This window comes from Halonotius roseus (genome assembly GCF_006861655.1).
GTDB lineage: Archaea > Halobacteriota > Halobacteria > Halobacteriales > Haloferacaceae > Halonotius > Halonotius roseus.
On record NZ_SESI01000001.1, the window covers coordinates 198,328 to 306,314 of the forward strand.

Sequence of the window (107,987 nt, forward strand, 5' to 3'; positions counted from 1 at the left end):
GCGAAGCGAGTGAGGAGCGCAGCGAGCGCGCGGTCGACCGCAGGGAGACCGCGACTCCCTCGAACGGCGACCAACGGGAGCCGTGAGAGCCGCGGGAGCCGATAGCGGCGAGGGCTTTCTGTCAATATCGCCGAACACGACTCGCTGTCGCTGACGGCGGCGACGATGACCGGCCCCTCAGGGTGGGTCTACTGGCAGCCCGAGACGATTGCGGTCTTCAACGCTGTTCGGGAACTCCGCAAGGAGGGCGTCGAGGTCTACTTCTCGACTGACACGGGCGCAAGCGTCTACGTCAACACGACTGAGGAGTACGTCGATGAGGTCGAAGCTCGCATCAGCGACATCGGGATCGAAACCGACGTGTGGGAGGTCGGTGGGCCGGCACACATTCTCCCAGAGAGCGACGCGCTGTTCTGAGTTCAGTCGCAGCATCCGCGGAACCGCAACCTTTACAATCTGATTTTCAAAAGGCAAAGTAGACTTTCATGACCCCCGAATCCGACACGGTCGCCGACCGGATCGACACGGCTCGCGCCGAGATCGCGCCGACGACAGCTCTCGGGATCTTCGGCTTCGGCGCGGCGATCACGTTCACCCTCCTCCTGTTGCAGGAGCCGCTGGCCCACGAGTCGCTGCACAACTTCCGGCACGCCGCCGGGATCGTCTGCCACTGACGATGTTTTTCACCTATTTCAAGCGTGGCCTGCTGGCCGGCGGGGTCGCCGGCCTCGCCTACGGGCTGTTCATGGCAGCCGTCGCCAACCCGCTCGTGGGCTATCTCGAACACGCCCAACACGGCCACAGCCATGCGCCAGATGGCGGCTCCGTCATCGCCGAATCGACGACCGCACTCGTCAGCGTCGGCGGGGGCCTACTGTGGGCGCTCTTCCTCGGCGGCTGCTTCGGGATCGTGCTGTATTTCCTCGAACCAGCACTGCCCGGTCGCGGCGCGGCGAAAGGGTTCGTCCTCGCCGCCAGCGGATTTTTGACGATTTCGGTGACGCCATGGCTCGTCCTCCCGCCGTTCGCGCCGGGAGCCGAACAGGCGTTGGCAACGAGCACTCGGTTCGCGCTCTACGCCGGCCTCGTCGCGCTCGGCGGACTCATCGCCGCGAGTAGCGTCCTCGCCTACAACCGCATCGAACCGCGCGGTCGCGCGCTTGCGGTTGTTGCCGGCGCGACGCCCGTTGTCGCCGCGGTCGTTGTGCTGTCACTGGTGTCGCCGACGCTGGTCAGCCATCCGGAACTGTCGGCCGATCTCGTCGCGGCCTACCGCGCGATGGTCGTTTTGAGCCAGGGGTCGATCTGGCTGCTCATCGCGGCGACGTTCGGTTGGCTCCAGCGACGGACGCCGTTCGAATCGACAACGACCGAGCCGACCCAGCCAACGCCATGAAGGATCGAACTGCCGACCACCGCGAACGACTTGACGCTCACGTCCTCGTCTGTACGAACAACCGCGAGGAGTACGACTGCTGTGCGGACGCAGGGGGCGAAGAAACGCTGGCAGCAGTCAAAGACTGGCTCCGCGAGCGCGACGCGTTCTGGTCGTCGGTGTCGGTAGTCGAAACGGGCTGTCTCGGCCTCTGTAGCGAGGGCGGCGCGGCGATTGCGATCCAGCCGCGCGACGAGTGGTATTCCGATGTCCAGCCAGAGGACGTGCCCGCACTGCTCGAATCGGCCTTCGGGCCGGAGGCTGACCAAACAAAAGTCGCACCGGCCCAGTCAGCCGACGACTAACGACAGCCAGCCAACCGACCTCCTGGCGGACTGAAAGGGCGAGACGCTATCGACGAACCCCGGCGACGCAAGCACCGCAACGAGCGAAGCGAGTGAGGAGCGCAGCGAGCGCGCGGTCGACCGCAGGGAGACCGCGACTCCCTCGAACGGCGACCAACGGGAGCCGTGAGAGCCGCGGGAGCCGATAGCGGCGAGGGCTTTCTGTCAATACTTGGCCTCAACTACTACATCACACACTACATCTAACGCCATGTTCATTCGGCTGGCTCCCCAACCGTAGGTATGCACGTCGTTGTTCTCGGAGCCGGCTACGCAGGTGTCACCCTCACCCGCAAGCTCGAAGACGCCCTCCCACCGGAAGTAGACCTCACTATCGTCGACGAAGCCGACGACCACCTCGTCCAACACGAAGTCCACCGCGTCATCAGACGGCCCTCGATCACCGACGCCATCGAAGTCCCGCTGGCGTCATTGTTCGACCGCGCCGAAGTCATCACCGCCCACGTTAAGGGCGTCGATACCAACGCCAACGAGGTCGAACTCGACACGGACGAAACACTCAGCTACGACTATAGCGCGCTCTGTCTCGGCGCGGAAACCGCATTCTACGATCTGCCTGGCGTCGAAGAACACGGCCTCCCGCTGAAATCCGTCGCCGACGCCGAAGCGATCCGCGAGCGTGCACTCGACCTGTTCGACGGCGACGAACCGGCGTCAATTGTCGTTGGCGGCGCGGGGCTCTCTGGCGTCCAGGTCGCCGGCGAACTCGCCGCCCTCGCCGACGAAGAGGGAGCCAGCGACCACATCGACATCACGCTGCTCGAACAACTCGATTCCGTCGCGCCCGCGTTCCCCGAAGCCTTCCAGGACGCGGTCGCCGACGAACTGACCAAGCGTGATATCGAAATCCGCACCGAAACGGCCGTCACCGAAGCGACCGACTCGACGGTCGCCACGCGACACGAAGCCACCGGCGAGACCGACGAACTCGACGCCGAGCTGTTCGTCTGGACGGGCGGCATCGCCGGCAGCGACGCAATGGCCGGCGACCGGCCGGTCGTCCGACGCGACCTCCGGCTGACGAATTCGACGTTCGCGCTCGGTGACACCGCCCGCGTCGTCGACGCCGACGGCGAGGCCGTTCCTGCCAGTGCGTCCGCAGCGATCCGCGCCGCCAACCCCGCGGCGGAGAACATCGCCAAACTCGCCAAATGGGAACTGGCAGACAGCGAGGGGTTCGAACCCGAACTCACGCCGTTCCGTTTCAATGTCCCCGGCTGGATCGTCTCGGTCGGCGACGGCGCGGTCGCACAGGTCGGCCCCGAGGTCGTCACCGGCAACGCGGCCAAGGCTCTGAAAGCCAGCGTCGGCGCGGGATATCTGAGTTCGATCCACGCAGTCCAGAAGGCGACCGAGTTGGTCGGCGAAGAGCTTGAGGCCTGAGAGCCGGAGTACATTTACCGCCGCCGCTGCGACCACCCATCGTGACGATCACGCTCGGCTTCGAGGACGGCACGCTCCGGATCGAGAGCGACCGCGAGAGCGATCCTGACCGCGAGAGCTTGCCGGGCGTCGAAGCCGACCCACGAAGCGACACGGCCCGCGCGCCGGCTCACCATTACGCGGCGATCCGCGACGTACTCCGGGCGGTCGATGCCGATGTTGACGACACAGTTCTCGACACCGAGCCCGTCTCGCTGGCGACGAGCTACGAACTCCGGGAGTACCAGCAGGACGCGCTGGACGCCTGGCTCGACAGCAACCGCCGCGGCGTGCTTGAACTCCCAACCGGCGCGGGCAAGACGGTCATCGCGCTCGCGGCGATGGCCGCCTGCGACGAGCCAACCCTCGTTGTCGTCCCGACTATCGACCTCTTGGAGCAGTGGCAGCGCGAACTCGAAAGCGAATTCGACGCCCCCATCGGCCGGCTCGGCGGCGGCGAACAGCGCGTCGAAGCCGTCACCGTGGCGACCTACGATTCGGCGTACCTGCGGGCCGACGAACTCGGCGACCGGTTCGGGCTCGTCGTCTTCGACGAAGTCCACCACCTCGGCGCGGAGGGCTATCAGGATATCGCGCGCCTGCTGGCCGCACCCGACCGCCTCGGCCTGACAGCAACGTTCGAGCGGCCGGACGGGGCTCACGAGACGGTGGCCGACCTCGTCGGCTCCCGCGTCTACACCATCGACACCGACGAACTGGCGGGCGATCACCTCGCACCCTACGATATCCGGCGGATCGAAGTCGAACTCACCCCCGAGGAGCGCGCCGAATACGACGACGTACAGGGGACGTTCGTCGATTACGTCCGCAGTTCAAATATCAACTTCACCAGCGGCAGCGACTACCTCCAGTTGGTCAAACGCTCCGGCAACGATCCCCAAGCCCGCGAAGCGTTGCTCGCCAAACAGCGGGCCCGCGAGATCATGATGAACGCCGACAACAAACACCGCCAACTCGGCCGGATTCTCGACCGCCACCGCGAGGATCGGCTCATCGTCTTTACTGCTCACACCGAGCTTGTGTACGACCTTTCGGAGCGGTTTCTCATCCCGGCGATCACGAACGAAACAAGCGCGAGCGAGCGACGTGAGATCCTCGAACGCTTCCGCGAGGGCGAGTACAGCCGGATCATCACCGCAAACGTCCTCGACGAGGGCGTCGACGTGCCCGACGCAAACGTCGGCGTCGTCCTCTCGGGCAGTGGCAGCGAACGCGAGTTCACCCAGCGACTCGGCCGGATCCTCCGCCCGAAAGACGACGGCGGCCGGGCAATTCTCTATGAACTCGTGAGCAGCGAAACCGCCGAGGAGCGCGTCGCCCAGCGGCGACGGTGACGACGTGGCAATATGGCGACGTGGCGGGGATGTCGCCGCGGCGACAGCGAGTCGGCGGTGAGAGTTTTATCGCTGGCGACCCCGCGGTCGGTATGGACGAGCGAATCCACGAACACGCCGCCGTGTTGGTCGACTGGAGTGCCCGGATCGATCCCGGCGACAACGTCGTCGTCAGCGTCGCCGAGGGAGCCCACGAACTTGGTGTTGCCGTCGCCGAAGCCGTCGGCGAACGCGGCGGCACCCTGCTCGCTGTTAACGACTCCGCGGAGCTCTCTCGGGCGTATCTCCAGGGCCGAGCCGCGGGCAACACCGACTTTGACGACGCGCCAGCCCACGAACTGGCGATGCTGGAGGCGACCGATGTCTACCTGCGGCTTGGTGGCGGCCGAAACACCGCCGCAACCGCAGACGTGCCATCCGAAACCCGGCAGGCCGCCCGGCGTGCTCGAACCGAGGTTCGGGAAGCGCGGCTGGCGACCGACTGGGTCTCAACCGTCCACCCGACCCGATCGCTCGCACAGCAGGCCGGGATGTCGTTTGAAGCCTACCAGGATTTCGTCTACAATGCTGTGCTCCGAGACTGGGAGTCGCTGGCCGACGAAATGGCCCAACTCAAAACGATTCTTGACGAGGGAGAGAGCGTCCACATCGAAACCCCGACGACCGATCTCCGGCTGTCGATCGAGAACCGAACCGCGGTCAACAGCACGGCCTCGGTCGCCGACGACTCCCACAATCTCCCCTCCGGCGAGGTGTTTACCGCGCCAGCCGACGCCAACGGAACGATCACCTTCGACCTGCCGAGAACCGTCGATGGGACGCGACTGGTGAACGTGGAGTTCACAATCGAGAACAACGAGGTTGTCGACTACGCGGCCGACCAGGGCGAGGAAACGCTGGGGGAGCTACTGGAAACCGACGACGGAGCCAGCCGCCTCGGCGAGCTTGGGATCGGGATGAACCGTGGCATCGATCGGATTACCGATCGGATCCTCTTCGACGAGAAAATGGCCGAGACGATCCACCTGGCGATCGGTCGGGCCTACGACGCCTGCCTGCCGGACGGCGAGACCGGCAACGAGTCGGCGATCCACGTCGACCTTCTGGCCGACATGAGCACCGACAGCCGTCTCGCAGTTGACGGCGAGGTAATCCAGCGTAACGGTAGCTTCCGGTGGGAAGAGGGGTTCACGGAGGAATCAACGGGCTGAGCGGTGCGGATACGGGCTGAGCGGTTGGGTCGCCGCCGGATTCATTACCCGCTCGGCCGACCGTTGGGGTGTGACAGCACGAACCGTCACGACGACAGCGTCGGCGACGCAGGCAGAAGCACCCGACAGCGCGACGGTCGCGGTCACCGCTCTCGGGGAGGGTGCCTCAGCAGCCCGCGCCCGCGAGCGGGCTCGGAACCGCGCGGCAGCGATACGGACAGCGATCGAGGCGATCGCCGAGGTGACGATCGAAACGGTCGACCACCGGGTCACAAACAGCGCGGCCGCCTTCGATCCCGAGACGGATGCCGCGTTTCGTGCGGTCGAGGAGTGCCACATTCGGTGTGAGCCGGCGGCGGTTGAGGCGGTCGTCGTCGAGGCGACCGATGGCGGCGGCGGGATCGATCACGTCCAGTTTTCGCTCACGGACACGACACGGGCGGAGCTACAGGATGCGGCCATGACAGCCGCGGTCGATCGAGCCCGCGAGAAGGCCGAACGGCTGGCGGCCGCCGAGGGGCTTGCGGTCGGCTCGGCTCAGACGATCACGACCCAACCCGCCCGGCCCGGCGGCGAGGCCGTTGACAACGCCTGGGAATCGGATCCGGCTGTCCATCCCGCCCCGATCAGCGTCACCGAACGGGTCGAGGTCGCCTACGAACTGGTCGCCACCGAGTCGACAGCAGCCGCGGCGACGGCGGCGACCGACGACAGCGGCAAAGATTGATACGCTTCTCGCGTCACGTTGTAGTATGGCTGTGGCCGGCATCTGTGAGCACTGCGAACAGCGGCCCGGAGCGTTCAGCTGCCGTCGCTGTGGCGCGACCGTCTGTCGACTCCACTACGACGGCGAGCTGGATCTGTGTGCTGACTGCGCCGACAAGCGGACGGCCGACGGTCGGCGTGGCGATAGCTTCCGGCTGTGAGTGACGCAAAAAATCGGTGCCGGGAGGGGAACCGCGGAGCTATTCGGGGATATCGAGTTCGAACTGTTCGTTGTCCTTGACAGCGTTGAGGACGACGCTGGTGTTGGACTCGCGGATGTCGACATCCTCCAGGAGAGATTTGATCTGGTCGTTCATATCGTCGGTGTCGTCGAACTTCCCGATGGCGATGATGTCGTAGTCGCCGGTCGTCTCGTACACCGAGATCATCTGCTTTTCGGCCTCAAGCTTGTTGGTGATCTGGGGGAGCGCGCTCCCCTCGACTTTGAGATGCATGATCGCGGTCACATCGTAGCCAAGGCTCTCGTAGTCAACGATCGGCGAATACCCCTCGACGACGCCGTCGGCTTCGAGATCCTTCAGATGGTTTGAGACGGTTGTCACCGACACATCGAGTTCCTCGGCGAGGCTCCGGAGGCTGGAACGCCCATCGCCGAGCAGGGAATTAATCAGCTTCTCATCAAGATGTTCGTGGGCCATACCTCCCACGAGATAGTTTGCATTATTAAATTTACTGGTATTAATCTCCACATCCGCATAGCGGTTTCCGGTCGGAGCCGAGAATACGACAGAAGATTCAGCTCAGCGGTGAGCGGATCCCGATCACCAGCACCGACACATGTTCGATCGGAGAGAACACGCCCACGCGGCCAGCGGGCGGCTGCCGACAGCTACTCACGGCCGGTGCTGTCGCTCCGTCAATCACTGGCGGCCGACCGACAACGACAGCCGGTCACAAGATTAAATATTCCATGCGGTGTTGCGATGACAATGTCACGATCTTCCGACGGAGAGACGGTTGAAATCGACAAGGCGTCATTTACACAGCTACAGGATCTGATCGCGGAACTGGAACAAAGCGGCCAACAGCTCGGCGACATGCTGGCGGCGAACAACGATGTGATCCAGGGGTATGCACCGACGCTCAACGAGATCAACGACGAGGTCTCAAATCTCACAGCGACCATCGAGGAGATCGCCGCCACGGTCAGCGATGTCGACGAACAGGCCGACGAGGCCGCAACCCTCGCCGCACAGGGTGAGGAATCAACCCACGACGCCGTCGAGGCGATGCACGATGTGACCGACGCCTCCGAGACGGTCTCCTCTGAGATCGAAGACCTCCAGGAGAAGGCCCACGAGATCGACGCGATCGTCGAGGTGATAAACGGGATCGCCGACCAAACAAACCTGCTGGCGCTCAACGCCTCAATCGAGGCCGCCCGTGCCGGCGAGGCCGGCGACGGGTTCGCGGTCGTCGCCGACGAGGTGAAGAATCTCGCCGGGGAATCCCAGGAAAACGCCGAGACGATCGAGGAGATGATCAACGCGATTCAGGCCTCAACCGAGGAGACCGTCGACAGCTTAGAGACCATGCACGACCGTATCGACACCGGGATCGACGAGATCGAGACCGCAGCCGACAATCTCGCAGAGATCAACGACAGCATCGACGATGTCTCTGCGAGTCTGCTGCAGGTCTCGGATGCGACCGACGAGCAGGCCGAAAGCACCCAGGAGGTCGCCTCGCTGATCGACGAAACGGTCGAGGGGATCGACGACGTTGTCGATGCGATCGAAAACACCGAGGATGCAGCCGAGACCCATCAACAGGATATCGTCGAGATCAGACAGCTCGTCGACGACCAGATCGAGTGAGGTCGACAACAAATAGAGAACTCAGTCGGCGGTCGGCGGCGAGGAGAGGTAGTCGTCGTTGACGACCCACTCACCATCCTCGTTGCGCACCATGTACTCGCCGTAGTAGGGAACGCGGTTGGCGACCGTCTCGCGGAACGTCTCGCGGATCTCCTCGCGGCTCATCTCACCCATCGATCGGAGGTCGTCGTTGCGATTCAAACAGCCCTTGAGGTAACCCTCGTGAGTGACGCGCACGCGATGGCAGTTCGCACAGAACGTGGGGTTTTCGACAGGGTCGACGATCTCGACCATCCCGCCGTTTGATTCGTCGATCTGCTCGTCGGCCGCGGCGTCGTCGCCGGCGATCCAGTAGCGCGTCCGGTCGTGCATCTCGCGGTGTTCGATACGCGCGGAGATGTTGGCCAGCCAGTCGTGGACGCGCTGAATATCGATATTCCACTCCGGGTTGCCCGTGAGTTCTGGCATATACTCGATCAGCTGGAGCCGGAGACCGTCGTTGTTGGCGGCGTGCTCGACCATCCCCTCGACGTAGCCCGCGGTGTGTTTGAAGACGACCATGTTGAGCTTGACCGGGGTGAGGCCAGCGTCGACAGCGGCCTCGACGCCCTCCAACACCTGTTCGTAGGCACCGGATTTCGTGATCTCGGCGAAAGCGTCGGGATCGATCGCGTCCTGTGAGACGTTGACGCGGTCAAGGCCGGCGTCTTTGAGGGCTTCGGCGCGCCCCGGCAGAAAGGTGCCGTTGGTCGTCATCGAGACCTCCATCGCCTCGGGCGTCCGGCGGATGATTTCCTCTAGATCCTGTCGCAACATCGGCTCGCCGCCGGTGAATTTGACCTTCCCAACGCCGAACTCCGCAACGACCTCCAAGAAGCGAACCACATCGTCGGCGGTCATCTCGTTGTCGTCGGGTTCCATCGGGCCGCGCGTGTCGCCAAGCCCCTCGTTGTGACAGTACACACAGTCGAAGTTACACCGGTCGGTCAGCGAGACGCGGACACCGGTGACCTCCCGACCGAACTCATCTTCGAGCGGCCCGTCCATATCCGAGCCTCCATCGCTGTCACAATTAAGTTCGGGGGTAGATTCGATGACAGCGTAACAGAAATTGATTTCACAGCGTGGGACAGTATGGATATTTCGTTACACACCACGAGCCGTACTGGGTGTGTGAGCGTCAGTCACATCTTTTATCGGCGGTTCAGCCCTGGAAGAGGTATGTACACCGTCTCGGTAACCCGGAGCTTCGTCGCCCAACATTACCTGACCGTTCCGAACCCCGGCCCGGAGGGGGAGCTCCATTCCCATCAGTTCACCGCCGAGGTGACGTTCCGCGGCCCGGAGCTCGGCGAGTACGGCTACCTGGTCGACATCGACGCGGTCATCGACGCTGTCGAGGGCGTCGTTGAGACGTTTCGAGATCAGACGCTGAACGAGCTGCCGGCCTTCGAGGGATTGAATCCGAGTGCCGAGCATTTCGCCCGGATCTTCGCCGACCGCCTCACCGACCGCCTCACCCCGGAGCCGGGGACGGAGCTCACGGTCGCACTGCAGGAAGACGACGTGGCAACCGTCAGCCACACCGAAACGCTGTGAGAATGGATACAACTCGCAGCCGACTCGCCGTCGGGATCCTTATCGCCATGCTACTGACGACCAGCGGCCTCCTCCCACTCCCGATCGCCGCTTCGCCGTACGAAACGACGCCGCCGGCACCCTATCTCCACCAGGCGGTGCCCGACACCAGCGATCGATTCGATCGGCTGACCGCCGAATACGGCTTTAACCCTGACGATGCTGTCGACGCCTCGTCGTTGCCGCCGGCGAGCCGCCAGGTCGTCGAGCGAACGGTCGCTGGCTCGCCGGATGCCGATGGCTGGTACCGCTATGAGCTGCCGGTGTGTGTCGACGGCGTGCTTGTCTGTGATTCGGCCCGTGAGCCGCCGTCGGCGTTCACCTACGGAACCGCCCCGCCCGCGGAGATCTTCACCATCGTCGCCGTCGACGGCGATCAGTATCTCTTCCAGACCGGTGTCCAGCCGGGTGCCGATACGACCGGTGATCTTCGCGGGCAGTCGGTCGGCATCTACACGTGGCTGGCCGGCCTGCTCCCGCTGGGCGTTCTCGTCGGCGCGGCGGCCGTCATCGGCCACCACAGCGATCGGCGGCGCGTCGCTAATCTCGTGGTCGGCCTCGGTGGCGTCGTCCTTGCGGTCGGTCTCGTGGTACCCTATCTCGTCGTCACCGATGTGGTCGCCTACGACGCCATCGCGTGGCCGCTGTTTGGGGCGGTGCTCGGTGCCGTTGGCGTCGCCCTCGTCGGGGTCGCATGGCTCGCGGCAGGGTATGCGGGAACGACAGGCACAACACCCTCGTAGGCGACGGTACTGTCAGCGTGATGTCGATAGCCGGTGCTCGTCGGCGTGAAAAATGAAAGAAAATCGGTAGTTGTCTGTGTCTGTAAGCGGCGAAACCGACTTACAGGCGGGTCAGGTTCGAGGCCCGCGGGCCTTTCGGGGACTGCTCGATGTCGAACTCAACGTCCTGACCCTCTTCGAGGTCCGGGCCGCCGACGTCTTCCATGTGGAAGAACACGTCGTCGTCAGCATCGTCAGTATCAATAAAGCCGTAACCGCCAGTGTCGTTGAAGAAGTCAACCGTACCGTTTGCCATTGCAACTTATCGGAGCGGCGATACGGATATAAGCGTTGTGAAGCACGGATCCGTGGGGCAGCCCCGCCGATTCCAGTACACAAGCGTGTATTGACACCGATCAGAAGCGTGCATTGACGCCGATCAGGCGTCCGTTGACACGTCAGAGAGTGTTAACGCCGATCAGGAGCTACAGACGCGGTGGAGATCCTCAAGGGAGTCGATATCCCAGGTCGGCCAGACGTTGAGATCCCAGTCGGTGCGGTGGGGCCGGCGGATGAACGCCGAGTCGATGCCGGCGTTTTCGGCGGCCTTGATGTCGGACTCGTTGTCGCCGACGAACAGCGCGGAGTCGGCGTCGAGGTCGGCCAGCGCGCACTCAAGATAGTGCGGATTGGGCTTCCGGAGATCCAGGCTTTCGACGGTCGCCTCCCGGCCGTAGGCCGTCTCGAAGAGGCCACCGATCTCGAAGTGTTCCAGCAGGAAATCGACCGTCTCCTGTTGGTTGGAGCTGACGATACCGCAGGTCGCATCAAGCTCGTCTAACACACCGAGATCACCGTACGGCGTCTTGCGGCCGGCACGGGCTTCGGCCTGTTGGGCCCCAGACATCGTCTTATCGCGGACGCGCCAGAAGGTGTCAGGCTGTAGGTCGTAGGCCTCACACACGTCGGCGACGCTGCTGGGGGTCGCGCCGATCGTCATATCCTCGATGTGATCCGGGTCGGGGTCGCTCACGCCAAACTGTTCAAACGTCTCCTCGGTCGCCGAACGCAGCACGTCAAACCGGGTACGGCCAACAAGGACACCGTCGTTGTCAAACACGACAGTATCATAACTCATGGTTTTGTTACCGGGGCCGCCGGCATAAGCGTTTCAGTCCGATTATCAGGAGCCAAGCTCCTCGATCGCTGTCTCGACGTCCTCGTTTGTCACGGTGTCCTCGCGTTTCAGTGCCGAGCGGGCGGCCTCAGTGGCGACCTGCTCCATATCGGCCGCCGAGAGCCCCGTTGAGGCCTCGGCGATCCGCTTGGCGTCGAGGTCGTCGGCGCGGGGAGCATCGAGATGCGTATCAAAGATCGCCACGCGGGTTTTCGCGCCGGGGTTGCCGACCTCGATCTGCACCGACAGACGGCCGGAGCGCAACATCGCGGGATCGATCTGATCGCGGCGGTTTGTCGCCGCGACGATGACGATCCGGTCGTCGCTTTCGTTGATCTCGCTGACCTCCTCAAGGAACTGGTTGACCGTCTGGGTCTGATCTTGGTGTTGGTTCGCGCCGCCGCGTTCCGGGGTCAACGCGTCGATCTCGTCGATAAAGACCAGACAGGGCTGATGTTGGCGGGCTTCATCGAAGAGGGCGGCGACGTTTTGGGTGCTTTCGCCGAGCCACTTCGAGATGATGTCCGCGCCTTTGACGCCGACATAGTTGATCCCCAACTCGCCGGCCAAGGCCTTCGAGAGATAGGTCTTGCCGGTGCCAGGCGGCCCGTGGAGCAGAAAGCCGTTTTCGACCGAGAGCCCGTATTTGGCGTACTTTTCGGGCTCCCGGAGCGGCTCGATCACGCGTTCTTGGAGCTTTGTTTTGACCGACTCCATGCCGGCGACATCGTCGAAATCGATCGCCGGTGGGTCGGAGACATACTGGGTGCCAACACCAGCTTGTTCAGCGCCGCCCGGCGATGCGTCATTTTGGCCGGGTTCCGGCTCCTCCCCGCCGGCGGAGTGTTCCTCGGTGGGATCGGGTGTCGCGTCGTCGGCCTGCGCTGTCGAGTTCTCGGGAGATGACTGGCTGTCGCCGGTGTCTGTGTCGGTTGTCGACGGTCGATCGGGGCGCACATCCGGTGAGAGGCCGGGGATACTGGTGACGATATGCGGCCGGTAATCCCGATGGGCCGTATCATCAAGGGTCAGCGAGCCGGCCGTCGAGGCGAGAACGAGCCCCCCGGCAGCAAGGCCGCCAAGGCCGACCGCCACCAGCGGGGGGTACTGCAACACCACGGCCGTAGCGGCGACAGCACCGCCGATACCGAGGACAACGACGGTCGTGTAGATGACACCGACAGCCGGCCGGCGGCTGAAGGCATCGCGGACGCCGTAGCCGACCGTGCTCCACAGCCCGACAGCCACGAGCCACAACTCTGTGGCCCGACGGATGAACAGCCGGTGGCGCGGCTCGGTGGGTGAGTCGGCGGTCGCGTCGCCGTCTGGCTCCTGTTGACTCATTGCTGGTGTCGGGGCGAGGTTCCGTGAACTTCGTTGATGCCGATACAATCAACTGTTGATAGCCGCCGACTAAAATCTCTCCCTCAGGAATCGGGGTAGTGTTCAGATTAGTGCGATTGGATTGCGAACACCTCGAAAGCCCCCAGCGTCTCGACCACCGAAAGACTCGCTAACGCTCGTCTTTCGAGGTTCTGCTCGCTTCGCTCGCAGAACTCCCGGGACTCGCTGCGCTCCTCGTCGTTCGCGTTGCTCACTCCTGCGGTGCTTACGTCGTCACCAGAAATCAGAGATTTCTGGTTGGCTCACGAGAGCGCAGCTCTCGTGAACGTCCGGGTTCGCCGAGACGCCGGCCCCTTTCAATCCCACCCGGGTCGACAGGTCAGTCAGCTGCAGTCGGGCGGGACTGAAAGGGGCGACACGCTGGCGGACGGCGGGCGACATAAGCACCGTAGCGAACGCAGTGAGCGAGGAGCGCAGCGATCCCCCCGACGCCAGCGCGTCGGGGCTTTCGAAGCGGTTCCTATTTCTCTGATTTATCTGAACACGACCGAATCGGTGTCAGCTAGCGTCGTCGACAACAGGGTCGCTCCCGTCCCGACGCAAAACAGATGCTGTCTCTTATCTGGGCTGGATCAACGGACAGTATCAAAACAAAAAATAGCTGTTTGGCGCGATGTGCCCGCTTCGAAAGGACTTCGTCATCGGTTTTGACGACTACCAGCCCACTCTAAATATCTAAGTTGATAATTTTGGAGCCACATTTAATGACCTCCTGACTGCAGATACAGGTATCGCCGTGCCTGTTCCGGGGCGGCGTAGTCACACTATGTCCGAACCAGCGGCCCGTGGTCAAGTCGGGATCGGGACACTGATCGTCTTCATAGCGATGGTGCTCGTTGCGGCGATCGCCGCCGGCGTCCTGATCAACACGGCCGGGCTGTTGCAGGCACAAGCCCAGGCGACCGGCGAAGAGGCAACCGCCGAGGTCAGCAACGTTATTCAGCTCAAACACGCGATCGGCGAGGAGACCACGAATAATGGTGAGATCGACGTGTTGAATGTGAGTATGCGGCTCACGCCGGGGTCGGATGCGATCAATCTCAGCGAATCGTCCTACACGCTTGAGGTTGATGGCAATGCGACCGTTGTTAGCGGCAACGATGCCACAACCAGTGGGATATCCTACTATGCTATCCAGGGAATAGCTGACAACGAGAACACGACCTTGGCAGATCAAAACGACCTCATAACCGCGCAGTTTGATCTCACCGAGATTCAGGGCGTGAGTCAACTCGATGAGCGAACCAAGGTCAGATTCGTTGCGATCGCCCCGGATGGTGGCACGACCTACAAGGAGTTCCGATCACCAAACATGATCGCCAACGGGGAATCGTACATCCTCTAATGGTTTTACCGTCCTACGATTCAGGCACGCGTCGATAAGTAGTTGCTCGCAGAGAGGTTGGATCTGAAACGATAGAGGTTCAAATCAAGGTGTGGAATCTGTATCAGTGAAAGCTAAACCGACAACAGCCACTCTGTGCGGTCAAATTCGGCTTCGCAGAAGTCCAAGTGGGGACGGAGGGATTTGAACCCCCGATCGACTGATATCTCCGGTACGCGCCTCGGAACTCCAGAGGGTCGTCATCGCAAGCCGATGATCAGTCGGCCGCTCGGTATATCAGTCTGGAGTGTCGTCCCGGGCGCGTGGCCTCTGGAGTCAGTCGCCATGCCTGGCTTGGCCACGTCCCCTCGCCAGCATCTTACCCGAACCACAGTAAAGGGGTTTCGGTCGCCACCGCCGACCCACACGCCGGGGGCGACTACTCGGCCTCGCTGTCGTGCCACTCACAGTCCTGGCACTTGTAGCCGGTGACAAACGACGTGACGCTCGGCATATAGCCAACCGTCAACACGTTGCCGCCACAGTCCGGACACTCCCGATCGGCGTCCTCGATCTCGGTTGCTTCCATCGGCGACTCCCCTTCGATCAGCTCGGCCAGCGATTCGGCGGTCACCATGCGCCCCTCAACGACGCGATTGCTCATATCGATCCGGTAACGGCGGCGACACCAAAGACCTGTCGTGGTGCAGAGAGCAAGGCCACCGACACGGCCGGTCGTCGCGTCCGAGCTGTGGGAGTCCCGCCTCAGGCTTCGACCCAGATCGTCTCAATCCCGCAGTTCGGACAGTCGTGGAGCGTCTCTAATGGCTCATCGTCGTCAGTTGCCTCCTCGTCGTCGACCGACGCGGTCGCTGTGTCACCGCAGATGAGACATTCGAATTCGACCTTCATGCGTCGATACTACCCATTCCCAGCCGATATATCTAACTCGATTGCTGGACAGCGACGACAGACTCACCGACGGGTCAGTATCAGGATCGATTCGGGGTGAGCCGATCGGTGAGGCGATCGCAAAACCTGATGCTGCACGTCCCGGATCCCGATTGTTCACCGATAGCTACTCGTCGGGCATCCACGCTGGCCGGCTCACCGTCGCCGTTCCGACCTCCGAAAGGTCGTATCTTTCCTGTCTGCTGTTTCCGTCGCTTGCTCTCGTGATATTGTATTCCGCGATGAACCCTTCCTCGGCAACGGTGATCTGGCCGGTCGCAGTGTCGAACGGGATCGAATCAGGATCTCTGAAACCGGTCACTGTGTACCTGACGGCCGTCGTTTCCTCAACGGTGACCGTTTTTGTCGCGTTCATTTCGAGATACACTAGGGGTCGTCGCAACTGCTCGTGTGAGGCGATGCGCTCAGGGTTCCAGTTTTCGCCGGGATTCCGACTCAGTTCGCCCGTCGTTCGGTCGTACTCGAAGACGCCCGCCGAACTGTAATAGTAGTGTTCGTCGGCCCCAAACAGCGTGTCGCTAAATCGCACCAAAGCGGTGCCAGCGTCGGTATCCAGCGTTCTCACTATCGTCCGGTTGCTGTCGTCGTCGGCAGTGGTAAATCGGCTCCTGCGGGACGTGTTCTCCACTGCCGTTCGATGTGTCCGTATCGCGCTTCCGAGATCCGTCATTCCCTCCTGTGACCACCCCGATGGATACGAAAACTCCTCCACTGTCGTTTCGGGCCCCGGCGACTGTTGATCCGTCAGGGGTGAGCCAGCACAGCCAGCGAGCATGAGGACAACGGCCAGTAGTGTCACAGAACGAGCCGCTTGCATGCGGGTGACCATACCGACAATGGACAGAAACCGATCAAAACAGTTGGGAAGTCGATATCGAAGTAGTCCGTCTATGGAGTCCGAATCGCTTTGGGTCGCGTAACTGGCTGTCGCCGTCTGACAGTCGGTTCGCGTGAGATCGATTAATCAGGTGTGAGGCCACATCCCATTGACTGCTCGAAAACGGTTGCTGCTACGGGTCGGTCGTTTCGGGTGCTTGGTCGCGCCGGACGACCAACACCGGGCCGACCGAGGCGGCAGCCACACGCTCGGCCTCATCGCCGAAGACGAGCGATCGCAGCGATGGGGCTGCCTCGCCGATCACAATCGCGTCGTGAGTTGGTGCCGCATCCATCAGCGAATCGAACGGCGAACCGGCCGCAGTCGACGTGTTCGTGTCGATCCCGGCCTCACGGAGCTGAGTCCCAGCAGTTTCTAAGCGGTCGTCGGCCGCCGCTTCGGGGTCGCCTGCGAGCAACAGCGTCACGTCGATATCGCGGTCACCGATCAGCTCCGTGACAAAGTCGGTGATCCGGTCGACAGCAACGTCGCCGGACAGCGAAACGAGCAGGTCGTCGACATCGCCGGTCATCCCGGAGATCGCAAACGCGTTGGCGGCGAGTTCGTCAGCGACCCGCCGCACCGTCTGCTCGCGGTCGTGCGTAAATACGAGCCGGTGGTCGGCCGCGCCGCCGGCCGCCCGGAACTCCTCGCTGAGGTCTTCGAGGGCGGCGGTCGCCCGCTCCTCGAACTGGTGGCGGGCCTGATCCGGCGGCGTCTGCTCGGGCAGGACGTGATAGCCGAGGACAGTCACATCCATCGTGCCCAGCAGGCTCATCAGTCCTGGTGCGACCGTCTTTCCGTCGAGGACTTCGACGGGGACGAGGACGCGGCTCATTAGAGGGCTCCCTTGAGACGTATGTCGCTGGCGTAATAGAAGTACCACCCGGCCGTCGCGGCGATGACGGCGATCCCGACGCCGATCGACAGCGGGTTCATAAAGGCGATCAGGCCGAAACTCGCCAGCGCGCCGACCACCGGGATGACTGGCCCACCGGGAACGACGAAGTCCGGATCGTACCACGCCGGTTCGTCCCGGCGGATGGCGATCAGCGCGACACACATCAGGCCGTACATGATCAGATGCAGGAAGGAGGCGACTTCCGCGAGCAGTTGCACCTGCCGGGTCGCCGCCAGGACGATCACGGGGCCGCCGGCCAGCCCGAGGGCGACGTGTGGCGTCCCGTATTTGAGGTTGATTCGACTCGCCCATCCCGGCAACAGGGCGTCTTTCGAGACACCGTAGATGGCCCGTGAGGTGCTGAGAATCGAGGCGTTGGCCGACGACATCGTCGCCAACAGGCCGCCGATGATGATCACGAGCGCGCCCGGCGTCCCGAGTAGCGCGCGGCCGATCTCGACCATCGCGGTCTCGCCGGCGGCAGCCAGCGCGTCCTGCGTGAAAACGCTCGTCGCCACGAAGATCGTCAACACGTACATCGCGGTGACGATCAGTACCGAGCCGATCATCGCCAGCGGGAGGTTCCGGCCGGGAGACTTCATCTCGCCGGCGACGGTAGCGACCTGTGCGAAGCCGAGATACGACGTGAACACGAGGGCAGCCACCGACATGATCGGGCCGACCGCCCAGACGTTTCGCGCCTCGCCGGGTGGGGTGCCGGCATCGACGAGGCCGACGGCGTCGGCCATCCCGAAGGCGAGAAACGCGACCAGCATCGAGAGCAACAGTGCGACGATCCCGTTTTGGAGTTTGGCCGCGTTTTCGGTGCCGGTCACGTTCAACACGGTGAACCCGATCCCGGCGACGACGGCGATCCCCGAGACGATGCCGCCCGGACTCGCCCCGACGGTGATCCCGAGCAGGGCGAGGGCATCCAGCGCGTAGAACCCCAGGCCAACCAGATAGAACGCAGTCGCAAACACGAGGCCGATCCACAGCGAGAGGCCGATGACCGTCCCGGCGAGTGTCCCCAGACCACGGGAGATGAAGTAGTAACCACCGCCGCTTTTCGGCATCGCCGTCGCCAACTCCGAGGTGGGAAGTGCGACCAGGAGCGCGATGACGCCGCCGATCCCAAAGGAGACCGTCGCGGCCGTCCCGACTTCCGCGCCGGCCAGGCCCGGAAAGACGAAGATGCCCGCGCCGATCATCGTCCCGATCCCGATGGCCAACCCACCCGAAAGCCCGAGCGTCCGTTCGAGTTCGGCGTCGTCGGTGATCGTCGCCTCGTCGGTCTCGACGACCGGCTCGGCGTCGGGTGACTCGCCCTCGATGTTGGTGCCGGTCGGCTCGCTACTCATTGCCGACGTTTCACTCTCGGCGCGGTAATAAGCAGGGGCCGCCGATCACGTTGTCGTCGCCTGCGTCAGCGACCGCAATGACGCCCCTTCTGTGATTGGCTGTTCGCAACAACAAGGCTTCTACCGCTCCATTCGGCGACGGAACTCGGAGAGGTCGTAGGTATCCTCACCCTTCGGGACGATCCCGACGACGGTCATGGTGTCGCCACTGATCTCATATATCACACGGTAGCCTGCATTTCCGACCCGTTCACGGTAAAAATTGTAGCGGTTGGATCCTGTCAGATACTCCAAGTGCCGCTGTGGTAGGCGTCCCCACTGGATTTTCTCCGTCCAGTCGTTGATCTTTTCGAGGATACGCTCGGCGTGATCCGGATTGTGCTGCTGAATCGTTGCGAGATCGTCCCGCGCACTCTGAAGAACAGTGAGTTCCGACGGCGCGTGCGGCATCAGTGTTATTCGAGGTCGATGTCGAGATCGTCGGCGACCTCATCAACTGAGAGGTGCGACGCTTCGTCTTCGAGTTCGTCAAGCCGTTCGGCGATCACGGCTCGCTCGTCAGGCAGCATATCGGCCTCGGGCGGATGCTTGGGCGCGTCGCCATCGGTCGCCATATTCAATCGTGGGTTACGTGTCTTGATAAGCTTTGTTGCGTTCGGGCCGTCTCCAATCTCGGCCGACGTACTCGCCAACATCGCCGACACCAAACGGTTTCATGCCGGGCCGCCGATGAGCCGAGTATGTTCGACAAATCGACGTGGATCAAGCTCCCGCGCAACGTGGTCGTCGGCCACGGCGTACTCAACGAGCTTGGCCAGGCTGTCGCCGAACTTCACCTCCACGGCGACCCGCTTGTCGTCACCAGCCCGACGCCGAACGAGCTCGCGGGCGACCGCCTGCGTGCCCAGCTCGACGATCCGACGACCGTGACGGTCGACAACGCGAGTTTCGACTCCATCGAACGCGTCACCGAGATCGCCCGCGATATCGACGCCGGCTACCTGATCGCGCTGGGCGGCGGCAAACCCATCGACATCGCCAAGATGGCCGCCGACGAGATCGACCGTGGCTTCGTCTCGGTGCCGACCGCCGCCAGCCACGACGGGATCGTCTCCGGCCGCTCGTCGGTTCCGGAGGGCGACAGCCGCCACTCTATCGCCGCCGATCCGCCGCTGGCGGTCGTCGCCGACACCGAAATCATCGCCCGCGCGCCGTGGGAACTCACGACCGCCGGCTGTGCGGACATCATCTCGAACTACACCGCCGTCCAGGACTGGCGGCTCGCCCACAGACTCAAAAACGTCGAGTACTCCGAGTACGCGGGCGCTCTCTCGGAGATGACCGCCGAGATGTTGGTCGACAATGCCGACTCGATCCGCCCGAACCTCGAAGAATCGGCGTGGATCGTCGTCAAAGCCCTCGTCTCCTCCGGTGTCGCCATGTCGATTGCGGGCTCCTCCCGTCCCGCTTCGGGCGCGGAACACCTGTTTTCCCACCAACTCGACCGCATCGCGCCGAACAAAGCCCTCCACGGCCACCAGGTCGGCGTCGGCTCGATTCTGACCGAGTACCTCCACAGCGGTGATGCCGGCCGCTGGCGGGCGATCAGGCAGGCCCTCGACAGCATCGACGCGCCGACGACCGCGGCCGAACTCGGCGTCAGCGACGACGAGGTCTTGGAAGCGTTGACCACGGCCCACGAGATCCGCGACCGCTATACGATCCTCGGCAACGGCGTCGATCTCGATGCGGCCGTCGAAACGGCGACCGTGACCGGCGTTATCGACCGCGAGTAGGGCTGTCGCCGCGCCGTCGGACTCCTGCCATATCTTTATGAGCTATGAGGTCATAGCACACTACACGGACGCACCGCGCGATGGCCCACCCACTCGAACTGAACCGCGCCGTTCCCGGCGGCCGGATCGAGGTGTTTGCGATCCGCGACGAGTCGTATGCGAGCGGGTGGTTCTATCGCTTCCAGTACTACCATCCCGACGACGGCGAAATCCTGCGGTACGACAACGCCCACAATGACGACACGCTCGGAACGCATCACCGCCACATCCGATTCGGCGATGACACCGAAATCGAGTTCCATAGCCTCGTGGTTCACCTCACACGGTTCCTCAACGAGGTTGGGGAACTCGCTCCCAGCGAGGACACACAATGACTGACACTACCGACAACGGCTGGCCGGAATCGTACAGCGACCCACGCGACCGCCCGCACCCGAATGAGCTTCGAGTGACTGTCGAATCGGGCGATGAAGCCCGTGCTGGGACGCTCGACACAGCGGCAGCGGTCGCCGACGGCGAGTCGATGCCGGCGGTCGTCTCCTTCGCGTCGGTCGCCGACCTGCGGACGATTCTGACCGACCGCCGGATCGAACTGCTGCGGACGCTCGTCAAGACCGACGGCGCGGCCGACAGCATCACCGCTCTCAGCGACACCCTCGACCGCGACTACCGTCCCGTCCACGATGACGTGACGCTGCTTGCTGATTACGGGTTGCTGTTCGTCGTTGACGAAGGGCAGTCGAAGCGGCCCTACGTCCCGTACGAGCGCATCCATCTCGACGTGGAACTCGTCGGCGACGCCTCAGACGAGGAGCCCGCTCCGGCGTAACTGCCGCGTCGCTGCTGCATCGTAGTTCGCACCGAGTCGAAACCCGCATTAGCGACACGACCCAACCCACGGTATGGAGACTCCGATGGTCGGCGGGCGGGTTCGTGAGCATCCACGGGCAACGACAATTTTGCTGGCTGTGGTCGGCTACGCAGCCGTCGTCGGCGTGTTCGCGGTGCCTTCGGTGCAGGCCCTGTTTCCGGAACTGAGCCTCGGACAGGTCAATCTTCTCGCACACGCGATCGCCGTCGTCAACACGCTCGCGGTCACGTCGCTGGCTGCCGGCTGGTACTGGATCCGCAACGACGAGGTGAGCAAACACGCCCACGCGATGCTCTCGGCGTTCGTGCTCATCCTCCTGTTTTTGAGCATGTATCTCCCGAAAGTCGCCGGCGGCGGCACCAAGGAGTTCGTGCTGGAATCGAGCTACGGCTGGGTGCCGCTGTGGGAGTGGGTGTATCCGGCCTACCTGCTCATGCTCGCAATCCACATCCTGCTGTCGATTCTGGCGATGCCGCTGGTGCTGTATGCCGTCGTTCTCGGGGTGACACACACGCCCGAAGAACTCCGAACCGAGACACCACACCGCAAAGTCGGTCGTGTCGCCGCCGGCACGTGGATCCTCTCGCTGGCGTTGGGCGTCGTCACCTATCTCCTGCTCAATCACGCCTACACCTACGATTTCGTCCCGGCCTAATGGCTTGCCGCGACAACGCCGACGGGGGACTTTTAGTAGTGGGGCCGCAGCCTCCGAGCATGAAGCCTGCGGCCTGGGAGCGATTCGGATGAAGGTCGCCGTCGCCCAGCAGCCGGAAGGCGACGTGGCCGCCCAGCTCACCGAGACCATCGCGGCGATCGACGGGCTCAGCCTCGTCGACCGGGCGGCCGCAGAGGTGTTGCTCGCGGTCGACGATGCCGCGCTCCGGGCGGCGATCGATGACGACGACGATCGGCCGCTGCTCCGGCGTGCAGCGACCGATGAGAATACATCGGTCGATCGCTCGATTCTGCTCAGCCGTCTGGCGACACACTCGGCGATGACGGTGCCGACGATCAGCCGCCGGGTGCTGTCAGTTCAGGTCGGTGACACAGCCGCGCGCGCCGTCCGTGACTGTGCGATCGTGACGACCGATCCGGCCCGGATCTCCGAGTACCGGGTGGTGGCCGACGACGCGACGCTGACAGCGTTTCGCGCCGATGGCGTCGTCGTCGCCACGCCGGTGGGCACCGCCAGCTACAGCCGGGCAGCGGGTGGCCCACGGCTCGCCCCTGACACCGGGCTCGCAGTTGTCCCGATCGCGCCGTTTGCGATGACTGCCGACCAGTGGGTCGTCCGCCCACCGCTGACACTGCGGGTCGAACGCGACGACGACGTGAGCGTCTTCGCCGACGGAACGCGTGTCACCAGCGGCGGTGGCGGGCTCACCGTGTCCGTGACGGTCGCCGGAGCGGTCACCGTTGTCGACCGTCGGCGACTCGCCGGGCGCAATTGGAAAAACTCTAATGAGTCGTCGCCACACGACTAGGTATGCACCCATTACAGTTTCTCGTTCCCCTCGGGTGGATCGAAACCGTCGGGCCGCTGCTCCCGATCGCCATCCTCACCCTTGCGGTCGGAAACATCATCACCCGCCTGCTGAGCCACCGGAAACACAAACAGCAGGTCGAGGACGGCGAGGAAGGGTTGGATCGGTACGCGCCACACGAGTTTACGACCACCGGACTGGTCATCCTCGGGCTGCTGTTTACCATCCACCGACCAACCAGCGGGATGATCCTCATGCTCCCGCTCATCGGGCTGTTTATCACCGACTTCTTCGAGTTTGAGTCCCGAGAGGTCGAAGCCCGCAACGATCTGGAGTTCGAGCGGCCGAAAGCCGGTATTGCGATCTCGATGCTCGTGTTGGTGTATGCCGCCTACTACGGCCTGCCGTTCCTCTACCAGCCGGTGCTCGACGCGCTGTTGGCATAACGAGCCACCGGCCACGAATTCAGCGATCGATTGCTGATCGCAGCCGCCGTTTATCAACGTGACACGAAAAAGAGAGCCGCCGCACCACGAGCCGGTTACTGGAAGCCGACGCGGCCGCCCCGGCGGTCGCCGAGTTGGTCGCCGCCGCCGCGGAATTTCTCTTCGATCTCTTCGTAGTAGGCCCGGATATCATCGGTGACCGTCGGCCGCACCGAATCGAGGGCCTGCCGGAAGTGTTGCATCTCGACCTCGGTTGCGTCGTCATCATCCCGCAGGGCCTCGATCGCGCTCTCGCGGGCGATCGATTCCAGATCCGAGCCGACGTAGCCGTCGGTGATCTCGGCGATCTCCCGGAGGCTCACGTCCGGCGCGAGCGGCGTGTCGTCGGTGTGGATCTTGAGGATCTGCTCGCGGCCCTCCTCGTCGGGTTGGCCGATCTTCACCAGCCGGTCGAACCGCCCCGATCGCAACAGGGCGGGGTCGATCATATCCGGCCGGTTGGTCGCACCGATGACCATCACATCGCCCATCTCTTCGAGCCCATCGAGCTCCGTGAGGAGTTGGTTGACAACGCGCTCGGAGACGTTGTTGCCCATATCCTGCCCGCGGGCGGGCGCAAGGCTGTCAAGCTCATCGAAGAAGATGATCGTCGGGTTGACCTGCCGGGCCTTCCGGAACGTCTGGCGGATCGCCTTTTCGGACTCGCCGACCCACTTCGACAGCAGCTGTGGCCCACGCACCGAGATGAAGTTGGCGTTGGTCTCGCTGGCGACAGCCTTCGCCATCAGCGTCTTCCCGGTGCCGGGCGGACCGTACAGCAGGACGCCTTTCGGCGCCTCAACGCCCATGCGGTCGAACTTTTCGGGTGTTGTCAGCGGCCACTCGACGGCCTCCTTGACCTGTTGCTGTGGGGATTCGAGCCCGCCGACATCGTCCCACGTGATCTTCGGCAACTCGACGAGTACCTCCCGCATCGCACTGGGTTCGACCTCGTTGAGCGCCCCGCGGAAGTCCTCGCGTTTGACGATCATCCGGTCGATCAGACTCGGCGGGATATCCTCCTCGTCGAGATCGATCTCGGGCAAGTACCGCCGGAGGGCTTTCATCGCTGCCTCCTTGGTCAGGCTCTCGATGTCCGCGCCGACGAAGCCATGGGTTTCGCCGGCGAGATGGCCCAGCGACACATCGTCCGACAGTGGCATCCCGCGGGTGTGGATCTGCATGATCTCCTTGCGACCGACCTCGTCGGGCACGCCGATCTCGATCTCCCGATCAAAGCGTCCGGGCCGCCGGAGGGCGGGATCGACGCTGTCGACACGGTTGGTTGCGGCGATGACGACGACCTGGCCGCGAGCTTCGAGGCCGTCCATCATCGTCAACAGTTGAGCGACGACACGGCGTTCGACCTCGCCGGTCACATCCTCGCGTTTCGGCGCGATCGAGTCGAGCTCGTCGATGAAGATGATCGACGGCGACTCGTCTTTGGCGTCCTCGAAGATCTCTCTGAGCTGTTGTTCCGACTCGCCGTAGTATTTCGAGATGATCTCGGGGCCGGCGATCGAGAAGAAACTCGCCGACGTTTCGTTGGCGACAGCCTTCGCCAACAGCGTCTTCCCGGTACCCGGCGGTCCATGTAGCAACACCCCCTGTGGCGGCTCGATGCCGAGCTTCTGGAAGATCTGGGGGTGTTTCATCGGCAGCTCGACCATCTCGCGGACGCGCTGGATCTCGTTTTCGAGCCCGCCGATATCCTCGTAGGTGATTCCACCGCCGGTCTTCTCGAATCCGGAGATCGGCTCCTCGCGGAGCTCTACGTCGGTATCCTCGGTGATGAGACAGACGCCCTCGGGCTCGGTCTCGACGGCGATCAGCGGGATCGCCTGCCCTGGCGAGCGCATGAAGGGATGGTTGGTCGAGCTCATCACGGGGACGATATCGCGTTCGACGACCGGTCGCTTCAAGATCTGCCGTTTGACCATGCCCGCGGCGTCGGAACCGAACTGGACGCTGGCTTCTTCCGGCGGTGCGAGGACGAGCTTTTCGGCCTTTTCGGCCTCCGCTTTGCGGATCGAGACGCGCTCGCCGATGCCGACATCGGCGTTCTGGCGGGTGAAGCCATCGATGCGGACGGTGTCGGTGTTCCAGTCTTGGCGGTCGGCACGCCAGACCTTTGCGGCCGTTGTCTCCGCGCCTTCGATCTCGATGATGTCGCCCGGCGAGAGCTTGAGATGCAGCAGTGTATCAGGGTCGAGACGGGCGATCCCGCGACCCGAATCGTTCGGGTACGCCTTCGCCACTTCAAGTTGCACTTCGTTCATGAATGTTCCTCAGGAGTTATCATAAGCTCGGGTTGGTCGGCGGATAAGTGTGTTGCTACCGGGGGTCGTCGGCCCCGATGGCTCGCCGTCGGCGGCCGATCGGTGCCGTTGGTTCCGTCATATCGTGTCACAGTATACCATACGAATGGCTCCGCACACAAATCCCTACCGGCTGCGGCCGTATTGCGCCGGCCCCATCCACGACACTTAGGAGTCTGCCCACCACAGCCCACAGCATGCTCCTCACCAACGCCGAACTCGTCGACGGCCGCACCGTCGACCTCCGGATCGATGGCGAACAGATCGGCGCGATCGAGCCGACGCTCGATCCCCGTGACGACGAACGGGTGATCGACGCTGACAACAGGCTACTCCTGCCGGGTGCGATCGACGCCCACGTCCACTTTCGTGAGCCGGGCGATCCACACAAGGAGACGTGGGCGACCGGCAGCCGGAGTGCGGCCGCCGGCGGCGTCACCACCGTCATCGATATGCCAAACACCACGCCGCCAACGACGACCGGCGAAGCCTTCGACGCAAAGGGGGACGCGGCCAGGGCGGCTTGTATAGAGTATGGGATCAACGGCGGCGTCAGCGGCGACTGGGAGCCCGATTCGCTGTTCGACCGGCCGCTCTGTGCGCTCGGGGAGGTGTTCCTCGCGGATTCGACCGGTGACATGGGTGTCGCACCGGATGACTTCGAGGCAGCTGTCGAGCGCGCCGTCGACGAGGGGGTGACGATCACCGTCCACGCCGAGGACGAAACGCTGTTCGACGACAATGCTCGCAACGCTGACGCCGGCGGCGCGGGTCGGGATGCCAACGCTGATCTGTGGAGCACCTACCGCACGGCCGCGGCCGAGGCGGCCGCCGTCGAGTATGCGACTGAGGTCGGCCAGGAGACGGGCGCGGACATCCATATCGCCCACACGTCGACGCCGGAGGGGATCGACGCCGCCGTCGACGGCGAGGCGACCTGTGAGGTCTGCCCACACCATCTCTATCTCTCCCGGGATGATCTCGACGAGCTCGGTACCTACGGCCGGATGAACCCGCCGCTCCGGGAGGAGGATCGCCGTGAGGCCGTCTTCGAGCGTGTCGCCGACGGGGCCGTCGACATCGTTGCGACCGACCACGCGCCGCACACGCGCGAGGAGAAGGAAACGGGACTGTGGGATGCCCCCAGCGGCGTACCGGGCGTCGAAACGATGCTCCCGCTGCTGTTGAACTCGGCTCGCCAGGGCGAGCTCTCATACGATCGCGTCGTCGACCTCGTTGCTCACAACCCGGCCGACATTTTCGATCTCGATTCGAAGGGCCGGATCGAACCAGGGTACGACGCCGATCTCGTGCTCGTTGATCCCGACAATCCTCAAGCAATTCACGACGACGACATCCACAGCAAATCCGGCTGGACACCGTTCGAGGGTCGACACGGCGTGTTCCCGGAACTCACGCTGGTTCGCGGACAGGTCATCTACGAGCGAACACCAGGCGACGGCCGCGGCCGCGGCGAGGATGACGAGCAGTTCAGCGATGTCGACGGCCAAAACGTCCGCGCCTGAGGGATCACGTCCCGCCAGCCGCGGGCCGGCCACTGGACTCATATACACTGAGCCCGTTATAGAACTGTGGACGCGACTCAACTCAACGACGCCCTCCGCGAAGCCTTCGATAGCTCGGCGGCCGACCGCCGCGTCGTCGTCCGCCAAGCGACCGATCTCGCCGCCGTCGGCAAACCCGAATCCGACCGCGGGGTTCCCCTCAGCGTCGACGACATCGTCGACAATCTAAGGGACGCCCCCGACGGCGCGGATCTTGTCGACCGCTGGAACTGGTGGCTCGGCGCGCTCGATCTCGCCTACGGCGGCTACCAGCAGTTTACCGTTCAAGCGCGGGCCGACGATCCGGAACTCGACACGTAATCGACGGATGCAACCGTCGCCAGCGACGACGACTCGCTAATGGACGTGCAGTTTCTCGGCGGCACCGGCGAGGTCGGCCGGAGTGCGATCCTCGTCGACGACCGCCTGCTGCTTGATTACGGTGTCAAGACGGCGACCCCGATGCAGTACCCCGTCGGCGACATCGATCCCGAGGCGGTCGTTGTCTCCCATGGCCATCTCGATCATGCCGGCGCGGTACCGACGCTGCTGTCTGGCGACAGCCGACCGGCCATTCACTGGACGCCGCCGACCGCCGCACTCACGCGGATTCTCGCCCGCGACACGCTGAAGCTGCACGGCGGTACGATGCAGTGTCCGTTCACCGAAACCCACGTCGCCCGACTCGGCGAGGTCGAGTGTCGACACGGTTACCGCGAGTCTTTCGAGGCGGCCGGCCACGAGATCACGTTCTACAACGCTGGCCACATCCCCGGCAGCGCGCACGTCCTCGTCGACGACGGCGAGACGCGACTGCTGTACACCGCCGACTTTCACACCGACGATACCCGGCTACTATCGGGGTCGACAGCGCGGCCGGCGGCGGATGTCGTGCTCTGTGAGTCAACATACGCGAACGTCGACCACGAGCCACGCGCAGCGGTCGAGGAGCGGTTTGCCGAGACGACGCGAACGACGCTGTGGGAGGGTGGGACGGTCGTCGTTCCCGCTTTTGGGATCGGTCGCACACAGGAGCTCCTGATGGTTTGTGCGGCCCACGATCTCGACTGCTACGTCGACGGGATGGGCGTCGAGGTGTTGGCGATGCTCCGGGGGTATCCCGACTTCCTCCGCGACTCGGACGCTCTCGATCGGGCGGCCCGGCACGCTCGCAAGGTCACCGGCCGCGACGGCCAACGGAAGCGAATCGCCGACCAGAACACGGTCATCGTCACCACCAGCGGGATGCTCTCGGGTGGCCCGGCGATGAGCTACATTCCCGAAATTCGTACCGATCCGACCAACCGGATCTCGCTGACCGGCTATCAGGTCGAGGGGACGCCAGGGCGGGAGCTACTGGAGACCGGCCGGTGTGAGCTCAACGGTGGGGTTCGTCCGGTCGCCGCCCGAACAGAGCTGTTCGACTTTTCGGCACACGCCGACGACGCGGGCCTGCGGTCGTTTCTCGCGTCCTACGACGACGCGACAGTGCTGGTCAACCACGGCGACGACTGCGAGGGGTTTGCCGCCGAGTTACGCGAGGATGACGTCGATGCCAGCGCGCCCGAGGTGGGCGACGAGCGCGTCGTCGAATGAGCTAAACGAAACGCTTTACACCACGACCCCGGTATCGTAGGCTGCGGGCTCGTGGGTTAGCTTGGCCATACTTCGGGCCTTGGGTGCCCGTGACCCCGGTTCGAATCCGGGCGAGCCCATTCAATTCTGCGAACGAAGTGAGCAGTATTGTATTCACTGCGAGCGCGGATTCGAAGCAGGGAGCGGCGCGAACGAAGTGAGCAAAGCGACCGAGGTTCGAATCCGGGCGAGCCCGCGCGTCAGCAATGAGCTGAGCTCGGAACGAACGCTATACGAGACTGACAGAGCAAGCGAGAGACTGCAATCACAGCACAAACAGGGATTCGTCTCGTGTCGTCGACGATCAGGCCAACGCGTAGCTGTCGCCGTCTTTCGAGATGAGATTCTCCTTCTCAAGACATTTGAGGACGCTGTACAAGGAGATCTTTTTCATATCGAGGCCGTTCTGCAGTTCGTTGATCGTCACGGTGCCGTTCATCGAAAGGAACAGATACACGAGCTTCGCCCGGGGTGATTCGAGTTCGCCCGGCAGTGCGATCTGTGACGCCGTCTCTGCGATCATATCTTCCTGTTGGCTTCGACAATAATAAATGTGGCCTACGTCGTTCGTCGAACCCACATAGCCGAGCAAAACGCCTGTTTTTCGGTGTTTGAGACAGCCTGTCCGGTTCGATGTGATCGATCATGATCGATCTTGCGGCCGTTATCGACCGCCTGTTTCGACTGTCGACGTATTCGTGTGGATCGTTCACATACAGCGTGTTTCACAGCGATCGCGCACCCAACAGCAGCGGGTGGGTCAGTAGGAGTGGATCGCCTCACCCTGTGCGTCCTCGGCGGCCTCGACGAGGGTTTCCGGGAACGTCGGATGGGCGTGCATCGTGGTGGCGATATCGTCGAGTGAGGCGTCCATTTCGAGAGCCAACGTTGCCTCGGCGATCGTATCCGAGGCGCGTGCGCCGACGATCCGTACGCCCAGCAGTTGCTCGTCGCTGTCGGCGATCACCTTGAGATAGCCCGACGTTTTGTCGGTCGTCAGCGCGCGACCTGAGGTTGCCATCGGCACGCGGCCGACCAGCACGTCGTCGTACTGCTCGGTGGCCTCGGCCTCCGAAAGGCCAACGGTGGCGACCTCAGGGTCAGTGTACATCACCGTCGGCATATACTCAGTGTCGACAGCCCGCTCCTCGCCGGCCGCCACCGCGGCGGCGACCTTCCCCTCGTGGGCGGCGACGTGGGCCAGGTACGGCGGGCCGGCGGCGTCGCCGATAGCGAGGATGTTGTCGTCGGCTGTCCACAGCTGCTCATCGACCGCGATGAAGCCGTCGTCGGTGAGCGCGACATCTGTGGTGTCGAGTGCAAGTCGTTCATACGCCGAGTTCGGCTCCCGGCCCGCGGCGACGACGATGTAGTCGCCCGAAAGCCGGAGTTCCTCGTCGTCCTGCTCGGCGACGAGGACGGGCCGACCGTCGTCGTACTCGACACCCTGGGCCAGCGTCGAGGTGTAGATGTCGTCGCTGTACATCTCGCTGGTCTCCTGGATCGAGTCGACGATCTCCGGTTCGAACTCAGAGAGCACGCGGTCGAGGGCTTCGACGATCTTCACGCGCGCACCGAATTTCGAGAATTTGGTCACCGCTTCCATCCCGATGTAGCCGCCGCCAACGACGACGATCTCGTCGGGCACTTCGTCGACCTGCAGAATCTCTCGGGAGGAGATGACGCCTTCCTGGTCGTATTCGAGGCCGGGGATCTCGATCGGTTGGGAGCCGGTGGCGATGATCGCCGTCTCGAAATCAATCGTCTGTATATCTCCGCCGTCGCTGTCGACGTGGAGGGTATTCGAGTCGGCGAAGCGAGCGGTGCCCTCGATCAACTCGACGCCGTGGTGATCGAGGCTATCGAGCACCTGCTGGTCGAGTGTGTCGACCACGCTGTCCTTCCAATCTTGGATAGCGTCGAAGTCGACATCGACCGGGCCGGTCTCGATGCCGAGGGCGTTCCAGTGGTCGATATCCTTCTGGAAGCCGGCGGCGTGGATCAACGCCTTCGCGGGGATACAGCCGTGGTTGAGACAGACGCCGCCGACGGTTTCGCGTTCGACGAGGACGACATCAAGGCCCTTCTGGGCAGCGCGGATGGCTGCGGTGTAACCGCCCGGGCCGGCTCCGATGACAGCGAGGTCGGTATCTGGGGACATGGATTATCTAGAGGTTCGTACGCTCTTAGTAGTGGTAGCTGCACAACAACCAATACCCAGCAGGCGAAAGCAGTTACCAGTAGAGCCACTACAGCAAATCAAGCATCGTTCGGAGAAACACCGACTCGACCGCGCTATCATGAGCACGAAAGACATTCGGAAGATCGAACACGGAAACCGCATTACTGTCGTCGACGAGACGACCGGACTGTCCGGTGAGGGCGACACGTATCCGGACGCGCTCGTGAGCCTGATCGAACACCTCCGGGCAAGCGAAAAACTCCGGCAGCAACTCGGCGACATCGACGAGCTCGCCGAGCAGGCGGCCGATATCGAAACTGTCATCGGGGATATCGACGACCTGCACGACACCGCGAAACTCGTCCAGCAGGTGCGGGAACTGGAGTCGACCGCGCGATTCATTCGGCTGGCAAGCGAGACACAGGAGCGGTTCGACGCCGAGGACGTTGACAGAGACACGGTCGACGAGGCGATCGAATGGGCTCGCTCCGAGTAGTCTTCGATACGAACGTGCTCGTCTCGGCCATCGGGTTCGGTGGCAAGCCATGGGACTGTCTCGTACTGGCGTTCGTCGGCGATGTCGAGATGGTCACGGCCGAGGCGGCGATAGCCGAATTCGAGCGTGTCCTCGGCTACGACCGCCTCCCGTTTACCGAGGCTGAACGGGAACAGTATCCAGCACTGATTCGTGCGGAGGCGACAGTCGTCGATCCGGATGCGTCGATACAGGTGATCGACGACGACCCGGACGACGACCTGTTTCTGGAGATCGCGCTCGAAGCCGAGGTCGACTACATCGTCTCCGGCGATCCACATCTCACCGACCTCGGTGCATTTCGTGATATCGATATCGTCTCGCCGTCGGAATTTCTAGAAGAATCAGGCGAGATGCTGTAGCTCTGCGACCAGTAAAGTGTAGAACGCCAGCGACCGGAAGTACGTACAATCCGTTACTACCTGCGACCGCATCCAACAACACTTATCCCCGGCTGTCGGTTTCCCAAATTCATGAGCGATATCGCTGTCGTCCTCCCGGACGGCTCCGAACTGGGCGTGCCCGAAGGGGCGACGCTGGAGGATGTTGCCTACGAGATCGGCCCCGGCCTCGGCGACGATACCGTCGCCGGCAAGATCGAAGGCGAACTGGTCGACAAAGCGACCCCCGTCTCAGACGGCGACCGGATCGAAATCGTCACCGACCAGAGCGACGAGTACCTCTCGGTGTTGCGACACTCGGCGGCCCACGTCTTTGCACAGGCCCTGCTGCGACTGTACGACGATGCCAAACTCACCATCGGCCCGTGGACCGAGGAGGGCTTCTACTACGACATCACGGGCGTCGATCTCGACGAAGGCGACCTCCGTGAGATCGAAGACGAGATGCAGGAGATCGTCGACGCCGACTACGACATCGAGCGCGTCGTCTACGACCGCGAGGACGCTGTCGCAAAGTACGAGGACGACAACGAGTACAAACTCGACATCCTCGGCCGGGAAGCCGACGAGGCGGAGGTCTCCTTCTACGAGCAGGCCGAGTTCGAGGATCTCTGTCAGGGCCCACACGTCGAGTCGACCGGCGAGATCGGCGCGTTCAGGCTTCTCAACATCTCGTCGTCCTACTGGCGCGGCGACGAAGAAAACGACACCCTCACGCGGGTTCACGGCACCGCCTTCGAGAAAGAGTCCGACCTCGAAGAGTTCCTCACGATGCGCGAGGAGGCCAAGGAGCGCGATCACCGCAAGCTCGGCCAGGAACTCGATCTGTTCTCGATTCCGACCGTCACCGGCCCAGGGCTTCCGCTATACCACCCCAACGGCAAGACCATCCTCAAAGAGCTTGAGGAGTACGGCGAGTCGATGAACGAGGAGTACGGCTACGACTACGTCGAGACCCCGCATCTCTTCCGCACCGAACTCTGGAAGCAGTCGGGCCACTACGACAACTACGTCGACGACATGTTCCTGCTCGACGTGAACGACGAGGAGTACGGCCTCAAGCCGATGAACTGCCCGGGCCACGCGACGATCTTCGAACAAAACTCCTGGTCGTACCGCGATCTGCCCGTCCGCTACGCCGAAAACGGCAAAGTGTATCGCAAGGAGCAGCGCGGCGAACTCTCGGGGCTCTCCCGCGTCTGGGCGTTCACCATCGACGACGGCCACCTCTTCGTCCGTCCCGAACAGATCGAGAGCGAGGTCAACGACATCATGGCGATGATCAACGACGTGCTGGAGACCTTCGATCTCGACTACGAGGTCGCCCTCGCCACCCGCCCGGAGAAATCCGTCGGCGGCGACGAGATCTGGGAAAAAGCCGAATCTCAACTGGAAAGCGTCCTCGAAAACGCGAATATGGAGTACGAGCTTGAGGCCGGCGACGGCGCGTTCTACGGTCCGAAGATCGATTTCGCGTTTACTGACGCGCTGGGTCGCAAGTGGGACGGGCCGACGGTTCAACTCGATTTCAACATGCCCGAGCGGTTCGATCTCTCCTATACGGGCGAGGACAACGAGGACCATAGGCCAGTAATGATCCACCGCGCGCTGTACGGCAGCTTCGAGCGGTTCTTCATGGTGCTCATTGAGCACTACGACGGCAAGTTCCCGCTGTGGCTCGCACCCGAACAGGTGCGGATCCTCCCGATCAGCGACGACGAACTCGGCTACGCCCACCGCCTGAAAAACGATCTCGAAGACGCCGAGTTCCGCGTCGACATCGAGGATCGATCGTGGACGCTCGGCCGGAAGATCCGCGAGGCACAGGACGACCGCGTCCCGTACATGCTCGTCGTCGGCAGCGATGAGGCCGAGGCCGGCACCGTCTCAGTCCGGGATCGCAAGGAGCGCGAACAGCAGGACGTGGAACTCGACTCCTTCATCGACCACCTCAGCGACGAGCGCGCCGAGAAGCGCGAAGAGCCCGATTTCCTCGACTGAGCGAGTCGCGTTGCTAACGACCCGACCTCGCCGCGGTGTTTATTCGACTACCGGCCCTCAATCCAGCTATGCGCGCCGTCAGATTTCATAGCCACGGTGGCACCGACGTACTCCAGGTAGACGAAATTGACCGCCCCGAGCCGGCAGGCGAGGAGGTACTGATCGACGTCCACGGCGCGGCGGTCAACCCCGTCGACACCTACTTTCGGGAGGGCTCCTACGAGCCGTTCACGCTGCCGATGATCCCCGGTATCGACGCCGCCGGCGAGGTCGTTGCCATCGGCGACGATGTGACCGGGTTCACCGCGGGCGATGCGGTCATGGCCACCGGCATCGGCAAGGATCACTACGGCGGCTACGCCGAGTACGCCGCGACCCCCGACGACCGGGTCGTCGCCCTTCCCGAGGGTGTCGACACCGTCGCAGCCGGCGCGGCTGGCGTCGCCGCCGTCACGGCGTGGCGCGCCCTGATCGATCATGCCGAGCTCCAACTCGGCGATCGGTGTCTGATCCACGGGGGGAGCGGCGGCGTCGGCCACGCGGCTGTCCAGCTTGCGGCCGCCGCGGGCGCGGAGGTCATCACGACCGCCAGGCCGGGGTACCACGACGAGCTTGCCGATCTCGGCGCGGATCACGCCTTCGATTACCGCCGCGATGATCTCGCCGACGCTGTCCTCGATGCCAGCGACGGCGGTGTCGATGTGATTCTCGATCACCGCATGCACGAGTATCTCCAGTTCGACGCCGACGTGGCCGCCACCGGCTGTCGGGTCGTCGGCATCGGCGAGAAGGAGCAGTCGGTCGGGTTCAGTCAATCCTCGGCTGCCCGCGGGAAGGATCTGCAGCTGACGCTGATGAGCATGTTCAACACGCCGGATCTGCGGGAGCCGCTGTCGAACGTCGCCGCACTGATGGCCGACGGCAAGCTGGAGGTTCAGCTCGCCCAACGCTACGATCTCGATGGCGCGAGCGAGGCCCAGCGCGCCGTCCTCGAAGAGAGCTTCCTCGGCAAACTCGTCATTACTCCCTGATCGATCCCACAAACCGGTTAGCTGACGACGAGGGCGTACCCCGCCGCGCTGCCGGCGATGAGGCCGCTGGCGACCAGACTCGCCCACGGATGGTATTCGAGCCAGCCGTAGTCAGCAGGAAAGCTATAGAGGATTGTCGAAGGGATGGCCAACGCCCACACCGCCGTCAACCCGAAGATCGCCAATCCGACCGCGAGCATGATCCCCGCGACAAGCGTCGGATCAGCCTGCCCGCGGACGCCCGACAGGAAGATGACGACGCCGAGGACGGCCAGAAAGATCGCGCCGGCGACGCCGAACGGCCCAGCCCCGTAGTAGCCGGCCAGCAGCTGTGACTGCCCTTGGACGAGTAGATACGGGGCCGCCGCCAGCACGGCAAAGACGAGCGCGGCTCCGGCACCGAGATACGGCAGCGTACGATCCGGTTCCATGCCCAATGGTCGCCGTCCCGTCCTGTTAAATCGCCCGAGATGGGCTGGAAGGGAAATCGGTAACTACCCCGCGGTGAGAAACGTGGTATGGATCGCGTTGCGATCGTCGGCGCGTCGATGACCCAGTTCGGCCAGCGCGAGGGCTGGATCCGCGAGCTGCTCGCGGAGGCCGGCCAGGACTGCTTGGCCAACGCCGGTGTCGACGGCGACGACCTTGAGCATCTCTACGTATCGAATATGGCCAGCGGCGAGTTCGAGGGCCAAACCGGGATCGCCAACGCCGTCGCCCACGACCTCGACGCGCTGCCGGCCTACACCGCCCGGATTGATCAGACAAGCTCGTCGGGTGGCGCGGGCGTCTACAGCGCGTGGCAGTCAGTGGCGTCGGGAGCCAGCGATCTCACCCTGCTGATCGGCGGCGAGAAGATGACCCACCGCTCCACCGCCGAGGCGACCGATGTGATCGCCTCGCTGACCCACCCCGCCGAGTACAAACACGGCGTCACGCTGCCCTCGTTTGCTGGGTTGACCGCCCGGCGATACCTCCACGAATACGACGCCCCACGCGAAAGTCTCGCCAAGGTCGCGGTGAAAAATCACAAAAACGGCGTCGACAACCCCCACGCCCAGTTCCAGAAGGAGGTCGATCTTGAGACCGTCATGGAGTCGCCGATCGTCGCCGATCCGCTGCGACTCTATGATTTCTGTCCCATTACCGACGGCTCGGCCGCCCTGCTGCTGTGCCCCGAATCAGTCGCCGACGAGTACGCCGACGAGTACGCCGTCATCTCCGGGATCGGCGGCGCGACCGACACCCACGTCGTCCACGAGCGCGAAGATCCAACCGTGATGAACGGCGTCGTCGACTCCAGTGCGATCGCCTACGAACAGGCCGGCCTCCGCCCCGACGACATCGACGTGGCCGAGCTCCACGATATGTTCACCATCCTTGAGTTCCTGCAGTCGGAGGGCCTCGGCTTCTTCGAGCAGGGCGAGGGCTGGAAAGCCGTCGAGGAGGGTGTCACCGACCGCGACGGCGAGCTCCCGATCAACACCTCTGGTGGCCTGAAATCGAAGGGCCACCCCCTCGGCGCGAGCGGCGTTGCGCAGGTCTACGAGATCTACCAGCAGCTCACCGGTGCGGCCGGTCCACGACAGGTCGAGGCCGACACCGGCCTTGCCTGCAACGTCGGCGGCTTTGGCAACTGTGTTATTACGACGATCATGGAGGCCGGACAATGAGCAATCACGAAACCGCAAGCGACGCCACCGACGATGCCGACGCCGACGAAACCGACGACCAGCCGCCGATGGAGGCCGCCCGCTACCCGGACGGCACGATCCTGTACCCGGTTCACCCACTCGGCCCCGAGAGCCAAGAACCGGTCGGGACGGTCGATCTCAGCGAGTACCGTGCGACTGTCGTGACGTGGACAACCTCGACGGCGACACCGCCGGGCGTCCGCGAGCCGAACCATCTCGCTATCGTCGAGTTCCACGTTGACGGCGAGCCGGTGCGGGCGATCGGTCAGCTGACGACCGGCGATGTCGAGATCGGCGACACCGTTGAACCGGTGTATGCCGCGGAGCTCCGCGATCCCGATGCCGGGATCCGCGAACGAAAAAGCCAGTCGTGGGACGGCTATCGGTTCCGCCCGGTCGAGTAACTAGGTCGCGTCGGTGTCGTCGTCGTCGTCCGTCGATTCGTCCGGGTTCTCATCACGCTCCGCGTCGTCGATCGCCTGTTCGGCCTCGTCAAGTTCGTCTTTGATCGATTCGAGTTCGGCGTCGACATCGACCGAGGGGGCGTCGGCGTTGCTGCCGTCGGCAGCCGGCGACCGGCTGCTGTCGTCGCTGTCGTCACCGCCGTCACCGTCGTCACCGTCGTCACTGACATCGATCATCACGCCGTCGTTGGTTCCGGCGGCGTTCGACTGTCGGCCCCGCGACCTCCCGTCTCGCTCCCGATCCCACTGATCGCTGACGGTTCCTTCGGCCTCTCGGAGTCGTCGTTCGATCTCGCCGGTGAGATCGCGGGCGTCGGTGATGAGATCCCGCGAGTCGCCGTCTTCGGGGAGGTCAGCCTCGGCGAGTGCGGTTCGGAGTTCGGCGAGCGCGCCGGCGAGCTGTTGGCCGGCCTCGGTGCCGACCGCGTCGAGCCGGCTGCGAGCGGCCTCGCCTTCCTCGCGGGCGGCGCGGGCGGGGTCGGCCAGCCGGAGGGTTCGCTGGAGTAGCTCCAGGGATTTGATCGTCGCCTCAAGCGCGGCGATCAGCGTCGGGATCGTGTACTCCTCGGTAAACCGCAGGAGGTCGCCCAGCCGCGGGGGCTGTGGCGGCCCGCGACGATCGTTCTCGCGGAGTTCCCCACGGAGGTCGGTCAGCGTCGACTCCAGCTCGTCGAGTTGGGCCGCCAGCTCATCGCGATCCCGCGGCCGATCAGGGCTGTCTGCGGGTGGGCTCATACGCCCTCCTTCGGTCGCGGCTCGGTTAAGACTGTGGCAGCCCAGCGTCGGCGGGACGACAACGGGGATCACCCAGTTGCTATCAGCTACTGATCGCCAGAACTGACCGGGAGGATTAGGGCGACCGAAACGTATATCCCTTTAGGCATACCTAAGAAGTTGTATGGAAACCACCGACGTGACCGAGTCGAGCACCGAACCTGAGCCGGCCGCTGCAACCCCGTCTGTGTCGGCCTGCAATGCGACGCCTGATCGTACCGTCTTCACCGAGGAGGGCAACGAAGACGGCTGGATCGCCACCGACTACAGCGTCACTGTCTCGCGGTAAGCTGTCTGTTTCTGCGGTAGTCGATCACGGCTGTCGATGTCTCTGTCCGTTGTGTGCGCGTTTGCGTTTGCAGTAAAAAACGAGTGGCCGCGGCGGTCGTTAGTTGGTCGCCGAATCGACGACGAGCGTGTCGTCTTCGAGGTAGTGTTCGATATGGTGGGCGTCCTCCTCGATGTCGACGAGGATCTCCTTGAGGATGTGTTCGGTCGTCGGGTCGCCGAGGTTGGCCGCCAGCTGGATGTGGTCGCGCATCCCCTCGATGATGGTGGCGTAGGCCTCCATGTCGTTTTCGAGGGAGGTGCGGATATCGTAGACATCCTCACCCTCAAACTCGACGGTGGCGTGTTCCTCCTGGTTGGCCGGGCCGGCGATCGGAACGCCGCCGATCGCCTGGGCGCGCTCGGCGATCATGTCCGCGCCGGCTTCCATGTTCTCGTAGGCCTCCTGGAGGAAGAGGTGGAGGTCTCGGAACTCCGCGCCCTCAACGTTCCAGTGGTGTTTGTGGAGCTGGTGATACATGACATAGGCGTTGGCGAGATCCGTGTTCAGCGCGTCGACGATCTGCTCGGCTTTGTCCGCATCAAGGCGGAGGGCCTCGGATTCCTCGATCTCATCGAACCGCTGACGAACTGTCTCTTGGGTGCTCATAGCAGCTATTTGTTCGGCTGCCAGTCACTTAACTATTTGGGATATAGAAATACGTTTTTTGATTTCAAAAACAATTGTTTCCGATAGCGGCGTTTTATTCGTATCACAGGATATCGTGTGATGCGAGTCGACAGCCAATATCCACTATGGTGACCACCGACACGTGTCTCCGTTCCGATGTATTCATCATTGCACAATCTCGAACACCCAGTATGAATCGCGCCGAGAAAGCCGCCCTCCAGCTGCAGGCCGTTGCTGTGCTCCGAACCCTCAAAACCGATCGCACCTACGCGGAGCTCTCCGCGGAAACCGGACTGCCGGAAGGCGATCTCAACCGGTATGTCAACGGCCACGTGCTGCCGGGTGTCGACCGCGCCGAGGCGGTCGTTGGCGACATCGGCCGTGAGGCCATGGCGACCGAGCTCCGCGCCCGTGTCAGCGTCGACGACGAGGGGTATGTCGACAACTCCGCGGTCGTCTTCGATCAGTCGTTTCTCGACCGCGTCGCGCCGGTCGCCGCCACCAGCGTCGGCTTCGAACGCCCGGACGTGGTGTTGACCGCCGCCACCGACGGCATCACCCTTGGGGCGGCGATGGCGTCGTACTTCGATGCCCGACTGGCCTACGCCAAGAAGTCAAAGGAGACCGCCGTCGAGGAGTTTATCGAAGCCCGTCAGCGACTCACCTCCGGGATCGAGCTCACCTACTATCTGCCGGCCGCCGGGCTCGACGGGGGTGAATCGGTACTCATCGTCGACGATCTGATCCGCTCGGGGGAAACCCAAGCCCTCCTGTTGGATATCGCCGCCCAGGCCGACGCCAAGGTCGTCGGTGTGTTCACGCTGATCGCTGTCGGCGACGAGGGGTTAGCCCGCGCCCGCGAGCGTACCGACGCGCCGGTGGCGGCGTTGACGACTGTCGACTAAGCTGTTCGCTGTCACCAGAAACCGACCGGCGACCGCGCTGCGGCGACACCGTCCACCCACACGACGGATTCCGTAGGATGTCACGATTGTTCATCGGTATTTGACGAGAACATCGTAGGTCATCGCACAATTATGCGAATTTTTAAGTCAGTGTCGGAGACAACCGCTACACACCACAAATGGGACTCAACTCGTTTTTCGATCTCGATGATCACGACACCGATGTCAACACGGAGCTGATCGCCGGCGCGACAACATTCCTTGCGATGGCCTACATCATCGTCGTCAACCCGACGGTGTTGTCGAACGCGATCAGCATCGAGGGGTACACCGACCCCGAGGTCTTCCAGATGATCGCCATCACGACGATCCTCGCCTCGGTGGCCGCGATGCTTGTGATGGCACTGTACGCAAATCGGCCATTTGGGCTTGCGCCAGGTCTGGGACTGAACGCCTTCTTCGCGTTCACGGTCGTCCTCGGCTTAGGCATCCCGTGGCAGACCGCGCTCGCGGCGGTCTTTGTCGAAGGGATCCTCTTCATCGTGTTGACGGCCATCGGCGCGCGGGAGTACATTATCAACCTCTTCCCTGAGCCCGTCAAGTTCGCCGTCGGCGCGGGTATCGGCGTCTTCCTGCTGTTTATCGGCCTTCAGGAGTTTCAGGTGATCGTCAACGACGAGGCAACCCTCGTCACTCTTGGCTCGGTCGGCTCGAATCCGGTGGCGATCCTCGGGCTCTCGGGTGTCGCGCTGACACTGCTATTGTGGGCCCGCGGGATCACCGGCTCGATCATCATCGGCATCCTCACGACCGCCATCGCCGGCTGGGCGCTGACGCTGGGCGGCGTCGTCGACCGCGGCGTCCTTGTCAACGAGTCGGTGCTGTCGGCGGTCGAACAACAGGGTGTCCTTGGCGTGATCACGGGGATTCAGTACGATATCACGCCGTTGGCCGGCGCGTTCATCGACGGCCTCTCGCAGGTCGAACCGCTAACGTTCGGCTTCGTCGTGTTGACGTTCTTCTTCGTGGACTTCTTCGATACCGCCGGCACGCTGATCGGGATCGCGCAGTTCGGCGACTTCCTCGATGAGAACGGCGAACTCCCGGAGATGGACAAGCCGCTGATGGCCGACGCCGTCGGCACAACCGTCGGCGCGATGCTCGGCACCTCGACGGTGACGACCTACATCGAGTCCTCGACCGGTGTCGAAGCCGGCGGGCGCACGGGGCTCACCACACTCGTCGTCGCCGTCCTCTTCCTGTTGATGATCCCGTTTGTCGCCATCGCCTCGGCGATCCCGAGCTACGCCTCGTTTATCGCGCTGGTGATCGTCGGGATCATCATGTTCGAGGGCGTCGTCGACATCGACTGGCGGGATCCGGCGTGGTCGATCTCGGCGGCGTTGACGATCACGATCATGCCGCTGACGTACTCGATCGCCGACGGGCTGGCCGCCGGGATCATCAGCTACCCGCTGGTGAAAGCCGCCGCCGGTGAGGCCGACGACATCCGCGCCGGCCAGTGGCTGCTGGCAGCCGTGTTGATCGTCTACTTCTACATCCAGACCAGCGGCATGCTACTGTAGGTCGGCATCCAGATCTACGGCATGTGCTGTAGGTCGAATCCAGACCTGCGGCATGCTACTATCTGCGGCCGTAGCGTTTTATCGGCGGCCGGTGAAACCCGGGTATGCCGTTCAGCGTGACGTGGCACCCCTCCTGGAGCCGCTTGAGTCGCTCCCGGCCGACCGACGTAGGCGATAGCTCCAACGCTTGGGGTGCTGTCACACACAGCACCAGTGGCTTCATTTGCCTGCCGGCCGTAGAACCGATGATGTCAGAGCTTATCCTCTATGAACTGCCGGGCTGTCCGTACTGTGCGAAGGTTATCTCAAAGCTCGACGAGCTCGGATTGGAGTACGAATCCCGAGAGGTGCCGCGCTCACACAGCGAGCGAACCGAGGTCAAGGAGGTCAGCGGCCAGACCGGTGTCCCGGTGTTGATTGATCCGGAACACGATATCGACGGGATGCCCGAAAGCGACGATATCGTCGCCCACCTCGAAACACACTACGCCTAAGCCTCCGGTTCGGCCCCACGATCCTGGATCAGCTCCCGGATCGATTCCGGATCATCGATATCGGCGAGCTCCGCACAGGAGACGATCGCTGTCCCATCGACCGACTCGCGTTTTGTCTGTTCGGTGGTGAAGTACACCGACCGTGTTTTCGTGACGCGACCGATCGAGCTCATCAGTTCGGCGCGTTTCTCCGCGCTTTCGGTAAACGAGGAGTGGCCGGTCAACATGTCGCTCCCACGGCGATCGGTTGCCTTGCTAACGGCCTTAAACGGCGAGCGCGTCGTCGGATGGACATCGAAGCCGGCCTCCGCCAACACCGTCAGCACGTGTTCGTCGTCGGGGTCGGCATCGGGCTCCTCCGGAACGGGATCGGCATCGTGAACCTCCTCCGCGCCATCGAGGACGGAAACCGGGTTCGAAAACGGCTGATTGAACAGCTCCTCCAGCTGGATCGCCACCTCGATCGAGGCGTTCATCCCATCCTCGTATTTTGAAACTGTGCGCCGAGAGACACCAAGTTCGGTCGCCAGCCGGCCGAGACTCCAGCCGCGATCCTCGCGCTCGTCGGCCAACAGATCGCCGTCGATGCTGACGTACAGGCCGCCAGGGGCGGCGTAGATCAGCGGTGGGACTTCTTCGACGAAGAGGTCGTAAGCCGTATCGGGATTAAACACCGGGACGCCGTGGCGGAAGTAGACGACGCCGGGTTTGAGATCCTCGTTGCGCGTCCGCAGGCCGATCACCATCGGCGTCGCCGAGAGATACTCGCCGAGCCGCCGGAGCTCCGCGCCGGTTTCAGGGTTGAACGCGTCGATATTGCCGAGTACCTTCAACAGCACAAGATCGTCTCCGCGGCGGGCCGCGAGATCGAAGCTCTTCGGTCGAACGGAACACCGGTCGCTGACGAGAAAATCGGCGTCCGCCAGCATCGCGGTAATGTTACCGACCAGTGCTGACCGTGACATAGCCGGGACTAGTGAGTTATCACATATATACGTTGCGGCGACGATCCGGCACGGTCAGGCTCACGTCACCGGATTTCGGGTTTGAGACCACCGATACGATTATATATAAACTGCCGCGCCGCTACCAGCCCGCGTCGTTAGTATTGACCAACTCGATAGCATGCTCGACGAGCGGGGCCGAGAGATAGAGGTTCGTATCCTGCCGGAGGGCGCGAAGCAACCGCTTCGTCTCGGTAGCTGACAGGTCGCCATCGCTGTAGCCGTACAGGACGACGCCTATCGAGCCATGAACCTCAATACCCTCGGTATCAGCCGTCTCTCTGGCAGCAAGGTCGTCGGTGAGGAGTATCCCGTCGCGGTCGACGCAGAGTGTGAGGGCTGCTGTCTCTCCCGGGTCGAGATGCGAATACGTCGAGTCGAGATCGGCGGCAACGCTCACGGCGGAGTAGGTGAGATCGGACAGATCGACTGACCCACGTGCGAGTTCGTCGAGCACAGTCTGTGGAATCGAAAGCTGGCCGATCCGTTCGAGGAGCGGCAGAGCCGCAGCCTGTGCGAGATGGATTACTGGGCCAGCGTCGGCAACGATCACTCGATCCATCGGCCGCGCTCAGGCCTGCAAGCCCCACCGCACGTCGTCTTCGACTGCGTCCCGTGCGATCTCGACTTCGTTGACAACATCGGCACCCAGCTGTTCAACTGCCTCCTCACGGGCGATCTCATCTGCGAGATACCTGCTGACGACCATGTCCCGGTACAGCGTCTCGACACCGGCTTCGACAGCCTGCTGAATGACCACGGATTCATCGAGGTCGTGGTGTTCTGCGAGTTCGTGAACCCGCTCGGAGACGGTCTCGGTCGGCATATCAGATTGTTCGACGCCAAAGGATATAAAATCGTGTCCCGGGCCAACGCAGTCGGTTACTATTGAACGTCAACTTCGGCGACCCACTGGCAGCGACGAACCCGAAACGGGTTTTCGCGCCGACGCAGTACCAACGACAATGACCGTCATCGGGCTCGACGACACCGACTCCCGAACACGGGGGATGTGTACGACCTACCTCGCCACCCGGCTGGCCGAGGCGATCGTCGACGCCGACGGGAGCGTCGAGCGGACGCTCTTGGTGCGACTCAACCCGGCGGTCGAACACAAAACCCGGGGCAATGCCGCGCTGGCGATCCACACCGACCTGCCGGCCGCCACAGCAGTCGATCTCGCCGCCGAACGCATCGACGCCCTCGCTGTCGACGCCGACGCCCAAACGAGCCCTGGGCTCGTTGTCGCCGATAACGACCCCGAGACGATCCCCGACGCCGTCGCCGACCTGGCTGGGCGCGCGGTACGCGACCAACTCAGCCTTGCCACCGCGGTCGACGTTGCCGACGGGGCGGGCTACGAGCATCGCGGGTGGGCAGGTGCGGGCTGCGATGTGGCGGGTCGCGGCCGGATCGGCGCGCTGGCGGCCGTCGGCGCGTGGGCAGCGTTCGACGAGTGGACGTACGAACAGATCGCCTACCGCGAGTTCGACCGCTGTGGCTCACCCCGGGAGGTCGACATCGATTCGGTGTTTGCGGCCGCCGATCGCGGCTATCCGACCGTCTGGGATACCGTCGACCGCGAGGAGGGGGCGGTCTGTGTGCCAAACGCCCCCGGCCCGATCCTCTATGGGATCCGTGGCGACGATCCCGATGCCGTCGTCAGCGTTGCCGACGCGATCGACAGCGAGTCAGTCGAACGCGATCGCTGTTTTGTGACGAACCAAGGAACCGACCTGCATCTCCAGGCAGGCACGCTTGACTCGCTGAAAGGCGGCAGGGCCTACCGCGTCGACGGTGTTGTCACCGAGCCGCCAGCAACACGGGAGGGCGGCCACGTCTTCTTCACACTTGGCTCGGTGCGCGATGAGGACGCAGACACCGACGCGGACGGCGCGATAGGTGACGCGACCGCCGACTGTGTCGCCTTCGAGCCGACCAAACGGTTCCGCGACCGGGTTCGCGCGCTTCGGACAGGCGACCGGCTCACGGTCTGTGGGGAGTACAGCGACGGGGCGATCAAGCTCGAAAAGTTCGCCGTTCGGGAACTCGATCGCACCGAGCGCGTGACACCGACCTGCGAGGGCTGCGGCCGGCGGATGAAATCAGCCGGCAGCGGGCAGGGGTATCGGTGTCGGGACTGCGGCACGTCGGCTCCGGGGAAGGTCACCCGGCAGGTCGACCGCGACCTCGATGAGGGGTGGTATGAGGTGCCGCCCTGTGCGCGCCGCCATATCGCCAAACCGCTCGTTCGCGGCGGCTTCGACGCGCCAACGCATCCGGAGCGATAGGAGAAACAGCAGTACTCGACTACGCTGCCGTGGTGCCGTAGGCGGCGATGACGGTCTCGATGCGATTTGCAAGTACGTCCATATCGGCGGCGGCGTGGTCGCCCTTGTAGACAAACTCGGTGACACCGTTGTCGACAGCGTCGCTGGCGATCGGTTCGAGCTCCTTGCCCGTCAGCAGGATGATCGGGACATTCGGGTCGGTGCCGGAGCGGTTCAGCGAGCCGGCAAACTCGATCCCGGTTTCGTCCGGGAGCTCGTAGTTGACGACAACCACGTCAAAGCTATCGGTTTTGAGGCTTTTTCGCGCCTCACTTGCCGTTGTGACAGCCGTCAGCTCCATCCCGTGGGTGGATTCCAGCGCGTCGACAACCCGCATCGACATGAACTCGCTGTCCTCGACCAGCAGAACCTTCGGTGCGGTCATCGCTGTAACTCCTCGGTGAGTGCCTGCCCGGTGGTGTGGCCTATGGTGTCGTGCTGTGTCATCGCCCGAATACTCCGTTGGTGGCGATATGTGATCCGACTACTTATAGCATGTGCGGGGCCGAAAGCCGGATCAGTAGCTGTCGACGTTGGTGCCGATCGAACAGACGTACTCGCCGACGGCAACCTGGGGCAGTCGGCGTGACCGCCAGAGGATCCCGCTGTTGTCGGCGGTAACCTCATCTTTCACCGCGCCGAAGGCGTCGGTCACCACAAACAGCGTCTCGCCGGCATCGACACGGCTGCCAAGCTCGGCGCGGTAGTCGACCACCCCGCCCGCCGACGCACCGTACTGATCGAACCGTTTGGCTCTGGTCTGGCGTTCCATCGATGGCCCGCCGTCGAGGAACTCGTAGTGCCGCAAAACGTTGTAAACGCCGTCAACGCCGGTTTGGATGCTGTCGGCGTCAAAGCCGACCGAGCCGCCGAGCTCGGGGTCGACCGTCGGGATCCCCTCATCCGGGGCAACCCGGGCGAGTTGGCCCTCCGGCCCCTTCTGATCGAGGACGTAGCCGCAGTTGAACACCTTCGCCAAGCGGAGACACTCGCTGTGCATTGTGTGCCGGCGGCCACACCGCACCCGCACCTCATCGATCATCCGACTGGTCGACCCCTGGTGGAGATCCAAAATCAGATCGGCCGTTTTGGCGATCTCGAAGACGGCGTCGGCGATGCGCTCGCTGGCGGTGCCCTCCGCGTCACCGGGGAATGTGCGGTTGAGCTTGCGGTCGTCGATCGGGTTGCGGTGTTCGGCGACCTGAAACCCGTGGTAGTTGACGATGGCGACGATACAGATCTCGCCGGCGATCTCGTCGGGATCAAGCTGTGGCACCAGCTGCCGGATGACCCCAAGCCCGTTGAGCTCGTTGCCGTCGCTGACCGCCTGGAGATAGAGCCGCTTGCCATCCTCGGCCCCGTTGATAACCGCAACCGGGAGGCGTGCCGGACTCCCATCGCGGGTCTCACCGACCGCGAGCCGACCGGTATCGACCTCTCCGGGATCGGCCGCGGCGGTTCCGAGCGTGATCGTCATTACCGAGCGGAGGGTCGCCCCGTTCTTTAGCGGTTCGATCCCGTATGAGCGCGCCGGTGACCAAACACTGATCACGACCGGCAGTCGGTGCCCCTTTTGTCGGCCGGGCGCGTAGCGGGAAGTATGAGCGACGGCGATGCTGACGGGCAGACAGACGGGCCACCGACAGGAGGGTTGCTTGCGGCGTTGGCGGTCAAACGAAACACCGTTATCGGGCTCGGCGTCGGCGTCGGTGTCGCCGCACTCGCCTACCTGGTGCGGATCTTCGAGCTCCTCGGCCCAGTTGGGTTCGAGCGAACGTATCCGATCGTCGGCCCGGAGGCGTGGTTTCTCCTGTTGGCGATCGTCTTCGCGTCGGCGACAGCACTCGGCGTCGTCGTCGTGTTGACGGCGATCCGGGCGGTGCGGCTCTCGAAGGATGTGTGATTAGTCGGCGATCGCCTCGCTGTTTTCGATGGCGGCTTCGGCCGCCGCGGTGAGTTCGTAGATATTCTGTCTGGCATCGGCGAAGTAAACGTCCTCTTCGACGAGGCCGATTCCTTCGAGGCGTTCCAGCGCGTACCGCACGGTGCGTGCCGACAGCATCGATTCCTCGACGATCCCCTTCTGAGTCAGCGTCCCGTTGTACTCCAGGACTTTGAAAACAAGTTTCGCGCTCGGTGGGAGGTCGTCGAGCGTTTCGTCGTCTGTTCCAGCCATCGATATTGGTTCCGAGCGACAGGAGTATAAAACTTCACCAGTCTCATGGCCGCCCGACACGCCTTTCTACCGGCCACCCGTTGGATCGGCCATGTCAGATGCGCAGGCCGACGCCGGCACCGCCGAGGGCCAAGGCCCGGTGCGGATCACCGAGGCTGTCGCCGATCGCCTCGCCGAAAAGCGCGCCGAGCTCTTCGAGGAGTTCGAGATCAACGACGAGTTCCCCAGCGACGTGCTCGTCGAAGCCCGCAAGCGAACCGAGGACGTGTATGCGGAGATCGAGGATGAACTCGACGAGCGGCAGGATCTTCGTGATCTTACGGCGTGGACAACCGATCCGGCCGACGCTCAGGACTTTGATGACGCGATCAGCATCGACGCCGACGAGGAAACCTACACGCTGTGGGTGCATATCGCCGATGTCAGCCACTACGTCCACCCCGGCTCCGAGATGTGGGCTGAGGCGGTCGAACGCTGTAACACCGTCTATCTCCCTGCCTACACCGTTCATATGTTGCCGCCGGTGTTGGCCGAAACCGTCTGCTCGCTCGTTCCCGAGGAGGATCGCCTTGCTCACACTGTCGAGATGACCATCGACCGCGAGACCCTGTCGTTCGAGGAAGTCGATATCTACAAATCCGTCATTCACAGCGACGAGCGACTGACCTACACCGAGGCGGAAAACCGCATCGAGGAGGAGGGCGCGCCGCTGCACGAGGAGTGCAATCTCGTCTACGAGCTGGCCGACCAGCTCCACGAACAGCGCAAGGAGGATGGTTCGCTCGTGCTCAACCCTTCCCGTGACCGTGCCCACACCATCGTCGAGGAGTGCATGCTGAAAGCGAACAAAGCAGTCACCCACGAGCTGATGTGGGATCGTGGCGTCGAAGCGATGTACCGCGTCCACCCACAGCCGACACCCGACCAGTGGAACGAGGCCCTCAAGGAGATTCAGGATCTCGACGGGGTGTCGATCCCGGGGGGCTCGTGGGACGAGCCGCGAAAGGCTGTCAACGCCGCACTGGAGGAATCACCCGGGCGACAGCTCAACAAGATTCAGCGGGCCGTGCTGAAGGTGATGCCGCGCGCGAAATACATGAACGACCCCTTCGGCGGCCATCACGCGCTGAACTTCGATATCTACGGCCATTTCACCAGCCCGATCCGGCGGCTGTCGGATCTGATCAACCACTGGATCGTCGCCGAAAACGACGTGCCCGAGGATCTGATCGAGCTCTGTGACCGGGCCTCCGACAAGGAGAAAGATGGAGAGACTGTCGAGCGTCTCTACAAGCAGTATATGGAGGAACTCCATCTCGAAGGCCACGCGATCAACGACCGCGGGCTGGAGGTCGTCGACGACGCTGACTTCGCCGAGATGGATGAGGAGGAACGCGAGAGCGTTCACGAGGTGCCGGAGACACAGCGATAGCCCGGCCGATACGACGCCGACACACCGGACGCCTGCGTCGACAACAAGACAGCTGTTCGACACAACTTTGATTGGCGGGTAATCTAAATAATTGATCATGCGTTTTTCACGCACGGAGTCACTCGACCGTCTCAGAGGCACTGTTAACGATGGCGAGCCGGTAATCGGCGCAGGCGCGGGCACGGGTATCTCGGCGAAGTTCGCCGAGCGCGGCGGCGTTGACCTCCTGATCATCTACAACTCCGGCCGGTATCGGATGAACGGCCGCGGCTCGCTGGCGGGGCTGTTACCCTACGGCGATGCCAACGAGATCGTCGTCGAGATGGGCAACGAGGTGATCCCGGTCGTCGAGGACACGCCCGTACTGGCGGGTGTCAACGGCACCGACCCGTTCCGCCAGATGGACGTGTTCATCGAGGATCTCAAGCGACGCGGCTTCTCGGGCGTCCAGAACTTCCCAACCGTTGGACTTATCGACGAGGACAGCTCCTTCCGCGCGAATCTGGAGGAAACCGGGATGGGCTACGACAGGGAAGTCGAGATGATTCGGGAGGCTTCCGAACAGGAGATGTTGACCTGCCCGTACGTCTTCACTGAGGAACATGCCCGCCAGATGACCGAGGCCGGTGCCGACGTGATCGTTTCCCACATGGGGCTGACCACGTCGGGCGACATCGGCGCGGAAACCGCCTTCGATCTCGAGGAAGCCGCCGAGCGCGTCCAAGCCCACCATGACGCCGCCAAGGCGGTCAACGAGGACGTACTGGTCATCTGTCACGGCGGGCCTATCGCGTGGCCTGACGACGCCGAGTACGTCCTCAACAACACCGAGGGCGTCGTCGGCTTCTTCGGTGCCTCCAGCATCGAGCGGCTGCCGACCGAGGAAGCCATCCAGAACCAAGCCCGCGAATTCAAGGAGATCGATTTCTGATGGCGGTCGTTATCGTCGGGACGCTCGATACGAAAGGCGAGGAGATCGGCTTCACCCGGGACGTGCTGGAAGCACAGGGCGTCGCCGTCCACGTCATCGACACCGGTGTCGTCGGCGAGCCGGGGATCGAGCCCGATACCACCGCGGGCGAAGTCGCCGAAGCGGCCGGGACGACGCTCGAAGACCTCCGCGAGGACGCCGACCGTGGCGAGGCGATGGAGGCGATGGGCGAGGGCGCGACCGCCATCGCCGAGCGCATGCACGAGGCCGGCGACCTCAGCGGGATCATGGGCCTCGGTGGCTCGGGCAACACGTCGATTGCGACGACCGCGATGCGCGCGCTACCGGTCGGCGTCCCCAAACTCATGGTCTCGACGATGGCTTCCGGCGACACCGAGCCCTACGTCGGGGCCCGCGACATCATGATGCTGTACTCCGTGGCCGACATCGAGGGCCTCAACCAACTCTCCCGGCAGGTGATCGCCAACGCCGCCCTCGCCATGGTCGGCATGCTGACCAACGAGCCCGATGTCGAAGTCGAGGAGAAACCGACCATCGGGATCACGATGTTCGGGGTGACGACCCCCTGTGCGAAGACTGCCCGCGCGTATCTCGAAGATCGGGGCTACGAGACCATCGTTTTCCACGCAACGGGGACGGGCGGCCGCGCGATGGAGAGCCTAATCCGGGAGGGCGTCATCGACGGTGTCCTCGACATCACGACGACCGAATGGGCCGACGAGTTCGTCGGCGGCGTGCTCAACGCCGGCCCCGACCGGCTTGATGCAGCCGCCGAGACCGGGATCCCGCAGGTCGTTTCGACAGGCGCGCTCGATATGGTCAACTTCGGGCCGCGAGAGTCGGTGCCCGAGAAGTTCGACGACCGGCTGTTCCACATCCACAACCCACAGGTGACGTTGATGCGAACGACAGCCGAGGAGAACGCCGAACTCGGCGGGATCATCGGCGAGAAGCTCAACGCGGCGACCGGGCCGACCGCGCTGGCCCTCCCGCTCGGTGGCGTCTCGATGCTCGACGTGGAAGGCGAGGACTTCTACGATCCCGAGGCCGACGCCGCGCTGTTCGACGCGCTGCGGGCGACCATCGACGACGACATCGAGCTGATCGAGATGGAGACCGACATCAACGACGACGTATTTGCCGAGAAGATGGCCGAACAGCTCGATGAATACATGCAGGCTGCGGGTGTTGGGCCCTGAGGACTGTGTGGGTTCGAAAACAGGGCCCTGTGGTGGTCGTGTTTGATCGGCGTTGGGGTATGCGTGATCGCCGCGGTTCCCAATAGATACCGTTTTCACACCGACAGCAAAACGTTCCGGCAATGCTGCGTAGACAGTTCGTCCGTGAGAACCCCGCGGCCGTTCGTGCTGCCCTCGAACAGAAGGGCGTCGATGTCGACCTCGACCGAATCTTGGAGATCGACGAGGAATGGCGGTCGCTCAAAAGCGAGGGCGACGACCTCCGGCATGAGCGCAACGAGGTCTCAAGCACGATCGGCCAGCTCAAAGCTGAGGGAAAGGATGAGGAAGCCGAGGAAGCCATCGAACGCTCCTCGGAACTCAAAGAAGAGCTCCAGACGATCGAAGCCCGCGCCGACGAGTTGGAAGCCGAACTCGAAGCCGCGCTGTTGACCCTCCCGCAGTTGCCAGATGATTCGGTGCCCGTCGGCGACGACGAGAGCGAAAACGTCGAGCGTCGACGCGAAGGGTTCGACGACCGACGGGAGCTCCCCGCGGAGATCGAACCCCACTACGATCTCGGCGAGGAGCTGGAGATCCTGGATTTCGACCGCGGCGCGAAGGTCTCGGGTGGCGGCTTCTACTTCGCCAAGGGTGACGGCGCTCGGCTTGAACACGCCCTGATCCAATTTATGCTGGAGCTCCACCGCGAGCAGGGGTACACCGACATTTTCCCGCCGCTGCCGGTCAACAGCGCGTCGATGCGTGGAACCGGCCAGTTCCCCAAGTTCACCGAGGATGCCTACCGGATCGAAGGCGACAACAGCGAGCCCTACGACGACGATGATCTCTGGCTGCTGCCGACCGCCGAGGTGCCGGTCACCAACCTCCACCGCGATGAGATCCTGCTCGATGACGACCTTCCCCTCAAATATCAGGCTTACTCGCCGAACTTCCGACAGGAGGCCGGCGAACACGGCACCGAAACACGGGGGATCGTCCGCGTCCACCAGTTCAACAAGGTCGAGATGGTGAACTTCGTTCGCCCCGAAGATAGCGACGAGCGATTCGAGGGCCTTGTCAGCGAGGCCGAATCGGTGCTCCAGGAACTCGGCCTACCCTACCGGATCTTGGAGATGTGTACCGGCGATCTCGGATTTACACAGGCGAAAAAGTACGACATCGAGGTTTGGGCTCCCGGCGACGATATGGAGGACGGCCCCGACGCTGGCGGTCGGTGGCTAGAGGTTTCGTCGATCTCGAACTTCCGGGCGTTTCAGGCCCGGCGGGCTGGCATTCAGTACCGACCCGAACAGCACGAATCCGCGGAGTATCTCCACACGCTCAACGGCTCGGGGCTGGCGGTGCCGCGGGTGATGGTGGCGATCTTAGAGTATTATCAAAACGAGGACGGCACGGTGACAGTTCCGGAGCCACTCCGGCCGTACATGGGTGGGCAGGAACGGATCGAGGGCCACGAGGCTGTCGGGGAGAGCGCGGTTGGTGACGGCGCGGAAAACTAACTGGCGGTCGCCCGGTGATGGCCGGGCGAAACGACGTATTGCGTCTATCTTTTCGCTTGAGGCGGAGCAGGGGTAAGCAGTGCTGTTGGCTGACGAGGGTTGGGCTCCCGGCGACGATACCGATCTGATCAAGGACACCGCTATCGTGGGATTGTAATCTAGCAAATATTATGATTGGTTGTCATTACACCCCCTTCACATGACGGTGTTACAAACGTATGTATTTCGGGAGACTTATTAGTGAATTGTTTATACATTACAGCTATCAGTATCTTCGGGGCGTTCACAGTCAGACCCTCCCCCCGGACTGAACGACATCGTTCCCGCTCTGTAGTGGGACTCATCAATGAAACGGCGAACTGCACCGCTGACAGTTTGGACGCTGCCTACCGGAAGCGACAGCAGTAGCGCATCTACAGCGGTCGGTGAGGGAAAGATATCGACGCTACCCATTCGCGCGGCTGAAGCTGTTGGTTGTACGCTGACGAGGGCTGTCTGCGATACCGAGGTGGTACCGCAATGAAACGACGTGCCATGCTCGCCGGAACCGGTATGCTACTGACGGGGAGTGGCATTATCGGCACGTCTGCTGCGTTTGGGGATTCTGTGACCGCGGCGAGTGATTTTGGTGTGATTACAGCGAGAAACCTACGCGTAAGAGCAGGACAGGCGTTTGCGGCTGATGGGAGTGTCAATGAAGGATATGAAGATCGTTTCGTTGCGTATGAAGAGACTGCAGATAGTATGTTCTTCGACAATGCTGGGGGACTCAACAATATTTCAAAAGAAGATATTCCAGTAGCAACTGTCAATCCGAGAGACGAGAACAACAATGACGATCTTGTTTTAGAAAGTGCCATCTCTCTTGAGAGTGATGGGGTAGTTTTTGAGGATATTCTTGAAATCGAAAACCGTGGAACCAGCACCGAAAATGTAGGAATCTCGTATGATCGAGACAAAGATCAGTACGGTGACGATGTTAATGTCGGTGGTGGTGATGATACATTAAATGATTTAGATGTTCAATCGGTGTATAGATTTGTAGATAATAATGGTAACCGAATCTCACCGGATCAAGATACACTTGGTTCTAGTGTTGATGATCCTACTACCTTCGTCGAAATTGAACCTAATGAGATTCATCCGATTGATCTGAAAATTGATTTTAGTGAGTACGGTAATAGATTTGTGGACGGCACCCCAAAAGAAAATATCCTTCAGGCGGCCCAGCTCGGCGGCCCATTCGAGGGATCAATCGATACCGTTGATCTGCTTGATTCGATCACGGTTGGTACCGAAAGCAACTAAGCGGTTTACCGCGTCTCCTCTCGGAGCACGATCGGCCGGAAGCCAACGATCAGGTAAAACAGCACAGCGACAGGGCTCAGCAGCATCCCGGTGATCGTTGTCATCGCAACAAACGGATGGATATCATGGAGAGCGACGATCACGCTGCTTGGAAGAACACCGATGTAGTGATGCTCTGACCGGGCCCGGATATACGGCCCCGTCTCCTCGGGAGCGGACAGTGTAAGCGTTGTTTCGGCGGTGCCACCGGGCGCAACCTGAAGCACACGATCAGCAAACTGCACGCCCTCAGTCCGGGGTTCTAACACGATGGTGCGAGGGATAAACGGGCCCGCCTCAACATTCGAGGTGCTTTCAGCTGTTCCGCCGGCTTTGATGACAGTTGGATCGTTGGGGCGCTCGAATTCAGCACTTGTGATCGTGATCTCGGTCGTCCCACTCGGCACCGCCATAACCGACAGAATCGGTAACGATAACGCGAGCAGCAGCGCAAGCAGGATGAACCGGCTATCGACGACGGCCCACCGCCGCGTGGATCGGCGTAACACGCGCGTCGCGGAACCGGTAAACAGATCGTAGATGTACGCAGCCCCAACGATCAGCAAGCCGGCGATCCCAAGTGCAAGTCCGGTGTTAGCCCCTGAGGTTTCCGAAACACCGATCACCCCGGCGATCGCGGCGAGTATCCCGGATCCGGTTCTCGCTGCTGCTGCGACGCCGGGGATCGTCACGACATCGCCGTTGAACTGGAGGGCGACGAGTTCGATCTGAGCATCGGTAACGTATGGCTCGCCATCGTCCTGATCGGTGAAGCTGTTTGCATCACCCTGTGTCACATACCCTGCCTCGGTGACATCCACGATCCGGTGTGTGGTTAACCCACCGTCCTGGATGATCTGGGCACGGTAGGTGACAACATCGCCGACCGATGGCTCACCAGCAAGCGGAGCTGGGATCCCGATGAACCCCTCACCGGGATCGATCGTCCCCGCCATACTGCCGGTTTCAACAAAGGCGATCGGGGCCGGAAAGCCAAACACCTGCGACAAAACGATGAAGATAATGAGTCCTGCAAGCAGGAGCGTGATCGCGTTACTGGCAATGGATCGGACTCTCATTGATAGTGGGCGTCTATCTGCACACAGAGACCGGAGAGCGCTTGCGGAGGGTACTCGGGATCATTGCAGTGGTCTATACCGATAAACAACGCTCAGCAATGTATATGTTGGTGTCCCTGTTTTCACATACACCCCAAATCCTGTCATTGTCAAAGATAGTCTAGTTCAAAAACGTTAGCTGAAACAAAAGTCCAAAATCTCTAACTAAATTAAATGTATTTGAAAACCATTAAGTAATTAGAATATAACCATGTTTGGTAGCGGTACAATGAATCGACGAAACTTACTCCTCGGCCTCGGGACGGCCGCCACATTAAGCGGTGCAGCATCAGTAACAGGAGCCACGTTCGCGGACTCGGTGACACCGACGGAAGCTGACTTCCGTGTCATCGCAGAAGCGAACGTGGCCGTAAACGGCGTTGCAAATCCTACCGATGGTGGCGTTGACAACACCTCACAAGGATTCGTTGACACAGGCAATGCATCCAACGACGGCGGTGTGAACTTCACGGAGATCAACGCCGGCGATGTTGACACACTACCTGTTGTCCACGCAGACGGTACAACAGATAATGACGACCTGACGGTCACGCTGGCATTTGAGACGGATGATGCCACAACCCTGTCGCCGGTGCTTGAAATCGACAACACTGGTGATACGTCCGTTGATGTCGGTGTCTACTTCACCGATGAAACCGGATCATCCGGCTTCGGAACGGACGTTACAGAGGACGGAACCTCAGATACGACCGTCATCACCCCGACCGACGTTGTTGAGACGATCCAGATTGTTGATTCCGGCGGTACTCAAATCTCGCCGGACAACGTCGACAACAGCACCCCTGACGAAACCACGCAGACGGTTCCGAACACCGTGACGGTTGACGCAGGAACGACGGAGGATCTCGGCATCCAAATCACGGACAACGCCGACTTCGATACCTCTGTGACAAACGTTGCCAGCGGCGGATCCCCATTCAGCGGCGGCGTTGATGATATCGATCTCATCGACGCGATCAGCATCGGTAACGATCCGAACACGACGTAACTGATCGGATCTAATCCACATTTCTCTTTTATTCAGTTCGCTAGTTACAACGCTGGCAGATCAGCCGTTTCACAATCACAAGCCGAGCTCTCGCCGACCTACAAGAGATCCGCCGTCGCTTCCCGACCTAATTACTCAATGTCGACACTACCATCAGGCTGAATCCGCACCGCCACATCAAAGATCGATTTGATCGTCGCAACGTCGTCGTCGGGATGTCGGTTCGGATCAAGATGGCAGTAGCCCATCACACCGGATTCGTTGAGCTGTGAGCAGAGCGTATAGAGGAACGGCACGACACGCTCGGTGCCGAGATGCTCCACCATCGACGACAGCGTATGGAACCCCAACACGGTCGGATACCCGTTGTCGATCTGGTTGATCCCGTGGCTGATGACGACGCCAAGCTTGGCGAGATTCTGTGGGTTCGGGATCTCCTTGTGGGTATCAACCTTCCGACCAAGGGTGTTGGTATCGCGGGTCGTTCCGGTGTCGCTGCGTGGCTGGCCGACCTCGATCAGCGTCGACTCGCCGTCGACCCACTCGGCGAACCGCTGGGTCATCGGCAGCCGGTCGTTGGTCGATCGCGTCGCGGTCACAAACACCACGTTTTGGGTTGCCGTCCCCTCGGCGGTACAGATCTGGCTGAAGATGTCGTTTGTCACGCCACCCGAGATCGGACTCAACACGAGCACCTGCGTCGGCGATGTCGACTGCCCAAACGACGAGAGGGTGTCCAACACATCGCCGAACGACCGATCGGGATCGGGCGAGTCGGTCGGCGTCGGTGCCTCGGCTGCGGTGTCGGCGGTTTCGGACTCCGAGGCGTCGGAGTCGCTGTCGGCGTCAAAATCATCCCACAGCCGGTTGGCTGTCTGTGCCGGTGCCGCGTCAGCCGACACCGGCTGTTTGGCCGACAGCGACACCTGTTGGTTGTCGTCGGCCGCGGACTCGACAACGGAGGAGCTGTGGGTGTACATCGATTACGCTGTGCGTTCGTCGCGTCGGCGGTCGCAGACCAGCAGGGCGGTGACAGCGCGACTACGCATCGAACTGATCAAATCCGTTCTCGTCGGGACGCGGTTCCGCGTCGGTAGGGTTTGACTGGTCGGTGGGTGCGGCCGACGATGAGTGATTGTTCTGGTTCGATTCTCTGGATGCCGTCTGTGGCTGTTGGTCTGTGGTCTCCCAGGAGTGATCCGCCTGTGGTCGCCGCGCTGTCGCCGTTTGGAGTGTCGCGCTGTCAAACGGCCACCAGCTGCTGTCGGTCACACCGGTAAACTCCTGCTCGCAGCCCGGGCAGTGGGGAGCCGGCAGCAGGCGCAGATCGATCGTCTCCCCGCAGTTGCCACAGTCAGCCGTTGTGACACCGTTCTCGATCGCCTCGTTTTTCAGCTCCCGCAGCTGTTTGCGGTCGGCATGGGCGGCTTCCAGCGGTTCGAGCTGCTCGCGCTGGGATTCGATCGCCGAGCCGAGCCGGTATTCAAGATTGTCGGTCGTCGACAACAGATGTTGGAGCACATCTTCGACGTTGTCGAACTCGGTTTCGATCCAGCCTTCAAGCTCCTCGCGGGCCTCGGATTCCGCGGCGACCTGATCGGTGAGGTCGGCTTCAAGCTCCGAGAGCCGTTCTCTGATCTCGACCAGTTCATCGTCTAATTCGGCGAGTGCTCCCGGACTGTTTGGCCCACCTTCCGCGATCGCTGGGATCGAGTCCTCGACCTCGGCGGACTCCTCATCGGTGTCAGCCGTGGGGTCGGTGTCGGTCATGGGGTCGGTCGTTGGATCGGAGTCACCACCGGTGTTGGAGTCGGCGGCTGTCGCTTCCTCCGGAGTTGGCAGCGACTCCTCGGCTGCCAGCTCGTTGATCACGGTTCGCAGCTTCCCCAGCTCCTGTTCGATCTCCGAGAGCTCTACCTCCTCGGGGGCCGACGCCGGCTCGGTCGGTGATACCGATTCGCTCTGGGGTTCATCAGCAGCTGTCGACACGTCGGCCGGGTCGTCGTCAGCCGTCGGCTGCTCCCGTGTGTCGGACGGATACCGTTCTCGATCGGCCGCGGCCCCCCTCGTTGGCTCCGTGTAGGAGTCACGACGGGGTGCCGGCCGATCGCCGCTTTCCGGATCTGTCTCGCCGTTGAGCACCACGTCTGAGAGCTCTTCGAGCACCCAGTATGATGAAAGGATCTCATCGAGGAGCTCTCGCTCGGAGACATCTTTTTTCGCCGCGGTTTCGGCGACCCACGCGCCGAGGGCGTCGGTGTCGAGCGTGGGCGTTTCATCCCCCGAGTGTTGATCACGTGACATAGACAAGACGATAGCTCTGAAAACAATTATCGTGATACTATGTTAAAAGTATACTGTATTTTTGTCGCGTTATCACCGGATAATTCGGCACGATAGCGTTCGTGTTGGCTCTCTGTCAGACGCGTGTCAGCCGCCGCCGGAGCCACACAGGAGCCGGCACGCATCCACGACCGCTGGCACAGCCCAACATATCACACCCGACGAGGCGAGAGGGGGTGGTTCCAAAGGTCTTTGCCACTCGCTTGCCTATCATCGTGTAATGGATGCTGCCGTGCGAGCGCGAACCGCGGCTCGTGAGACCGTTGAGGATATCGAGCCACCACGGCTCCGGGCCATCCTCCTCGATCGGCTCGCGGAGGCGTCGATGGCCCCCGGCGTGTTGGTCGTTGAGAGCGCGCTCGGACGGGAGCCATCGCTTGCGACGGAGGCTGTTATCAACCGAGGTGTTGGCGTCCAACTCATCTACGAGGGGCTTCGCCTGACACGATCGCTGGCACACGAGGAACCGTGGACGACCGTCGCCGACAGCGAGATCGACGCCGATCTGGAGATCCTTGCGGCCGACATCCTCGTCTCTCGGGGATTTTATCTGCTGGCTCGAACCGAGGTCTCGGATGCGGCCGTTGAAACGGTTCGTTCCTTTGGCCGCGATCAGACCCACCGCCGGGAGCCGGGGGCCGATACCGACACCCACGACCGGAATCTCGAAGCCGATATCTTCGTGTTGGCGGTTCGGGCCGGCGTCACCGCTGTCGGGGATGAGCCCTCGGAGTCGCTGATCAAATTCGCGGCCGAGGCCGCCCGAAGCTACGAGACGCTCCCGCCGGCGGCGACCGTCCTCACGGACTCGGTTCGCCAGCGACTGACCGAGGTTGGGGCGGGTGGCGATGATCCGGTCGCGTCGTCGGTCGGCGATCGCTGACCGGCGAAAAACCACCGTGCGGGGCGGTCGAATCGAAACGCCTAAAGACAAACCCGGACTACGTGCGAATGCGTGCCTGGGTAGCTTAGCGGTAAAGCGCGTCCTTGGTAAGGACGAGACCCCGGATTCAAATTCCGGCCTAGGCTTAGGATATTTCCTTCAAATCCTACTACGATATTTCTCTCCCGTGATTTCCGCATCTAACTCGATTTATTGAGATACCCAACAGTGGAGATATACAACTACATCCCTCCTTAGATATTCTATTTCGTTACCTCATTGGGTCGCATTCTAATGATTTGGCCCGAAGAGTAGATTGACAGTATAGTATTGAGTGTAGTGCGAGATAGATAGCGCAAATCGTCCGCACCGTCCTCTGATTCACCAATAACGTGCTTCACATTGGCGTTCAGTGACCTATTGAAAAAAGGGCAGGATTGTATAGGTCAAATCCAAGTTAGTCAGCCTTGCTTGCGGTTGCCCAGCACGTAACTGAGGAGAACAATCAAGAGCGTCCCGATGAACGTCTTGATTATCATCACAGCCTCCGGAAAGCCTGAATGGAAATCATATGGCTGGGGCGCGACCACATCTCCCCGGAGATGTATTCCTCAAGTCGCTCTTGACCGGCACCTCACACAAAATCATTTTACCTTGGTAGGACTAATTATAATTTAGAGGAGTGCTCGTCTATGAGCAAAGAACTGGAGATCTCACGGGAGCAATTGATTCCGCTCGCGTTGCTCCATGCGTCGGGACACGAAATCAAGGGGAAGACGCGTCTCCAGAAGCTTGCGTTCCTTCTCGATAAAGAGATACTCGGAGAGCAATTCAAGGCCTACGATTTCAAAAAGTACGATTACGGGCCATTCTCCAAGCTTCTTCTCAAGGACACCGAGAGGCTGCAAGAAAATGATGTAGTCGATATCAATCAAAAGGCCACGTTCTCAGGCAATGTTCGATACGATTACATACTTAACGATCAGTGGCTGGATGAGGTAGAAGAACTCGCTGATGATGATGATATCGGCGAAATCTTTGACGCGGCCGAGGAATTAGTGCGGAAACATGAGGACAAGTCTATTCGTGATCTAGTGGAATACATTTACGACAAATATCCCGAATACGAGAATAACAGCGTTTACCAATATTGATTACAGGGATTTCCCCTTCTTCATCTCCTTCATCTTCCTCCTCTCCTTCATCTTCCTCCTCTCCTTCATCTTCCTCCTCTCCTTCATCTTCCTCCTCTCCTTCATCTCTTTCAGTCTCTTTTTCATTGATTCTGTTCCCACCGAGGCGAATATTAGAACCGACATCTGAGTCATCGTCTTCAGATGAATACGGGCGGTTCTCTAAATCCGAATCAGGCCCGAGCAGAGAATGTGACGCCCTTTCTTTCGCGTTTACGAGATTCTGAAGAAATACCATGTATTTGTCGTTTAGCCAGCCACGCTCTTTATCAAGATACTGATCGTGGACAATTATTCTCGAAATGTCTTGCTGACCGTGGTACGACATCTCACCTAGTTTCTCCACATCAGGTGTTTCTTCATCCAATTTGCGAGGACCTTGTATAAGGAGATCCTTATTTTCAAGGCTGTTGCCTATCTGTTCGAATTCTCCTGTGATTTTATCACCGTTGCAAGTAACCACGGTAATCCGGTCGTCAGGGGACACCTTCTCTACCAGCTCGTCCCAAGGTTGCATTAGATATTTTCTCTGGCGATTATCCTGATCGATGAATACGTATTGAATCATTCCGAATAACACTCCCAGTCCAGTGGCGAGCACGGTCTGAGAAATAATCAGATTCGTAGACTCGAGGATTGTCAGACGAGAAATCGTCTCGACCGATAACGCCCCGGTAATTGCTACCTTCGAAACGATATCATATGAGGGAATCAGTTGAACAACATCTGGGAGTATTGTCTGTCGGAGTAGTGAGATTCCTGCCAGAGAAGCATACCCACCGATTGCCATTAGAACCAATTTGGTGAGTCGTGTCGTTCGATCTTGAGCCACATTTGCCCAGATATATGCCCGGAAGGCGACATAGCCCGGGATAAGCAAATACAAAAAGATGATGAGTTGACCTGCCAACCCGGGCGGTCTCACTTGGGCAATCATCTGTTAGTTTGGTATCAATAGGATGGTTAAATTGTATTGATTCTGGTACTGCTACTCAGCAGAAACGGGAGAGCATGAAATAGAATGAAGATCAGGAGAAATTCAAGATCAATTTTTCTATGAAGTTCTTGGTTCAATGCAAGTCTGCGATCTCTCACTTGCAGACTGGGGTGTCGCCACACCCGATGGCCTCTATGGCTATCCCCGCAATAAATCTATCAAGGCATCCGTGACGCTGGTTACGAATTGTGCTGGTTGATTAATGCTATCTCAGCTAGCCGTCTTGCGGGGACTAACACTTTCACATTCGCACAATCAGTATATTATTACAAAGTTGGACAAGTGTATTCTAATTTTACCATTGTTTGAATAAAAATTTGCATTGTTCCGTGTTATGAATGGACGTAGGCAGGAGACAAAGAATAATCTGGTTCGGCCACTATACTCAATGTAAGATTCTATTAACAGACTCCTAGGTTCGACTGCTCAAGGTCCAAGTTAGGCTTCGGATATTTCCTTTACATCCGACGACAACACTGTAACACTGACTAGACTGTCTGTTTGATCCGGAGAAGAAAAGATACTCACACAGGTTAGAAGAGTGATTTCGACAGCCGCTCCGGCAATCCAACAATGCGATCATAGAGGCTCAACCCTTCATCGTCGTCGCCGCCGCGGAGATACGAGCGCGTTCGCTGGCTGATCATCTCAACAGAGAGTACCAACAAGACGATAAACAGGATCGTCGCCATCATATTCGTAAACTTGAACGTTTGCTGCTCGATCGACAGCGTGACGCCGAGACCACCAGCCCCGATGATGCCGAGCCCCACCGCCGACCGGACGTTGTTTTCGAGGATAAACATCGACCACGCGATGAACGGCCGCACGATCTGAGTGATCATCCCGAAGGTGATCACCTGTGGTTTGTCGGCGCCGGTGCTGCTGATCCCCTCGATGGGGCCGTCGTCGATCTCTTCAAGTTCATCGGTGAGGAGCCGTCCCAACTCGCCGATGGTGTCGGTGCCGATGGCCAGCGTCGCGGTCACCGGGGAAATACCGCCCAGCGGCACGTAGATCAGCGCCCAGACGAGCGACGGGATCGAGCGAATGATGCTCATAACCCCACGGAAGAGGAAGTTGATCGGGAACGGCGTGACACGCTCGTTGCCGAGAATCCCGAACAGCAGGGCCAGCGGCGCGCCCAAGATCGTCCCCGCAAGCGCGATCGCCAGCGTGATGCCGGCCTCCCCGACCAGTCCGGCTTCGACCCAAAACTGGTAGTATCGACCGACATCGACAGCAGGCAGAAAGCCGAAGTAGAGTTCGGGCGGGAAATACTGTGTGAGCGCGTCGGTGAACTCCGGCCAGTACTGAATCCACTCTTCCCGCCAGAAGCCGACCATCACGAGCGAGCCAACCAACAAGATCCCGATGACGACGAGCAGGGCAAACTGCGAGAGCCGGCGCAGCAGCCGCGTGCGTTTGAGCGCGGTATGCCGCTGTCTGACAGCTGAGTCGGCGTCGTCACCGCGGATAACACCTTTGAGAAATCGCCCGACAACCGAATCGGAATCAGCACTCATGGCTTGGCCCCGATGCCTGGCGTTTCCTCCGGAGCAGTGTCGATCACCGCCTCCGGATCGGGTTCCTCGCGGAGCTCCTCGGTTTCAATGTGGCCGTAGATCTCTTCGAGAACATCGGTCGTCAGCTCCTCGCGGGAGCCGGTAAACACCACTCGCCCCTGCTTGAGGCCGATGAACTGCTCGCCGAACTCGCGGGCGATGTTGACCTGATGGAGGCTTGCAAGCGTCGTGAGATCTCGCGTCTTAGCCGTCTCGCGGAGGTACGCCATCACCGTCTCCGCACTCGATGGATCGAGGCTAGCTACCGGTTCGTCGGCGAGCAGGAGCTCGGGTTGCTGAACCAGCGCGCGAGCGATACCGACCCGCTGCTGTTGGCCACCGCTCATACTGCGTACCGTCTGGCCGGCCTCATCAAGCAGGCCGACCGTCTCCAGAGCCTCCAGTGCGAGTTCCTTCTCCTCAGCAGGCTGGCGGCTGAGCAGGCTCCGGAAAAACCCGGTTCTGTTGAGCGTCCCGGTGAGGGCGTTGCTGTAGGCACTCAGCTCCTCGACGAGGTTGTGCTGCTGAAACACCATCCCGACATCCGACCGCGAGTTGGTGATCTCCTCGTCGTCGATGTAGACACCCCCAGACGTTGGCTCGGTCAGCCCGTTGAGGATGCGCAACAGCGTCGATTTGCCGGCCCCGGATTCGCCGAGGACGACGGCGAAGGTTCCGTCCGGGATCTCGAAGGAGACCTCCGAGAGGGCTGTCGTCTCGCTGTATCGCTTCGTCAGGTTCTCGACACGGAGTACCATCGGTCGTTAGAGCTGGCCCAGATCGACGTTGAGCGTGTCGATCACGTCGATAACCGGCTGATAGTCGTCGATGCTGGCCTCCGTTACCGCGGTCAGTGGATTCTCAACCTCGCCATCGGGCTCGCGGAGCGTGCCGTCATCGATACCGACGATCGCATCTTCGATATCTGACCGCAGCGGATGCTCCCAGTTGCTGCGCGCGATGATCGGGGAGAAGGGCAGTGATGTTGATGCCTCGACCAGCTGCAGTTCGGGCGACTCCGTCCCAACCTCGTCGTCCCACCGTCCGGAACCCTCGCGGACGCGATCCGGCCACTGATCCTCCGGGATGTGGTTCAGCAGCACCGCGATATCGCAGCCACAGGCGACGACATCGTCCCGATTGATCAGCGTCTGCACGGCGTTTCGGTGGCTCCCCGTCCACTCGCCGTTGTAATCGACCGGATCGCCGTACGGTGCCTCACCGGTGTCAAGCCCGGCTTGGTTCAGCATGTAGTTGGGGTACAGCGAGCCGCTGGTCGATGGTCGATCCGCAAACGCGATCGTTTTTCCCTCGATGTCGGCGGTCTCCTCGATGTCGGAATCGGGAAGCGTGGCAAGTGCCGAGAAATACACCGACGCGCCGCCTTCTTCGACGATGCCGACGACATCGATCTGATCCGGATTCGCAAGCAGGACGATGTCGCTGCGGGTCATCTCAGCTTGGTTGTTGATCAGGGCTTGGCCGATAGCTGAGGTGTTGTCCGCAAAGTCAACGTTGAACGGCGCGTCGGGAACGGTTGAGCGAACATGTTCTCTGAACGGTTCCCACATCTCCTCGGTATCTCCCGGCGTTTCGCCCGGCGTCTCAAGAAAGCTCACCGGCTCGTAGTCGGCTCCCGACGACCCACCATCAGCACCGTCACCGGAACTCCCGTCGGAACTGCCACCGGAACTATCTGAGCTACAGCCCGCGAGACCAGCTGTCAGTGCCACACCGGTACTCTGCAGCACGCGTCGACGTGTTTGATCTGCCATCACCTCACTCTGAACGAAATATTTACTTATTCACTTATAATATCCGTACGAAAAGATATGTGCAGATATTGGCGCATGATACACCACAATAGCAGTATATAGAGCCGTTACCGAAAGTGCTACTGGATGGCGAGTTCGGTGGTAGTTCCTCATACTCAGCCGTGCGTACAAGACTCGACAAACAGCGACTCACTCGACACGCAACAGATAGCAAGCCCTACTCAACACGCAACAGATAGCAAGCCCTACTCAACACGCAACAGATAGCAAGCCCTACTCAACACGCAACAGACAGCACGCCTACTCAGCGTGATCAAGCCGGTCGATCACGGTGCCGAATGCGACGTTTGGTTGTACCGTCTCGATGCGGATCTCGACGGTTTCGCCCTCGTCAGTTTCGGGGACGATCACCACGTAGCCGCGTTCGACACGGGTAATCCCGTCGCCTTGGTCGCCGACATCCTCGATCTCAACGACGCGGGTTTCGCCCTCGCTGACCGGCGGCTCCGGCTGTGACGGCGTGGGATCATCACGCTGGGGGGTCGCCTCGGAAGTCTCGGTTGGCGTGCGTGTGTCGGTCGTGCCGTCGGATTTCGCCAACACGGCAACGCGCAGGGTCTCTCCCGGGGTGATCGAACCCTGTTCGACCTCCGAAGCCGGCACACTGAAGCTGTAGCCCTCCTCGGTTTCGGTTAGTTCTGCGGTGTACAGACAGGCGAGTTGCTCGGGGATCTCCATTGAGTTGGTTCAAGAGGTTCGGCCAGTCTCTTGAACCTAACGACACCACCAGCGAGAGGGGCTGTTGCCGTACGGCAGGCCACACCGCCGTTAGGTGCTGTACTCCTCAACCAGATTGGTCAGTGGGGTTCGGAGCTGTCCGGTGCCATCAACGTCGCCCGTTTTGTAGATCCGATACTCCTCGTCGTGTTTGGTGACGGTGATCAGCTGTTCGCCCGGCTCGACGTTCCAGCCGGCCTCCTCAAGCCGTTCTTCGAGTGCCGTCAGATCGACCGTCTCCTCGGCGAGCATGACCGCCGCCTGCTGGCCGGTCAGCGTCCGCAGTCTGGCCGCGGGGAAGGTGTAGAGCTTCACGTCGTGATCGGTCGCCCCATCGTAGAGCTCCGCGGGTGAGGCCTCCGTCCAGTCGGGCCACCGGCGGTTGAGTCCGGATTCGACGAACGCGACGGTGACCGCGGGGTCAGACGGATCATACTCCGGGTTGTCCGCGGCGACCGTTCGATCCGAGTCCGGATCCGAGACGGTGACTTCGCTGATCGGTTCCTCCTGATTGGAGACAACGACCGCGAGATCTGGATCGTCGTCGTCGGTGTCAACAACGTACTCGCCCGGTTCCATATCCTCTCGTTACCAGAGCCGGAATAAATACTTCCTGCATATGTGTCGACATCATAGATCCCTCGCCACGAAGCACTCGGTAGTGTGGCTGGATCGTCGTCAACAGACACAGCTGCAACAAAAGCCCCGCCGGCAGCGCGACGCTAGTACCGCGAGGGGAGGAACGCGAAGGCGATCAGAAGCATCGAGATGAAGCCCGCGGTAAACGTCACCCACCGCAGCCCGGTGACGCGCTGGGAGAACGCTTCCTGTTCGGCGACGGCCGCCGCGTAGGCCTCGTCGTCGCTCGTCAGCTCAAGTGTGTTCGATCCGATGAAGTAGGCGGTGTATGTGCTGTTGTCGGCGAGTGTGAGCGTACCGCCAGCCTCCAGCTGCTGGCTGTTGGACTCGTCGGTCGTCCACGAGAGGCCGACGCTCCCGTTTTCGATCGAGTCGATCGTCACCTGCTGGCCATCGTAGGGGATCGACTCCCCTTGGCTGAATGTGACGGTGGCGATCGACGGCTCGAAGTATTCCTCGGCCGGGACGCGCTCGTCGTCAACGAGCACGAACTCGCCGTCATCACCCGAGTAGGTCGTGTTGTCGGCGGCGGGATCGGATTCGAGGATCGCCGTTCGGTCGATGACTTCCTCGACGGTCACCGTCGAGGAGCTGGCACTGACAACCGTCCACTCCCGCTCATCGACAGTGACGGTGTCGCCCTCGGCCCACTCGTCGGTGTTTTCGACGCCGGTCACCGTCCACTCGACGGTGCCGGTGACGGTGCCGTCGTCACCCTCCTCGATCGTCGCCGCGGTGTAGGTCTGTCCGCCAACGGTGAACTCCTCACCCGACGACAGCTGGAAATCCGGGTTGTCGACCGTTACTTGTGGTTGCTCGGCTGTTACCATCAGCGTGTACGACGCCACACCGATGAGCACGAATAACGCGACATAGACGGCCACAGCGCGTCGTTGCATATTTCGGGCAACGTACGTCCGGTGTATAACGATTACTAACCGCCGGTGGCCGGCGGCTGGTTTCGACGTGCTTTTTATCGGCGACCGAACACAGGATGGTATGGCAGAATTCCAAGTCGCCGTCGCTGACCCCCGCGACGGGCAGACGTATCAACACGAGGTCGACGGACAGGACGCCAACCGGTTCCTCGGCCGCGAGCTCGGCGAGGAGGTCGACGGCGGCGCGGTCGGCCTCGATTCGTACACCCTCGAACTCACCGGCGGCTCCGACGAGACGGGCCGACCGATGCGGGAGGATGTCCCGGGCGCACAGATCCGCGAACGACTGCTTGAGGGCGGCGTCGGCTTCAACCCGAGCCGCAACGGCGAGCGCAAGCGGATCACCGTCCGCGGCCGCCAGATCTCCGAGGCAACCGCTCAGGTCAACGCGACGATCGTCGACAGCGACGACAACGTCCGTGTCGCCCTCGGCCTTGAGGAGCCGGAGCCTGACGAGGATGAGGAAGCTGACGCCGATGAGGACGAAGCAGCTGACGCCGAAGATGCCGAGGACGAAGACGCCGATAGTGAGGACGCGGACGCCGAGGACGCTGAGGAAGCCGACGAGGAAAGCGAGGCCGACGCTGACGACGCTGATGCCGACGACGCCGAGGAAGCCGCTGACGACGAGGCGGCCGACAGCGACGACGAGAAAGAGGACGCCTAACCCTCTTGATGTCGACGCGGCTTCCGAGCGACAGCGACGCGGTCGACTCCTACCGGGCGACGATCGTCCGCCGCGGCGGCAGCCGCACCCCCTGTCTTGAACTCCCGGCAGCCGTCGCCGAGGCGGTCGCTGTCGACGATCGAGTCACGATCGTTATCGACGGCACGGAATACTACGCGACCGTTGCTGGCGACGACAGCGGGCGACTGCTGTACGGTGCCTATGAGACCCGCAAACAGGCTCGCACAACCGGCGCGGGCACCAACCGACTCGGTAGGTGGCTCCGAGAACTCGACCGTGAGATCGGCGACAGCGTCATCTGTGATGTGATCGTCGACGGCGAGCGATACGGGCTGCGCGCGCCGGGGGACCGCGCCGTCTACACCGTCAAGCACGAACCACGAGACTCCTTGCAGTCGATCGCCGAATCGCTCGACGGCGACAGCTGAGTCACGCGGCGACGATCGCTAATTCGATCGACGACGACAACCACTGAGCCACGGGGCTGTGGCGACCCGACCGAGTGGATATCCCTAAATGCGTGGCGTCACCACGGCGGGTATGGACGATCTCACCGCGTTTCTCGCCGGCGACCGACTTGATGATGTGGCGATCTATGTCGCCGATTCCTTCTTCGATGGCGACCACCCGCTGTCAACCGCCGGCATCGACGTCGATGGTGGCGTCGTACTCGTCGTCCCCGGCGAGACAGGCCGGGAGGCCTTCGCCGACAGCACCGGGCTCGATCCGATGGCGTTCGCTAAACAGGCGATGGATCGTACCGGCGAGATCGACGACCGCCTCGCCGGCGGGGCGTGTCCCGATGGGGAGGAAGCACCAGCTGACGACCACCACATCGAGTTCGTCTTCGCGTTCGCCGAGGCCGAAAACCAGGAGGTCGGCGGCCTCTACGCCGAGGGAGATGTGATCCACGCCTACGCCCACTGTGCCTGCGGTACCGATTTCAGCCAAAAGTGGCTGGTCGACTCCGACAACTAAACCGCCAACAACCCTGACAGTTGAACCGCCAGCGACCCCGCGGGGAACACATCTTTTTGTCAGCGACCCACATACGATATCGTATGCGAATCATTGTCGTTGGCTACGGCCGGGTCGGAGCCCGCACGGCCCGGGTGTTAGCCGAGGAAGGCTACGATGTCGTCGTTGTCGACAACGACCGCGAGAAGGTCGATCGCGCTCGCGAGACAGGACTGACCGTGGTTCACGGCGACGGGGCCGACGAGGCGGTGTTACAGGAGGCTGGCATCGCCGACGCCGACGCCATCGGCGGGATCACCGGCGACGTGGCGGTCAACCACAAGATCTGCCTGCTCGGCCAGGAGTACGGCTGTCGAACCGTCCTGCGGATCAGCGAGGATGTGAGCAGCGAGAAATACGAGGAGTACGCCGCGGCCGCCGACGATGTCATCTACCCCCAGCGGCTCGGCGCGGCCGGCGCGAAAACCGCGTTGCTCGGCGGCAGTCTCAACGCGATCGGCGATCTGACCGAAGCCCTCCAGCTGACGACGGTCACCGTCGACGACGACGCCCCGATCGTCGGCCAGCGGGTCTCGGAGATCGAGCTGCCGGAGACCGCACGGCTCTACGCCCACGGCCACAAACGCGATCCGATGACGATCCCGCTGCCGTCGACGACCATCGAGGCCGGCGACCGGCTGGCACTCGTCGTCGAGCGCGACGCCGTCGACGAGGTTACCGCGATCCTCCTCGGCGAGTAACCGACTGCGAACGCTCTTGTGGATCGCGCCGCAACGCCGGGTATGAACTGGCCGGGGCTGTTCGATCGCGCGCCGACGGCCGATCGTGCGGCCATCGACACCGCGCTCTCCTCGCACCGGGATGATGGGGAGCCGACCGCAAAAGACGAGGCAACCGATTCGCCCACACCGACCGAGCCACGCGAGCCACAGCCGACACGCGTCGTCGTCGACGCCGACGTGCTCGTGGCCGATCTGCTGGGCGACAGCGACGCCAGAACCGCCCTCGACGTACTGTGGCAGCACTCCTGGACGACGCTTGTCGCCAGCGACGACCTGCTCGCCGACGCCGAAGCCGTCATCGAAGCGGTCGCCGACAGCGGGCTGGCGGCCGACTGGCGAGCCGCGATCGAGACCTGGCGCGAGCCGGTTGTCCACCCGCCGGGCGACCATCCCGCGCTCGCGTCGGCCTACCGCGGTGGCGCGATGCATCTGCTGTCGTTCGACGAGACCCTCACCGACTCACAGGCCGGCGCGGCACTCAACCAACGGGTGTCGGTCAGCGTGCGCTCACCGGCGGCGTTCGCACACCTGTTCGATCCAGAGAGTCTGTACGAAACTGTCGATAACGATCCCTACGGCGGCCCGGATCGGGAGCCTCGCGGCGGGTAGCTACCGATCGCTGTACCACGCAGCTACCGATCGCTGGCTCACGCAGCTATTGGTCGCTGTACTACGTGGCTATCGATCGCTGTACCACGCGGCGAAGGATTCGAGCGCGCGCCCGCGGTGGGAAACCTCGTTTTTTTCCTCGGAGGAGAGTTCCGCGAACGTCGCGCCGTCGTGTTCGAAGATCGGATCGTAGCCGAAGCCACCCGAGCCCCGTGGCGCGACGATCTCACCGTCGACGACGCCGGTGAAACACCGAACCGGGAGGTCGCCGTCGTCGGCCGGATCGTCGACGGGCTCACCGTCGCAGTAGGCCAACACACAGCGGAACGCGGCACCCCGATCGGCCAGCGGCTCGGCCAGCTCCCAGACTCGGTCGACGCCGATCGTGTGTTCGACAAACGAGGAGTACGGCCCCGGAAAGCCGTCGAAGGCGTCGATGAAGAGCCCAGCGTCGTCGACGATGACCGGCTCGCCGACCTCGCGGTAGGCGTCGCGGGCACCCGCGGCCGCGATCGGCTCCAGCGTCGGGGCCTGGATCTCCGGGTAGTCGTAGTCGTAGTCGTCGATCGTCGCCTCGCCAAGGTAGCTTCGGGCCTCCCGGAGCTTGCCGGGGTTGGTCGTCACATACTGCAGCATAGCTGGTGGTTCGTCGCGGCGCGAAAAGAGGCGTCGATCCGATTAGTCCTCGACGATGACCTCGACCGGCTCGTCGTCACCGTCGTCGTCGATATCGATATCCTCGCTGTCGTCGCTGCCGCCGCTACGCTCCTGGTAGAGCAGCGCGCCGGCGACGCCAAGGGCGACCCACGACCGCCAGCTGGCGAGGTTCAGCGTGTAACCGATACCAAAGGGTTTCTCGACGAGCATCCCCTCGTCGGATTGCCAGTGGGACGACAGCAGCCGGCCGATGGAGGGGCGTTCGAAGTTATACGGGATGCCAAACAGCGTTCCAGACTCTGATTTCTTTCCCATGCCCTTGGATAGTCGCCTCACCGTAATGAAAATTCGCCTTTATCGGCTGACAGATCGACAACTCACGGCGATCCGCGGCGACCGATCTACTGGTAGCGACCGCGATCAGCGACCGTTACCAGCCGGTCGACGACCGCGGGGTCGCCGGCCGCGGTGTAGCCGTCGATGACGGCTTCGAGCAGCGAGTCAGGGTCGTCGGCGGTCGCGGCGATGCTCTGCCGGAGGACGTGGAGATCCATCGCGTGATCCTCGATGTGGCCCGTATGAAAACCGAGGCCAAAATCGATCAGCCAGACCCGGTCGCCGACACGGATGTTCCGGGTCGTTGGATCCCCGTGGACGAGCCCCGCGTCGTGGATCGCCGCGAGATGCCGACCGGCTGTCGCCACCGCCTCCGTGGTCAGCCGTTCGGCGAGGTCGGCGTCGCCGACATGCTGGAGGTGGATCGTTGCGCGCTCGCGGTCGACATCCCAGACAAGGGGTGTCGGGACGCCGGCGGCGCGGGCCTCGGCGGTCAGCCGCGCCTCGGCGGCCGTCCGCTCGCGGGTTAGCGTCGCGTCGAGATCGGGGTGGCGGTAGGACTTCGAGAGCCGGTGTTTGCGAACGCTTCGGCCGGGGAGATCGAACGCGGCGTCGGCCGGCCCAACGGGGTCGACGATGGCTTCCGCGCCGCGCTGACGCGATGGCGATGCGGCCGCGCTCTCAACGCCGTGACCGCGGGCAACCGACGCTTCGTTCTCGCGCCACGCGACAGCGACCTCATCGGGTCGAAAGTTCGGATCGACCTGTGAGTTCTCGATGGCGAGCGTCTGGCCGGCGGCGAACTGTTTGGCCCCCAACACGGCGATCATCCCGGCATTATCACGAAGAAACCGATTGTCGGGCGCGTAGAACGTCGCGCCGCGTTCCTCGCACATGGTCTCCAGCATCGATTGCAGGCGGGCGTTTTGGCCGACCCCACCGCCGAGGACGAGTTCGTCGGTACCTGTCAGCGACAGCGCGCGCTCGGCGACCTCGGTCAGCATCCCGAAGATGTGTTCTTGCAGCGAAAAGCAGATATCCTCGATCGCCTCACCTTCGTCGGCGGCGTCTTTCGCCGCGCTCATGATGCCCGAAAACGAGAAATCCATCCCTTTGACGACGTACGGGAGGTCGATTAGCTCACCGTCTTTTGCGGCTTCCTCGACTTTCGGGCCGCCGGGATGGCTCCAGCCGATATGGCGGGTAAACTTATCGAGGGCGTTGCCGACGCCGGTATCCATCGTCTCGCCCAGAATCCGGTAGCGGCCGTTATGATACCCCAGCAGGTGGGCGTTCGCGCCGGAGGCGTTCAGACAGACCGGCGAATCAAAGTCCGACTCATGGCGGCCGATTTCGAGATGGGCGACCATGTGGTTGACGCCGACTAACGGCACGTCGAGTGCTTGGGCGGCCGCCCGCGCCGCGGTGCCGACTGTCCGCAGACACGGGCCGAGACCCGGCCCCTGAGAGAAGGCGACACAGTCGATGTCGTAACGGTTTGCGCTTTCAGCGTCGCTGTCGGTGCTGTCGGCAGCGTCGCTGTCGGTGCTGTCGGCAGCGTCGCTGTCGGTGCTGTCGGCAGCGTCGCTGTCGGTGCTGTCGGCAGCGTCGCTGTCGGTGCTGTCGGCAGCGTCGCTATCGGTTGTCTCAGCGGCGTGGGCGAGCACGCGGTCGATAACCGCCGGGATCGCCTCGCCCATGTGCTCGGCGGCCTCACGCGGGTGAATGCCGCCGCTCTCCGGTTGGTAGGGATCCGACTCGATGAAAACCGACTCGTCGGATTCGTCGTAAACGGCCGCGCTGGCGGCCCATGCGGTGCCCTCAATGCCGAGCACGCGCATGTCGCCTTAGGCTTCCTCGGCGTCGGGGGCGTCGGCGTCCTCGGCGATCTTGTTGCGTTCGAGCATGTGTTCCTGTTCGACCTCGGCGGCGTGCTCCGGGCTCTCGTAGACCTTCGCGTAGCCGACCGTTTTCCGCATCCCGAAGGTGGTATCGAGCTCGTGGACGACGACTTCCTCGGCGTCCTTGTCGAGTTTGGCGGCGAGACTGTCACGAACCGAGAGCCGCGAGGGCGTGGCCTCGTCGTGAACGGTTTCAAATCGGATATCCGTGCGGTGCAGCATGGGGTTGTCCTCCTCGGAGACGATAGTGACGTCCATGGTTAGTTGCCTGTACTCCACCCGAAAGCTGTAAAAGGATTTCGAAGGGGGCTCTCCCCACGTCACCGCGGCGGCCGAGATTACTGCTGGGTCGCAGCCGTCCGCTGATCGTTCCAGTCGAGTACCCACTCAAACAGCACCAGCCCGGTGACGGTCATCACCCCGGCCGAGAGGAAAAACAGGATCTCCTCGATCGGCAGGCCGAACGGCGCGATCCCGGTCGTATACTCCTCGGAAAGCACCCACAGCCCACGACCGATCGCCCAGCGATCGATAACCCAGAGATAGACGGTCGGCACGAGCGAGGCCTCGATCCACGCCCGCGGCTGCCGGACGAGATAGCCGCCGCCGACAGCCCACTGCAGGGCGACAACCGGGCCGACCCACGCGAGCAGCCCGCCGAGATAGAGCCAGGATGGCCGCTGGAAAACCATCCAGAGCCCGCCGACGAAGAGGGCCACGCCGACGACGACGCCGGCGATCCGCGGGCGGCGATCGAAATCCCCCGGCTCGTAGCTTGGGTCAAAGCCCCGCCAGTAGAGATAAAACCCGACTGTCAGCGTCTGGACGGCGAAAAACAGGTACTCGCCAGCGGGAATCGACAGCAGGCGTGCAGTGACGACGCCCTCGCCGTACGCCCAAGCTCCACGCTGGATCATATACGAGCCCCACGGCGTCGTGTATGCGTAGGCGATCGCAACGAGGATCGCCAACCCGGCCGCGCCGCGTCGCCGCCGCCGCGGCTCGTAGTCCGGCACGAGCAGCCACAACAGCAACAGCGGCGGCAGCGTCAACACGAGATGAAAGCCGAGATAGGTCGACACCATTCGAGTACCCTACGGACGGCGACGGCAACAACGTTGCGCCCGCAGGCATCGACAGCAACGAATAACGCGTCACTCGCCCGCACCGTCAGCGTGTCTTCACCGTCAGCGTGTCTTCACTGCCGCCAGATTGGGCTGGGATCAGCCGCCGAACCCAGTCACCTCACTGATTTGTTACGCCGTCGGCGGTGACGGTGATCACCGTACAGTCAAGTTCGCCCTTGAGAAAATCGCCGATATCGGGATCGGCACGCAGCTTCCGGAGCATACGTTGCCACCGGCCGGCCTGTCGGGAGCCGATCACCACGAGGTCGGCATTCTCGCCGACGATCTCTTCGAGGATCGTCTCTTCGAGCAAAAAGCCGCGCCGGACGACATACCGCGCGTTGTCGAGCTCGCCGAACTCGGCCTCGACCGCCCGCTTGAGGTCGGTTCGGGTGACGTTGTTGCTGTTCTGATAGAGATCGACGTGGAGGATCGACAGCTCGGCGTCGCGGTCGTCGCTGATCGTGATCGCCTCCCGCAGCGTGGCGGCGGAGTGTTCACTGAGCGGATACCGAACCGGGACGACGACCAGCGTCATTGGGTGTTCTCACCGCCGGGCGAAAAAGAACATATCGCTCCGGTGTGTCGAACCGCGTCGACAGTTTCGGCCACGGCGTCAGATCGGGGCGGTGCCCGGCTCGGGATGGACGACCTGAAACTCGCCGTCGCCCTCGATCCCGATGATCGCCCAATCGTAGGGTGGCTTTGCCGACTGAAGATACGACTGTAGCTCCTCAGTACAGTCCATCCAGGTGACGAAACACCGGAGTCGCGGGCCGCCGGCGTCGCCGTAGTCGACGATCTCGTCGGGGGCCTTGGCGTCGTCGGCACACAACGGTGTTACCTGGACGCGCCGCCATTTGCGCTCGGCGACGAACTCGCTGCCGCGCTCCTCGATCGCGTAGCCGAGCCGTTTGAACACGTCTCGGGCCTCCTCAGCCGGTGGTATGGTAACAGTGGCCATCCACGTTCAGATTGTACGTAGTCCATGATAAAGCTTCCCACAGTTCTATGCTGGCGATACAGATGCGTACTCGCTTAGTGGCTCACTCGTGGGCAGCGTCCCACTCGTCGGGTTTGCGGATGTTCGAACAGCTGTTGCAGACCAGCCGGCCCATCGTATCCATCGCGTTGTCGAAGCCGCCGCAGGCGTTACAGTAGTAGCCCCAACGCTTCTCGCCGTCGGCGTCACAGTACACCGGATGAAAGAGATCGACCGAGCCGCGTTCCGACGCCTCCCGGTCGATGTAGACGGTGTCGCCGTCGGCTGTCGTCGCTTGCTCTCGGTGCATACCCACCCTCAGCACGCCGATGGTTTAGGCGTGTGGCTCGACAGCGGCGTCGTAGGCATGTGGCTCGACTGCGGCGTGGCGTGTGGCTCGACGGCGACATCGTCATGGTGCCGACAGGAGGACTTATTCGGCTTGCTGGTCGAACGACGGGTATGGCTGAGTACACCACAGTGTCGATCCCAAAAGAGCTCGGTAACCGTGTTGAAGAGACGATCGAAGGGACAAGCTTCACCTCGACGAGCGATCTCGTTCGATTCCTGCTGCGGAGTATCGTCATCCAACAGGAACCTGACGGCACAGTAACGGAGGAAGACTTTGCCGAGGTCACCGATCAGCTTCGGGATCTCGGCTACCTGGAGTAGCGACGATCGTCGCTGCGCGGGGGAGCTACTCGATCGTCTCGACCGGCGGCTCGGCATCGAGGCCGACCAGCTCGACCCCTCGGCCGTGGCGGTCGAAAGCGCGGATCTCATCGGCCGCCCACGGCGGTACCGCCACGAGCACCGCGCCGGCCAGGTCATCCTCCTTTGTCACCGCCAGCGGGCCGGTCGGATGGGAGACAAATCTGGCCTGCGCGCCGCCAGAGGGCGTCCCGAGATCCACCCCAAAGACCGAACTCACCGCACCGCCGGCGTCGGGGAGGTAGAAGTGTGTCAGCACCGATGTCGCCGGGTCGATGTCGGCGAGGCGGTCGTCGCTGCCGGTCAACTCACCCGCGGGCGTCGCCGCCAGCGGGACGTTGGCCCGTTGTGGCTCGCGGTCGGTGGCAAACTCGATGAGCACATCGAGCAGTCCGGCGGTCGCATAGAGTACCACGAGTTACCCGGTGAGAAACCCTTTCAGCGTCTTTGCGTACAATGAGGGCGTGTTCGACCGCGACGACGTGAGCGCGCGCTCAAGTGCGGCCGCGGCGTCCTCGTGAATCCCCGCCCCATGGCCGACAAGGATTCGCTCGGGTCGGCCCTGCGATCGGAGTTCGGTTGGAGGTGTCAGCCGGAGCATCGGGTGGACACCGAGTCGCTCCTCGCCGGCGAGGAAGTACGATGCTGTCCCGACAGACTCAGGCACGACCATCGTCCCAGTGTCGGGATTGTAGAGGCCGACCTCCTGCCACGGCGGCAGCGACGAATCCCGGATCACGAACGACTCGAATCCGGAGTCGCCGAGCTCGCCCGCAAACCGGCTCACCGGGGCGTCGATCTCGTCGGCAACGCCGGACATCCATGTTGGCACGAAGACAGCAGCGTCGTGGCGGGTGGCGATCGCCGCCGCATCGCGCTTGTGGCGATCCAGACAGACGGCGACGCCGGCGACCTCGCTCGGTTCGTCGTGCTCGTCGCCGAGTTCCGCGATGAGGTCGTCGACGCCGTCGGCGTCAACGGGATCGATGATCCAGATCCCGTCCGGTGTTGCGAGGGCGTGACTCGCCCGTTGCATCGTCTCGTCGGGATAGGCCAGCCAGCCGACGCCGCCATCGAAGCGATCGATCACCTGCAGGTCGGCCGAGCCGGCTCCTTTCATCGGCATACCTGTTGTTGGATGTGTGGCGACATAAACACAAGCACGTCAGCGAGATAGTGTTCAGATGAGCAGTCGTTGAGCGTAACAGGTGTAGAAAGCCCTCAACGCTCTCGACCGCCGAAAGACTCGCTACGCTCGTCTTTCGAGGTTCTGCTCGCTTCGCTCGCAGAACTCCCGGGCCTCGCTGCGCGCTTCGTTCGCTTCGCTCACTGCAGTGCTTGCGTCGGCCGGGTTCGTCGAGAGCGTTTCGCCCTTCCAGTCCACCAGGAAGTCGGCTGGTCGGTCAGCCGACCCGCCTGATTGATTATTCTCATTTGAACACCGCCTCAGCGGCACATGTCGACCCCAACTCGTGCCAACAACAGCAATCACGGGCGGTCGCTGCGATCGAAAGCCGCATCGTCGTCTCAGAGTCGATCGGTGTTGATCGCGGTTTCCGGCGGCGTAATGATCAGAAACTCCCGGAAATGCATGAGTTCGCCGCCCATATCCTTGATCTCGCGGGCGAAGCCGGCGGCCAACTCGTTGAGATCGCCCTCCACCGAGAGCACGAGCACATTCCCCTGCGTGATCGACTGTACCCATTCGGCGTCCTCGGTCTCACCGTTGAGCACGCCCAACACCACCTCGTCGCTCGGCATATCATCGAGTTGTGCCTCCGCCTCCCGGAGGTCGAGATCGAAATCCGCCATACCCCTCCGTTAGCCGGTGGCAGTAAAAGCGTTCGGGGGAGGTCGGCGACGCGGCCACCCCGGCGGCTTCAGCCGCCAAACGATCGCCGGAACGACAGCGTTTTTCGCTATCCAGCACCGACAGACGGCTAATGGGAGCCTCCACCCTTCGTCACCGCCGCGAACCGCCGGCCAAGCGTCACCCGCCGGAGCCGACAGCACGCCCGCCGACAGCCGTCTGTCATGGGTGGCGGTGATGGCCGAGCCGACAAACGAGCGGGCCGATCGACAGCCGGTCGGATCGGTGACCGACGATGGACGGATCGTGACCAGCGATGCCGGCGATCGATCCGGGGATATCGGATGGCGGCTGCTGGGAAAGCTGTGGGCGATCGTTCTCGTGGCCGGGCTTGGGTTTGGGGCGATCCTGCTGCCGGCCGTGTTGGTGCTCCCACTCCTTGCGGCGACGCTCGTGTTCCCGATCGAGCAACCGCTATCGCCGCTGGCGGAGCTGACGATCAACTTCGTGTTCGGGCAGATTCTGGCGATGGGCGGGATCACCGCCGCCTATCTGTGGGCGACCGGCAAGGATATCTCCTTTGTCCGGATTCGCAAGCCGACACTGTTTCACCTGCTGGTGATCGCTGTCGCGCCGTTTGCCGTCCTGTTTGCGATCGGCACCGTCAATCTCATCTCGTTTGCCCTCGGCGTTCAGGCCGCCTCACACAGCCTGCTGAACTTCGAGGGGATCGAGCCAACCTTCTATCTGCTGTTGATCCCGTTTATGATCCTTGTTGTCGGGCCGTTTGAGGAACTGCTCTACCGAGGGGTGATCCAAACACGGCTGACAAACTCCTTTAGTCGTCCAGCGGCGATCGTGCTGGCGAGTTTCATTTTCGTGCCGATCCACCTGACGGCATACAGCTCGGCTGGGGCGACCCCGGTGCAGGTACTGGCGGCCTTCGCGGCGTTGTTCGCCGGCTCGGTCATCTACGGGACGCTCTATGAGTTGACGGAGAATCTGACCGTCGTCGCGCTCGCCCACGGGCTCACGAACTCGGTTCAGCTTGGGTTCATCTACCTCATCTCGACCAGCGAGGAACTCCAAGAGCTGGCAAACCAGGCGACGGTGCTCGTCGGTCTCTGATCGCGGTCGACGCTCATCGTCTCGGTTCGGCGGGCCAACCATCCGGGGTATTTTATCGACAGATCCCCACGATCCGGTGTGGATGCCCACCAGCCCCAGTTAGAGAACCCCTTCGGCATGGACGAGCAGTGCACCAACTGTCCGGGGCTCTGCGAGGAACGCACCAACGTTGTCCACGGCTACGGCGATGTCGGCGGCGAGTTCATTTTCATCGCCGAACGCCCGAGCGAGGGAGCCGACACGGCGGGAATCCCTTTCACCGGCGACGAGGCCGGTCGCCGCCTCCAGTGGATCCTCGGCGAGCTCGGCTTCGTCCGCTCGGAGCCAGACGCCGCCAAACCGGACATGCAGAACGCTTTCTGTACCTATTTGACGCGCTGTCGACACCCAGACCGCAAGCCAAGCAAAAACGAGATCGACACCTGCGAGCCGTATCTCAACGCCGAGATCCGGATGATGAATCCCCAGATCATCGTCCCGATCGGCCAGCGGGTGATCGAATCGCTGGCGATGGAGTACACGACCCAGTCGCCGGACAGCTTCGATATCGACGAGGTACACGCGACGACGGTTCGCGGCCGTGGGTTCGAACTCGTCCCGATGCTCGAACTCGATCGGCAGTCCGATGCCGACAGCGAGGCCTTCATCGAGCATATGACCGAGAACGTGTTTTCGCGGGATTATCGCCAGACAAAGGGTCGACAGAGTCGCTGATAACGCTCGCCGATGGGGATCCTCCCGTCCAACTGGGATCACCGTGTTCAAGACGCCGCCGCCCCGAGCCGTCGGTATGACCGTAATCGCCGTGATGGCGTTGCCGCCGCGTGAGGGTCTTGTGTTGCCGACGCTCGCAGAAACGAGCCCGCTGTCGAGTGCGGCGGCCGCCGAGCTGTATGCGGCCTCGCTTGCCGATACGATCCGCGCCATCGACCGCTCGGGCGCGGAGCCGTTGATCAACTATCCGGAATCCGATCAGCTGCCGGACGCCCACCAAACCGACACCGAGCCGGTCGCCGAGCTCCGCGCGGTCGTTGCCGACGCGCTTGAGGACTCCGCTGACGTACGATTCGAACCCCAGGTCGGCTCGACGTTTTCGGCGCGAGCGGGCAACACCGTCACGCATCTCCTCCGTGAGGAAGACGCAGCATCGGTGGCCGTCATCCGGGGGACGGCACCGCTGTTGTCGCGGACGATGATCGACGAGGCGGCGATGAAGCTCCGCACCAACGATGTGGTTCTCGGCCCGACGACCGAGGGGCGGGTCTACTACGCCGGCTTTACCGAGCCGATCGACTTCGCCGAGGTCTTCGAGGGGGTCGAACTCCAACGCCTCGCCGACCGGGCGGCCGATGCCGATCTGTCGACCGCGTTTCTCCGCTCCTCGCCGGTCATCGAAACCGGCGCGGATCTCCGCACGCTGCTCCCGGAGCTGCGCGCCCGGATCGCCGCCGAACGGATCGTCCCCGAGCGAACCGCGGCGTTCGTCCACGACCACGGGCTCGCTGTCGTCGACACCGATGACGGGCTCGAACTCGTCGCCGATCACTGATCGCGGGTCGGTCGGAAGCAAGGATTAGCGATGCTTGTCGATCCATTCGCAGAACGACACAAAATCCTGCGCGCCAGCGTCGTCGGCGATATCATGGAGTGTCCCGATGCTGATCGAATCGTGGGCAGGGACAGTCACAACACGGGTCTCTGCCGCTTCGTGGCTGTCTGGTGGCTCCCACCGCAGAATCAGGTGATCACCATTCGTACGGACGTGCCGAAAGCTACCGACGTTGACCAGCACCTTGTACACATCCTTACCCGAAAAATCCCGCGTCACCATCGCTACTGCAGGACATCGGGGAGGTCATCGTCTTGTGAGCGAGCGACTTCGGGGTCGACACCGAGATCGCGGATTTCCTCGTCGGTTGGCGGCTCCCCGCCATCATCCTCCACCGCCGCAACGACGGCATCGAGATTGTCGAGTGCATCTGATCGGGTTTCGCCTTGTGCTGTCACCTCGACACTGAGGTCACGAGCCGTCCACTGTCCATCCGGATTTTTTATTAGACGAACTTCTTCCGTGGACAGATCTGCATCATCGAGATTGACTGAGAACGACTCTGTTAACAAGTCAGAACTAAGTCCAACAGCGGAACCCTCCTTCAAATCTTGATTAGTGATTTCTCCACAGATTACTTTCTCTATTTTATCTAATCTTTCTTCTATAGAACCAAGCTTCTCTTGGATTTTATTTGGAAAATTCCAATTTCTTTCTCCTTGATCGTTCGATAATTCTGGTTGTTGAATTCCGCTAGCGGTAATCATACTGCCTTGGTCGATATCTACAACCAAGCGGCGGCCAGCTTCCTTATCAATAAGCTCCGATACACTGGCTTCTGCCATTACTGTCTCGTCATCATTAGACAGCTTCACCCACTCCATATCAGTTAAATTGCTAATTTTATTTTGAGAACTCTCTGGAGGTTGGAAAACATCGTCAACTTTCAATTGCTTATTTTTCATGATTTATTCCTCGTTGATGCTTTGTTCTAATCTGTCGTATATTTCTTCTTCACTCAATTCAGCTATCTCTTCTTTTGACAGATCCGTATTAGACAGTAAAGCTTCTATTAGTAAATCGCTTCGCTTGTTCTCTGAATGGTGATAATCTACCACCTCTTCAAAAGAATCTTCTAAGCGCTCAATTTCTTCATCTGTAAGCGCGTTGTACCCTGATGCATCTTTTAATTGTTCCAGAAGGTGCTCAACTAATCCTACCAGACCAGTTGAAGTCGATACAAAAGTGAATTTGTCTTCAAGAGTTTTTACATTATGTCTGAAGTTAATAGACTCTAATTCTGAATCTGTGATTTCTATGCTAGTATTGATATCTGTCCACCCCTCAGAGCCAACATATTCTTTTGTGCGACTCTGTTGTATTTCAGCCTCAAATTTTATATTGCATTTTTTTAACCACTGATTCAAATCATCATTTATTGTTTTAGGAATATCGTAATGATGGTAGTAGCTAATAGAATGAAGAATTGCACTTGAAACTGTGTTTGCCGATTCATATGATTCCGAATCTTCGATTAGTACTCTAGACAGAGCAGCTCGGAGCGTGTCAGCACTGGCAATCTCATCAACTCGGTGTAGATTTTCTTCCAGAGCAATGTATAGTAAATCTGTATTTTCTAAAATAATGCTCTGATGATCCGCGACAGCCTCAAATGGAGTATCATACTCCGAGACAATTTCCTCATCAAAACTCATCGTAGATGAATATTTGATTCGGTATGGTTAATATCCTTTTCGCCCCCTACTAGAACTATTCAAGCCACAGCCTCATCGACCGGCTCAACACGGATCGAGCGCGCAACAGATTCGGGCAGACTCTGTTCGTCGCCGTCGGGGGTGACAACAGTCACCATCCCAAACGGCGCGATATCGACGAGTTCGAGCTCGGTTCCGGGGGTGATGCCGGCGTTTTCGAGATAGGTGAGCTCGTCCTCGTCGCGGTCGCTAACGCGGCTTACGACGACGTGGTCACCGGGCTCGAACTCGGTGAGGCGGTCGGTGTCGTCACCCTCGATCGGGTCGAGATCGACGCCCGGGATCGGGTCGCCGTGGGGATCGACCGAGGGGTTATCGAGGGCCTCGGCGACGCGGCGTTCGAACTCCTCAGAGATGTGGTGTTCTAAGGCGTCGGCCTCCTCGTGTACCTCGTGCCAGTCGTAGTCGAGATGTTCGGTCAGATAGGTCTCAAGCAGGCGGTGATGGCGGATAACTTCGAGGGCAACCGTCTCGCCTTCCTCGGTTAGCTCGACGCCTTTGTACTTCTCGTGGTCGATAAGGTCGTGATCGGCCAGCGAACTCACCATGCTGGTGACCGTCGGCGGCGTCTTCTCAAGATACTCCGCGATCGCCGAGGTCGACACCGGCGGGCCACGCTCGGTCTGAAGGACGTAGATCGCCTTCAGGTAATCCTCCATGGTGTCGCTGAACATACAGGGTCTAGCGGTGTCGGCGGCAAATAGCTACCGGGGCGTGCTGTCGCTCCGGCAGCAAATAGCTACCAGGGCGTGCCGTCGCTCCGGTGACTACCCACCGGGGCCCATCAGATGGCTCCGAAGGATGTCCGGCGTCTTGGTACCGGATTCGGTGTTGAGCAACACCACGGTCTCGTCGCCACCGAAGCCGGTCTCTTCGGCGTACCGCCACGCGCCCGCGGGGGCCGCGCCGCCGGCCGCCCCCATCTCGATGACCTCGTTGCTGGCGACGGCAACGGCCGATTCGAGGATCTCGTCGTCGTCGACGGTGACAGCCGTCCCATCGAGTCGCTCGACGGCGGCGACAGCCTGCGGGCCGCCGGCGGGATCGGGAACCTCCAACTCGCCGACGATCGTATCCGGCACGGCCCACGGCTCAGGGTCGCTCGCGCCGCTCTCGACGGCGGTGGCGATCGGCGCACAGCCGGTCGGCTGGACGGCGACGAGCATCGGCGTCTCGTCAGCAACACCGAGTTCGACCAGCTCCTCGAAGCCGGCGGCAACACCGACGACCAGCTCGCCGGTACTTGTCGGGACGAAGACGACATCCGGAACACCTCCGAGATCCGCATACAGCTCGAAGGCCAGCGTCTTCGCGCCCTCCTGGCGGTATGGCGTGGTGAACTCCTGGAGTGAGTAGTAGTCGCCGGCCAACTGCTCATCGACGGCGGCCGCGGCATCCGCGTACCGCCCGCCGACGACCTGCATCTCCCCGCCGTGGACGTTGATCATCGCCTTGTTCGAAAACGCCGACCGCGAGGGGACGAAGGCGTACGATCGGAGGCCAAGCCGTCCGAGATACGCCGCCGCCGACTGCCCGCTGTTGCCGGTCGTCGCCAGCGCGACCGGTTCGACAGCCTCGGGGTCGTCCCGCGCCGCGATCGCGGTCGCGGCCACGCTCATCCCGCGGTCGTAGACTGTCCCCGTCGGGTTCCGGCTCTCGTCCTTGATGAACACACCCTCGACGCCGAGTTCGTCGGCCAGTCGATCGGCGGCGACGAGTGGTGTATCGCCCTCGCCGGCGGTGACAGCGTCGTCAGCGTCGAAGGGCAACAGCGCGTCGTACCGCCACTGGCCTGGCGGGTGCTCCGTCTCGGATACCCCATCGCTGTCGTCGGCCGTGGATTCGCCAACGAACCCGGCGGCGTCGATCGCGCTGTAGTCGTAGGCGACAGTACAGGCAGCACCACAGTCCGGACAGCCCTGATCGGCAGCAAGCGGGTGGGATGTCTCACACGCCGGACACCGCAACCCCTGAACAGCCCCCGTTGGTTCCATACCCGGCGTTGGCGACCGACGCCCTAAGCCCTTCCCGTCGCCATCGCGGAGCCGGAGTCCGGAGTCGTCACCGAGAGGGTGCTCAGGATCGCTGTGTGGCACCTAATAGCAAGCTATTATGTGGTCGGCAGTATATCACAGATCGATGGCTCCCCGCCTCACCCGACGACACGCGCTTGCTGGTGGGACAACCGCCCTCCTTGGCGGGACAGCCGGCTGTCTTCGCGGCGAGCCACCCGAGGGGACGGTCGACTACGCCGCGCTCGATCAGATCGAGTGGGAGACCGCGCCGCCGCTCAAGGAGACCACGGCGGGCACCCCGAAACCGGTGTTTCGGGAGTATATCGCCGACGAGGATCCGAATACAGTGCTGATCTTATTTCACAATGCCACCCTCGATAGCCGGATGCTCCGGCCGCTGGCGTCTGCGATCGCCGACACCGGGGTCGCCCACGTCATCACGCCCGACATCCGTGGCCACGGCCCCGAGCCGATCCGCCGCGGGGATACCGACTACGTCGGCCAGCTCATCGATGACCTCCAAGCGATCGTTAGCACCGCAAACGGCCTGCAGCGACCCGAACCGCTCGATGAGTTTGGAACGGTCATCATCGGCGGCCACGGAGCCGGCGGCGGATTTGCGACCCGGATCGGTGCTGATCCGCTGGGTGACAGCCTCGCCGACGCGTATTTGCTGTTGGCCCCACATCTCGGGCGGCTGCTCACCCCGACGACCCAACGCGCCTTTGGCGGCTGGCAGGAGTTCAACGCCCAGTCGATGCTGTTGGCCGGGACGCTCAACGGGCTCGGGATCGGGGTGTACAACGACACCGAGGTGCTCCGGTATGAGATGCCCGAGTCGGCCCGCTACGGCGGGGAAACGCTGTCGTATACGTTCCGGCTTGCGACCGAGTTGGTGCCCGACGAGCATACCGCGATCACCGAGCTCGGTCAGCCGACGCTGACGCTTGTTGGCAACGACGACGAGGCGGTGGAGCCGGCGGCCTACGAATCGCTGCTTGCCGACACCGAGGGCCACGAGCTGTCGCTGCTCGATGGCGTCTCCCATCTCGAACTGATGGCTCACCCCCAAACCCTTGAGCAGACGGTCGCGTGGATCGACTCCCTCGGGGGGTAGGATGCTTCTTTGTACCCCCCGCCACAAGGGATAGTATGAGCCGTTCTGTTGTCGTTATCGGCGGCGGACTCGCCGGGTTGGTCGCCGCCCGGCATCTGGCTGACGGCGGCGCGGATGTCACGCTATATGATGCCAACGAGACCGTTGGCGGCCGGGTCACCACTCAGACCGAGGGCGGCTACACGCTGGATCGCGGCTTTCAGGTGCTGTTTACCGCCTACCCGGCCGTCCAACGAGAACTTGATCTCGCGGGCCTCGACCTCCGGCGGTTTTCGCCGGGCGCAACGATCGCCCGCCCCGGCAGCCGATCGGTGTTGGCCGATCCGCTGGGTGATCCGGGTGCCGCCCTCGCCAGCCTCCGCACCGATGAGGTCACCACAACCGACAAGCTGCGGACGCTCGCGCTCCGACAGGATCTCGGGACACGATCCTACGACGAGCTCCTCCGGCGACCCGACACGTCGATCCGCGAGTGGCTCACCGAGTGGGGTTTTTCGGAGCAGTACATCAACAACTTCATCGCGCCGTTTTACGGCGGAATCACCCTAGATCGGTCGCTGTCGACCTCGAAGCGCGTCTTCGAGTACACGTTCAAGGCCCTCAGCGACGGCGACAGCGCGGTGCCGGCCGACGGGATGGGCGCAATCGCCCGACAGCTCGCCGCTGCCGCGGCCGACGCCGGGGCGACGATCCAGACCGACGAGGCGGTCACGGAACTCAAACAAAAACGCCGCCACGCGGTCGTCGTCACCGACAGCGATCGCCGCGCGGTCGACGCTGTCGTCGTTGCCACCGGGGCGCGACCAGCCGCCAGACTCACCGGCTGTGACTCGATCCCGACCGAGGGGGTCGGCTGTGTCACCCAACACTATCGGCTGCCCGACGCCGACGCTCTCGACACCGGCAAGCGACTACTGTTGAACGCCGGCGACAGCGCGCCGAATACGGTCGTTCCGATGTCGACGGTGGCCCCCGAGTACGCCCCCGACGATGCGGTGTTACTGAACGCGACGTTCCTCGGCGACGACGCCCTCGAAACCGACAGCAAGCAGTTGGCTGCCAAGACCCGCGAGACGCTCTCGGCGTGGTATCCCGAGCGGAGCTTCGAGGGGCTCGAACCCCTGCGAACCGACCGGATCCCGTTTGCGCAGTTCGCCCAACCACCCGGCGTTCACGAGTCGCTGCCGGACGTTCGGGATGGCGGGCGACGCACCTATCTGGCCGGGGAGTACACCGAGTGGTCGTCGATTCAGGGCGCGATGGAAAGTGGCCGGAAAGCCGCCCGCGCGGTGTTAGAAGATCAGTGAGCAACCAAATTGCTACAGCATCGACCGCAGCTGCTGGAGCGGCGGAAACCACAGCGCGTCGTCGCGGTCGTCGTCCCAGACCACCGGCTGCAACGAGCCCAGCGTCGACACCAGCGGCGAAGGCAGATCGCCGGCCCGCCGGTCGGTGATATCGACGCCGCCGGCCAGGGTCGTAAACGCCGGGAGCACAAGTAGATCACCGCCGCGGTAGGCGTCGTCGCCAAACAGATAACAGGGCCGTTTCACCCCCTCGATCGTGATCGCCGGATGGGCGTGGCCGATCACGTAGCGATGGCCGCGTTGCTCTGGCGGCGCGTGACCGTGGCAAACAACCGTGCCATCGTCGAGTGTGACCGTGTCGGCGACCGATCCCGGCCAGCAATCGGCCAGCCGGCTGTCGTGGTTGCCGGCGACAGCGAGGGCTTCGGTGTCGGCGTCAACGCAGTCCGCCCACAGCCCCTCGATCGCGTCGACAGCGACCGCCGGCAGCCGATCAAAGCTATGGAGCAGATCGCCCGCGAAAACGATCGTCGCCGGCGCGAAGCGATCCAGCAGCGCACGGACGCGTTGGCGGATCGACGCGGCGGCATCGATCGGGGCCTCGACACGGGAGGCGTCGGCACGACCGAAATGGAGGTCGGCCACCACCACCGCGTCGGGGTCGGCGAGATACACCGCCCGGTCGGCGAACGTCAGAGGATCGGCGGCTGGCGGGCGGACGGCCATACCGACAGATCGACGTCGACCGACAAAACCCTCCGGTCGGCGATCCCGGCGGGCTTTTCACTGTGCCGCCAAAATCATCTGTCATGAGCGATGCCCTCGCCGATAAGCGAACGGCCACCCGGCTTCGGGTGCTGGTGGAGATCGCCGAACGCCAGCCGGCGGTGAGCCAAGGCGAGATCGCCGACTCCGTCGGTGTCACCAGCCAGGCCGTCTCCGAGTATATCCGCGAACTTGTCGACGACGGGCTTGTCCGCAAGGAGGGCCGCTCCCGGTATGCGGTCACCAAGGAGGGTGTCGACTGGCTGTTTCAGGAGGCCAGAGGGCTCCAGCGGTTCGCCGACCACGTCACCAACGACGTGTTGGGGAGCGTCCAGGAGGATACCGCCATCGCCACCGAGGCGATCGCAGCCGGCCAGCAGGTCACCCTCTCGCTGGAGGATGGACTACTGCATGCGACACCCGGCGACGAGGGGCCGGCGACCGGCGTGGCGACGACCGACGCCGATGCCGACACCGACGTGAGTATCACCTCCTTTGAGGGGATCATCGAGATGACGACCGGGACGGTCACCGTCGCACAGGTGCCGCCGGCCCGCGACGGCGGCAGCCGCGAGGCCGATATCGACGCCCTGGCCGATCACTGCGAGACCGCCGATCAGTGTCTGGCAGCCGATGTCGAGGGCGTCGTTTCCCTCCGCGAGGCGGGCTATGAGCCGGCGGTGACGGTCGCTGCCGGCGAGGTCGCCGCCGCCGCGGCCGCCGTTGGGATGGTCGTCGTCGTCGTCGCCTCAACCGATACGGTTGGCCGGGTGACCGACGCGCTCCGCGATGGCGATACCGACTACGACGTGACAACGCTGTAAGCGCGACAGCCAACCCGCGGTCGTTACGCCGTGCCCTCGGCGTGGTCTTTCGCGGTCGCGTAGGCTTCCTGGAGCTGTTTGAACTCCTCGCTGCTGCCGCCGCGGTCGGGGTGTGTCTCCTTGGCCCGCGAGCGGTAGGCATCCCGAACCTCGGTCGCGGTGGCATCAGGAGAGATCCCAAGCTGCTCGTAGGCGCGCTGAACCGGATCGCTGCTGGTCGGTGGCGTGTATACGTCATCCGGGATCTCGAAGGGGAGTCGCCGGGCGAGGTTGGCCGCGGGCATCTCGGCCTCACAGAGGATCACGTGCGTCGGCGACTCCTCAAGCCCAAAGAAGACGCGTGGCTCGAAGGTGAGCCCGACATCCCGCTCTGTGAGATAAAAATCAAGCCTGTGGCCGGCGCGCTCGTGTGATTCGAGGAAGGGTTCACCGATCGCCGTCAGATACTCCCGGTACTCCGCACGCCGTCGATCCATCCCGGTGGTGCGGCGTGCCCGCTCGCGGTGGCCGTGATCCGTCGCGGGAAACAGTCGATCGCCGAGATAGAAGATGGCTGCGACCAGTAGTGAGGCGGCCAGCCCGAGGAGCAGCCCGAAGACGACCCACGCCGGCAGCGTGGCCTGCAGCACAGAGAGCACAGCTACTGTTTGCGCTCGATGCCAAAGAACGTCTCGGCCGCCGTCACTCAGATAACGCCTTCCTGTTTGAGTCCGGCGATCGCGTCATCGACAAGCGATTCAACGTCCTCGTAGGGGAACTCCTGATGGCCGCTGAGCTCCGAGGCGAGCTCCATCGCGGTGAGGGTTCGATCGCCCGCGGTAAACGTTGTTCCTGGCCCGTTTGGGAGCGCGGGCACCAGATCCATCTGGCCGGTGATCGGGTAGTCGGCCCCGGCGAAGGCTTCGGTGAACTGCTCGCGGAGTTCGGATTCAACGGATGACATGGGCGAATGTGTCGGCATCGGCAGTAAAAGCGTTCCGGAACGGGAGACGAGGATCGCTCGGAAGCGAACCAACATATTCACTACAGCCGATCACGAACACGGAGATATGAGCGACAACGACGCGGTCTCACGGCGGGGGCTGCTCCGGACGGCGGCCGGCGGCGTCGCCGCGGCGGGGGCCGCAACCGCAACGGCAGGTACCGCGGCTGGGCAGTCAGAGATGGCCGATTTCGGGAGCCACCTCCAGGGCGTCGACGGCGGCACCGAAGATCTTCGCGGAAACGAGGAGGTCACTGTCCAGGTCGGTGCCAGCGGCAACGGCGGCAACCTCGCGTTCAGCCCGGCGGGGATCTGGGTCGATCCCGGCACAACCGTCATCTGGGAGTGGACCGGCGACGGCGGCGGCCACAACGTCGAAACCGTCGACGGGCCAGCCAGTCTCGGCAGCGAGACATCCGAAGAAGCCGGCTTCACCTACGAGTTCGAGTTCACCGAGGAACACGCCGGCATCACGAACTACCGGTGTAGCCCCCACGAATCGCTGGGGATGCTTGGGGCGGTCGCCGTCGGCGGCGACGTGCCAACCGTCGAGACCGGCGGCGGTGGCGGCGGTGGCGGCGCGCCACAGATCCCGGATTCGGCCAAAACACTCGGGCTGGCGACGTTCGTGGCGATGGTTTCGACGCTATCGTTTGCGTTCTTCTTCCTGAAATACGGCGGCGACTACGAGGACGCGGACTGATCGGAACGGCTAACCAGTGAGCGATACCCTATTTTCAACAGCGTAGGAGGTTCGATTGAAAGCTGTGAGTTGTGTCTCAGAGAACACCACGACCTGATCATTATACAGCCGTGTCCGTTTAGCTGACTGACCAGCAGGAACAATTTCTTCTTGGGTCAGTGTTCTCTCACCGTAATTGAGAATGTACATACTGTCTCCGGCGGGAATGTAGGCGTTCTGGTGAACTGCGTCGTTCATGAAGGCATGATGAGAGTCTGAGACGGCAGTGGAATACGTATTCGCTAACACCAGAGAGTCAGCTACCTGCGGTGTCGATGCATCCTGAACGTCAAACAGCACCACCTTCCCGTTACCATCCTGACTCTCACCAACACCCAGCAGCTGATCGTCCCCGATCGGATGGAGATATTCCGAAAAGCCGGGGAGTCTCAGCGTGCCGACCTCTTCAGGCGTGTTCGAGTCGCTCAGATCGATTACGTGCAGCGGATCGACTTGGCGGTAGGTAATTACATAACCTCGATCGTCGATGAACCGAACCGCGTAGACGCGCTGGCCGTCCGCCATTCCCTGCACTGACCCTTGGATCTCTAACTCATCGTTGAGCACATAGAGATCGTTTTCGGACTGTTCACGATCAGTTTCCATCACTGTCGTCGCAAGCCGCAATTCACCGTCGGTTTCATCAAACGAAAATTGATTCAACGGCACTCCTGGCACTGAACCCATTGCAGACTGCGATAACTCGCCGTCGCTGGTAGATATCTTCACGATCTGTGATCGGAAGAGATCTCGTTTGTTCGCGGCAAGATACGAGTCAACATCCGCTGAAATATTCTGCTGGGCTTTCTGGGGGTTCTCCACCCGATCGATGATATTCTCAAACTCAACACGCTTGGCTTGGGGAGACAAATCATATTCTGAGAGCTGCTCCAGTTCGGCTGCAGTAGCCGAGTCAGACGCAAACTCATCACTGTCAAGCACTACACTGATAACGTCATCAATATCGAACGAGGAGGTTTCATACGAGACGTACAGCGATTCAGCAGACATATAGACGGCTGTTTGTGCGTCTGAGCCGAGGAACGTCAGTTCGTCTTCTACAGTCCCATCGGTCAAATCAACAGCAAAGGCCGTGTATACTGTCTCGCTATTTGTTGACTCAGATATCGATGGGCGATAAATATCGGTACACTCGACGGCATCGCGTGTCTCAATGGGTTGGACTGGGCACCTGGCTGTTCGTTCGCGTACGACAAAATATGCGATATCGCCTATTCGACGAGTGGTCACAACCGAGGTAGATTCATTCAGCGGAAGTTCCCACAACTGCGTGTTCTCGTTGTCAGTAGTGTCGTATCCCGTCACAAGACTTTCATTGTAGACAACCAGTCGGGTGTCAGTTCGCAGTAGTTGCCCTGTTCGGCTCTCTGTGTTGGTAACGTTCAGCTGGCCCCTGTTCGGATTTTGGATGGTGTGGAGACCGCCAGCAATTGATTTCCACTCACGTGATGTGGCATTAGGATTTTCTCTGAGTTGGGGCTCTATTCGAATAGAGGTCGGTGCTTGACTGTAGTAGGTGTATTCGTCAGTCACCTTCACGAGATCAGGTTCACCAACACCTGATTCTTGGATATTGGTTTGCCGTGTTTCAAACGCAGTTCCTGTACGGCTCCCTCCAGTCGTATCCTGAGCAGGTTGTTGTGCTCCACCTGTTGCGTCAGCAAGTGCCGCATCTGAGGTAACACTGATGCTGGGTGTGCTGCTGAATCCGGTTGGGAGTCCACGCCTCGAATCAGCCCGAGCCAGGTAGGTCTCAAAGCCGTCCTTCGAATCGAAGGTCTCGAACTCACCGGTAAATTCGGATGTGGTCTGTGCCTCACTACTTCCGTCGAGGACGACTGGTACTGAGAATCCAATACCAACAATGACTAGCGCAATCAGCATCCCTGTCTTTGTTTTCATATAACAGGTCATATAGCACACCAATATATCATTTTTGTTGGATGAGCTGACTCGGCGGCGAGTGGTTCGAGAAACGAAGTCTCTCGTCATCATGGAAATCGGAGATTTTTGCACGGCTCGAGGCGTTCGCGTGAACTCCCATTCTCTGCCTACAAGACGGCAGGAGGGTTGTACTCCCCGCCCACGTTCAACGTCCGATAATTCAACCGCACGTCTACAACTCCTTGAGGCCGGAGACTCCCATTGCAACCGCTGAATCAAAACAGCTGAATCAGAATAGTGAATCAAAACAGCCCGTAGTTGTCGATCGCCTGTCGGTAACAGGTGAGATACCGATCGAGGATTTTGCTGTCGTCGTAGCGTTCGTACGCCGGATCGATCGTTCGGTGCTCAAGCGAGCCGGCGGCGACGATCTCGTCGGCAAACTCCTGGGGTGTTGAGACGAGTTCACCGCGGGTGTCGGGAAGCCGTGATTTCTGTTCGATCAGCTCGTGGGCCGCTGAATCGGTCTGATACTCCGCGATACCGACACAGCCACAGGCCAACCCCCACAGCAGGTTCGTCGCAAACGGCTCCCGCTCGGCGGTTTGGGCGAAGACGTGGGCCCCCTTCAGCACCGCAACCCGCTGTTCGTCGTCCAGCTCGCCGAGAAACGAGACCCGATCGCGGATGCGGAGATCGCGGGCCGTCCGCTCGATATCCGCCGCCGCGGCCCCGTTGCCGATGATCGCCGCCGACCACTCCCGATCGCGGAGCTCGGCCAACGCGAGCAAAAACGTCTCGACGTTGGCATGCTCATCGAGATGGCGGCTGTAGACCAGATCGAACTCCGTGTTGACCGGCGCGGATTCGATCAGCGAGAAATCAATCCCCTCCGGGATGACGCTGATCGACGCCTCCGAGCCACCGTACTCCCGAACGACCGTTTCGACGGTTTGGGAGGGGGCGACGATCCGATCGGCGTTGCTGGCGACGCGCCGGCAGTCGCCCGCAGCGTCGTCGTCGCCGACAGCCCACCAGTCGACGACCATCGGAATCCGCAGCATCCGACAGACCGGGTTGGCTGCGCGGGCGTGTCGAGCCGGCGTGTTCGGGATGTGGACGACATCCGGGTCAGCCCGCCGCAGTGCCAGGGGGAGTTTGGCGATAAAGTGGTTGGGTGAGCACTCGCCGTCGACAGCGCGGTAGGTGATCCCCTCGTGTTCGAAGGTCGGGTGGTCGCCGTCCCACCAGCGGCTACAGAGCACCACGACCGCATGTTCCGTTTGGTTGAGCAGGCGAATCAGCCGAGTTCGCCGCCGGATCGCCGGGGTGTCGCGGGTGTGGTGGGTGTGCATCGAGACGAACGCGACACGCATACAGAGTGGGTGGCAACGCCCGGATAAAAAGCCACGCGAAACGCGCCGCGCTTCAGGTGTGTCGCTGGTCAGGACAGATACGTCCGAACGGTCTCGCAAACAGTCGCAGACAGGTCATCGGTTACCATCCCGATCCCCTGGTCGATATCGGCGTGTTTCAGTGTGGTGACGAACCACGGCGACACGTAACTCGGCTCCGGAAGCCCGCCGACCACCCACCCCGTCTCGGACAGTTCGATCGCGTCCGGACGTTGTGTTGTCGTCACACCAGCCACAAGGTACTCCTCGCCATGAAACGGATGGCCGTCGTCGCTGAGGACGAACCACGGTCTGGCTGTTGTTTTGAACAGCCCATCGTGCCAGATCACATGGCCGCGCTCGAAGGCCGGCTCATCAGCCATCGTCAACCGCCCCTGTTTCGTCCTCGGTGTCGATCGTTCGGGGGTCGACAGCGGTCGCCTCCCAGTCGCCGAAGTCGTCGTCGCCGAACCGATCGTCGGCCGCGAGAAGACCGTGGCGCGCCGCACCGTAGCTGGCAAGGCGGTCGTCGTCACCGAGGGCCCAGTAGGGTTCCTTGTGGCGGACGAGCCCCCGGTCGTGGAGTCGACTGAGCGTCGTGCCGACGCTTCCGCGCGGGATCTCGGTTGCTTCGCTGAGTTCCTTCGGTGTGAACCCCTGCTCGGGGTGGGCAGCGAGGAAGGTGAGAAGCGTGTGGGCGTTCGAGCCCTCTGTGAGTTGGAGGGTGTGTTTGTCGTCGGGATCGTACGATCGGAAATCGATCGGCATACAACACTGTTTGTAATCAATTGTAATAGCTATTCTCCCGGTCGACCGGCCGTTGGCTGCCCGGTGACAACGACAGGATCAGTCAGCTAGAAAGGCCTCCAATTCTGAGAGAAGTAGTTCACCGGGCCGACGACAGTCGCTTAGTGCGGCCGGTTAGTCGTCGACACCGGGTGCATATCCGGCCCCGAGGTTCGACGGAGGCCGACGATCAGCGAGAGCGTCATCACAACTAACAGCGTCGCCAGCGCAAGCGCGAACGTCGTCACGCCGAGGCTGACGAGGGCGGCGACGCCAGCCAGCTCACCGCCGATCGCGGTGAGGAGGGCTGCGACAGCGAGTCCGAGGAGTCGATCTTCCAGTTTCGTGGTCATACCTCCCCTTGGGGCTGGAGCGTGATAAGCCGCGCCCGACACCTGCGGTCGTGTCTCACACCCGCATGGCTGGTGGAATCAAACCGGCCTCAGCTGCTCGTCGATCACGTCAAGAGCGACCTAGTCTTGTAGGTTCGTCACATCGATCTTCGATTCGAGTACGTCAGTTTGAAAATCCGAATCAGCGACGACGAGCTGATCACCGGTCGAACGCGCTGTGGCAGCGATGATGCAGTCACGGGCTGCCATTCGCGTCCCGTCAGCCAGCAGTTCGTCCTGCAGTCGAGCCGCGTCGACCGCGAGGTCGTCGGTGAACTCGATCGCCCGAACACCATCGAACCGCTGGCGTTCGGCAACGATGTCCGTCGATCCGCTGCCAAGGACGCCGTCAAGCACCTCGTACGCACAGATCGAAGAGGTGAGCAGTTGGTCGTCCTGCGATCGAATGAACGCGACCGTTTCATCAACGCCTTCGAGCAGGTCGATGATGACCGACGAATCGAGAAACGTCATCGGTCGAAGCTCTCCCGAGAACGATCGATCGCCTCGCGGGCACGCTCGGCCGTCTCCGAGTCCCAAGCCCCGATATCGATCGGCTGTTCATCGGTCACCAACCGATCCAACAGCTCGTCGAAACTCTCGCTGTCGCGTTTGAGGCGGTCGAGTTTTTCCTTGGTTCGCTCGGAAACACGGATGGATGTGCTCATATGTATGCATTGTGCATACATCGTCTAAGTAGTTTCGCTGACAACAGGCGATGTGAGACTGCTGGCCGGTAGAATCAAACCGCTCTCGCCCCAATCGCCGGCCATGAGCGCGGACTCGACACAGCGGGCGATCCGGTGTCTGATCGCCAAGGTCGGCCTCGACGGCCACGACCGCGGCGCGCAGGTCATCGCCCGGGCGTTCCGGGATGCGGGCTTCGAGGTGGTGTACTCCGGGCTCCACCGCGCGCCTGAGGAGATCGTCCAAGCGGCCGTCCAGGAGGACGTGGACGTGCTTGGCATCTCGATCCTCTCGGGAGCCCACAACACGCTGGTGCCGAAGATCATCGACGGGCTGGAGTCGTATGGCGCGCTGGAGGACACGCTGATCCTCGTCGGCGGGATCATCCCCGAGGAAGACAAATCGGCGCTCAAGGAGCTCGGTGTCGCCGAGATCTTCGGCCCCGGCACACCGATGGAGGAGACCGTCGAATTCGTCCGCAACAACGCCGGAACGGAGTGACAATGGACGAGGATAGCGACAACCGCGACGATCCCACAGCCGCACTCTCCGAGGAGCTGCTGGCAGATCTCCCGGACGACCCACGCGAGGGGCTGTCTGCGGCGAATACGGCGTTGCTGGACGACCTCCTTGCTGGCGATCAGCGCGCCCTTGCACGCGTGCTCACGACGATCGAAAACCGGGGTGAGGGAGCCCGCGATCTGCTGGCCGCGCTCCACCGCCACGCCGACACCACGCCGGTGGTTGGGATCACGGGCAGCCCCGGGGCGGGCAAATCCACGCTCGTCGACAAGCTCACCGACTACTATCGGGAGCGCGGCGAGACGGTCGGCGTGTTGGCGGTCGATCCCGCCTCGCCGTACACCGGCGGCTCGGTGTTGGGCGACCGGATCCGAATGGGGTCGACCGCCGGCGACGAGGGCGTCTTCGTCCGATCGATGAGCGCGCGCGGCCGCCTCGGCGGGCTCTCGATGGCGACAACCGACGCCGTCACCGCCTACGAGGCCTTCGGGATGGATCGGATCATCATCGAAACTGTCGGCGCGGGCCAAAACGAGGTCGACATCGTCGAAACCGCCGACACCGTCGCCGTCGTCGTCCAGCCGGGATCGGGTGACGATATCCAGCTGCTGAAAGCCGGCATCCTAGAGATCGGTGACATCTTCGTTGTCAACAAAGCCGACATGAATGAGGCCGCCCAGACCGTCGCCGATCTGGAGGCGATGGTACACGGCGCGAAACCGACAGGTGGGGTCGCCGGCCACCACAGCACGGATGTCGGTGCTGGTGGCGATGAAAGCGGTGAGCGCGACGCTGCCGGTGATGCCGGGGACAACGACACCGACGACGAGGAGGACGAGACAGCTGCGTGGACGCCGCCGGTGATCGAGACGATCGCCACGACCGGCGAGGGGATCGATTCGTTTGCCGACGCCGCCGCCGACCATACAGCCCATCTTGCGGCGGCCGACGCCACCGGCCGTCGTCGCCAGCGAGCGGCGGCAACGATCCAGCGACTCCTCCGCAGCGATCTCGGTGCGATCAGCGACCGACTCCTGAGGGCCAACGGTGGGCTGGATGCGATCGCCACAGCCGTTGCCGAGCGCGACGCTGATCCATACACGGTCGTCGACCGGCTTGTTGGGCCGATTGAGGCGGCCGTCTCATCCACAGGGGTCGACAGCGACGCCACAGACCGCGCCGAACGATCAGCTGTCGACGACACAGACGAGACGATCTGAGAGCCCACACACCGCTGTTACTTGGATGAGTGGGTGCGATCGTATGTCGCTCACTGCTGGAGGAACAGCGATCCATCAACCTCAAGCTGCATATCGAACACCGGATCGAGGACGTTCATACTGGAGGCCATCCGCTCGCGGTTGACAAAGAAATGCGAGAGCGCGGTCACATCCTCCAGGCGACCGGTCAACAGGTGCAGAAACTTGAAGATGCGCTGGAGTTTCGCCTTTTGGATCAGCTCGGTCAGGATATCGAACTCGAAGGCGATCTTCCGGCCGGGCTGCTGTTGTTCCTCAAGCACCCGCGAGATGGTCTCGGTCAGGCTTCCTAACCCCATCTGTTTGTCGAGGTGAACGATCTCGACGGGGATATCCATCAGCTCGACGCCGCTGAGCCCCGCAAGCGGATCGTCTTTCGTCGTCAGAAGAACCGTCCACTCGGGCCACTCGCTGAGCTTCGACCGCAGCAGATCGATGCGGCTCGCCGGGTTCGTGGTGACGATGACGACAACGTCACCCGGGGAGAGAAAATGGACTCTGGCGTTGTCGGCACCGACTGACTCGACGGGCGACAACACCGCGATCGATCCCGTCCCGTTGATGTCGTCGGCGACGTGGACACCCGACTCCAACAACGGTTTTTTGTGCGAAAACAGATGCTTTTTGAACGTCTCTAAGGCGACGTGTTCGTCGTGGGCGGAGTTGCGCCGATCGCAGTAGGGACACGACCAGCCGACCATCACCCCCTCCTGGGTGAGCCGGCTCTTGTTTTGTTTGGCGATGTAGGTTTTCACGCGCTCGACGGTCTCGTCGCGGTTGGCCGACCAAACCGTGAAATCCCCGCTCCGCGCCCGCCATCGGTACACCATCGACTACCTCATCGGAGTCGGGTAGTGTACTTAAAACTCACCATGAGCGTGATATACAACCTCTCAGCACCTGAACAAGCAACGGTCGATACCCACACCCAATCAGGCGGTTATGCTTCGACCGTGAGTCCGGCCGCGCTCAGCGCGTCCTCGGCGTCATGGTCGTCGTGGACGACCGCCGACACGGCCCGGGTGATCGCCTCGGGGCTGTCGTGTTGAAAGATCGACCGGCCCATCGAGACGCCCGCCGCGCCGGCATCCATCGCGCCGCGTACCATCTCGACGGTTTCGGCGTCGGTTCCCTTCGAGCCGCCGGCGATGACGATCGGCAGGCTCGTCGACTCACAAACGTGTTCGAAGCTGTCTGCATCGCCGCTGTAGCCGGTTTTGACGACATCCGCGCCGAGTTCCTCGGCGAGGCGGACGGCGTGGCCGAGGGCCTCGGGTTCGTCGCCCTGGATGCCGGGGCCGCGGGCGTAGGCCATCGCCAACACCGGGATCCCGAACCGCTGGGCCTCGCCGGTCAGTTGGGCGAGGTCTTCGATCTGTTCGGGCTCGTAGTTCGAGCCGACATTGATATGGAAGGAGACGGCGTCAGCACCGGCGCGGATCGCCTCCTCGACGGTGCAGGTGAGGCGTTTGTCGTTTTCGTCCGGGCCGATCGTCGTCGAGCCGTTGACATGGACGATGTAACCACTGCCGTTGGTGTTGCCGTGGACGCGGTCGGCGACGCCCTTCTGGGTGAGGACGGCGTCGGCACCGCCGCTGGTGACGCCATCGACGGTCGACTCCAGATCCTTGAGACCGGTGACCGCGCCCATTGTGATCCCGTGATCCATCGGGACGATCAGATACCGGCCCCCGGTGGAGATACGATCGAGCCGCGCGCTGATTCCTGCGGACATAGCTGTTGTGTGAACCTCTGTCAGTAGGAGGGTATGTAGCTTGCGACTCCGCGGCTACCCGTCGTCGGTCGTCGGTTCGGTTCGCCCGCGGCTCGCACCATCGGCCAACTCCCGAGCTTTCGCTTCGAGCTTGTCGGCCGTTGCCGCGGTCGACCACTCGTTGTCGACGCCGTCGGCGACGATATCGACGAGGGCGGAGCCGACAATGATCCCATCGGCCCCGCTGGCGACGATGCGTTCAGCTTGCTCGCCGCTGGAGATGCCGAAGCCGACGGCTTTCGGCACGTCCCACTCGCTGAGTCGCTGGAGGCTGCGGTCGGTCTGATCCGACACGTCGCTTTTCGCGCCGGTCGTCCCGAGGCGGGCCTGAACGTAGACGTACCCTGAGACGCGTTCCATCATCGACTCCAAGCGGTCGCCCTCGGTCGTTGGCGCGACGATGAAGACCAGATCGAGGCCATACTCATCGCAGGCTGCCCGCAACGGGTCGGCCTCCTCGGCTGGGAGGTCGGGAACGACGAGGCCCGCAATGCCGGCCGCAGCCGCGCGGGCGACGAACTGTTCAGGGCCGCTGCTCGCGGCCGCGCCGCTCGCTTCCGAGGCGCGTCGCGTCTCGCCGTCGCTATCTGGGGGACTGTACTGGTAGATGAGATTGTAGTAGGTCATACAGACCAGCGGTACGTCGACCGCGAGATCCTCGACAAACTCGAAGAACAGTTCGGGCGTCATGCCACCTTCCAGCGCGCGAACGATCGCGCCCTGGATCGTCGGCCCCTCGGCGATCGGCTCGGAGAACGGCAGGCCGAGTTCGATCACGTCCGCGCCGCCGCGGGCGAGGGCTTCGACGTACTCCTTCGAGGCCTCGTAGCTCGGATCGCCGACCGCGAGATACGGGATGAACGCGGGGCCGTCGTCGAAGGCTGCGGCGATTGCGCTGTTTGCGGCCGCGCCGTCGCTGCGGCGGGTCTCGGCTGCCTGCCCACTGTCGGCCATTCAGATCCCCTCCGAGAACATCGACATATCCGGGGCGTTTGGGATATCGCGGGCCTCGGTCTCCTCGATAGCCGCCTGGAGATCCTTGTCGCCGCGGCCGGAGACGTTGACGACGACGGTGCCGGAGAGTTCGTCGGCGTAATCTTCGAGATAGCCGAAGGCATGCGCCGTTTCGAGGGCTGGAATAATCCCCTCGGTGTTCGACAGCCGGTGGAAGCCTTCGAGGGCTGCATCGTCGTCGACGGCGACCGGTGTGACGCGATCCTCGTCGACGAGGTGGGCGAGTTCGGGGCCAACACCCGCATAATCGAGCCCCGAGGAGATGGAGTGTGATTCCATGATCTGGCCGAAGCTATCCTGCAAAAGCTTCGTGCGCGCGCCGTGGAGAACGCCCTCGTCGCCGGTCGACAGCGACGCGGAATTAGGTGCGACACCTGCTTCCTCGTCGACAGCCAGCGATGAGCCGCCGGCCTCGACAGCGACGAGATCCACGTCCTCGTCGTCGACGAAGTGGGCGAACGCCCCCATCGTGTTCGAGCCGCCGCCCGCGCAGGCGACAACGGAATCCGGGAGGCCGCCGGTCTGCTCGCGGGTCTGTGCTCGCATCTCCTCGGAGATCACCGCATGGAAATCACGCACCATCACCGGGAACGGGTGGGGGCCGACGACGCTGCCGATGACGTAGTGGGTCGTCTCGACGCTGGCGGCCCAATCGCGCATCGTCTCCGAGATGGCTTCCTTCAGCGTGCCGCGGCCCGCAGTGACCGGCTTCACGTCCGAGCCGTTGAGCTTCATCCGGAAGACGTTGGGTCGCTGGCGGTTGATGTCGCGTTCACCCATGTAGATCGTACAGGGCATATCGAGATGCGCGGCCGCCATCGCCGTCGCCGTCCCGTGTTGGCCCGCGCCGGTTTCGGCGATGATCCGGTCTTTGCCCATGTACTTGGCGAGGAGCACTTGGCCAAGCGCGTTGTTCAGCTTATGCGCGCCGCCGTGGAGCAGATCCTCGCGTTTGAGATAGACCTCGCAGTCGTATCGCTCCGAGAGCCGATCGGCGCGCTGCAGCGGCGTCGGTCGGCCGCCGAAATCCGCCAGCCGCTGGCGGAACTCGTCCATGAAGCCATCCTCGTTGTTGACGACGTATCGCTCGTAGGCGTCGGTCAGCTCCTGGATCGCCGGCATCAGTGCCTCAGGAACGTACTGGCCGCCGTAGTCGCCGAACTTCCCGTTGTTCGTTGTGGTGCTCGTCTCGTCGTCTGTCGCGTGCTCCGTGCTCATTGTGTGTTCCTCTCGTGTGGCATGGTCATGTAACCCTCGTTTGTCAGCTCCATTATTCGGCCCCGGTCAGCCGCTCGGTGTTTGTCTGTGGGTCGCCGTCCATGATCGCCGAGCCGATCAGCAGGCCGTCCGCACCGGCCTCCCGCATCCGGCGCACGTCATCGACCGTCGCAACGCCGCTTTCGGCGATCAACGTCACGTCGTCGGGGGCGTCCGGAGCCAGTTGTTCAAACGTCGCCAGATCGACGTCCAGCTTGGCGAGATCGCGGTTGTTGACGCCGATCACCTCGGCACCGGCGTCGATCGCAGCGTCGAGTTCATCTTTCGTGTGTACCTCGACGAGCACCTGAAAGCCGCGGTCGCGGGCGGCCGCAAGCATCGGTTCGAGGTCGTCGCCGAGGAATCGGGCGATCAGCAAGATCACGTCGCTGTCGGCGGTGTCGAGTTGGGCCTCACGCAGAATGAAATCTTTGCGCAACACCGGCACGTCGACCGCCTCGCGGACGCGCCGAAGATTCTCGATCGAGCCGCCGAAATGTTCCGGTTCGGTCAGTACCGACAGCGCGGCCGCGCCGCCGTCAACCATCGCTTTCGCCGCGGCAACCGGGTCGGCGTCGTGTTCGCCGTCGGTCGTCGGACTCGTCGGTTTTACCTCCGCGATCACCGGGACGCGCCCGTCGCGTTCGGCCGCGGTAAACGCCGCCGACAACGACCGCGGCGTCACCGACAGCCGCTCGTCGCCGCCCGGGCGGTCGGCCGCCGCATCGAGGATCGACTGCACTTCCGGGGCCACCTCCCTTGTTGGTTCGTTCATCTATGTACATCGATGTACGTATCTGTACATAAGGCTTGCGTCGTGAGCCGGAACTGTTGAGAGGCGGCAGCGACTGACTCCGGGTAATGACGCCCGGAATCTACGCCCGCCGGTTCGACGAGCTCGGTACCGTCATCCAGCTTGGGATCGCCAGCGGCCAGGTGATCGATGTCTCGTTCCCTGATGCGGTTCCTGCCGACGCCGCAACCGAGCATGAGGTGTTCACGCTGATCGACGACTACCTCGACGGCGATCGCCTCGCGCTCACCGAGGTGGAGATCGCACTCACCGTGCCGACCGACCACCGCCAGGTACTGTCGGCCCTGCAAAACGTCTCGGCCGGCAACACGGTGACCATCTCGCGGCTGGCCCGCCTGGCCGGGATGGACGAGGACAGCGAGGAGGATCAGGCGACTGTTCGGGACGCACTGCGAGCAAATCCGATGCCACTGTTGATCCCGGATCACCGCGTTCGTGACGCACAGGGAGCGACACCGCCCGATGTTGCTGCGACGCTCCGAGATCTTGAGGAATAATGACACCTAGGCCAGCGACACGGGGACAATTCGACGATGGCCCTCACCAGCTATGGTGAATCGCCAGACGTAGCTTGATTTCACGGGTTCAGTGACTACTTGATATTGTGAACGACACACATCAGGACGAGTTCACGGAATTCACTGTACAAAGTTCGCGAACGCACGGTATCGCCGAGCGTGCGCCTGATCGTCGAAAAACCGGTTTTACACATCGCTCGTTGATGGTATCGGGGCACATCGATCCGCGCCTTATGAGCGTAGTCGATAGGCCGAAACTCACGATATTTGATCAGCGGTCTCACGTCCTCTTCGCGGAGTTTGTTGGGTAAGTGCACATAGCCGTAATCTTATTACTAGAGATCATATGCCTACCCAAAATTTTTTATTAAAATGTGCTATTAGCTGATTTATTAGCAAATCAGAAAACCTTCGAACGAAAGTCGAGGATGTACAGAGAATGGTCGAAGAAGACTCATCTGTAGGGTTGCAATATCTGGATGAATTGGATTCATGGATTCTTGACGAGGATGATCATGTGAGATACACCGCCTTAGATATCTGTATCAAACTATCTGGAGACCACCCACTTCAGATACAAAATCTGCTTTCTGTCATTATTTCACGATTAGATGACGTCGATTTGCGTGTCCGTGGAGCAGCCCTGACAGCGACGTACAACCTGGCTGTATGGTATCCACACCAGCTGGGGAGTACAACAGAGTTGCTCTATAAAATCAGCACTGATGGTGAAGTTGAAAAAGAGCAAGCAGTGGCGGTAGGTATCATCTCACGGATCGCTCTCTTACGTCCTGATTTAGTTACACCCAGAGTGAAGATCCAACAATGTCTTGATCAGTTCACCAGCAGGGATAATGCGGAAAGTCTGTTGGATGATTGTGCGATTGATATTGAAACTGTAGAAGCGGCGATCAAAGTATTAGATGGTGGAGATATGGCAAGCAGACCACTTGAGTCGGATTTAGCGCCCACCCCGCGCAAAACGGGATTAAGCAAACCTGCGATGGTTGGATTTACGTGGTTTTGGCGAGTGATCCTGTTTCTTTCCATTGGAATCATATTTTGGGTGAATCTCTTCCGTTGGGCCTGGAAATATGACCATCTGACCCCGGAAGGCAGGATCGCGGTGATGATGGAGGAAATATCGAAAGTAAAGTTTTTCAAAAATACGAAGCAGCGAACACTCTACCTTCGATCATCGATGTGGCCTACAGCTGTTCAGGTGCTCCGATTCCTTCCCGGTCGAACACCCACATCAGAGAGTTTCTCACAGGAAACACGGCCCTTACCCGACGATTGGGGACGAAGAGCCAGTATAGTGCGCGAGCGGGATGGCTACCGGTGCCGCAACTGTGGAGTTGGGGGTGGACCAAACGGGGATGCCGAACTCCACGTCGATCATGCAAAGCCACGCAGTGTTGGTGGGCATGATCAGGGCCTGAACCTGCGCACACTGTGCCGTAGCTGCCATGAGGCCAGACATGCACGGGTGTTCGCACAATGAGTACGTACTATGATATTTTGGAAGTATCTGAGGATGCTTCTCAAAAAGAAATAAAAAAAGCATACCGTGAAAAAGTAAAAGAGACACACCCAGATCAGTCCGATCATCCCAATGCGGCGCAGTTGTTCATGCAGGTACAGGAAGCAAACGACATTCTCAGTGATCCCCAGAAACGGGAAAAATATGATAATGGCACCTTAGGTGGGAGATCCCACGATACTGGAACACAGCACACCCAGAGTACTCAGACACGTCAAACTCAGTCTACTGCTGAGGCTGACCGTGATGATGTTGGGTGGCGTAGTTTTACCCGAGGATCTGACCCAGCGGAACAGATCTGGGATCAAGAGGTAAATACCGGTGAGAAACCCCCTACTCCAGATTCTATATCACAGTCATGGCTGAAATCAAAAGCAGCCCACATTGGGATGGCGACCACCGGTGGGGCTATCGGATACTTGTTTGCGGATAACTTCATCAGTGCAGTGTTCTCGATAACAACTGACCCCTGGGGAACAATGAATATGGGGTGGGTCGGATTTGTCGTATTGATTCTAGCGTTGGTAATTTCCATTGGAATCTTCGAGGTTATCGTAGGCACTCACCGTCGTATCTACAAACTCAGTTGATTACCGGACGGATCTTCGGGAACCTTCGTGATGGAAGTTTCAAGACTAAAATCTGCCTTTCAGGGAGGAGAGAACGTCAATAAAATCAAACGTTTGATTCTCTCATGTTACCTGTGTGGTTCGATACGGTTGGTACTAGGACTATAACAAAGAGCCGTTCCGGTGGAACTTGTATTCTGGTTGATTAGTGTGATTTCAATGTGTGTCGTCGCTTGGCTTTGAAACTCGGTATCTCATCGTAAATACGATATCGACTGTACGGCACTATCTAGTTGAGTACCTCCTCAGCAGGTGTTTGTCCATCGAGGGCTTGATTGGGTCGCTGTCGATTGTAATGGTATTTGAACCGGTTCAGCCAGCGGCCACCGTCGGCGGGTCTGATTGTGTTTCGGCGAGATCATGCGTCCAGTTCCACACAGCTCCACGGGAGCGATCGATCCTGAGTACATCCAAGACAGCGACGATCTCCCGAAGAGACAATCCCATCGAGTGAAATCGCACCCCGAACACCCGCACGGGTGTCGGGGTACGCTCATTCTCCCAAACCTCTTGCTCTGCTAAGTCTATCGTCTCCCTGAGCAGGTCTGCGAGTATCATGATCGCCAGCCACTGTGGACTGCTCGTTGCTCAGATTCACTGAACTAGACAGTGCCCCAGATTAGGAAACACCTTCCACAATCTACTCGTCAACGTAGCTCAGCAGCCGGATCGCGCCGAACACGAAGAGGGCTGCCCCCAGCGGCCCATCAAACTCGAAAAGGTTCGGCACGTCGAAGCCGACGAGAACACTGCCCAGCACCATCGCCGAGACCGGGATCGCCGTCCGGGGTTCGACCGGCTCGATCCGTTGGAGCGCGAACCACACGAAGGCGACGGTTCCGCCGACCAACGAGAGGATCGACAGGAGGTGGCCCTCGGCGTCGCCGACGATGACAAACAGACTCCCAAAGGCGATGGCGACGGTCGCAGCCACCAACGGAAGATCATCGGGCTCAATGTCGATCTCGACGTCCATACACGAGCCTCGAAAAACAGCGTCTTGAAACCCCCGTTCCCGGCAGTTCTCTTACTGTGGGCTGGGGCTGGATGGGCCGGCGACGCTGCCGTCCTGCAGCGCGGAGCCGGTGATGTTTTTCAGCCGGGCGACAAGCGAGTCGGTCTCGGCTTCGCCTTCCAGGGCGACATCGAGCACTTCGCTGATGTGGCTGACAGGAATGATCTCGACCATATCCTTGTACTCGTCTTCGATCATCACATCCTGTTCGTTGGCCTTCGGGATGATGACGCGCTTGCAGCCGGCCTTGGCGGCGGCCTCGATCTTGTGGGTCACCCCACCGACCGGGAGCACGTCGCCGCGAACCGACAGCGAGCCGGTCATCGCCAGATCCTGGCTGACGCCGACGCCTTCGAGCGCGGAGATGACCGCGGTGGCAACCGTGATCGACGCGCTGTCGCCGTCGACACCCTGCTGGCCGGTCTGGACAAACTGGATGTGGATATCCTTCTCGGCGATGTTCTCGTCGGAGAACTTTTTGATAATTGCCGAGACATTTTGCACCGACTCCTCAGCCATCTCCTGAAGCTGGCCGGTGGCGATCACCTGACCGCCGCTTTGGGTTGGCGTAATCTCAGCCATCACAGGCAGCATGATCCCGGAGTCCTCACCCATCACCGCAAGGCCGTTGACGCGGCCGACCTCGTAGCCATCGGAGACCTGCAGCTCGTAGTCCTTCCGTTTCTCGATGAACTCATCGGCGAGCTGCTGTTCGATCGACCGGGAGCGTTCCTTGGCTTGCAGGACGTGATCGCGGGTCGTGTACTCGGCGTCCTCGGCGCGGGCGATATCGCCGGCGACGCGGACAAGCCCGCCGAGATCCCGGAAGTGCAGCGTAAGCTGGCCCTTCCGGCCGGCGCGTCGTCGTGCCTCAAGGACGACCTCCTCGATCGCCTCGGCGTCAAACGGCGGCAACCGACCGTCGTTGGCGACCTCCTGAGCCACGAATCGAACGTACTTCTGGCGCATCTCCAGGGTGTCGTCGATGGTGTCGTCCATGTAAACCTCGTAGCCGTATCCCTTGATCCGGGAACGGAGCGCGGGGTGCATGTTCTCCATGGCGTCGAGGTTGCCGGCGGCGATCATGATGAAGTCCGTCGGCACCGGCTCGGTTTGCACCATCGCCCCCGAGGAGCGTTCGCTCTGGCCGGTGATCGAGAACTCACCCTCCTGGATCGCGGTCATCAGCTTCTGCTGGGAGCGAACGTCGAGGGTGTTGATCTCGTCGACGAACAGCACGCCCTTGTTGGCTTTGTGGATCGCCCCGGCCTCAACGCGGTCGTGGCTGGGCGTCTCCATCCCACCGGACTGGAAGGGGTCGTGGCGCACGTCACCGAGCAACGCGCCGGCGTGGGCACCGGTGGCGTCCTTGAACGGCGCGCTCGTGGTGTCGGCGTTGTTGACCAGCAGGTTCGGGATCATCGCATCGCCGCCACGCGACGCGTAGCGGAAGGCGAGATAGACGATCCCAGCCGCCAAGATCCCAAGCAGGATCTGGCCGGCGATGATGAGGGCGTACCCCAACACGACGGCGATGATGATCCACATCAGGAAGGTGCGCATCTGATCGCGCTTGCGGGCCTCCTCCTTGTGGGCGTCGACGATCTGTTCACCCTTGCCGGCCGGCACCGTCCGCACCTTCGGCTTGTTGCCGTCGTCGGGGTTGTGGTAGATCAGCACATCTTGGAGCTCCTCTTTGGGGAGGAGCTCGGTCATCGCCTTCGCCAGCATCGATTTGCCAGTCCCTGGCGAGCCGATCATCATAACGTGTCGCCGCTGGCGGGCGGCCTTGATGATCACATCGCGGGCGTGTTCCTGGCCGATGACCTGATCGACGAGCCGGTCGGGGATCTCCACGTCCTCGGTGCTGTCGATCAACAACCCACCAAGCAGGTCGTCCTCGTCGGGGTCGTCAGCGACGGGCGCGCTGACCTCCACCTCGCTGCCGAGCTCCTCGATCGTCCCGGCTGTCCCCTCGGTGTCGCTCGGCTCGTTGCCACGGGTGCGATCGTGGTCGGGGTTTGAATCGAAGGCGTCCTCGTCGGCGATCGTCGACTCGTCGTGGCTCGGCCCCGTTGGCGGCCACATCTCGTCGTCCGGCTCGTCGCCGGCAGCCGGCTGATCGCCGTGCTCGTCGTGTGGTTGGTCGCCGGCCACATCCTCCGGCTCGCCGGCCGTCTCGTCGCTGTGAGACGCCTCCTCGTCGGCGTCCGGCTGGCCGTTTTCGGCGACCTCCTCGGAGTGCCCGGGCTCCGAGGCCGTCTCCTCGGCCTCCGTATCGGGAGGCCCGTCGTCTGTGTCCGTGTGGTTGCTCATAGAACGGGTTCGCTACGAAGAGGAACGGCGCGCCGACTGATATACTTTCTCCCCTTGTGAAAAGTCGCCAATATCGCTAATTTCGGCGGTAGCGGTGCTGTATCGATTATCCTCGGTCGCGCCGTTGACTCGCCGTACTTATAAAGGGCGATCCGGTAACGTTCGGTATGCGGGGATTCTATATCGGCCGGTTCCAGCCCTACCACGAGGGCCACCACCACATGGTCGAGGAGATCGCCGAACAGGTCGACG

127 protein-coding genes, 3 tRNA genes and 4 pseudogenes (1 of these 134 running past the window's edge) are annotated in these 107,987 nt (G+C 61.9%); 63 read left to right on the forward strand and 71 right to left on the reverse strand.

Features of this window, described 5'->3' with window-relative positions:
- Window positions 1-126: 126 nt before the first annotated feature.
- The 9 genes and pseudogenes from EWF95_RS01060 to EWF95_RS13375 form a co-directional block, all read left to right on the forward strand.
- A pseudogene (locus EWF95_RS01060) lies at window positions 127-417 on the forward strand (diphosphomevalonate decarboxylase); the annotation flags it as partial.
- A gap of 68 nt (window positions 418-485) precedes the next feature.
- Window positions 486-674 (forward strand): CbtB domain-containing protein, encoded by a 189-nt coding sequence (locus tag EWF95_RS01065; protein WP_142442133.1) that lies wholly within the window; start codon window positions 486-488, stop codon window positions 672-674.
- Window positions 675-676: 2 nt separating this feature from the next.
- Window positions 677-1,396 (forward strand): CbtA family protein, encoded by a 720-nt coding sequence (locus EWF95_RS01070; protein WP_142442134.1) that lies wholly within the window; start codon window positions 677-679, stop codon window positions 1,394-1,396.
- The gene (locus EWF95_RS01075; RefSeq protein WP_142442135.1) at window positions 1,393-1,740 is read left to right on the forward strand and encodes a (2Fe-2S) ferredoxin domain-containing protein; all 348 of its coding nucleotides are present in this window, start codon (window positions 1,393-1,395) and stop codon (window positions 1,738-1,740) included. The genes EWF95_RS01070 and EWF95_RS01075 overlap by 4 nt, the downstream gene beginning before the upstream one ends.
- A gap of 282 nt (window positions 1,741-2,022) precedes the next feature.
- Window positions 2,023-3,183 carry an NAD(P)/FAD-dependent oxidoreductase gene (locus tag EWF95_RS01080; protein ID WP_142442136.1) on the forward strand — a complete coding sequence of 387 codons (1,161 nt, stop codon included), beginning with the start codon at window positions 2,023-2,025 and terminating at the stop codon, window positions 3,181-3,183.
- 41 nt (window positions 3,184-3,224) lie between these two features.
- A complete protein-coding gene (locus EWF95_RS01085; RefSeq protein ID WP_142442137.1) occupies window positions 3,225-4,577 on the forward strand; it encodes a DEAD/DEAH box helicase in 1,353 nt (450 codons plus the stop codon).
- A gap of 92 nt (window positions 4,578-4,669) precedes the next feature.
- Window positions 4,670-5,788, forward strand: a complete 1,119-nt coding sequence (locus EWF95_RS01090) for an aminopeptidase (RefSeq protein WP_142442138.1) — start codon at window positions 4,670-4,672, stop codon at window positions 5,786-5,788.
- Between the two features lie 70 nt (window positions 5,789-5,858).
- Window positions 5,859-6,515, forward strand: coding sequence for an SIMPL domain-containing protein (locus EWF95_RS01095; protein WP_185911656.1), 657 nt, complete (start codon window positions 5,859-5,861; stop codon window positions 6,513-6,515).
- 25 nt (window positions 6,516-6,540) lie between these two features.
- Entirely contained in the window at window positions 6,541-6,714 is a 174-nt protein-coding gene (locus EWF95_RS13375; RefSeq protein WP_185911657.1) for a hypothetical protein, read from the forward strand.
- Window positions 6,715-6,753: 39 nt separating this feature from the next.
- Here EWF95_RS13375 and lrp read toward each other — a convergent pair whose 3' ends face one another.
- Entirely contained in the window at window positions 6,754-7,212 is a 459-nt protein-coding gene (gene lrp, locus EWF95_RS01100) for an HTH-type transcriptional regulator Lrp (RefSeq protein ID WP_142442140.1), read from the reverse strand.
- A gap of 291 nt (window positions 7,213-7,503) precedes the next feature.
- Between lrp and EWF95_RS01105 the strand changes: the two genes are divergently transcribed.
- Window positions 7,504-8,391, forward strand: coding sequence for a methyl-accepting chemotaxis protein (locus tag EWF95_RS01105; protein ID WP_185911658.1), 888 nt, complete (start codon window positions 7,504-7,506; stop codon window positions 8,389-8,391).
- Between the two features lie 21 nt (window positions 8,392-8,412).
- Here the strand turns inward: EWF95_RS01105 and moaA are convergent, their stop codons facing one another.
- Window positions 8,413-9,438 carry a GTP 3',8-cyclase MoaA gene (moaA, locus tag EWF95_RS01110; protein WP_142442142.1) on the reverse strand — a complete coding sequence of 342 codons (1,026 nt, stop codon included), beginning with the start codon at window positions 9,436-9,438 and terminating at the stop codon, window positions 8,413-8,415.
- Window positions 9,439-9,612: 174 nt separating this feature from the next.
- On the opposite strand from moaA, the gene EWF95_RS01115 reads away from it, so the two are divergent.
- Both EWF95_RS01115 and EWF95_RS01120 read left to right on the forward strand, forming a co-directional pair.
- A complete protein-coding gene (locus tag EWF95_RS01115) occupies window positions 9,613-9,990 on the forward strand; it encodes a 6-pyruvoyl trahydropterin synthase family protein (RefSeq protein ID WP_142442143.1) in 378 nt (125 codons plus the stop codon).
- Between the two features lie 2 nt (window positions 9,991-9,992).
- Window positions 9,993-10,772, forward strand: coding sequence for a hypothetical protein (locus EWF95_RS01120; RefSeq protein WP_142442144.1), 780 nt, complete (start codon window positions 9,993-9,995; stop codon window positions 10,770-10,772).
- 100 nt (window positions 10,773-10,872) lie between these two features.
- Here EWF95_RS01120 and EWF95_RS01125 read toward each other — a convergent pair whose 3' ends face one another.
- The 4 genes from EWF95_RS01125 to EWF95_RS13380 all read right to left on the reverse strand — a co-directional run bounded on the left by EWF95_RS01125 (window position 10,873) and on the right by EWF95_RS13380 (window position 13,526).
- Window positions 10,873-11,067 carry a cold-shock protein gene (locus EWF95_RS01125; protein ID WP_021040194.1) on the reverse strand — a complete coding sequence of 65 codons (195 nt, stop codon included), beginning with the start codon at window positions 11,065-11,067 and terminating at the stop codon, window positions 10,873-10,875.
- Between the two features lie 162 nt (window positions 11,068-11,229).
- On the reverse strand, window positions 11,230-11,889 hold the full coding sequence (locus EWF95_RS01130; protein ID WP_142442145.1) for an HAD family hydrolase: 660 nt from the start codon (window positions 11,887-11,889) through the stop codon (window positions 11,230-11,232).
- A gap of 45 nt (window positions 11,890-11,934) precedes the next feature.
- Window positions 11,935-13,272 (reverse strand): ATP-binding protein, encoded by a 1,338-nt coding sequence (locus EWF95_RS01135; protein WP_142442146.1) that lies wholly within the window; start codon window positions 13,270-13,272, stop codon window positions 11,935-11,937.
- Between the two features lie 107 nt (window positions 13,273-13,379).
- On the reverse strand, window positions 13,380-13,526 hold the full coding sequence (locus EWF95_RS13380; protein WP_185911659.1) for a hypothetical protein: 147 nt from the start codon (window positions 13,524-13,526) through the stop codon (window positions 13,380-13,382).
- 572 nt (window positions 13,527-14,098) lie between these two features.
- On the opposite strand from EWF95_RS13380, the gene EWF95_RS01140 reads away from it, so the two are divergent.
- Entirely contained in the window at window positions 14,099-14,677 is a 579-nt protein-coding gene (locus EWF95_RS01140) for an archaellin/type IV pilin N-terminal domain-containing protein (protein WP_142442147.1), read from the forward strand.
- Window positions 14,678-14,845: 168 nt separating this feature from the next.
- On the opposite strand, the gene EWF95_RS13385 is transcribed toward EWF95_RS01140, so the two are convergent.
- The 8 genes from EWF95_RS13385 to EWF95_RS13395 all read right to left on the reverse strand — a co-directional run bounded on the left by EWF95_RS13385 (window position 14,846) and on the right by EWF95_RS13395 (window position 19,381).
- Window positions 14,846-15,024, reverse strand: a tRNA-Trp gene (locus EWF95_RS13385).
- A gap of 71 nt (window positions 15,025-15,095) precedes the next feature.
- A complete protein-coding gene (locus EWF95_RS01145) occupies window positions 15,096-15,320 on the reverse strand; it encodes a DUF5795 family protein (protein WP_142442148.1) in 225 nt (74 codons plus the stop codon).
- Between the two features lie 101 nt (window positions 15,321-15,421).
- Complete coding sequence (locus tag EWF95_RS13390; protein WP_185911660.1) at window positions 15,422-15,568, reverse strand: hypothetical protein; 147 nt, start codon at window positions 15,566-15,568, stop codon at window positions 15,422-15,424.
- Window positions 15,569-15,734: 166 nt separating this feature from the next.
- Complete coding sequence (locus tag EWF95_RS13670; RefSeq protein ID WP_221886602.1) at window positions 15,735-16,457, reverse strand: hypothetical protein; 723 nt, start codon at window positions 16,455-16,457, stop codon at window positions 15,735-15,737.
- A 181-nt stretch (window positions 16,458-16,638) separates the two neighbouring features.
- A complete protein-coding gene (locus tag EWF95_RS01155; protein WP_142442149.1) occupies window positions 16,639-17,343 on the reverse strand; it encodes a universal stress protein in 705 nt (234 codons plus the stop codon).
- Window positions 17,343-18,767 (reverse strand): APC family permease, encoded by a 1,425-nt coding sequence (locus EWF95_RS01160; protein WP_142442150.1) that lies wholly within the window; start codon window positions 18,765-18,767, stop codon window positions 17,343-17,345. Before EWF95_RS01160 ends, EWF95_RS01155 begins: the two co-directional genes overlap by 1 nt.
- Before the next feature lie 120 nt (window positions 18,768-18,887).
- A complete protein-coding gene (locus tag EWF95_RS01165; protein ID WP_142442151.1) occupies window positions 18,888-19,217 on the reverse strand; it encodes a type II toxin-antitoxin system RelE family toxin in 330 nt (109 codons plus the stop codon).
- A gap of 5 nt (window positions 19,218-19,222) precedes the next feature.
- Window positions 19,223-19,381, reverse strand: coding sequence for a hypothetical protein (locus EWF95_RS13395; protein WP_185911661.1), 159 nt, complete (start codon window positions 19,379-19,381; stop codon window positions 19,223-19,225).
- Window positions 19,382-19,507: 126 nt separating this feature from the next.
- On the opposite strand from EWF95_RS13395, the gene EWF95_RS01170 reads away from it, so the two are divergent.
- The 6 genes from EWF95_RS01170 (at window position 19,508) to EWF95_RS01195 (ending at window position 23,364) form a co-directional block, all read left to right on the forward strand.
- A complete protein-coding gene (locus tag EWF95_RS01170; RefSeq protein ID WP_142442152.1) occupies window positions 19,508-20,563 on the forward strand; it encodes an NAD(P)-dependent glycerol-1-phosphate dehydrogenase in 1,056 nt (351 codons plus the stop codon).
- Between the two features lie 80 nt (window positions 20,564-20,643).
- On the forward strand, window positions 20,644-20,937 hold the full coding sequence (locus tag EWF95_RS01175; protein WP_142442153.1) for a toxin-antitoxin system TumE family protein: 294 nt from the start codon (window positions 20,644-20,646) through the stop codon (window positions 20,935-20,937).
- Window positions 20,934-21,392, forward strand: a complete 459-nt coding sequence (locus EWF95_RS01180; RefSeq protein WP_142442154.1) for an HVO_A0114 family putative DNA-binding protein — start codon at window positions 20,934-20,936, stop codon at window positions 21,390-21,392. Before EWF95_RS01175 ends, EWF95_RS01180 begins: the two co-directional genes overlap by 4 nt.
- Before the next feature lie 73 nt (window positions 21,393-21,465).
- Window positions 21,466-22,089, forward strand: a complete 624-nt coding sequence (locus tag EWF95_RS01185) for a DUF420 domain-containing protein (protein WP_142442155.1) — start codon at window positions 21,466-21,468, stop codon at window positions 22,087-22,089.
- 88 nt (window positions 22,090-22,177) lie between these two features.
- Complete coding sequence (locus EWF95_RS01190; RefSeq protein ID WP_142442156.1) at window positions 22,178-22,918, forward strand: NAD(+)/NADH kinase; 741 nt, start codon at window positions 22,178-22,180, stop codon at window positions 22,916-22,918.
- Window positions 22,919-22,920: 2 nt separating this feature from the next.
- The gene (locus tag EWF95_RS01195; RefSeq protein WP_142442157.1) at window positions 22,921-23,364 is read left to right on the forward strand and encodes a DUF7313 family protein; all 444 of its coding nucleotides are present in this window, start codon (window positions 22,921-22,923) and stop codon (window positions 23,362-23,364) included.
- 95 nt (window positions 23,365-23,459) lie between these two features.
- Here EWF95_RS01195 and EWF95_RS01200 read toward each other — a convergent pair whose 3' ends face one another.
- Window positions 23,460-25,682 (reverse strand): CDC48 family AAA ATPase, encoded by a 2,223-nt coding sequence (locus EWF95_RS01200; protein ID WP_142442158.1) that lies wholly within the window; start codon window positions 25,680-25,682, stop codon window positions 23,460-23,462.
- Window positions 25,683-25,918: 236 nt separating this feature from the next.
- Between EWF95_RS01200 and EWF95_RS01205 the strand changes: the two genes are divergently transcribed.
- The 4 genes from EWF95_RS01205 (at window position 25,919) to EWF95_RS01220 (ending at window position 29,001) form a co-directional block, all read left to right on the forward strand.
- Complete coding sequence (locus tag EWF95_RS01205) at window positions 25,919-27,247, forward strand: dihydroorotase (protein ID WP_142442159.1); 1,329 nt, start codon at window positions 25,919-25,921, stop codon at window positions 27,245-27,247.
- A gap of 66 nt (window positions 27,248-27,313) precedes the next feature.
- Complete coding sequence (locus EWF95_RS01210) at window positions 27,314-27,607, forward strand: hypothetical protein (RefSeq protein WP_142442160.1); 294 nt, start codon at window positions 27,314-27,316, stop codon at window positions 27,605-27,607.
- Between the two features lie 39 nt (window positions 27,608-27,646).
- A complete protein-coding gene (locus EWF95_RS01215; protein WP_142442161.1) occupies window positions 27,647-28,882 on the forward strand; it encodes an MBL fold metallo-hydrolase in 1,236 nt (411 codons plus the stop codon).
- Window positions 28,883-28,927: 45 nt separating this feature from the next.
- Window positions 28,928-29,001 (forward strand) — tRNA-Pro (locus tag EWF95_RS01220).
- A 224-nt stretch (window positions 29,002-29,225) separates the two neighbouring features.
- Here the strand turns inward: EWF95_RS01220 and EWF95_RS01225 are convergent.
- Both EWF95_RS01225 and lpdA read right to left on the reverse strand, forming a co-directional pair.
- Window positions 29,226-29,444: a TrmB family transcriptional regulator gene (locus EWF95_RS01225; protein ID WP_142442162.1), complete on the reverse strand. Its 219-nt coding sequence runs from the start codon at window positions 29,442-29,444 to the stop codon at window positions 29,226-29,228.
- A gap of 237 nt (window positions 29,445-29,681) precedes the next feature.
- The gene (lpdA, locus tag EWF95_RS01230; RefSeq protein ID WP_142442163.1) at window positions 29,682-31,082 is read right to left on the reverse strand and encodes a dihydrolipoyl dehydrogenase; all 1,401 of its coding nucleotides are present in this window, start codon (window positions 31,080-31,082) and stop codon (window positions 29,682-29,684) included.
- A 139-nt stretch (window positions 31,083-31,221) separates the two neighbouring features.
- Between lpdA and EWF95_RS01235 the strand changes: the two genes are divergently transcribed.
- From EWF95_RS01235 to EWF95_RS01250, 4 genes are all read left to right on the forward strand, one after another.
- Window positions 31,222-31,599: a hypothetical protein gene (locus tag EWF95_RS01235; RefSeq protein WP_142442164.1), complete on the forward strand. Its 378-nt coding sequence runs from the start codon at window positions 31,222-31,224 to the stop codon at window positions 31,597-31,599.
- Window positions 31,581-32,000 (forward strand): putative toxin-antitoxin system toxin component, PIN family, encoded by a 420-nt coding sequence (locus EWF95_RS01240; protein ID WP_142442165.1) that lies wholly within the window; start codon window positions 31,581-31,583, stop codon window positions 31,998-32,000. The genes EWF95_RS01235 and EWF95_RS01240 overlap by 19 nt, the downstream gene beginning before the upstream one ends.
- A 111-nt stretch (window positions 32,001-32,111) precedes the next feature.
- Window positions 32,112-34,040 (forward strand): threonine--tRNA ligase, encoded by a 1,929-nt coding sequence (gene thrS, locus EWF95_RS01245; protein ID WP_142442166.1) that lies wholly within the window; start codon window positions 32,112-32,114, stop codon window positions 34,038-34,040.
- A 68-nt stretch (window positions 34,041-34,108) separates the two neighbouring features.
- Window positions 34,109-35,071: an NADPH:quinone reductase gene (locus EWF95_RS01250; protein WP_142442167.1), complete on the forward strand. Its 963-nt coding sequence runs from the start codon at window positions 34,109-34,111 to the stop codon at window positions 35,069-35,071.
- A 17-nt stretch (window positions 35,072-35,088) separates the two neighbouring features.
- Here EWF95_RS01250 and EWF95_RS01255 read toward each other — a convergent pair whose 3' ends face one another.
- Entirely contained in the window at window positions 35,089-35,502 is a 414-nt protein-coding gene (locus EWF95_RS01255) for a DUF7548 family protein (protein WP_142442168.1), read from the reverse strand.
- 87 nt (window positions 35,503-35,589) lie between these two features.
- On the opposite strand from EWF95_RS01255, the gene EWF95_RS01260 reads away from it, so the two are divergent.
- Window positions 35,590-36,744 (forward strand): thiolase family protein, encoded by a 1,155-nt coding sequence (locus EWF95_RS01260; RefSeq protein WP_142442169.1) that lies wholly within the window; start codon window positions 35,590-35,592, stop codon window positions 36,742-36,744.
- Window positions 36,741-37,169, forward strand: a complete 429-nt coding sequence (locus EWF95_RS01265) for an OB-fold domain-containing protein (RefSeq protein ID WP_185911662.1) — start codon at window positions 36,741-36,743, stop codon at window positions 37,167-37,169. Before EWF95_RS01260 ends, EWF95_RS01265 begins: the two co-directional genes overlap by 4 nt.
- On the opposite strand, the gene EWF95_RS01270 is transcribed toward EWF95_RS01265, so the two are convergent.
- Window positions 37,170-37,964 (reverse strand): DUF7547 family protein, encoded by a 795-nt coding sequence (locus EWF95_RS01270; protein ID WP_142442170.1) that lies wholly within the window; start codon window positions 37,962-37,964, stop codon window positions 37,170-37,172.
- A gap of 163 nt (window positions 37,965-38,127) precedes the next feature.
- Here EWF95_RS01270 and EWF95_RS13400 point away from each other — a divergent pair, with 163 nt between their 5' ends.
- Window positions 38,128-38,292, forward strand: coding sequence for a hypothetical protein (locus tag EWF95_RS13400; RefSeq protein ID WP_185911663.1), 165 nt, complete (start codon window positions 38,128-38,130; stop codon window positions 38,290-38,292).
- A gap of 99 nt (window positions 38,293-38,391) precedes the next feature.
- On the opposite strand, the gene dpsA is transcribed toward EWF95_RS13400, so the two are convergent.
- Window positions 38,392-38,940 (reverse strand): DNA starvation/stationary phase protection protein DpsA, encoded by a 549-nt coding sequence (dpsA, locus tag EWF95_RS01275; RefSeq protein ID WP_142442171.1) that lies wholly within the window; start codon window positions 38,938-38,940, stop codon window positions 38,392-38,394.
- A gap of 212 nt (window positions 38,941-39,152) precedes the next feature.
- Here dpsA and EWF95_RS01280 point away from each other — a divergent pair, with 212 nt between their 5' ends.
- From EWF95_RS01280 to EWF95_RS01290, 3 genes are all read left to right on the forward strand, one after another.
- Window positions 39,153-39,866 carry a phosphoribosyltransferase family protein gene (locus EWF95_RS01280; RefSeq protein WP_142442172.1) on the forward strand — a complete coding sequence of 238 codons (714 nt, stop codon included), beginning with the start codon at window positions 39,153-39,155 and terminating at the stop codon, window positions 39,864-39,866.
- Between the two features lie 179 nt (window positions 39,867-40,045).
- The gene (locus EWF95_RS01285) at window positions 40,046-41,452 is read left to right on the forward strand and encodes an NCS2 family permease (RefSeq protein ID WP_142442173.1); all 1,407 of its coding nucleotides are present in this window, start codon (window positions 40,046-40,048) and stop codon (window positions 41,450-41,452) included.
- Between the two features lie 248 nt (window positions 41,453-41,700).
- Entirely contained in the window at window positions 41,701-41,946 is a 246-nt protein-coding gene (locus tag EWF95_RS01290) for a glutaredoxin family protein (protein ID WP_142442174.1), read from the forward strand.
- On the opposite strand, the gene EWF95_RS01295 is transcribed toward EWF95_RS01290, so the two are convergent.
- From EWF95_RS01295 to EWF95_RS01305, 3 genes are all read right to left on the reverse strand, one after another.
- Window positions 41,943-42,911, reverse strand: a complete 969-nt coding sequence (locus EWF95_RS01295) for a transcriptional regulator (RefSeq protein ID WP_142442175.1) — start codon at window positions 42,909-42,911, stop codon at window positions 41,943-41,945. The genes EWF95_RS01290 and EWF95_RS01295 overlap by 4 nt on opposite strands.
- A gap of 121 nt (window positions 42,912-43,032) precedes the next feature.
- On the reverse strand, window positions 43,033-43,512 hold the full coding sequence (locus EWF95_RS01300; RefSeq protein WP_142442176.1) for a nucleic acid-binding protein: 480 nt from the start codon (window positions 43,510-43,512) through the stop codon (window positions 43,033-43,035).
- A 9-nt stretch (window positions 43,513-43,521) separates the two neighbouring features.
- Complete coding sequence (locus tag EWF95_RS01305) at window positions 43,522-43,776, reverse strand: hypothetical protein (RefSeq protein WP_142442177.1); 255 nt, start codon at window positions 43,774-43,776, stop codon at window positions 43,522-43,524.
- Between the two features lie 139 nt (window positions 43,777-43,915).
- Between EWF95_RS01305 and EWF95_RS01310 the strand changes: the two genes are divergently transcribed.
- Window positions 43,916-45,241, forward strand: a complete 1,326-nt coding sequence (locus EWF95_RS01310) for a tRNA(Ile)(2)-agmatinylcytidine synthase (protein WP_142442178.1) — start codon at window positions 43,916-43,918, stop codon at window positions 45,239-45,241.
- A gap of 19 nt (window positions 45,242-45,260) precedes the next feature.
- Here EWF95_RS01310 and EWF95_RS01315 read toward each other — a convergent pair whose 3' ends face one another.
- Both EWF95_RS01315 and EWF95_RS01320 read right to left on the reverse strand, forming a co-directional pair.
- Window positions 45,261-45,665 carry a response regulator gene (locus EWF95_RS01315; RefSeq protein ID WP_142442179.1) on the reverse strand — a complete coding sequence of 135 codons (405 nt, stop codon included), beginning with the start codon at window positions 45,663-45,665 and terminating at the stop codon, window positions 45,261-45,263.
- Between the two features lie 132 nt (window positions 45,666-45,797).
- On the reverse strand, window positions 45,798-46,757 hold the full coding sequence (locus EWF95_RS01320; RefSeq protein WP_142442180.1) for a succinylglutamate desuccinylase/aspartoacylase family protein: 960 nt from the start codon (window positions 46,755-46,757) through the stop codon (window positions 45,798-45,800).
- Window positions 46,758-46,880: 123 nt separating this feature from the next.
- Here EWF95_RS01320 and EWF95_RS01325 point away from each other — a divergent pair, with 123 nt between their 5' ends.
- Window positions 46,881-47,183 (forward strand): DUF7536 family protein, encoded by a 303-nt coding sequence (locus tag EWF95_RS01325; protein WP_142442181.1) that lies wholly within the window; start codon window positions 46,881-46,883, stop codon window positions 47,181-47,183.
- Here EWF95_RS01325 and EWF95_RS01330 read toward each other — a convergent pair whose 3' ends face one another.
- Entirely contained in the window at window positions 47,184-47,456 is a 273-nt protein-coding gene (locus EWF95_RS01330; RefSeq protein WP_142442182.1) for a MarR family transcriptional regulator, read from the reverse strand.
- Window positions 47,457-47,547: 91 nt separating this feature from the next.
- Here EWF95_RS01330 and EWF95_RS01335 point away from each other — a divergent pair, with 91 nt between their 5' ends.
- The 5 genes from EWF95_RS01335 (at window position 47,548) to EWF95_RS01355 (ending at window position 53,849) form a co-directional block, all read left to right on the forward strand.
- On the forward strand, window positions 47,548-48,888 hold the full coding sequence (locus EWF95_RS01335) for a ribonuclease catalytic domain-containing protein (protein ID WP_142442183.1): 1,341 nt from the start codon (window positions 47,548-47,550) through the stop codon (window positions 48,886-48,888).
- Between the two features lie 97 nt (window positions 48,889-48,985).
- Window positions 48,986-49,819, forward strand: coding sequence for a phosphoenolpyruvate hydrolase family protein (locus tag EWF95_RS01340; protein WP_142442184.1), 834 nt, complete (start codon window positions 48,986-48,988; stop codon window positions 49,817-49,819).
- Window positions 49,819-51,039 carry a Tm-1-like ATP-binding domain-containing protein gene (locus tag EWF95_RS01345; protein ID WP_142442185.1) on the forward strand — a complete coding sequence of 407 codons (1,221 nt, stop codon included), beginning with the start codon at window positions 49,819-49,821 and terminating at the stop codon, window positions 51,037-51,039. Before EWF95_RS01340 ends, EWF95_RS01345 begins: the two co-directional genes overlap by 1 nt.
- 122 nt (window positions 51,040-51,161) lie before the next feature.
- Window positions 51,162-52,541: a serine--tRNA ligase gene (gene serS, locus EWF95_RS01350; protein WP_142442186.1), complete on the forward strand. Its 1,380-nt coding sequence runs from the start codon at window positions 51,162-51,164 to the stop codon at window positions 52,539-52,541.
- A gap of 519 nt (window positions 52,542-53,060) precedes the next feature.
- Window positions 53,061-53,849, forward strand: coding sequence for a hypothetical protein (locus EWF95_RS01355; protein WP_142442187.1), 789 nt, complete (start codon window positions 53,061-53,063; stop codon window positions 53,847-53,849).
- 5 nt (window positions 53,850-53,854) lie between these two features.
- Here EWF95_RS01355 and EWF95_RS01360 read toward each other — a convergent pair whose 3' ends face one another.
- Entirely contained in the window at window positions 53,855-54,967 is a 1,113-nt protein-coding gene (locus tag EWF95_RS01360) for a S26 family signal peptidase (RefSeq protein WP_142442188.1), read from the reverse strand.
- A gap of 268 nt (window positions 54,968-55,235) precedes the next feature.
- Here EWF95_RS01360 and EWF95_RS01365 point away from each other — a divergent pair, with 268 nt between their 5' ends.
- A complete protein-coding gene (locus tag EWF95_RS01365) occupies window positions 55,236-56,015 on the forward strand; it encodes a hypothetical protein (protein ID WP_142442189.1) in 780 nt (259 codons plus the stop codon).
- Between the two features lie 131 nt (window positions 56,016-56,146).
- Here EWF95_RS01365 and EWF95_RS01370 read toward each other — a convergent pair whose 3' ends face one another.
- Both EWF95_RS01370 and EWF95_RS01375 read right to left on the reverse strand, forming a co-directional pair.
- Window positions 56,147-56,995 (reverse strand): DUF7504 family protein, encoded by an 849-nt coding sequence (locus tag EWF95_RS01370; RefSeq protein WP_142442190.1) that lies wholly within the window; start codon window positions 56,993-56,995, stop codon window positions 56,147-56,149.
- A gap of 61 nt (window positions 56,996-57,056) precedes the next feature.
- Window positions 57,057-58,319, reverse strand: coding sequence for a hypothetical protein (locus EWF95_RS01375; RefSeq protein WP_142442191.1), 1,263 nt, complete (start codon window positions 58,317-58,319; stop codon window positions 57,057-57,059).
- A 259-nt stretch (window positions 58,320-58,578) separates the two neighbouring features.
- Between EWF95_RS01375 and EWF95_RS01380 the strand changes: the two genes are divergently transcribed.
- From EWF95_RS01380 to EWF95_RS01390, 3 genes are all read left to right on the forward strand, one after another.
- Window positions 58,579-59,241 (forward strand): DUF7114 family protein, encoded by a 663-nt coding sequence (locus EWF95_RS01380; RefSeq protein ID WP_142442192.1) that lies wholly within the window; start codon window positions 58,579-58,581, stop codon window positions 59,239-59,241.
- Between the two features lie 74 nt (window positions 59,242-59,315).
- Window positions 59,316-59,387, forward strand: a tRNA-Thr gene (locus EWF95_RS01385).
- Window positions 59,388-59,933: 546 nt separating this feature from the next.
- The gene (locus EWF95_RS01390; protein WP_142442193.1) at window positions 59,934-60,395 is read left to right on the forward strand and encodes a hypothetical protein; all 462 of its coding nucleotides are present in this window, start codon (window positions 59,934-59,936) and stop codon (window positions 60,393-60,395) included.
- On the opposite strand, the gene EWF95_RS01395 is transcribed toward EWF95_RS01390, so the two are convergent.
- From EWF95_RS01395 to EWF95_RS01425, 7 genes are all read right to left on the reverse strand, one after another.
- Complete coding sequence (locus EWF95_RS01395) at window positions 60,322-61,224, reverse strand: hypothetical protein (RefSeq protein ID WP_142442194.1); 903 nt, start codon at window positions 61,222-61,224, stop codon at window positions 60,322-60,324. The genes EWF95_RS01390 and EWF95_RS01395 overlap by 74 nt on opposite strands.
- Before the next feature lie 740 nt (window positions 61,225-61,964).
- Entirely contained in the window at window positions 61,965-62,957 is a 993-nt protein-coding gene (gene phnE, locus EWF95_RS01400) for a phosphonate ABC transporter, permease protein PhnE (RefSeq protein WP_142442195.1), read from the reverse strand.
- The gene (phnC, locus tag EWF95_RS01405) at window positions 62,954-63,754 is read right to left on the reverse strand and encodes a phosphonate ABC transporter ATP-binding protein (RefSeq protein ID WP_142442196.1); all 801 of its coding nucleotides are present in this window, start codon (window positions 63,752-63,754) and stop codon (window positions 62,954-62,956) included. The genes phnE and phnC overlap by 4 nt, the downstream gene beginning before the upstream one ends.
- Before the next feature lie 6 nt (window positions 63,755-63,760).
- On the reverse strand, window positions 63,761-64,771 hold the full coding sequence (locus EWF95_RS01410; RefSeq protein WP_142442197.1) for a PhnD/SsuA/transferrin family substrate-binding protein: 1,011 nt from the start codon (window positions 64,769-64,771) through the stop codon (window positions 63,761-63,763).
- 300 nt (window positions 64,772-65,071) lie between these two features.
- Window positions 65,072-65,509: a TRAM domain-containing protein gene (locus EWF95_RS01415; RefSeq protein WP_142442198.1), complete on the reverse strand. Its 438-nt coding sequence runs from the start codon at window positions 65,507-65,509 to the stop codon at window positions 65,072-65,074.
- Between the two features lie 90 nt (window positions 65,510-65,599).
- Window positions 65,600-66,127 (reverse strand): hypothetical protein, encoded by a 528-nt coding sequence (locus EWF95_RS01420; RefSeq protein WP_142442199.1) that lies wholly within the window; start codon window positions 66,125-66,127, stop codon window positions 65,600-65,602.
- 143 nt (window positions 66,128-66,270) lie between these two features.
- Window positions 66,271-67,086: a hypothetical protein gene (locus EWF95_RS01425; protein ID WP_142442200.1), complete on the reverse strand. Its 816-nt coding sequence runs from the start codon at window positions 67,084-67,086 to the stop codon at window positions 66,271-66,273.
- A gap of 100 nt (window positions 67,087-67,186) precedes the next feature.
- Here EWF95_RS01425 and EWF95_RS01430 point away from each other — a divergent pair.
- The 5 genes and pseudogenes from EWF95_RS01430 to EWF95_RS01450 all read left to right on the forward strand — a co-directional run.
- Window positions 67,187-67,591, forward strand: a pseudogene (locus EWF95_RS01430) (30S ribosomal protein S6e); the annotation flags it as partial.
- A gap of 209 nt (window positions 67,592-67,800) precedes the next feature.
- Window positions 67,801-68,241 (forward strand): DUF7112 family protein, encoded by a 441-nt coding sequence (locus tag EWF95_RS01435; protein ID WP_142442202.1) that lies wholly within the window; start codon window positions 67,801-67,803, stop codon window positions 68,239-68,241.
- Window positions 68,242-68,353: 112 nt separating this feature from the next.
- On the forward strand, window positions 68,354-68,791 hold the full coding sequence (locus tag EWF95_RS01440) for a DUF5807 family protein (protein ID WP_142442203.1): 438 nt from the start codon (window positions 68,354-68,356) through the stop codon (window positions 68,789-68,791).
- Between the two features lie 83 nt (window positions 68,792-68,874).
- Window positions 68,875-69,531, forward strand: a complete 657-nt coding sequence (locus EWF95_RS01445) for a potassium channel family protein (protein WP_142442204.1) — start codon at window positions 68,875-68,877, stop codon at window positions 69,529-69,531.
- Window positions 69,532-69,573: 42 nt separating this feature from the next.
- On the forward strand, window positions 69,574-70,182 hold the full coding sequence (locus EWF95_RS01450; protein WP_246055607.1) for a DUF7384 family protein: 609 nt from the start codon (window positions 69,574-69,576) through the stop codon (window positions 70,180-70,182).
- A 69-nt stretch (window positions 70,183-70,251) separates the two neighbouring features.
- Here EWF95_RS01450 and rdgB read toward each other — a convergent pair whose 3' ends face one another.
- From rdgB to EWF95_RS01490, 8 genes are all read right to left on the reverse strand, one after another.
- Window positions 70,252-70,818 (reverse strand): RdgB/HAM1 family non-canonical purine NTP pyrophosphatase, encoded by a 567-nt coding sequence (gene rdgB / locus EWF95_RS01455; RefSeq protein ID WP_142442205.1) that lies wholly within the window; start codon window positions 70,816-70,818, stop codon window positions 70,252-70,254.
- A gap of 42 nt (window positions 70,819-70,860) precedes the next feature.
- Window positions 70,861-71,154, reverse strand: a complete 294-nt coding sequence (locus EWF95_RS01460; RefSeq protein ID WP_142442206.1) for a DUF5808 domain-containing protein — start codon at window positions 71,152-71,154, stop codon at window positions 70,861-70,863.
- Between the two features lie 86 nt (window positions 71,155-71,240).
- Entirely contained in the window at window positions 71,241-73,016 is a 1,776-nt protein-coding gene (locus tag EWF95_RS01465; protein WP_142442207.1) for a bifunctional N(6)-L-threonylcarbamoyladenine synthase/serine/threonine protein kinase, read from the reverse strand.
- Between the two features lie 6 nt (window positions 73,017-73,022).
- Window positions 73,023-73,334: a 30S ribosomal protein S24e gene (locus EWF95_RS01470; protein WP_142442208.1), complete on the reverse strand. Its 312-nt coding sequence runs from the start codon at window positions 73,332-73,334 to the stop codon at window positions 73,023-73,025.
- A gap of 80 nt (window positions 73,335-73,414) precedes the next feature.
- Window positions 73,415-74,161: a lycopene cyclase domain-containing protein gene (locus EWF95_RS01475; RefSeq protein WP_142442209.1), complete on the reverse strand. Its 747-nt coding sequence runs from the start codon at window positions 74,159-74,161 to the stop codon at window positions 73,415-73,417.
- Between the two features lie 160 nt (window positions 74,162-74,321).
- Window positions 74,322-74,741 carry a universal stress protein gene (locus EWF95_RS01480; protein ID WP_142442210.1) on the reverse strand — a complete coding sequence of 140 codons (420 nt, stop codon included), beginning with the start codon at window positions 74,739-74,741 and terminating at the stop codon, window positions 74,322-74,324.
- Between the two features lie 78 nt (window positions 74,742-74,819).
- A complete protein-coding gene (locus tag EWF95_RS01485) occupies window positions 74,820-75,167 on the reverse strand; it encodes a DUF7116 family protein (RefSeq protein ID WP_142442211.1) in 348 nt (115 codons plus the stop codon).
- Between the two features lie 82 nt (window positions 75,168-75,249).
- A complete protein-coding gene (locus EWF95_RS01490) occupies window positions 75,250-75,495 on the reverse strand; it encodes a DUF5816 domain-containing protein (protein ID WP_142442212.1) in 246 nt (81 codons plus the stop codon).
- Between the two features lie 152 nt (window positions 75,496-75,647).
- Here EWF95_RS01490 and EWF95_RS01495 point away from each other — a divergent pair, with 152 nt between their 5' ends.
- Complete coding sequence (locus EWF95_RS01495) at window positions 75,648-75,857, forward strand: ribbon-helix-helix domain-containing protein (protein WP_142442213.1); 210 nt, start codon at window positions 75,648-75,650, stop codon at window positions 75,855-75,857.
- Window positions 75,858-75,882: 25 nt separating this feature from the next.
- On the opposite strand, the gene EWF95_RS01500 is transcribed toward EWF95_RS01495, so the two are convergent.
- The 3 genes from EWF95_RS01500 to EWF95_RS01510 all read right to left on the reverse strand — a co-directional run bounded on the left by EWF95_RS01500 (window position 75,883) and on the right by EWF95_RS01510 (window position 77,708).
- Window positions 75,883-76,311, reverse strand: coding sequence for a hypothetical protein (locus EWF95_RS01500; protein WP_142442214.1), 429 nt, complete (start codon window positions 76,309-76,311; stop codon window positions 75,883-75,885).
- 3 nt (window positions 76,312-76,314) lie between these two features.
- Window positions 76,315-77,022, reverse strand: coding sequence for a hypothetical protein (locus EWF95_RS01505; RefSeq protein ID WP_185911664.1), 708 nt, complete (start codon window positions 77,020-77,022; stop codon window positions 76,315-76,317).
- A 401-nt stretch (window positions 77,023-77,423) separates the two neighbouring features.
- Window positions 77,424-77,708, reverse strand: a complete 285-nt coding sequence (locus EWF95_RS01510) for a DUF5779 family protein (RefSeq protein ID WP_142442215.1) — start codon at window positions 77,706-77,708, stop codon at window positions 77,424-77,426.
- A 16-nt stretch (window positions 77,709-77,724) separates the two neighbouring features.
- On the opposite strand from EWF95_RS01510, the gene EWF95_RS01515 reads away from it, so the two are divergent.
- The 3 genes from EWF95_RS01515 (at window position 77,725) to EWF95_RS01525 (ending at window position 80,383) form a co-directional block, all read left to right on the forward strand.
- Window positions 77,725-78,834, forward strand: coding sequence for a CPBP family intramembrane glutamic endopeptidase (locus tag EWF95_RS01515; RefSeq protein ID WP_142442216.1), 1,110 nt, complete (start codon window positions 77,725-77,727; stop codon window positions 78,832-78,834).
- A gap of 78 nt (window positions 78,835-78,912) precedes the next feature.
- Window positions 78,913-79,548, forward strand: a complete 636-nt coding sequence (locus EWF95_RS01520) for a uracil-DNA glycosylase (protein ID WP_142442217.1) — start codon at window positions 78,913-78,915, stop codon at window positions 79,546-79,548.
- Window positions 79,549-79,624: 76 nt separating this feature from the next.
- Window positions 79,625-80,383 (forward strand): DUF2064 domain-containing protein, encoded by a 759-nt coding sequence (locus EWF95_RS01525; RefSeq protein ID WP_142442218.1) that lies wholly within the window; start codon window positions 79,625-79,627, stop codon window positions 80,381-80,383.
- A 24-nt stretch (window positions 80,384-80,407) separates the two neighbouring features.
- On the opposite strand, the gene EWF95_RS01530 is transcribed toward EWF95_RS01525, so the two are convergent.
- The 5 genes from EWF95_RS01530 to EWF95_RS01550 all read right to left on the reverse strand — a co-directional run bounded on the left by EWF95_RS01530 (window position 80,408) and on the right by EWF95_RS01550 (window position 84,152).
- Window positions 80,408-80,665 (reverse strand): type II toxin-antitoxin system HicA family toxin, encoded by a 258-nt coding sequence (locus tag EWF95_RS01530; protein WP_142442219.1) that lies wholly within the window; start codon window positions 80,663-80,665, stop codon window positions 80,408-80,410.
- Window positions 80,666-80,667: 2 nt separating this feature from the next.
- Window positions 80,668-81,348 (reverse strand): type II toxin-antitoxin system HicB family antitoxin, encoded by a 681-nt coding sequence (locus EWF95_RS13750; protein WP_246055608.1) that lies wholly within the window; start codon window positions 81,346-81,348, stop codon window positions 80,668-80,670.
- 3 nt (window positions 81,349-81,351) lie between these two features.
- Entirely contained in the window at window positions 81,352-82,098 is a 747-nt protein-coding gene (locus EWF95_RS01540) for a hypothetical protein (RefSeq protein ID WP_142442220.1), read from the reverse strand.
- Between the two features lie 59 nt (window positions 82,099-82,157).
- Window positions 82,158-82,832 carry a metal-dependent transcriptional regulator gene (locus EWF95_RS01545; RefSeq protein ID WP_142442221.1) on the reverse strand — a complete coding sequence of 225 codons (675 nt, stop codon included), beginning with the start codon at window positions 82,830-82,832 and terminating at the stop codon, window positions 82,158-82,160.
- A 93-nt stretch (window positions 82,833-82,925) separates the two neighbouring features.
- Window positions 82,926-84,152, reverse strand: coding sequence for a threonine synthase (locus tag EWF95_RS01550; RefSeq protein ID WP_142442222.1), 1,227 nt, complete (start codon window positions 84,150-84,152; stop codon window positions 82,926-82,928).
- Window positions 84,153-84,297: 145 nt separating this feature from the next.
- Here EWF95_RS01550 and EWF95_RS01555 point away from each other — a divergent pair, with 145 nt between their 5' ends.
- Window positions 84,298-85,290, forward strand: coding sequence for an alpha/beta fold hydrolase (locus tag EWF95_RS01555; RefSeq protein ID WP_185911665.1), 993 nt, complete (start codon window positions 84,298-84,300; stop codon window positions 85,288-85,290).
- Between the two features lie 35 nt (window positions 85,291-85,325).
- Window positions 85,326-86,597, forward strand: a complete 1,272-nt coding sequence (locus EWF95_RS01560; protein WP_142442224.1) for an NAD(P)/FAD-dependent oxidoreductase — start codon at window positions 85,326-85,328, stop codon at window positions 86,595-86,597.
- Window positions 86,598-86,609: 12 nt separating this feature from the next.
- Here EWF95_RS01560 and EWF95_RS01565 read toward each other — a convergent pair whose 3' ends face one another.
- Window positions 86,610-87,323, reverse strand: coding sequence for a metallophosphoesterase (locus EWF95_RS01565; protein WP_142442225.1), 714 nt, complete (start codon window positions 87,321-87,323; stop codon window positions 86,610-86,612).
- 83 nt (window positions 87,324-87,406) lie between these two features.
- Here EWF95_RS01565 and EWF95_RS01570 point away from each other — a divergent pair, with 83 nt between their 5' ends.
- Window positions 87,407-88,186: a DUF7839 domain-containing protein gene (locus EWF95_RS01570; protein ID WP_142442227.1), complete on the forward strand. Its 780-nt coding sequence runs from the start codon at window positions 87,407-87,409 to the stop codon at window positions 88,184-88,186.
- Window positions 88,187-88,209: 23 nt separating this feature from the next.
- On the opposite strand, the gene EWF95_RS01575 is transcribed toward EWF95_RS01570, so the two are convergent.
- Entirely contained in the window at window positions 88,210-88,824 is a 615-nt protein-coding gene (locus EWF95_RS01575) for a J domain-containing protein (RefSeq protein WP_246055609.1), read from the reverse strand.
- Between the two features lie 47 nt (window positions 88,825-88,871).
- Window positions 88,872-89,129: an MTH865 family protein gene (locus EWF95_RS01580; RefSeq protein ID WP_142442228.1), complete on the reverse strand. Its 258-nt coding sequence runs from the start codon at window positions 89,127-89,129 to the stop codon at window positions 88,872-88,874.
- Between the two features lie 106 nt (window positions 89,130-89,235).
- On the opposite strand from EWF95_RS01580, the gene EWF95_RS01585 reads away from it, so the two are divergent.
- Window positions 89,236-89,871 (forward strand): halocyanin domain-containing protein, encoded by a 636-nt coding sequence (locus EWF95_RS01585; RefSeq protein ID WP_142442230.1) that lies wholly within the window; start codon window positions 89,236-89,238, stop codon window positions 89,869-89,871.
- Window positions 89,872-89,880: 9 nt separating this feature from the next.
- On the opposite strand, the gene EWF95_RS01590 is transcribed toward EWF95_RS01585, so the two are convergent.
- From EWF95_RS01590 to EWF95_RS01620, 7 genes are all read right to left on the reverse strand, one after another.
- Window positions 89,881-91,833: a beta-propeller domain-containing protein gene (locus EWF95_RS01590; RefSeq protein WP_185911666.1), complete on the reverse strand. Its 1,953-nt coding sequence runs from the start codon at window positions 91,831-91,833 to the stop codon at window positions 89,881-89,883.
- Window positions 91,834-92,117: 284 nt separating this feature from the next.
- A complete protein-coding gene (locus EWF95_RS01595; protein WP_142442234.1) occupies window positions 92,118-93,191 on the reverse strand; it encodes a glycosyltransferase in 1,074 nt (357 codons plus the stop codon).
- Between the two features lie 68 nt (window positions 93,192-93,259).
- The gene (locus tag EWF95_RS01600) at window positions 93,260-93,592 is read right to left on the reverse strand and encodes a hypothetical protein (RefSeq protein WP_142442235.1); all 333 of its coding nucleotides are present in this window, start codon (window positions 93,590-93,592) and stop codon (window positions 93,260-93,262) included.
- Window positions 93,585-93,977, reverse strand: coding sequence for a MarR family transcriptional regulator (locus EWF95_RS01605; protein WP_142442237.1), 393 nt, complete (start codon window positions 93,975-93,977; stop codon window positions 93,585-93,587). The genes EWF95_RS01600 and EWF95_RS01605 overlap by 8 nt, the downstream gene beginning before the upstream one ends.
- Window positions 93,978-94,117: 140 nt before the next feature.
- Window positions 94,118-94,348, reverse strand: a complete 231-nt coding sequence (locus tag EWF95_RS01610) for a hypothetical protein (RefSeq protein ID WP_142442239.1) — start codon at window positions 94,346-94,348, stop codon at window positions 94,118-94,120.
- 120 nt (window positions 94,349-94,468) lie between these two features.
- On the reverse strand, window positions 94,469-94,861 hold the full coding sequence (locus EWF95_RS01615; RefSeq protein WP_142442241.1) for a PIN domain-containing protein: 393 nt from the start codon (window positions 94,859-94,861) through the stop codon (window positions 94,469-94,471).
- Window positions 94,858-95,055 (reverse strand): DUF7557 family protein, encoded by a 198-nt coding sequence (locus tag EWF95_RS01620; protein WP_142442242.1) that lies wholly within the window; start codon window positions 95,053-95,055, stop codon window positions 94,858-94,860. The genes EWF95_RS01615 and EWF95_RS01620 overlap by 4 nt, the downstream gene beginning before the upstream one ends.
- Window positions 95,056-95,158: 103 nt before the next feature.
- On the opposite strand from EWF95_RS01620, the gene EWF95_RS01625 reads away from it, so the two are divergent.
- Window positions 95,159-95,575, forward strand: a complete 417-nt coding sequence (locus EWF95_RS01625; RefSeq protein ID WP_142442243.1) for a cobalamin B12-binding domain-containing protein — start codon at window positions 95,159-95,161, stop codon at window positions 95,573-95,575.
- Window positions 95,576-95,577: 2 nt separating this feature from the next.
- The gene (gene meaB, locus EWF95_RS01630; RefSeq protein WP_142442245.1) at window positions 95,578-96,816 is read left to right on the forward strand and encodes a methylmalonyl Co-A mutase-associated GTPase MeaB; all 1,239 of its coding nucleotides are present in this window, start codon (window positions 95,578-95,580) and stop codon (window positions 96,814-96,816) included.
- A 50-nt stretch (window positions 96,817-96,866) separates the two neighbouring features.
- Here the strand turns inward: meaB and EWF95_RS01635 are convergent, their stop codons facing one another.
- The 5 genes from EWF95_RS01635 to trpC form a co-directional block, all read right to left on the reverse strand.
- Window positions 96,867-97,685 carry a DUF7504 family protein gene (locus tag EWF95_RS01635; RefSeq protein ID WP_142442247.1) on the reverse strand — a complete coding sequence of 273 codons (819 nt, stop codon included), beginning with the start codon at window positions 97,683-97,685 and terminating at the stop codon, window positions 96,867-96,869.
- A 110-nt stretch (window positions 97,686-97,795) separates the two neighbouring features.
- Window positions 97,796-98,590 carry a 2-amino-3,7-dideoxy-D-threo-hept-6-ulosonate synthase gene (locus EWF95_RS01640; RefSeq protein ID WP_142442249.1) on the reverse strand — a complete coding sequence of 265 codons (795 nt, stop codon included), beginning with the start codon at window positions 98,588-98,590 and terminating at the stop codon, window positions 97,796-97,798.
- Between the two features lie 54 nt (window positions 98,591-98,644).
- The gene (trpA, locus tag EWF95_RS01645) at window positions 98,645-99,583 is read right to left on the reverse strand and encodes a tryptophan synthase subunit alpha (RefSeq protein ID WP_142442251.1); all 939 of its coding nucleotides are present in this window, start codon (window positions 99,581-99,583) and stop codon (window positions 98,645-98,647) included.
- Window positions 99,584-100,861: a tryptophan synthase subunit beta gene (gene trpB, locus EWF95_RS01650; RefSeq protein WP_142442253.1), complete on the reverse strand. Its 1,278-nt coding sequence runs from the start codon at window positions 100,859-100,861 to the stop codon at window positions 99,584-99,586.
- Window positions 100,862-100,913: 52 nt separating this feature from the next.
- Window positions 100,914-101,675: an indole-3-glycerol phosphate synthase gene (trpC, locus tag EWF95_RS01655; RefSeq protein ID WP_142442255.1), complete on the reverse strand. Its 762-nt coding sequence runs from the start codon at window positions 101,673-101,675 to the stop codon at window positions 100,914-100,916.
- Window positions 101,676-101,761: 86 nt separating this feature from the next.
- On the opposite strand from trpC, the gene EWF95_RS01660 reads away from it, so the two are divergent.
- The gene (locus EWF95_RS01660) at window positions 101,762-102,211 is read left to right on the forward strand and encodes an MGMT family protein (RefSeq protein WP_142442256.1); all 450 of its coding nucleotides are present in this window, start codon (window positions 101,762-101,764) and stop codon (window positions 102,209-102,211) included.
- Between the two features lie 95 nt (window positions 102,212-102,306).
- On the opposite strand, the pseudogene EWF95_RS01665 reads toward EWF95_RS01660, so the two are convergent.
- Window positions 102,307-102,543: pseudogene (locus EWF95_RS01665) on the reverse strand (IS5/IS1182 family transposase); the annotation flags it as partial.
- A gap of 128 nt (window positions 102,544-102,671) precedes the next feature.
- Here EWF95_RS01665 and EWF95_RS13755 point away from each other — a divergent pair.
- Window positions 102,672-103,736 (forward strand): HNH endonuclease, encoded by a 1,065-nt coding sequence (locus EWF95_RS13755; RefSeq protein WP_142442257.1) that lies wholly within the window; start codon window positions 102,672-102,674, stop codon window positions 103,734-103,736.
- Window positions 103,733-104,365 (forward strand): J domain-containing protein, encoded by a 633-nt coding sequence (locus tag EWF95_RS01675; protein ID WP_142442259.1) that lies wholly within the window; start codon window positions 103,733-103,735, stop codon window positions 104,363-104,365. The genes EWF95_RS13755 and EWF95_RS01675 overlap by 4 nt, the downstream gene beginning before the upstream one ends.
- A 366-nt stretch (window positions 104,366-104,731) precedes the next feature.
- Here the strand turns inward: EWF95_RS01675 and EWF95_RS01680 are convergent.
- The 3 genes and pseudogenes from EWF95_RS01680 to lonB form a co-directional block, all read right to left on the reverse strand.
- Window positions 104,732-104,962: pseudogene (locus tag EWF95_RS01680) on the reverse strand (IS6 family transposase); the annotation flags it as partial.
- Between the two features lie 82 nt (window positions 104,963-105,044).
- The gene (locus tag EWF95_RS01685; protein ID WP_142442261.1) at window positions 105,045-105,380 is read right to left on the reverse strand and encodes a hypothetical protein; all 336 of its coding nucleotides are present in this window, start codon (window positions 105,378-105,380) and stop codon (window positions 105,045-105,047) included.
- A gap of 51 nt (window positions 105,381-105,431) precedes the next feature.
- Window positions 105,432-107,735, reverse strand: coding sequence for an ATP-dependent protease LonB (gene lonB / locus EWF95_RS01690; RefSeq protein ID WP_142442262.1), 2,304 nt, complete (start codon window positions 107,733-107,735; stop codon window positions 105,432-105,434).
- Between the two features lie 167 nt (window positions 107,736-107,902).
- Here lonB and EWF95_RS01695 point away from each other — a divergent pair, with 167 nt between their 5' ends.
- Window positions 107,903-107,987, forward strand: partial view of a nicotinamide-nucleotide adenylyltransferase gene (locus EWF95_RS01695; RefSeq protein ID WP_142442264.1) — the 5' end (the start) only. 440 nt of this gene lie beyond the right edge of the window; the window shows 85 of its 525 coding nt (coding positions 1-85); its start codon is at window positions 107,903-107,905; the stop codon falls past the right edge of the window.

Bases quoted from the DNA above. Each gene is read 5' to 3' on its own strand.
- EWF95_RS01065 (WP_142442133.1), top strand. From the start codon at position 486: ATGACCCCCGAATCCGACACGGTCGCCGACCGGATCGACACGGCTCGC.
- EWF95_RS01070 (WP_142442134.1), top strand. From the start codon at position 677: ATGTTTTTCACCTATTTCAAGCGTGGCCTGCTGGCCGGCGGGGTCGCC.
- EWF95_RS01075 (WP_142442135.1), top strand. From the start codon at position 1,393: ATGAAGGATCGAACTGCCGACCACCGCGAACGACTTGACGCTCACGTC.
- EWF95_RS01080 (WP_142442136.1), top strand. From the start codon at position 2,023: ATGCACGTCGTTGTTCTCGGAGCCGGCTACGCAGGTGTCACCCTCACC.
- EWF95_RS01090 (WP_142442138.1), top strand. From the start codon at position 4,670: ATGGACGAGCGAATCCACGAACACGCCGCCGTGTTGGTCGACTGGAGT.
- EWF95_RS13375 (WP_185911657.1), top strand. From the start codon at position 6,541: ATGGCTGTGGCCGGCATCTGTGAGCACTGCGAACAGCGGCCCGGAGCG.
- lrp (WP_142442140.1), bottom strand. From the start codon at position 7,212: ATGGCCCACGAACATCTTGATGAGAAGCTGATTAATTCCCTGCTCGGC.
- EWF95_RS01105 (WP_185911658.1), top strand. From the start codon at position 7,504: ATGTCACGATCTTCCGACGGAGAGACGGTTGAAATCGACAAGGCGTCA.
- moaA (WP_142442142.1), bottom strand. From the start codon at position 9,438: ATGGACGGGCCGCTCGAAGATGAGTTCGGTCGGGAGGTCACCGGTGTC.
- EWF95_RS01115 (WP_142442143.1), top strand. From the start codon at position 9,613: ATGTACACCGTCTCGGTAACCCGGAGCTTCGTCGCCCAACATTACCTG.
- EWF95_RS01120 (WP_142442144.1), top strand. From the start codon at position 9,993: ATGGATACAACTCGCAGCCGACTCGCCGTCGGGATCCTTATCGCCATG.
- EWF95_RS01125 (WP_021040194.1), bottom strand. From the start codon at position 11,067: ATGGCAAACGGTACGGTTGACTTCTTCAACGACACTGGCGGTTACGGC.
- EWF95_RS01130 (WP_142442145.1), bottom strand. From the start codon at position 11,889: ATGAGTTATGATACTGTCGTGTTTGACAACGACGGTGTCCTTGTTGGC.
- EWF95_RS01135 (WP_142442146.1), bottom strand. From the start codon at position 13,272: ATGAGTCAACAGGAGCCAGACGGCGACGCGACCGCCGACTCACCCACC.
- EWF95_RS01140 (WP_142442147.1), top strand. From the start codon at position 14,099: ATGTCCGAACCAGCGGCCCGTGGTCAAGTCGGGATCGGGACACTGATC.
- EWF95_RS01145 (WP_142442148.1), bottom strand. From the start codon at position 15,320: ATGAGCAATCGCGTCGTTGAGGGGCGCATGGTGACCGCCGAATCGCTG.
- EWF95_RS13390 (WP_185911660.1), bottom strand. From the start codon at position 15,568: ATGAAGGTCGAATTCGAATGTCTCATCTGCGGTGACACAGCGACCGCG.
- EWF95_RS13670 (WP_221886602.1), bottom strand. From the start codon at position 16,457: ATGGTCACCCGCATGCAAGCGGCTCGTTCTGTGACACTACTGGCCGTT.
- EWF95_RS01155 (WP_142442149.1), bottom strand. From the start codon at position 17,343: ATGAGCCGCGTCCTCGTCCCCGTCGAAGTCCTCGACGGAAAGACGGTC.
- EWF95_RS01160 (WP_142442150.1), bottom strand. From the start codon at position 18,767: ATGAGTAGCGAGCCGACCGGCACCAACATCGAGGGCGAGTCACCCGAC.
- EWF95_RS01165 (WP_142442151.1), bottom strand. From the start codon at position 19,217: ATGCCGCACGCGCCGTCGGAACTCACTGTTCTTCAGAGTGCGCGGGAC.
- EWF95_RS13395 (WP_185911661.1), bottom strand. From the start codon at position 19,381: ATGGCGACCGATGGCGACGCGCCCAAGCATCCGCCCGAGGCCGATATG.
- EWF95_RS01170 (WP_142442152.1), top strand. From the start codon at position 19,508: ATGTTCGACAAATCGACGTGGATCAAGCTCCCGCGCAACGTGGTCGTC.
- EWF95_RS01175 (WP_142442153.1), top strand. From the start codon at position 20,644: ATGGCCCACCCACTCGAACTGAACCGCGCCGTTCCCGGCGGCCGGATC.
- EWF95_RS01180 (WP_142442154.1), top strand. From the start codon at position 20,934: ATGACTGACACTACCGACAACGGCTGGCCGGAATCGTACAGCGACCCA.
- EWF95_RS01185 (WP_142442155.1), top strand. From the start codon at position 21,466: ATGGAGACTCCGATGGTCGGCGGGCGGGTTCGTGAGCATCCACGGGCA.
- EWF95_RS01190 (WP_142442156.1), top strand. From the start codon at position 22,178: ATGAAGGTCGCCGTCGCCCAGCAGCCGGAAGGCGACGTGGCCGCCCAG.
- EWF95_RS01195 (WP_142442157.1), top strand. From the start codon at position 22,921: ATGCACCCATTACAGTTTCTCGTTCCCCTCGGGTGGATCGAAACCGTC.
- EWF95_RS01200 (WP_142442158.1), bottom strand. From the start codon at position 25,682: ATGAACGAAGTGCAACTTGAAGTGGCGAAGGCGTACCCGAACGATTCG.
- EWF95_RS01205 (WP_142442159.1), top strand. From the start codon at position 25,919: ATGCTCCTCACCAACGCCGAACTCGTCGACGGCCGCACCGTCGACCTC.
- EWF95_RS01215 (WP_142442161.1), top strand. From the start codon at position 27,647: ATGGACGTGCAGTTTCTCGGCGGCACCGGCGAGGTCGGCCGGAGTGCG.
- EWF95_RS01225 (WP_142442162.1), bottom strand. From the start codon at position 29,444: ATGATCGCAGAGACGGCGTCACAGATCGCACTGCCGGGCGAACTCGAA.
- lpdA (WP_142442163.1), bottom strand. From the start codon at position 31,082: ATGTCCCCAGATACCGACCTCGCTGTCATCGGAGCCGGCCCGGGCGGT.
- EWF95_RS01235 (WP_142442164.1), top strand. From the start codon at position 31,222: ATGAGCACGAAAGACATTCGGAAGATCGAACACGGAAACCGCATTACT.
- EWF95_RS01240 (WP_142442165.1), top strand. From the start codon at position 31,581: ATGGGCTCGCTCCGAGTAGTCTTCGATACGAACGTGCTCGTCTCGGCC.
- thrS (WP_142442166.1), top strand. From the start codon at position 32,112: ATGAGCGATATCGCTGTCGTCCTCCCGGACGGCTCCGAACTGGGCGTG.
- EWF95_RS01250 (WP_142442167.1), top strand. From the start codon at position 34,109: ATGCGCGCCGTCAGATTTCATAGCCACGGTGGCACCGACGTACTCCAG.
- EWF95_RS01255 (WP_142442168.1), bottom strand. From the start codon at position 35,502: ATGGAACCGGATCGTACGCTGCCGTATCTCGGTGCCGGAGCCGCGCTC.
- EWF95_RS01260 (WP_142442169.1), top strand. From the start codon at position 35,590: ATGGATCGCGTTGCGATCGTCGGCGCGTCGATGACCCAGTTCGGCCAG.
- EWF95_RS01265 (WP_185911662.1), top strand. From the start codon at position 36,741: ATGAGCAATCACGAAACCGCAAGCGACGCCACCGACGATGCCGACGCC.
- EWF95_RS01270 (WP_142442170.1), bottom strand. From the start codon at position 37,964: ATGAGCCCACCCGCAGACAGCCCTGATCGGCCGCGGGATCGCGATGAG.
- EWF95_RS13400 (WP_185911663.1), top strand. From the start codon at position 38,128: ATGGAAACCACCGACGTGACCGAGTCGAGCACCGAACCTGAGCCGGCC.
- dpsA (WP_142442171.1), bottom strand. From the start codon at position 38,940: ATGAGCACCCAAGAGACAGTTCGTCAGCGGTTCGATGAGATCGAGGAA.
- EWF95_RS01280 (WP_142442172.1), top strand. From the start codon at position 39,153: ATGAATCGCGCCGAGAAAGCCGCCCTCCAGCTGCAGGCCGTTGCTGTG.
- EWF95_RS01285 (WP_142442173.1), top strand. From the start codon at position 40,046: ATGGGACTCAACTCGTTTTTCGATCTCGATGATCACGACACCGATGTC.
- EWF95_RS01290 (WP_142442174.1), top strand. From the start codon at position 41,701: ATGTCAGAGCTTATCCTCTATGAACTGCCGGGCTGTCCGTACTGTGCG.
- EWF95_RS01295 (WP_142442175.1), bottom strand. From the start codon at position 42,911: ATGTCACGGTCAGCACTGGTCGGTAACATTACCGCGATGCTGGCGGAC.
- EWF95_RS01300 (WP_142442176.1), bottom strand. From the start codon at position 43,512: ATGGATCGAGTGATCGTTGCCGACGCTGGCCCAGTAATCCATCTCGCA.
- EWF95_RS01305 (WP_142442177.1), bottom strand. From the start codon at position 43,776: ATGCCGACCGAGACCGTCTCCGAGCGGGTTCACGAACTCGCAGAACAC.
- EWF95_RS01310 (WP_142442178.1), top strand. From the start codon at position 43,916: ATGACCGTCATCGGGCTCGACGACACCGACTCCCGAACACGGGGGATG.
- EWF95_RS01315 (WP_142442179.1), bottom strand. From the start codon at position 45,665: ATGACCGCACCGAAGGTTCTGCTGGTCGAGGACAGCGAGTTCATGTCG.
- EWF95_RS01320 (WP_142442180.1), bottom strand. From the start codon at position 46,757: ATGACGATCACGCTCGGAACCGCCGCGGCCGATCCCGGAGAGGTCGAT.
- EWF95_RS01325 (WP_142442181.1), top strand. From the start codon at position 46,881: ATGAGCGACGGCGATGCTGACGGGCAGACAGACGGGCCACCGACAGGA.
- EWF95_RS01330 (WP_142442182.1), bottom strand. From the start codon at position 47,456: ATGGCTGGAACAGACGACGAAACGCTCGACGACCTCCCACCGAGCGCG.
- EWF95_RS01335 (WP_142442183.1), top strand. From the start codon at position 47,548: ATGTCAGATGCGCAGGCCGACGCCGGCACCGCCGAGGGCCAAGGCCCG.
- EWF95_RS01340 (WP_142442184.1), top strand. From the start codon at position 48,986: ATGCGTTTTTCACGCACGGAGTCACTCGACCGTCTCAGAGGCACTGTT.
- EWF95_RS01345 (WP_142442185.1), top strand. From the start codon at position 49,819: ATGGCGGTCGTTATCGTCGGGACGCTCGATACGAAAGGCGAGGAGATC.
- serS (WP_142442186.1), top strand. From the start codon at position 51,162: ATGCTGCGTAGACAGTTCGTCCGTGAGAACCCCGCGGCCGTTCGTGCT.
- EWF95_RS01355 (WP_142442187.1), top strand. From the start codon at position 53,061: ATGAAACGACGTGCCATGCTCGCCGGAACCGGTATGCTACTGACGGGG.
- EWF95_RS01360 (WP_142442188.1), bottom strand. From the start codon at position 54,967: ATGAGAGTCCGATCCATTGCCAGTAACGCGATCACGCTCCTGCTTGCA.
- EWF95_RS01365 (WP_142442189.1), top strand. From the start codon at position 55,236: ATGAATCGACGAAACTTACTCCTCGGCCTCGGGACGGCCGCCACATTA.
- EWF95_RS01370 (WP_142442190.1), bottom strand. From the start codon at position 56,995: ATGTACACCCACAGCTCCTCCGTTGTCGAGTCCGCGGCCGACGACAAC.
- EWF95_RS01375 (WP_142442191.1), bottom strand. From the start codon at position 58,319: ATGTCACGTGATCAACACTCGGGGGATGAAACGCCCACGCTCGACACC.
- EWF95_RS01380 (WP_142442192.1), top strand. From the start codon at position 58,579: ATGGATGCTGCCGTGCGAGCGCGAACCGCGGCTCGTGAGACCGTTGAG.
- EWF95_RS01390 (WP_142442193.1), top strand. From the start codon at position 59,934: ATGAGCAAAGAACTGGAGATCTCACGGGAGCAATTGATTCCGCTCGCG.
- EWF95_RS01395 (WP_142442194.1), bottom strand. From the start codon at position 61,224: ATGGCAATCGGTGGGTATGCTTCTCTGGCAGGAATCTCACTACTCCGA.
- phnE (WP_142442195.1), bottom strand. From the start codon at position 62,957: ATGAGTGCTGATTCCGATTCGGTTGTCGGGCGATTTCTCAAAGGTGTT.
- phnC (WP_142442196.1), bottom strand. From the start codon at position 63,754: ATGGTACTCCGTGTCGAGAACCTGACGAAGCGATACAGCGAGACGACA.
- EWF95_RS01410 (WP_142442197.1), bottom strand. From the start codon at position 64,771: ATGGCAGATCAAACACGTCGACGCGTGCTGCAGAGTACCGGTGTGGCA.
- EWF95_RS01415 (WP_142442198.1), bottom strand. From the start codon at position 65,509: ATGGAGATCCCCGAGCAACTCGCCTGTCTGTACACCGCAGAACTAACC.
- EWF95_RS01420 (WP_142442199.1), bottom strand. From the start codon at position 66,127: ATGGAACCGGGCGAGTACGTTGTTGACACCGACGACGACGATCCAGAT.
- EWF95_RS01425 (WP_142442200.1), bottom strand. From the start codon at position 67,086: ATGCAACGACGCGCTGTGGCCGTCTATGTCGCGTTATTCGTGCTCATC.
- EWF95_RS01435 (WP_142442202.1), top strand. From the start codon at position 67,801: ATGTCGACGCGGCTTCCGAGCGACAGCGACGCGGTCGACTCCTACCGG.
- EWF95_RS01440 (WP_142442203.1), top strand. From the start codon at position 68,354: ATGGACGATCTCACCGCGTTTCTCGCCGGCGACCGACTTGATGATGTG.
- EWF95_RS01445 (WP_142442204.1), top strand. From the start codon at position 68,875: ATGCGAATCATTGTCGTTGGCTACGGCCGGGTCGGAGCCCGCACGGCC.
- EWF95_RS01450 (WP_246055607.1), top strand. From the start codon at position 69,574: ATGAACTGGCCGGGGCTGTTCGATCGCGCGCCGACGGCCGATCGTGCG.
- rdgB (WP_142442205.1), bottom strand. From the start codon at position 70,818: ATGCTGCAGTATGTGACGACCAACCCCGGCAAGCTCCGGGAGGCCCGA.
- EWF95_RS01460 (WP_142442206.1), bottom strand. From the start codon at position 71,154: ATGGGAAAGAAATCAGAGTCTGGAACGCTGTTTGGCATCCCGTATAAC.
- EWF95_RS01465 (WP_142442207.1), bottom strand. From the start codon at position 73,016: ATGCGCGTGCTCGGCATTGAGGGCACCGCATGGGCCGCCAGCGCGGCC.
- EWF95_RS01470 (WP_142442208.1), bottom strand. From the start codon at position 73,334: ATGGACGTCACTATCGTCTCCGAGGAGGACAACCCCATGCTGCACCGC.
- EWF95_RS01475 (WP_142442209.1), bottom strand. From the start codon at position 74,161: ATGGTGTCGACCTATCTCGGCTTTCATCTCGTGTTGACGCTGCCGCCG.
- EWF95_RS01480 (WP_142442210.1), bottom strand. From the start codon at position 74,741: ATGACGCTGGTCGTCGTCCCGGTTCGGTATCCGCTCAGTGAACACTCC.
- EWF95_RS01485 (WP_142442211.1), bottom strand. From the start codon at position 75,167: ATGGCCACTGTTACCATACCACCGGCTGAGGAGGCCCGAGACGTGTTC.
- EWF95_RS01490 (WP_142442212.1), bottom strand. From the start codon at position 75,495: ATGCACCGAGAGCAAGCGACGACAGCCGACGGCGACACCGTCTACATC.
- EWF95_RS01495 (WP_142442213.1), top strand. From the start codon at position 75,648: ATGGCTGAGTACACCACAGTGTCGATCCCAAAAGAGCTCGGTAACCGT.
- EWF95_RS01505 (WP_185911664.1), bottom strand. From the start codon at position 77,022: ATGCCGATGAAAGGAGCCGGCTCGGCCGACCTGCAGGTGATCGATCGC.
- EWF95_RS01510 (WP_142442215.1), bottom strand. From the start codon at position 77,708: ATGGCGGATTTCGATCTCGACCTCCGGGAGGCGGAGGCACAACTCGAT.
- EWF95_RS01525 (WP_142442218.1), top strand. From the start codon at position 79,625: ATGACCGTAATCGCCGTGATGGCGTTGCCGCCGCGTGAGGGTCTTGTG.
- EWF95_RS01530 (WP_142442219.1), bottom strand. From the start codon at position 80,665: ATGGTGACGCGGGATTTTTCGGGTAAGGATGTGTACAAGGTGCTGGTC.
- EWF95_RS13750 (WP_246055608.1), bottom strand. From the start codon at position 81,348: ATGAAAAATAAGCAATTGAAAGTTGACGATGTTTTCCAACCTCCAGAG.
- EWF95_RS01540 (WP_142442220.1), bottom strand. From the start codon at position 82,098: ATGAGTTTTGATGAGGAAATTGTCTCGGAGTATGATACTCCATTTGAG.
- EWF95_RS01545 (WP_142442221.1), bottom strand. From the start codon at position 82,832: ATGTTCAGCGACACCATGGAGGATTACCTGAAGGCGATCTACGTCCTT.
- EWF95_RS01550 (WP_142442222.1), bottom strand. From the start codon at position 84,152: ATGGAACCAACGGGGGCTGTTCAGGGGTTGCGGTGTCCGGCGTGTGAG.
- EWF95_RS01555 (WP_185911665.1), top strand. From the start codon at position 84,298: ATGGCTCCCCGCCTCACCCGACGACACGCGCTTGCTGGTGGGACAACC.
- EWF95_RS01560 (WP_142442224.1), top strand. From the start codon at position 85,326: ATGAGCCGTTCTGTTGTCGTTATCGGCGGCGGACTCGCCGGGTTGGTC.
- EWF95_RS01565 (WP_142442225.1), bottom strand. From the start codon at position 87,323: ATGGCCGTCCGCCCGCCAGCCGCCGATCCTCTGACGTTCGCCGACCGG.
- EWF95_RS01570 (WP_142442227.1), top strand. From the start codon at position 87,407: ATGAGCGATGCCCTCGCCGATAAGCGAACGGCCACCCGGCTTCGGGTG.
- EWF95_RS01580 (WP_142442228.1), bottom strand. From the start codon at position 89,129: ATGTCATCCGTTGAATCCGAACTCCGCGAGCAGTTCACCGAAGCCTTC.
- EWF95_RS01585 (WP_142442230.1), top strand. From the start codon at position 89,236: ATGAGCGACAACGACGCGGTCTCACGGCGGGGGCTGCTCCGGACGGCG.
- EWF95_RS01590 (WP_185911666.1), bottom strand. From the start codon at position 91,833: ATGAAAACAAAGACAGGGATGCTGATTGCGCTAGTCATTGTTGGTATT.
- EWF95_RS01595 (WP_142442234.1), bottom strand. From the start codon at position 93,191: ATGCGTGTCGCGTTCGTCTCGATGCACACCCACCACACCCGCGACACC.
- EWF95_RS01600 (WP_142442235.1), bottom strand. From the start codon at position 93,592: ATGGCTGATGAGCCGGCCTTCGAGCGCGGCCATGTGATCTGGCACGAT.
- EWF95_RS01605 (WP_142442237.1), bottom strand. From the start codon at position 93,977: ATGCCGATCGATTTCCGATCGTACGATCCCGACGACAAACACACCCTC.
- EWF95_RS01610 (WP_142442239.1), bottom strand. From the start codon at position 94,348: ATGACCACGAAACTGGAAGATCGACTCCTCGGACTCGCTGTCGCAGCC.
- EWF95_RS01615 (WP_142442241.1), bottom strand. From the start codon at position 94,861: ATGACGTTTCTCGATTCGTCGGTCATCATCGACCTGCTCGAAGGCGTT.
- EWF95_RS01620 (WP_142442242.1), bottom strand. From the start codon at position 95,055: ATGAGCACATCCATCCGTGTTTCCGAGCGAACCAAGGAAAAACTCGAC.
- EWF95_RS01625 (WP_142442243.1), top strand. From the start codon at position 95,159: ATGAGCGCGGACTCGACACAGCGGGCGATCCGGTGTCTGATCGCCAAG.
- meaB (WP_142442245.1), top strand. From the start codon at position 95,578: ATGGACGAGGATAGCGACAACCGCGACGATCCCACAGCCGCACTCTCC.
- EWF95_RS01635 (WP_142442247.1), bottom strand. From the start codon at position 97,685: ATGGTGTACCGATGGCGGGCGCGGAGCGGGGATTTCACGGTTTGGTCG.
- EWF95_RS01640 (WP_142442249.1), bottom strand. From the start codon at position 98,590: ATGTCCGCAGGAATCAGCGCGCGGCTCGATCGTATCTCCACCGGGGGC.
- trpA (WP_142442251.1), bottom strand. From the start codon at position 99,583: ATGGCCGACAGTGGGCAGGCAGCCGAGACCCGCCGCAGCGACGGCGCG.
- trpB (WP_142442253.1), bottom strand. From the start codon at position 100,861: ATGAGCACGGAGCACGCGACAGACGACGAGACGAGCACCACAACGAAC.
- trpC (WP_142442255.1), bottom strand. From the start codon at position 101,675: ATGAACGAACCAACAAGGGAGGTGGCCCCGGAAGTGCAGTCGATCCTC.
- EWF95_RS01660 (WP_142442256.1), top strand. From the start codon at position 101,762: ATGACGCCCGGAATCTACGCCCGCCGGTTCGACGAGCTCGGTACCGTC.
- EWF95_RS13755 (WP_142442257.1), top strand. From the start codon at position 102,672: ATGGTCGAAGAAGACTCATCTGTAGGGTTGCAATATCTGGATGAATTG.
- EWF95_RS01675 (WP_142442259.1), top strand. From the start codon at position 103,733: ATGAGTACGTACTATGATATTTTGGAAGTATCTGAGGATGCTTCTCAA.
- EWF95_RS01685 (WP_142442261.1), bottom strand. From the start codon at position 105,380: ATGGACGTCGAGATCGACATTGAGCCCGATGATCTTCCGTTGGTGGCT.
- lonB (WP_142442262.1), bottom strand. From the start codon at position 107,735: ATGAGCAACCACACGGACACAGACGACGGGCCTCCCGATACGGAGGCC.